Raw genomic sequence first — 113673 nt, 5'->3', positions numbered from 1 at the left:
GGCTGCCGCTTCCACCCGCGCTGCGCCTTCGCGGAGAAGGTGGCGGGCGGGAAGTGCTCCAGTGACCGGCCGGTGCTGGAGATCACCGAGGGTCGCGGCTCGGCCTGCCACCTCACCGCCGAACAGAAGCAGGAATTGTTCGCCGACTTCGCCACAACCCGGCACAACTGACGGACAGCAGACGGGACTTCACGATCATGAGCAACACGAACCCCCTCCTGGACGTCTCCGGGCTCACCAAGCACTTCCCGATCAAGGGCGGCTTCCCGATCCGCCGGGCCGTGGGCGCGGTGCAGGCCGTGGACGGGCTGGACTTCCAGGTCGGCGAGGGCGAGAGCCTGGGCCTCGTCGGCGAGTCGGGCTGCGGCAAGTCGACCACGGGCCGGCTGATCACGCGGCTGCTGGAGCCGACGGGCGGCACGATCACCTACCGCGGGCAGGACATCACGCACGCGGGCCGCAGGGGTCTGGCGCCGATCCGCTCCGAGATCCAGATGATCTTCCAGGACCCGTACGCCTCGCTGAACCCGCGGCAGACGGTCGGCAAGATCATCTCCGGGCCGATGGAGATCAACGACATCAACCCGGCCGGCGGCCGCGAGAAGCGCGTCCGTGAGCTGCTGGAGATCGTCGGCCTCAACCCCGAGCACTTCAACCGCTTCCCGCACGAGTTCTCCGGCGGTCAGCGCCAGCGCATCGGCGTGGCCCGCGCGCTCGCCCTGGAGCCGAAGCTGATCGTGGCGGACGAGCCGGTCTCGGCCCTGGACGTCTCCATCCAGGCCCAGGTCGTGAACCTGCTGCAGAAGGTGCAGCGGGAACTGGGCATCGCGTTCGTCTTCATCGCCCACGACCTCGCGATCGTCCGGCACTTCTCGCAGCGCGTCGCGGTGATGTACCTCGGCAAGATCGTCGAGATCGCCGACCGCGACGACCTGTACGGCAACCCGCGCCACCCCTACACCCGGGCGCTGCTCTCCGCCGTGCCCGAGGCGACGGTGGACGCGGAGCCGCGCGAGCGCATCCGCCTGGTCGGCGACGTGCCCTCCCCCATCAACCCGCCCTCCGGCTGCCGCTTCCGCACCCGCTGCTGGAAGGCGACGGAGAAGTGCGCGTCGGAGGCCCCGCCGCTGGTGCAGGTGGAGGGCAACAAGCCGGGTCACCTCACGGCGTGCCACTATCCTGAGACGCAGGAGACGATCCCCGCCCCGCGTGCCTCCCAGGACCGTCTCTCCAAGGACCCCGAGGCGGCGGCCTGACACACCCCTTTTCGTCAGCCGTCCCCTTGCGGAAGGGACTTCACCGGCCCATTGACCCGAGCCCTGAACGTCCGCTTCCAGGGAACGAAGGCCCGCGCCTCCCCAGACGCGGGCCTTCGTCGTACAAGGGATCGGCGCCGGCGCGGAGTTGAAAGTCGCGCGAGAAGTGCACCGGAACCTGACGCGCCGTTCAACATCGTGTGTCACACTGCCGCGGTGGTAGATCACGTCTTCACCGATCTCACGCTCGCCGCGCTCTACGACCGCCTCAATCCCTGGGGACCGGGTGACGACTTCTACCTCGGCCTGGTGCGGGAGGCACGCTCGGTGCTGGACATCGGGTGCGGTACCGGGCAGTTGCTGCGGCGGGCGCGGGCCGAGGGGCACGGCGGCCGGCTGATGGGGCTCGATCCGGCCCCCGCCATGCTCGTACAGGCCAGGCGGGCCCGGCCGGACGTCGAGTGGGTGCTCGGGGACATGCGCACCCGGCTGTGGAACGGGGAGTTCGACCTCGCCGTCATGACCGGCCACGCCTTCCAGGAGCTGGTCGGGGACGAGGAGATCCGGCACTGTCTGCGCGGGGCCCGGGCGGCCCTCGGCGACGGCGGGCGGTTCGTGTTCGAGACCCGCAACCCGTCCGCCCGCGCCTGGGAGCGCTGGACCCCGGACCGGGTGTACGAGATCCCCGCCGGGGACGGGACACCGGTGCGGGTGTGGTACGACGTGCACGGCGGCGGGCTCAGCGGGGGCCGGGTGCGGTTCACCGAGACCTACGACGGCGACGCGTGGAAGGCCCCCCAGGTGTGTCCCGGCGTGCTGCGGTTCCTGGACCGGGAGTCCCTGGAGGGCTTTCTGGCCGAGGCCGGGCTGACGGTCGTCGAGCAGTACGGCGACTGGGGGCGGGGGCCGGTCACCCCCGCCAGCCCCGAGATCATCACGGTGGCCCGGCCCGCCTGATCAGTCGGCGTTCTCCTCCAGTGCCGCCAGTGCCGGGTCCAGCACGATGTCCTCGTCCCGGGCTTCGGTCGTCGGCTCCTCCGGGAAGTGGCAGGCCGTCAGATGACCGCTGTGGTTGCCGGAGATCTGGACCAGCGGCGGCTCCTCGGTCGCGCACTTGTCCTGCGCCTTCCAGCAGCGCGTGCGGAAGCGGCAGCCCGAGGGCGGGGAGATGGGGGACGGCACGTCGCCGGCCAGGCGGATGCGCTCGCGCCCGCCGGAGTCCTCGTCCGACAGGTTCACCTCGGGCACGGCGGACAGCAGGGCGTGCGTGTACGGGTGGCGCGGGCGGGTGTAGATGGAGTCGCGGTCGCCCACCTCGATGATCTTGCCCAGGTACATGACCGCCACCCGCTGCGAGAAGTGGCGGACGACGGCCAGGTCGTGGGCGATGAAGACGAACGCGATGCCCAGTTCCTTCTGGACCTCCTGGAGCAGATTCACCACCTGCGCCTGGATGGAGACGTCCAGCGCGGAGACCGGCTCGTCGGCGACGATCAGCTTCGGCTCCAGGGCGAGCGCGCGGGCCACGCCGATGCGCTGGCGCTGACCGCCGGAGAACTCGTGCGGGAAGCGGTTGTAGTGCTCGGGGTTGAGGCCGACGATCTCCAGGAGTTCGCGGACCCGCTTCTCGCGGCCGCCCTCGGGCTCGATCCCGTTGATCTCCATCGGACCCGAGATGATCTTGCCGACCGTCTGCCGCGGGTTCAGCGACGAGTACGGGTCCTGGAAGATCATCTGGATCTCGGAGCGGATGGGGGCGAGCTGCTTGCGCGTGGCGTGGCTGATGTCCTGCCCGCGGTAGGTGATCGTGCCGCCCGTCGGCTCCAGCAGCCGCGTGATCAGCCGGCCGGTGGTCGACTTGCCGCAGCCCGACTCTCCGACCAGGCCGAAGCTCTCCCCGGCGTGCACCGTGAGGTCGACGCCGTCCACGGCCTGCACAGCGCCGATCGTCCGGCGGATCGGGAAGCCGCCCTTGACGGGGAAGTGCTTGGTCAGTCCGGAGACCCGCAGCAGCGGCTCCCCGTCCGCGCCGGCGCTCTTCTCGCGCGGGGCTGGGAGGACCATGTCCTCGGTCATGACGATGTCCTCCTAGGACAACTGACGACTACCCCAGACGGGGCTTGATCTCTTCGATGAAGATGGTCCGCTTCTGTTCCTCCGTGAGATGGCACGCGGAGGCCCGGTCCGGGGCGAGCAGCGGGCGCTCGCGCATGCAGCGGCCCGTGCCCTCCACCCGCTCCGGATAGGCGCAGCGGGGGTGGAAACGGCAGCCGGACGGCGGGTTGAGCAGCGACGGCGGGGCCCCGGGAATCGGGGAGAGCTGGGCGCCGAGGTCGGAGTCCAGGCGCGGCATCGAGTTCAGCAGGCCCCAGGTGTAGGGATGACGCGGGGACCTGAGCACCTCGTCGACCGTGCCGCGCTCCACCGCGCCGCCCGCGTACATCACCATGATGTCGTCGGCCATGTCGGCGATCACCCCCAGGTCATGGGTGATGAAGATGATGCCGGATCCGAACTCCTGCTGCAGGTCCTTGAGCAGGTCGAGGATCTGCGCCTGGACCGTCACGTCCAGGGCGGTCGTCGGCTCGTCGGCGATCAGCAGGTCGGGGTCGCAGACCAGCGCCATGGCGATCATCGCGCGCTGGCGCATACCGCCGGAGAACTGGTGCGGGTAGTCCTTCGCCCGCTCCTTCGGGTTGGGGATGCCGACCTTGCCGAGCATCTCCACGGCCCGTTCCCAGGCCTGCTTCTTGGAGGCGCCGGTGTGCTTCATGTACGGCTCGGCGATCTGCCGGCCGACGGTGTAGTAGGGGGAGAGCGCGGTGAGCGGGTCCTGGAAGATCATGGCGGCCTTGTTGCCGCGCAGCTTCTCCAGCTCCGACTCGCGGGCCGTGGTCAACTCCCGCCCGTCGAGCAGGATCTCGCCCTCGACCGTGGTGAACATGGGGTTGTGCAGACCGAGGATGGTCAGGTTGGTCACCGACTTGCCCGAGCCGGACTCGCCCACGATGCCGAGCGTCCTGCCGCGCTCCAGGTCGAAGGAGAGTCCGTCCACGGCCCGTACGACGCCGTCCTCGGTCTTGAAGCTGACGTGCAGGTCCCGTACCGAGAGCAGGGGACCGGTGCCGGCCGGGGTCGGAGCACCGGCCTCCTTGGTCAGAGTGGTCACGACAGTGCTCCTAGGACAGCCGCACGCGCGGGTCGATGAAGGCGTAGGCGGCGTCGACGATGATGTTGAACAGCAGGATCATGCTGGCGGAGAAGAGCATCACGCCGAGCAGCAGTGGCAGGTCGCTGAAGAAGACGGACTGGACGGCGAGGTTGCCGAGACCGGGCAGGCTGAAGGTGTACTCGGTGATGATGGCGCCGCCGAACAGTGAGCCGAGGTCGATACCGAAGATGGTGACGATCGGGATCAGCGAACCCCGCCAGGCGTAGCGGAAGAAGACGTAACCGCGGGACATGCCCTTCGCGCGGGCGGTGCGGACGTGTTCCTCCTGGAGCTGTTCGATCATCGAGGAGCGCGCCATACGGGTGTACTGCGCCGCGAAGATCGTGGAGAGGATCACCCAGGGGATGATCAGGCCGGTGAACCAGGAGGCCGGGTCGTGGGTGAACTCGTTGTAGGAGGGCTTGTCGAACCAGTGGGTCTGGTAGACGAGGATCGCCAGGGCGAGCGGGCCGAGGAAGTAGATCTGCAGTGAGCTGATGACCATGGCGCCCGCGGTGGCCGTCTTGTCGATCAGCGTGCCGCGCCGCCAGGCGGCGAGCAGCCCGGTGCCGAGGCCGACGATCAGGAAGCACACGGCCGCGCCCAGGGTGAGCGAGACGGTGGTGGGCAGCCGGTCCATCAGGGTGGCCCAGACCTGCTCGTTGGTGTGGTACGAGTAGCCGAAGCAGGGGGCCGGGCACGGACCCTGGGCGAACTGGTCGCTGCCCATGACGAGGTTGTGCAGAAAGATCCAGTACTGCTCGGTGATGGATTTGTCCAGGCCGAGCACATGGTGGATGTTCGCGATGCTGTCCGGGTTGCAGGTCTTGCCGCACATCATCAGCGCGGGGTCCCGGGGCACCCCGAAGAACAGCACGAACGTGACGATGCTCAGCAGGAACAGAATGACGACGGCACCGATGATCCGGCGGACGAGGAAGCGCAGCATGACAGGGCAGCTCTCAGACGTCGGCGGCCTTGGCGGTGCCCGGCGCGCCCCCTGCTCGGGAGCGCGCCGGGTACCGGACGGGGACGGTTACTTGATGAAGAGGCGACGCGGGTCGACCCCGCCGATCACGTCGTCGTAGACGAGGCCGCCGACCTTGGAGCCGGCGATCTGGGTCTGCTTGTAGTACGCGGTCGGGACGACGTTGATGCTGTCCTTGACGATGTACTGGTCGAGCTTCTCCCACTCGGCCGCGGCCTTGACCGGGTCGGTGATCTGGTTGATCCGGTCGATCTCGCTGTTGATCTTCGGGTCGTTGACCTGCGAGTAGTTCTGCGCACCGTCGGCGATCACGCGGCCGTCGTACAGCGGCGGGATCACGGTCGAGGCGGACGGCCAGTCGGCGCCCCACGCGGTGTGGAAGATGTCGTAGTTGTTGTTCAGCTTGGAGACCTGGTCGTAGTAGGTCTCGGCCGGGATCTCCTGGCGCTGGACGTCGAAGCCGGCCTTCTTCAGGCCCGCCGCCATGGCCGTGGAGTACTGCTGGCCCTCGGGGGTGTTGATGTAGCCGAAGGTCAGCTTCATGTTGAGCTTGCCGGCCTTCTTCAGCAGCTCCTTGGCCTTGGCCGGGTCACCGCCGGGGTTCTTCTTCTTGCCCCACGGGTCGAAGGAGGCGTCGTAGCCGGAGACGGTCGGGGAGATCAGACCGCCCGCGACCTCCATGGCGTCGTTGCCGCCGAAGGCGCGCACGAACGGGGTGATCGGCAGGGCGTAGGCGATGGCCTCGCGGATCGTCTTGTCCTTCATGGCCGGGTGGCTCATGTTGATGTTCATCTGGCCGACGTACGGCTGGTAGCCGGAGACCGTGCGCGACTTCATCTTCGGGTCGCGCAGCACCTGGGAGAGGTTGCCCGCGTCGACCTGGTTGTTAAAGCTGATGCCGCTCTGGTCGGCGCCGCTGTCGGCGAGCAGGGCCTTGGTGGAGTTCTCGAACTGCTGGTTGAACGAGATGTTGAACTGGTCCACGTACTGGTGCCGGATCGGGTCCGTCTTCGGGTCCCAGTTCGTGTTCTTGACCAGCACCATCGACTTGCCGGACTTGAACGACTGGACCTTGTACGGGCCGGACACCACCGGGTTCTTGTCGTACCGCTCCTTGGTGTCGCCCTTCTGCGAGACGACTGCGTAGCCGGCCATGGCCAGCGCGTAGGGCAGGTCGGGGTGCGACTTCTTGAAGTGGAAGACGATGGTCTTGTCGTCCGGGGTCTCCAGGATGGAGCTGGGCAGGTGCTTGCCCTTGTACGGACCGTCCTTGAGCAGCTTGCGGTAGTCGGCGCCCGAGGTGTCGGCCAGCCACTGCTGGACGTAGGTGGGGCCCTGGTTGATGAACGGCGCGAAGAGCCGCTCGAGGCTCCAGCGGATGTCCTTGGACGTGATCGGCGTGCCGTCCTGGAACTTGATGCCGTCCTTCAGCGTGTACTTCCAGGTCTTGCCGCCGTCGGTGGTGGTGCCGGAGTCGGTGGCGAGGTCGCCGACCACCTCGTGCTGCTTGCCGTCGTTGCTGGTGGACTTGTAGCCCGTCAGGCCTCTGTGCAGCAGCTGCGCGAGCGACATCTCGTCGGAGACGTAGATCTGGCCCGGGTCGAGGTGCGCGTACGAGTCCCGCTGCAGCACCTCCATGGTGCCGCCGGACTTGGCACCGGGCACGTCGGCCGCGGGGCCGGTGGAGTCCGCCGTGCCGCCGAACTTGATCGACGCCTGCTGCCGCTTGGCGTCCTGCTGGTCCTTCTTGTTGTTGGAGCCGGTGTCGCTGCCGCCCTTGCTGCAACCGGTGAGCACAAGAGCTCCGGCCGCGAGCACGGAGAGCGCGCTGTAGACGTGGCGTCCGCCCTTACTCATCACGAAGATTCCCACCCATTCTGTGTGTCACCAGTGCATTCTGTGTCTCACCAGTGCGAAAAGGACTACTGGAAGTGCGCTGTGGTGCAGTGGAGTTGGTGCAGTGAAAGGTCAGCGCGCGGTCTTGGGATCGAAGGCGTCTCTGACCGAGTCCCCGAGCAGGTTGAACGCGACGACGAAGATGATCATCGATATGCCGGGGAAGAACATGTAGGTGATGTCGTTCTGCATCACCAGTTCGGTGGACGCCTTGGAGAACATCTGCCCCCAGTCCGGCGTCGGTTCGACGATGCCGACGCCCAGGAAGGACAGACCGGCCTCGGCCGTCACGAAACCGGGCAGCAGGTACGTCGCCTGCACCAGCAGCGGGGTGACGACGTTCGGCAGGATCTCCTTGCTGATGATCCGCCACGACGAGGCACCGCTGACCTTGGCCGCCTCGATGAACTCCCGTTCCCGCAGCGCGAGTGCGGTGCCGCGCAGGATACGCCCGAGACCCATCCAGCCCAGGAACCACTGGACGATGATCAGGGCCACCACCCGGACGTAGGTCGGCGTCTCGTCGCGGGGACTGACGAACAGGGACACCACGACCGGCATGCTCGCGATGAAGAACAGCTGCGCCGGGAAGGCGAGCAGGAAGTCGATGACCCGGCCGATGAAGTAGTCGGTCCTGCCGCCGAGATAGCCGGCCGCGACACCGAGCAGGATGCCGGTCACCACGACGGCGACGGTGACGGCGACCGAGATCATCAGCGAGGTGCGGATGCCGTAGATCAGCTTGGTGAAGACGTCGTAGCCGTTTCCGGGTTCGAGACCGAACCAGAACTCGCTGCTGATACCGCCGTTGGGATGCACCGGCACGCCGGCGCTGTCGAAGAGTTCCGGGCGCTCGTCCGCGTACACCGTGTACGGGTCCTTCCCGTACAGCTTGGCGATCAGCGGGGCGAGCAGCCCGACCAAGAAGAAGAAGCCCACGACGTAGGCCGAGATCACGCCGGTGCGGTCGCGCTTGAAGCGCATCCACATCAGCTGGCCGGGGGACCGGCCTTCGAGCTTGACGGCTTCGCTCTTCGCCTCCGGCCCTGGTTCGCCGTCGACGACGACCGAGGTTCCGTCGCCCTCAATGTCGATAGGACTTGTCACGGTTCGTCCGTTTCACAGGTATGAGTGTGAGAGGTGCTCGGGTACTCCGAGAACGCGCGGAACCGCGAGGCGGACGCGCGTAGTTCTACAGCCGAATCACACCGCTGGAAGCGACGAACAGACCCACCTGGTGTTTGTGACACCGCGCATGGGGGTTCCTCCTCATGACTCCACATGTTCACCAACAGGAGAGGGTCTCCGTCTACCCTCCGACACCCCTGACGGAGGGCCAGACACCCCCTGGTGCTCGTGAGTCGACGCACTGTCCCCACAGTGCGAGACCCATTGACCCGAGCGCTACGCGGCTAACTATCTGCCATGGGTCGAGCACCGACCACTGCCCGTAGATCTCAATTCAGTCACGGCTGACGCCTAGACCTTCCAAAATCTGGACAAACTGTTCGACGGAAGAAGGCGCGAAACGGACTTGTTACTTGGCTATCGGTCAGGGATCTCCGCATGTCGGACATGAGCCCCCGAAAACGGGTTGCAAAAAGCCCGGGTGCCCCCATTCTGGGGGCACCCGGGCTCATTTGCCGGCCTCAACTGCTCCGGGATCAGCCGTGCTTGGCGCGGCTCGCGGCGCGCGCCCGCTCCCGCTGGTCGAGCACGACCTTGCGAATGCGAACGGCCTCCGGGGTCACCTCGACGCACTCGTCGTCACGGCAGAACTCCAGGGACTGCTCCAGCGACAGCTTGCGCGGCGGCACGATCGACTCGGCCACGTCGGCCGTCGAGGACCGCATGTTGGTGAGCTTCTTCTCCTTGGTGATGTTGACGTCCATGTCGTCGGAGCGGGAGTTCTCACCGACGATCATGCCCTCGTACACCTCGGTGCCCGGCTCCACGAAGAGCACGCCGCGCTCCTGAAGATTCGTCATCGCGAACGCGGTGACCGCGCCAGAGCGGTCGGCCACCAGCGAGCCGTTGTTGCGGGTCTGCAGCGCACCGAACCAGGGCTCGTGGCCCTCGTGGATGGAGTGCCCGATGCCGGTGCCGCGGGTCTGGGTCAGGAACTCGGTCCGGAAACCGATGAGTCCGCGCGAGGGCACGACGAACTCCATACGCACCCAGCCGGAACCGTGGTTGGACATGTTGTCCATGCGGCCCTTGCGGACACCCATCAGCTGCGTGACGGCGCCCATGTGCTCCTCGGGCACGTCGATCGTCATGCGCTCGACGGGCTCGTAGACCTTGCCGTCGACGTCCTTGGTGACGACCTGCGGCTTGCCGACGGTGAGCTCGTAGCCCTCCCGGCGCATGGTCTCGACCAGGATGGCGAGCGCCAGCTCACCACGGCCCTGCACCTCCCAGGCGTCCGGACGCTCGGTGTCCAGCACGCGCAGCGAGACGTTGCCGATCAGCTCGCGGTCGAGGCGGTCCTTGACCTGGCGGGCGGTGACCTTGCGGTCCTTCACGGCCGCCTTCGCGTCGGCGCCCTTGCCGGTGCCGCCGCGGCCGACCAGCGGCGAGGTGTTCGTGCCGATGACCATGGAGATCGCCGGCTCGTCGACCGTGATCAGCGGCAGCGGGATCGGGTTCTCGGTGTCGGCGAGGGTCTCGCCGATCATGATGTCCGGGATGCCGGCGACCGCGCAGATGTCACCGGGGCCGGCCTTCTCCGCCGGCTTGCGGGTGAGCGCCTCGGTCATCATCAGCTCGGAGATGCGGACGTTGCTGATGGTGCCGTCGCGCTTGATCCACGCGACCGTCTGGCCCTTGCGCAGCTCGCCCTGCTCGACGCGGAGCAGCGCGATACGGCCGAGGAAGTTGTCGGCGTCGAGGTTGGTGACGTGGGCCTGGAGCGGCGCGTCCTCCTCGTACGTCGGCGCGGGGATGTGCTCCAGGATCGTGGAGAAGAACGGCTCCAGGCTGTCGCTGTCGGCCGGGACCGTGCCGTTGTCCGGCTTGGTCAGCGAGGCGATGCCGTCACGGCCGCAGGCGTAGACGATCGGGAACTCGATCTGCTCCTCGTCCGCGTCCAGGTCCAGGAAGAGGTCGTAGGTCTCGTTGACGACCTCGTCGATCCGGGCGTCCGGGCGGTCCGTCTTGTTGATGCACAGGATGACGGGGAGGCGGGCCTGCAGCGCCTTGCGCAGCACGAACCGGGTCTGCGGCAGCGGGCCCTCGGAGGCGTCCACGAGGAGGACGACACCGTCGACCATCGACAGACCGCGCTCGACCTCGCCGCCGAAGTCGGCGTGGCCGGGGGTGTCGATGATGTTGATGGTGATCGGGTCCCCGCCGTCCTTCGGGTGGTACTTGACCGCCGTGTTCTTGGCGAGGATCGTGATGCCCTTCTCACGCTCCAGGTCGTTCGAGTCCATCATGCGGTCGTCGACGCCTTCGAGCTGGTGGGCGGCGAAGGCGCCGGCCTGCTTCAGCATGCCGTCGACGATGGTGGTCTTGCCGTGGTCGACGTGAGCGACGATGGCGACGTTGCGGATGTCGTGGCGCGTGGCCATAGTGCGACGAACTCCCGGAGTGTGAGGATCACCCTGCGCGTACCTGTGTGTCACGCGGGCCCTGCCGGGCTGGACACGCCACGGCCTCACCCCATGGTACGTGGCCCCGAGGGAGGCGGCTTCCTCAGGGCCGTGTGATGATCTCCATGGAGGTCAGCTGGGTGAAGGTGAGCCGGCGGGACCGGCCGGGAGCTTCGCGCCCTTCTTCAGGTAGCCCATGTCCTCGTAGACCGGTGTCTGGAATCCGAACGCCCCCGCGTTGACCAGGTTCTTTCGTACGGCCACCAGCTGAGGCCGCTGGTACAGCGGGATCGACCCCGCCGCGGCCCAGATCCGCGAGTCCGCCTTGCGGATCAGTGATACCTCGTCGCCCTCGTCCAACGTGGCCAAGGCCTCATCGAACAGCTGGTCCACCTGGTCCGTGCCGACCCGTGTGTAGTTCTGCTCGACGTTCACCGAGCCGTCCGCCGCCGGCACCGGCTTCGCGTACACCGGCCGGTCGTCCGTCGCCGGGAACGCGGAGGACGGCCAGGAGTACAGCGCGAGGTCGTAGTCGCCGGAGGCGATGTGGTCCTTGAAGTAGCTCGTGTCGGGGACCTTGCTGATCGTCGTGCGGATGCCGACCCGCTCCAGCATGGCCGAGATCCGCTCGGCGACCGAGGTCAGCGTCTGGGAGCCGGCGCCGGTCGGGAGCACGAAGCGGAGCAGGAGCGGTTTACCGTCCTTGGCCAGCGGCTGTACGGCCGCGGCGGCCGGCGCGGCCGTGCCCTGCGGGGCGTACGCCCCCTGTGCGCCGCCCTGCTTGCCCTCTCGGGCCAGGTGCCGGTCGCCGCCGTCGCCCCGTCCGCCGCTCTTGCCGTCCTCGCCGACGATGTGGTCGCCGTCCTTGCCGCCGTCGGACTTCTTCTCGTGCATGCTCTTGTCGTGCTCGGGGCCGGCCGCCTTCTGGGTCTTCTTCTGCTCCTTGACCGGGCCGCCCGGCACCCAGCCGGCGTCGCCGAGCAGCGCCTGCGCCTCCTTGGTGTCCAGGTCGCCGATCGCGCCGCTGTTGTCGGCGTACGCGGGCTGCCCGGACAGGGCGAGATGGCTGCCGACCGGGACGGCGGGCAGGCCCAGCGGGGTGAGCACCAGCCTGGCCAGTTCCCGGCGGTCCAGGGCGCGGGCGACGGCCCTGCGGACGCGTTCGTCGGCGAGGGGGCCCGTGGAGCCGTTCAGGGCGAGCTGGGTGTAGGCGGGCTCCAGCGACTTGCGGACCTCGATGCCGCGCAGCGCCTGCTGGTCGTCCAGGTACTCGGAGATGGCCTTGCGCAGCTTCTTCCGGCCGGCCTTGACGTCGTCGGAGTCGAGGTCGTGCGCGCGCGCCCAGTCGCGCAGCCTCCTCACCGAGGTCTTGCCGGAGCCCTGCAACGGGTTCGCGGAGCGGCGGGCGGCGAACCCGATCCGCTGGGCGTCCGCGGGGTCGACGTCGGCGAGGTCCACGCTGCCGTCGGCGAGCGCGGCGGCCCGCTTGTCGCGGGGTACGGCGTGCAGCACGATCTCGTCCAGCTTGGCGGGCTTGCCCCACCAGCGCGGGTTGCGGGTGAGGACGACGTCCTTCTTGGCGGTGTCGACCTTGTCCACCTTGAAGGGCCCGGCGGTGACCTTCAGCTTGCGGCGGGCCCCGTCGTTGAAGGCGTCCGGGGTGCCCATGACGTCCTTCGGGTACAGCGGGGAGAACAGCGACTTCCAGTCGGCGTAGGGGCGGGAGAAGGTGACCCGGACCTGGAGGTCGTCGGCGCCGCGCTCGATCTTCTCGATGCGGTCGTAGCCGGCGTTGCGGGCGGTCCAGTAGGCGCTGTTCTTCCCGGCCAGGGCGCGCCACTGGGCAAGGAAGTCGGCGGCGCCGATCTCCCGGCCGTCGCTCCAGACGGCCCGCTGGTTCAGCTTGTACAGCACGACCTGGCGCGGCTCGGTCTCGATGACCTTGGCCGACTCCAGGTAGGCCGGGTTGGGCACCGGCCGACCGCTGGCGTCCAGCCGGAACATCGACGGCAGGACGGCCTGGGCGACGCGGCTGGTGCCGGCGTCGGCGTCGGCCTGGAAGGTGTTCAGGGTCTCGGGCAGGGCGTCCACGGCCCACTTCAGCGTGCCGCCGTCGGCGACCAGGTTACGGGCGACCGGAGCGATGTCCTGCCCGGCGAGCGGCTTGCTGACCTTTTCCTCGGAGCTGCACCCGGCAAGGAACGGCACCGCGAGCGCGCCCGCGGTCAGGAAGGAAACCGAGCGCATCACCGCACGCAGTCCGACGCCGTCGTGGGACATCTCTGCTACCTCCGGGAAGCCGCGGGTTTATGCTCACATTTGTCGGTATATGGAGCTGATCACCTTTGGCGATATTTGGAGCTGATCAGATCTATGCGGCCCACTGAAGAGGAAAGGATCCGGCGACACCGGGCGACACGGCGACGACGGGCGGTAACCCCACCCGTGCGGCGCAAACACCACCCGAGATGCACCAGTGCGCCTCCGCCAATCGCTGCACACGCCTTCACATCGGCAGGCGTGACGCGCGACACTCCAAGGCGCATGAACGTTGCCGCCCAGGGTCCGCCGGACCCGCGGAAGTGAGGGCAAGTCATGTCCGTGCACGACGACATCACCTCGGTCCAGCGCTCCCTCGACGACCTGAACCGGTCGCTGGGACGCCTGGAAAACCAGCTCGGCAGCGGCGGCCTGGAGATGCGCCGGGTCCGGTTGGACGCCGACCACCTGCGCGAGAGCGTGGCGCTGCTGCGTGAGGCCGCCACCACCGGGGAAGCCCCGCGCCGCCCCGACCTCGTCACCATCTCCGACACGCCGTACGACACCAGCCTGTGGGTGGGCTCGGACGACGAGGGCCTGGGCGCCCGCGACCGGCACGCCCCCTGAACCGACCCGAACCGACCGGAGTCATCCCTTGGCCACTGGTACGGAACCCCAACAGAACAGCGGCGGTGTACGAACCGGTGCGCGCGCCGCGCTCACCGCCCCGCATCTGCGGACCGACCGCTGGTGGCTGGCGCCCGCCGTCACCGCGGCCGGTCTGCTGGCCTTCGTCGTCTACTCGACCTGGCGGGCCTTCGCCAACGCCGACTACTACGCGGCGCCGTACGTCTCGCCGTTCTACTCACCGTGCCTGGCGAGCAGCTGCAAGACCATGCACGCGGGCCCGAACGCCGATCTCTTCGGGAGCTGGTGGGGCATCTCCCCCGCGATCATCATCCTGATCTTCCCGCTCGGCTTCCGGCTGACCTGCTACTACTACCGCAAGGCGTACTACCGCAGCTTCTGGGCGTCCCCGCCCGCCTGCGCGGTGGCCGAGCCGCACCGGACGTACACCGGCGAGACCCGCTTCCCGCTGATCCTGCAGAACGTCCACCGGTACTTCTTCTACGCGGCCCTGCTGGTCGCCGGCGTGCTCACCTACGACACCGTGCTGTCCTTCCGGGACACCCACTACCGCTGGGGCCACATGGGGCTCGGCACCCTGGTGTTCCTGGCCAACATCGTGCTGATCTGGGCGTACACCATCTCCTGTCACTCCTGCCGGCACATCGTCGGCGGCAAGCTCAAGCACTTCTCCAGACACCCCGTGCGCTACAAGGCGTGGCAGTTCGTCGGCAGGCTCAACGCCCGGCACATGCAGCTGGCCTGGGCGTCGCTGGTGAGCGTGGCGCTCGCCGACTTCTACGTCTATCTCGTCGCGTCCGGGGTCTTCGCCGACCCGCGCTTCTTCTAGGAACAGGTGAGCCGTCTTATGTCCGTGGTGGACCGCCAGGAGTGGGACGTCGTCGTGGTCGGTGCCGGCGGCGCCGGGCTGCGGGCCGCGATCGAGGCGCGCGAGCGGGGTGCCCGTACGGCGGTGATCTGCAAGTCCCTGTTCGGCAAGGCGCACACGGTGATGGCCGAGGGCGGCATCGCGGCGGCCATGGCCAACGCCAATGAGCACGACAACTGGCAGGTGCACTTCCGCGACACCATGCGCGGCGGCAAGTTCCTCAACCAGTGGCGAATGGCCGAGCTGCACGCGCAGGAGGCCCCGGACCGGGTGTGGGAGCTGGAGACCTGGGGCGCGCTGTTCGACCGCACGAAGGACGGCCGGATCTCCCAGCGCAACTTCGGCGGCCACGAGTACCCGCGGCTCGCGCACGTCGGCGACCGTACGGGCCTCGAGCTGATCCGCACGCTCCAGCAGAAGATCGTCGCCCTGCAGCAGGAGGACTTCAAGGAGACCGGGGACTACGAGTCCCGGCTGAAGGTCTTCCAGGAGTGCACGGTCACCCGGGTCCTCAAGGACGGCGACCGCGTCTCCGGTGTCTTCGCCTACGACCGCGAGACCGGCCGTTTCTTCGTCCTCGAGGCCCCCGCGGTCGTGGTCGCGACCGGCGGCATCGGCAAGTCCTTCAAGGTCACCTCGAACTCGTGGGAGTACACCGGTGACGGGCACGCCCTCGCCCTGCTCGCGGGCGCGCCCCTGCTGAACATGGAGTTCGTGCAGTTCCACCCGACGGGCATGGTCTGGCCGCCGTCGGTGAAGGGCATCCTCGTCACCGAGTCGGTGCGCGGCGACGGCGGGGTCCTGCGGAACTCCGAGGGCAAGCGGTTCATGTTCGACTACATCCCGGACGTCTTCAAGGAGAAGTACGCCGAGTCGGAGGAGGAGGCCGACCGGTGGTACGAGGACCCGGACAACAACCGGCGCCCACCGGAACTCCTCCCCCGCGACGAGGTGGCCCGCGCCATCAACGCCGAGGTCAAGGCGGGCCGGGGCTCGCCGCACGGCGGGGTCTTCCTGGACGTGTCCACGCGGATGCCCGCCGAGGTGATCCGGCGCCGGCTTCCCTCCATGTACCACCAGTTCAAGGAGCTGGCGGACGTCGACATCACGGCGGAGGCCATGGAGGTCGGCCCGACCTGTCACTACGTGATGGGCGGCATCGCGGTCGACTCCGACACGGCGGCGGCGCGCGGGGTGCCGGGCCTGTTCGCGGCCGGTGAGGTGGCCGGCGGTATGCACGGCTCCAACCGCCTCGGCGGCAACTCGCTCTCCGACCTGCTGGTCTTCGGGCGCCGCGCGGGCTGGCACGCGGCGGAGTACGCGCAAGGGGTGGCGTACCAGCGCCCGCCGGTGGACGACGCCCAGGTCAACACGGCCGCGGCGGAGGCCCTGCGCCCGTTCTCCGCGGAGGCGGACCGGGAGGGTGAGGCGGGCCCGCCGGAGAACCCCTACACCCTGCACCAGGAACTCCAGCAGACCATGAACGACCTGGTCGGCATCATCCGCCGCGAGGGCGAGATGGAGCAGGCCCTGCACAAGCTCGCCGAGCTGCGGGTACGCGCCCGCCGCGCCGGGGTCGAGGGCCACCGCCAGTTCAACCCCGGCTGGCATCTGGCGCTGGACCTGCGGAACATGCTGCTGGTCAGCGAGTGCGTGGCCCGTGCGGCCCTGGAGCGCACCGAGTCGCGCGGCGGCCACACCCGCGAGGACCACCCCACGATGGACCGCAAGTGGCGCAACGTGAACCTGCTGTGCACCCTCGCCGACCCCACCGGCGGCCTCGCGGCGACCGATCCCGGCCGCGGCCAGATCCGCCTCAGCCGTGAGACCACGGCCCCCATCCGCCCGGACCTGCTCGCTCTCTTCGAGAAGGAGGAGCTGGTCAAGTACCTCGCCGAAGAGGAGCTGTACGAGTGAGCAGCTACGAGGCCCGCTTCAAGGTGTGGCGGGGTGACGTCGAGGGCGGCGGCCTGGAGGACTTCACCGTCGAGGTGAACGACGGTGAGGTGGTCCTGGACATCATCCACCGCCTCCAGGCCACCCAGGCGCCCGATCTGGCCGTGCGCTGGAACTGCAAGGCCGGCAAGTGCGGTTCGTGCTCGGCGGAGATCAACGGCCGTCCCCGGCTGATGTGCATGACCCGCATGTCGGTCTTCGACCGGGCGGAGACCATCACGGTGACGCCGATGCGGGGATTCCCGGTGGTCCGGGACCTGGTGACGGACGTCGGCTTCAACTACCAGAAGGCCCGGGAGGTCCCCGCCTTCGTCCCGCCCGCCGGTCTGGGCGCCGGCGAGTACCGGATGATGCAGGAGGACGTGGACCGCTCGCAGGAGTTCCGCAAGTGCATCGAGTGCTTCCTGTGCCAGGACACCTGCCATGTCGTCCGTGACCACGAGGAGAACAAGACGGCGTTCGCGGGCCCGCGTTTCCTGATGCGGATCGCCGAACTCGACATGCACCCGCTGGACGCGGCCGCCGAGACCGGCCTGGACCGCAAGCGCGCCGCCCAGGACGACCACGGCCTCGGCTACTGCAACATCACCAAGTGCTGCACCGAGGTCTGCCCCGAGGGCATCAAGATCACCGACAACGCCCTGATCCCCCTGAAGGAGCGCGCGGTCGACCGCAAGTACGACCCGCTGGTGTGGCTCGGCTCGAAGATCAGGAGACGGTCTTCGTAGCGCCGTCCCGCGGCGTGCGGCCGGGGCGCTGGGCCAGCATCTGCAGGCCCAGCGCCCCCATGAACACGAACCAGCCGATGAGGGGGAGCAGATCGAACCTCTCGGGGAGGATCCCGAGGAACATCCAGAGGGACAGCCCGACCGCGCCGAGCAGCTGCCCGAAGCCCCACAGTTTCGGCCGCAGGATCCGATGCCGGCCGAGCGGGATCACCCAGCCGGTCGTGATGCCCGCGACGCCGAACGCCACCATGAGCGCCACCACCAGCGCGGCGGCCACCACCAAGACCATGTGCATGCCGATCAGGCTCCCACCAGAGCCAGGGCTTCGGCCAGGTTGTACTCCGCGATCGCGCGCATGGATTCCGCAAAGGGAAAGTCCCCGTCGAGCAGCCGCAGCGGACCTGCGACGAGGTTCAGGTGCATCGCCAGCCGGTACAGCCGCATCCGGTCCTCGTCCAGGCCGCCGTCGCGCAGGGCGCCGTAGTGCGGCCCGAAGCGAAGCCGCAGGAAGACGTGCTCCCACTCGGCGTCGAAGTACATCAGCCCCTCGACGTCGATCAGGGCGGGACGGCCGCCGGCGTCCAACAGGACGTGATCCGGACCGAGTTCCCCGTGGACGAGGCTGTGACCGGCAGTACGCGGGCGGACCTCCCCGGCGAGGCGGCGCACGGCGTCCTCCAGCCGCTCCCGGGCGGCGGCGGCCCGCGGGTCGCGTACGGCGGTCTCGGCGATGTCGGACAGGGCGCGGTCGGTGACGAGCCGGGCGCAGGAGCCGCCGTACGAGGTGCCGCCACCGTCGACCAGCGCGACCTTCCCGTACCCGGCGGAGCGGCAGCCGCGCAGGCTCCGCAGGGTCTCGGCGAGCTCCCGCAGCGCCGGGCCCGCGGCGTCCGGGTCCCGGCGCAGGGCCTCCTCCAGGCTGCCGCCGGGCAGGTCCTCGACCACGGCCGCGGTCGCTTCCGAGTCCACGTGGAGCAGGCGCGGGGTGCGGACGCCGGCGGCCGTGAGACGGTCGTGGGAGGCGGTGAACAGATCGAGTCCGGAGGCGTGCGAGAAGGGGTCGCGGGGATCGGCCTCGGGCTGGTCCCAGTAGTCCTCGTCCGGCGACCAGACGTAGGCGATCGCGGTGCGGCCGTCGTCGAGGCGGAGCCGGTAGACGCCCTTCTTGGAGCCGCCGCGCAGCCGGGTGACGGCCGTGAGAACGCGCTGCCGGCCGAAGGCGGCACGGGCGAGCGGGGCGAGGTCGGCGACGGTCCTGTGCTGTCGTGTTCCGGTCACCGGCCCCAGTCTGCCGAATTCACCGCCGCCGGTCCTCCCGATTCACCGGACCCAGCCTTCCCGGTAGGCCGTCCAGTCCGCCTCGGTGGCCGCGAAGTCGACGTAGAGGGCGACGCCGAAGCGGGCCCGGGCCTTGTCAGTGCGGGACAGACCGAGGCGCACCCCGCGTACGGCGGCCGGGACGGTCTCGGCGTGGGCCCAGTGGCCGAAGCGGTTCTCGTGGTAGAAGGGCAGGCCCATGAGGAGGTCGGTGGACTTCGGAGTGACCTCCAGGGCCAGCGAGGTCTGCTGGGCGACGTAGCCGCCGTACAGGCTCGGCAACGGCTGCATGGTGTCGTACGACATCACCGCGATCTGGTCGACGCGGCGCGCGACCTGCCCGAAGTACGCCTGGGACCACCACTTGGGGTGGCCGGTGACCGTACCCCACACGGAGTGCAGGGCCGGGAGCGGATCGATCTGGTGGGCGGCGACGGAGAGCACGGCGTGGCGGGCGCGGGTGACGCGGTGCAGGGCGTCCAGCAGGGCCAGGTAGTTCCGGTCGCCGGAGTGCAGGGGCTCCAGGTCGAAGTGGGCGCCCTGGAAGCCGGCGTCCAGGACGTGCCGGGTGGACTCCACGACGGCCGAGCGGGTCGCGGGGCGCTCCAGGTGCATGGCGTACGGTTTCTCGGGGGCGACCTCGTCGCCGAGCCAGGCCTGGACGCGGATGCGCGGCGCTTTGCCGTGCAGGGTCCTGATGAGCCGACGCGCCTTGGGGTACGCCGACTCCGGGAGCGTGCCGTCGTGTTCCAGTGGGCCCGCGTGGACGTACAGGTCGCGGATGCCGGTGGCACGCAGACGGCTGACCAGGGCGGTGACGTCGGCGTCTGTCTTGCGTCCGTCGATCCAGGCGTGGCCGAGCCAGATGGCGTCGCGGTTCCGCGTGTACGTGCCGCGCTCGGGGGTGCCGGTGTAGTCGAGGCGGAGCGCGGTCTCCGCGGCGAGGGTGGGCAGGAGCAGGAGGAGGACGAGGGCGAGCGCGGTGCGCCTCAGGGTGCGGGGCCATGTGCGGTTCCGGCTCGGATCGGCGGGGCGGCTTTCGTCGTCGGGTGCGGGTGGGTTCGGTGGGGCGTTGTCGGGGTCGGGGGCCTCAGGCCGTCGTGGTGTGAGCTCGCCCGCTTCCCCGCCCATTCCCTCCCCGTCCGCCATGGCCCCGTCCGTCATCGCGCGGTCGCTTCCTCCGGCGTCCATTCCTGACCCCCTGCCCATCCCGTCCCCCACCCGTATCCATCCCGCTCGCGAAGGCGTCTACCTGCCCATACGCTCCGAAATGTGACGTCCTCCCTGATACGTGGCCGGCCTCGGCGCGCCAAGGCCCACATATGGGTGCGGGTGGCGCATGCCCTGCTCGGTGTCGTGGTCGGGGCCGGGTGGCTGGTGTTGCCGGTGATGACGGTCGGTGCGCAAGATCCGGTTCCCGTGGCGCCCGCCGGCACCGCGGCGAGCGCCGCCGCGCCGGATCAGGACGAGACGTCCACCACCGACCTCGTGCTGCCCCTGATCGCGGTGGTCGCCGCTGTGGGGCTGGCCGGATACGGCTATCTGCGCCGCACCCGCCGCGCCCGTACCCGTACGACTCCCGGGATCGTCTCCGCCGCCCCGCCCGCGCCCACGCCGGCCGACACCGAGCGTCAGGCGCGCGCCGCGCTGGTCCTGGCCGACGACTGTGTGCGCACGAGCCGGGAGGAACTCTCCTTCGTCCAGGCGCGCTTCGCGGAGAGCGAGACCGAGCCCTTCGTCCATGCGCTGCGGGCCGCCGAGACCGAGCTGGCGGCCGCGTGCGCGATCTGGCGGCGGTACGAGCAGGGGGTGCCGGGGGACGCCGTGGCCCGGCGGCAGGCGCTGGTCGGCGTGGTCGGCCGGTGCGCGGAGGCGGGACGCCGGCTGGACGCGCAGACCCCCGCGCTGGACGGGCTGCGGGAGCTGGAGGGGCCGGGACTGGCCGGGGCGCTCGCGGTCGCCGAGGGGCGGTTCCGGGAGCTGACGGGACGGACGCTGACCGCCGGGGACACCCTGACCGCCCTGCACGACCGCTGCACGCCGGCGGCCGTCGCGCCCGTCACCGGCTACCTGGAACAGGCCAAGGACCGGCTGGTGTTCGCCACCACGCGGCTCAACGAGGCCCGCCGGGAGGCCGACGCGGGCCGCGGCGCGCGGGCCGCCGGACGGCTGCGCGCCGCCGAGGGCGCGGTGGCCCAGGCCGATGTCCTGGTCACCGGGGTGGAACGGCTCGCCGCGGAGCTACGGGAGGCGGCGGAGCTGGTGCCGGCCGCGCTGACCGGCGCGGAGGCGGAGATGGCGGCGGCCCGGAAAGGGGGTGTGCCCGGTCATCTGACCAGCGGTGAGCTGCACGCCCGGCTGGCCCACGCGGACGCCGTGCTGGCCGCCGTGCGCCAGGAGCTGACGGCGGGCTCGTACGATCCGCTGGACGCCCTGCGCCGGATCGCGCGGGCGGTGGAGCGGCTGGAGACGGGCCACGCCGGTGCGCCGTCCGCCGCGGCGCTGCTCGTGGCGAGGAGTTCCGTCGCCGGGACGGAGGACTTCGTCACGGTGCACCGGGGCGCGGTGGGCCCGGAAGCGCGGGTACGTCTGGCGGAGGCGGTGCGCGAACTGGACGCGGGCCACGCCGGTCAGGCCGACACTCTGGCCCGGGAGGCCCGGGAGTTGGCCGAACGGAACGTACGGGCGCACGGCAACCCGCACACGAGCGCCGACGGGGACGCACCGGGCTTGGCCGCCGCGGTCCTCGGCGGAGTGCTCCTGGCGGAGGACCCGGACGGCGGGCCACCGGCGAGCTACGGGGGACATCGGACGCGGGGCCGCCACCGCTTGTCGGCACCGGCCTAGCCGACGGTGGGCGGGGTCAGAAGAGGCTCAGCAAGGCCTCCGCCGGGTCGGTCAGGCCTGCCTCTCCCCCGGGCAACGGCAACTCGAACCACACCGTCTTGCCGCGGGGCGTCCGCCGCGAGCCCCAGGCCGCGCTCAGCAACCCCACCAGCTGCAGCCCCCGGCCTCCCTCGTCGGTGTCCCGGGCCCGCCGCCGACGGGGCTGGACCAACCCGGAGTCCCACACCTCGCACACCAGCGTGCGGTCCAGCAGCAGTCGCAGCCGTATCTCCCCCTCGCCGTACCGCAGCGCGTTGGTGACCAGCTCGCTGACGAGCAGTTCGGTCGTGTCGACGAGCGGTTCCAGGTCCCAGCTGACCAGCTGTCCCCGGGCGTACTCCCGCGCCCGCCCCACGCTCCGCGGCTCGCGCGGCAGCGTCCAGTCGCCGACGGACTCGGCCGGCAGCCCCTGCACCCGGGCCATCAGCAGCGCGATGTCGTCCTCGCCGTGGTGGGTGTCGAGGGTGTTGAGGACGTGGTCGCAGACGTCCTCCAGCGGGCGGGAGGGATCCGTGAGCGCGCCGACGAACGCCTGCAGGCCCTCGTCCAGCGGATGGTCCCGGGACTCGACCAGGCCGTCCGTGTAGAGCGCCAGCAGCGCGCCCTCCGGCAGCTCGACCTCGACCTCCTCGAACGGCTCGCCGCCCACCCCGAGCGGCATGCCGGGCGGCACGTCCAGCATCAGGGCCGGCTCACCGGGCTCGACCAGCACCGGCGGCAGATGGCCGGCGTTGGCGAACGTACAGCGTCTGGTGACGGAGTCGTACACGGCGTAGACGCAGGTCGCGAGGTAGACCTCGGAGAGGTCGGCGTCGCGCGGCTGACGGGCCGTACGGGTCGCCTGCTGCACGCCCCCCGGAGTCCCCAGGCCCCGCGCGATCTCGTCCAGCGCGGACAGCACCTCGGCCGGTTCGAGATCCAGCAGCGCCAACGTCCGTACGGCGGTCCGCAGTTCACCCATCGCGACAGCCGCCCGAAGCCCGCGCCCCATCACGTCGCCCACCACCAACGCCGTACGGTGGCCCGGCAGTTCGATCACGTCGAACCAGTCGCCACCCACCTCGGTCGCCGCGTTGCCGGGCAGATAGCGGCAGGCGATGTCCAGTCCGGAGGCCTCCGGGTCGCCCGGCGGCAGCAGCGAGCGTTGCAGTATCAGCGCCCGCTCGTGCTCGCGGCGGTACAGGCGCGCGTTGTCGATGCAGACCGCGGCGCGCGCGGCCAGCTCCACCGCGAGGTCCCGGTCCCGGTCGCCGAACGGCTCACTGCCCTTGGCGCGGGCGAACTGGGCGAGGCCGACCACCGTGTCGTGCGCGACCATCGGCACGGCGAGCGTGGACTGCACGAGGCCGCCCTCCTCGGGGGGAACGGCCTGCGGCCGGGCGGTGCGCAGGGCGTCCGCGCAGCGCGAGTTGAAGGGGAAGTGGTGGACCGCGCCGACCTCGACGGGCTCGCCGGAGCCGGCGAAGGGGGCGCCGGAGACGGCGCTCGCGAAGGCGACGCGGCGCAGTTCGGCGCTGCCGTCGGTGAGTCCGGGCGGGGTCTCGTCGCCGGTGAGCAGGCCCTGGTAGAGGTCGACGGTGGCGAGGTCGCAGAAGCCGGGGACGACGACGTCGAGGAGTTCGCGGGCCGTGGTCTCCAGGTCGAGGGAGTTCCCTATGCGGGCGCCGGCCTCGTTGAGCAGGGCGAGGTTGCGCCGGGCGGCGGCGGCCTCGCGGGCGGCGGCCCGCCGGGAGGTGATGTCGGTGCCGAGCCAGGCGATGCCGATGGGCCGGCCGCTGCCGCTGTGCACGCGGTAGAGGTTGACGGACCAGTGCCGGCGTTCCTCGGAGCCGGGGACGTGGCCGGTGACATGCATGTCGGTGATGGACTGGCCGGTCTCCAGCACCCGCCGCAGGGTGGCCGCAACCCGCTCGGCCTCACCGCGCGGCAGATAGTCGTGAACTCCCTTGCCCCGGTGGTCGTCCGGGGTTCCGCCGAAGATGGAGGCGAACCGCTCGTTGACCCGACGGACCCTCAGATCGGTGTCGATCAGCAGGAATCCGAACGGTGATTGACCGAAAATGGCCTGCGAGGCGGCCAGATCGGTCTCGATGCTGCGCAGGGTGCGGACGTCCACGACGATGCACACGGCGGCCTTGTCGCCCTCGGCGGTCCGGGTGGGCATGACGTAGACCTCGGCCAGGCCCTCATCGCCGCGTCCGCCGTCCGCCTTGTCCGGCATCCGGAAGGGCACAACTCCGGTCCACTCCCGCCCGTCGAGGATTTCGGCCATCTTGCGCTGGCCGCGCTCGCGCAGGTCGGGGTCGATGAAAGCCTCTATGGGGTCCATGCCGACGGCGCGTGCGGCGGGGATGCCGAAGAGCTGCTCGGCGCGCAGGCTCCACTGGTCGACCAGCCCGCCGGGACTGATGGAAAAGGAGGCGACCCTGATGTAGTCGTAGATGGAACCGGGCGGACTGCTCTGCCACATGGCGTCGCCGGCAGCGGCGGCTTCCGCGGCCTGGTTCATCGCGCCGTCCGACGGGTCCTCGGACTCCGTGGCCTTCGCTGGTATCTCGCTCACGCGAACCGTCCCCTCCAGCTCACCGCGCCCGGCACCGGTCACCGACAGCGGCTGCCCGCAGTATCCAGCACTACGGCGCCGCACGACACGGTGTTCACGATCACAGCTCGGTCCAGATGTTTTTCGGACCGGTCCGTGACAACACTTCCACTCTTCTAACCAGGGAACACGCCCTCGAATCACGCACTCCGGAGCCGGCCGCGCACCCCCGGCGCACGATGGACGCGCTCCCGCCGGCCGTACACCCCCGTGCTCCCCGGATGCTTCCGGCTCACCCAGGCACCACCAGTTCGAACCAGACGGTCTTTCCGCTCGCGCCGGGCCGGGTGCCCCAGCGGCGCGAGGAGCCGGCGACCAGTTGGAGCCCGCGCCCGCTCTCGTCCTCTTCGCGGGCGACGCGTTCGCGCGGCATCTCGGGCAGTGGGTCGGACACCTCCACCAGCAACGCGTCGTCCAGCCCTGCGGGACGGACGAGCCGTACGCCGATCGGTCCGGTGGCATGCCGCAGCGAGTTGGTGACCAACTCGCTGACCAGCAAAGCGGCCAGATCGGCGAGGCAGTCGAGGTTCCAGCCGTGCAACTGGCGGCGGACCGCGGCGCGCGCGGTGCGCACGGCACCCGGCTCCGCGGGAAAGGTCCACTCGGCGCAGTCGCCTTCGGTGTCGATCACGCCGATCACTTCCCAGGCCAGCGAGCCCTCACCCATGTCCGGTTTCGTGGGGTTAATGGGCACATACCCGATATCCAGGGGGCAGTACCGTGCGGGAGGGCGCACAGTGGCACGAACGGCGTAGGGGATGCTCCGTTCGGACAGTCGCGCGCCTGAGAGCTCGGGTGGTGCGGCTGCCGTGCGACTGCGGGTCCGTCAGGGCCGGTCGCTCCCCCACGTCCGGGGCCGCGATTGCCCGCCCCATCGGGCAGCCACCTCGCGGACCGCCGGGACGTCCTGGTCGAGCCAGTCCACCTCCCAGATCCCGTCCGGGGTCAGCCAGCGCAGCTCGTCATGGTCCTGGAGGGGCCTCGGCGCGGGCGAGCCGGGGCACAGGCGGGCGGTCCACACCTGCAGGACGTACGGCGCCCGCAGCGGCCACTGCCCGGGCACGCGCCCGACCGTCTCGGCCTCGATGCCGAGTTCCTCGCGCAGTTCACGCACCAGGGCGTCCTCGGGCCGCTCGCCCGGCTCGACCTTGCCGCCGGGCAGCTCCCAGCGCCCGGCCAGGTCGGCGGGTGCGCTGCGGCGCGCGGCGAGCAGCCGGCCGCCGTCGAGCAGGGCGGCTCCCACCACCACGATCCGGTCCGTCATGGGTGTGCCGGGCGTCATGGGCGTCATGGGGCGGAGCCTACGGGAGGGCCCGCGGGGTCAGTTGCGGGTGCCGTCGCCGTTCTGGCCGATGCGCTCGACCCAGTAGATCTGCTTGTGCCCCCGGTCGTCGAGACTGTCGGCGATCCTCTGGGCCTCGGCGCGGGTCGCGTACCGGCCGACGCGGTAACGATTGCCGTTGTCGTCCTGCCGTATCACGATCCAGGGCAGGGAGACCGCCCCCTCACTCATGGTCCCCACCGCCCGAGTCGCTCCCTCTCGCACCGCCCCACCTGCTTCCGCTTCCTGTCCCGGGCGCCCGCCGTGCCCCGCCTGAGGAAACCGCAATACGCATATGCCCGAGCGTACGCCCAACCTTCACGCAGCGAGTACGCCTTTTCACAAAGAGGTATGCAACCAGCCAGAACACAGGGGGCGCACGGAAGCGAACGCGCCGTCGTGAGCGCCCCTGTCCCGAGTCGGAGGCATATCCGTGTGACCCCTGGTCACCTGGGAGAACGGCCGGATTGCGGCGCCGGGTCACCCCGCCCGGAGGCCACACGCCCGGCCCGGTGCCGCCGAGAGGTGCAGGGGATGTGCGCTACCTCACGCGCGGGGCGCACACCGGTTAGGGGCAGACGCGCCGGACCATGCCGGCGGTGGTCTCGTGAGGGATTGGCAGCTTTGTTCCAGGGGCTTCGGCAACGCCGCTGGTCAGGAGGCCGGCCACCCTCGCCGGGCCGGAACAGATCCGCCAATCACCGCATACCCGCGACCACCCGCGCCCGCGTCCCTCACCGAACGGGCAAGTGATATGCCACCCGGTACCGGTCCGCCGGAATCACCACATCCGCCGTCTCCACCGCCCGGCCGGAGGCGTAGTACGTACGCTGCACGACCATCACCACATGTCCGGGGACTCCGCCGAGCACATGGAGCTCCTCGGCGAGGCCGGGGCGGGCGCCGACCTCCTCGGTGACGTTGTCCACGACGACGTCGATGGCGCGCATGCGCTCGACCACGCCCATGCCGCCGAGCGGTCCCTCCTCGGGCAGCATCACGGGGGTGCGGCCGGTGACGGCGAGGGGCTCCCAGGAGGTGGAGAGCATCATCGGCTCGCCGGCCTCCCGGAACAGGTACTTGGTGCGCATGACCCGGTCCCCGACCTCGAGGCCCAGCCGCTCGGCGATGGCGGACCCGGCCTCGGTCTGTTCGCTGCTGGACTCCCAGGTGCCGCGCACCGAGGCGTCGGCCTGTTCCTGCCGGAAGGGCGTGGCGCCGCCGGACGGACGGTATCCGGAGCGGGCCACGCGGCGCGGCACCGGGCGCTCACGGACGTACGTCCCCGAACCGGAGCGGCCCTCGACCAGGCCCTCGGCCATCAGCACCTTGCGGGCCTCCAGCGCGACGGTGTCCGAGACGCCGTACTCCTCGCGGATGCGGGCCTGGGAGGGCAGGCGGGTGTGGGGTGGCAGCGATCCGTCGACGATCTTCTTGCGGAGATCACCCGCGACACGCAGGTACGCCGGCTGCTCACCGAAAGTCACTGGCCGCTCCCATCAGGTTGTACAGACAGCAACAGCGTGGCAACCCTGGGTTGTGCCGTGCAAGCGAAGGCCAGAGAATCACCCGATGTGATGACTCGGCGCACGGGAGGGCTTTACGCAGGCACTTTCTCCCTATACATGCGCTCGCCCAGCCCTGCTCACACCTGGACGCCGGTGTCGGCACCGTCGTCGCCCTGCGGCGGGACCGTGGCCAGCCCCAGAGCCTTCCGCACGGTGACCGACCGGTGCGGGTCGATCAGGCCGAGTGCGGTCCCGTAGTGGTCGAAGTAGGCGTCCGCGTCCGTCGCCCCGGCCACCTTCGTCCACTCCGCCCGCGCCGTGTCGAGGTCGGCGGCCAGGGCGACGACCTGGCGCCGGGAGCCGGCGGGCCAGTCGTGCGCCCGCAGCATCCGGGCCTGCTCGCCCAGTGCGGACGCGACCCTGCCCGCCCAGCGCCGGTGGCCGGGCAGGTCGTCCTCCACGTGCTCCGCGTCGGGGGCGCTCGCCAGCGCGACGTTGAGGACGTGCGCGGCCTTCAGGTAGGCCACCTGGTCGGCGTCGAGGACGGTCTCGTCGTTGCGCAGCGAGCCGGTCAGTCGGCCGCCCTCGTCGGTGCTGCCGAACACGCAGGTGACCTCGCGGTCCCCGGCGGCCCAGCCGTCCTCGGTCGGCGTCAGGTAGTACACGTCGACGTCGTCCGGCACCGCCCAGCCGTCCATCGCGTAGCCGTCCCGCAGGCCCCAGCAGCGCTCGTCGGCGATGTCGGTGATCCTCACGTCACCGGGATAGCCACGGCCGGCGAGCCGGAAGGACGCGAACACCTCGCCGTCGTGCGCGCCGGCGCACGGCACCTCGTCGAGGTCGGCGGTCTCGCCGCTCAGCGAGCCGCCGGGCGCGTCGAAGCACTCACCCTTGGCCGGCGAGATGCTCGCGCCGCCGTGTGCGCCGTCCTTGAACCCCTGCCAGAAATCCGACGCGCCACCCGAGAGGAGGAGCAGCGCCCACAGCACCAGTCCGACACCGGACAGCACCGCGCCGCCGACGGCGAGCCCGGTGCCGCGCTCGCCGCGCCGGCGGATCTGCCGCAGCGCGACCAGCCCGAGCACCAGACCCACGCCCGGCAGGAAGCACAGCACGCCGAGCACGAGGGAGGCGATGGCGAGGCCGTTGACGGGCGCCGGGCGGTTGAAGGGGCTGTAGCCCTGCGCCCACGGCCGGTACGGCGGCAGTCCCTGCGGGTACGGCCGGGATGGCTGATACGGGTCTTCTGGCTGGTGGGGGCCGGGAGGCGGGGGTATGGACACCGGTAGCGTGCTCCTGTGTCGGGCGGTGGCAGCGCGGGACCGGTGAACAGCCGGTGTGCGGGCTGACGTACGACGGGGCGGATGGTAGTCGGGGCGCGAACGGGGGCGGAATGAGGGTGGACACCCAGACCGGGAGCCGGGTGGGCGGCGAGGTCGTCCGAGCGGTGAACGGGCTCACCACGCGATGGGCGGCGACGGCACAGGACGGCACGGTCTTCTCGGCGGCCGGGGTGTGGCCGCTGCTGGCCTTCCTGGCGGACGGCGCGACCGGCCCGGCGCGGGCCGAGCTGAGCGAGGCGCTCGGTCTGCCGGCGGATCAGGCGGCCGCTGCCGCACGGCAGTTGCTCGGCGCGCTGGCCGCTCTGCCCGGTGTGGACTCCGCCGTCGGCCTGTGGACGAAGCGGACGGTGGAGCTCGTCCCGGAGTGGGAGGCCGGGCTGCCCGCCGAGGCGCACGGCGTGCTCACCGGGGACCTCGACGCGGACCGGCGGGCGCTGGACGCCTGGGCGGCGGACCGTACCGGCGGGCTGATCGGCCGGATGCCGGCGCCGCTGAGCGAGGACACCGAGCTGGTGCTGGCCGGGGCGCTGACGATGCGGACCCGCTGGCTCCGGCCCTTCGACGAGGTGCCGCTGGAGACGGCGTACGAACCCTGGGCCGCCACCGAGCGGTTGGGACTGCGGCGCAGGAGCGCCGTGCTGGACCAGGTCGGTGTCGCCGACACCCCGCACGGCTGGGTCACCGAACTGAAGGTCCTCGGCACGGACGCGCTGGACGTGCATCTGCTGCTGGGCGAGGAGGGGATGGCGCCGGGCCGGGTGCTCGGCGCGGGCGTGGACCTGCTGCACCGGCCGCGCACGGTCGTACCGGGCTCCCGGCTGCCGTACGGGGAGGTGGGGCCGGGGCTGCGGGTGGTCAAGGAGCGCTGCTCGGAGCCCGGCCCGCCGGTCCTCGACGTCCTGACGGCCGCGTACGACGTGAGCGCGGACCACGACCTGCTCGAGCGGCACGAGCTGTTCGGGCTGACGACGGCACGGAACGCCGGGCAGGGGCACTTCCCGGGCGTCAGCCGGTTCCCGCTCGCCATCGGCTCGGCCGCACAGAGCGCGTTGGCGCGGTTCGGGGCGCTGGGCTTCCGCGCGGCGGCGGTCACGATGCTCTGGGCGGCCGGCGGGATGCCCCTTCTGCGGTACGTGACGCGGAAGGTGGAAGCCGCCTTCGACCGTCCCTTCGGCTTCCTCGCACTGCACCGGCACTCGCGGCTGGTGCTGGCGGCGGGGTGGGTGACGGATCCGCTGCCGTACCCCGACCACCCGGACGAGGCGTACCCGAACGACACGTGGGAGAACGACCAGTGAGCAAGGTGACCGCCGAGACGGTCCGCCGGGTGAACGGCCTGACCGCCCGCTGGTCGCACGCCCTGCCCGAGGGCACGGTCTTCTCCGCGGCCGGTGTCTGGCCCCTGCTGGGCTTCCTGGCCGACGGCGCCGCGGGCCCGGCGCGGACGGAGCTGAGCGAGGCCCTCGGTCTGCCGGCGGATCAGGTCGCCGGTGCCGCACGGGAGTTGCTGGCGGCTCTGCGGTCGGTGTCCGGGCTGGACGCGGCGCTCGGCCTGTGGACGCACCAGGCGCTCACTCTGCGGGAGGAGTGGCGTGCCGGGCTGCCGGCCGGGACGTACGGGGTGTTCGGGGACGACCTCGTCACCGCGCAGGAGCGGTTGGACGCCTGGGCGGCCGAGCGGACCGGCGGGCTGGTGGAGCGCATGCCGGTGACGCTGACCCGGGACGCGCGGATGGTGCTGGCCGGCGCCCTGGCGCTGCGCACGACCTGGCGGCAGCCGTTCACCGAACTGCCGCTGCGGCCCGGCTCCGGCCCCTGGCAGGGCCGTACGCTGCGCGGGCTGTACCGGCGTAGCGTCCGTCCGGACCGGGTGGGGGTGGCGGGCACCCCGGACGGCTTCGTCACGGCGCTGACGGTGCCCGGCGACAACGGCATCGACGTCCATCTGGTGCTCGGCGAGGAGCGCATGACCCCGGGGCAGGTGCTGACGGCCGGGGTGGGGATCGTGGAGCGGGCGCTGCCGCTGACCGGGGGCGGCTCGCTGCCGCACGGACACGTGGGCCCGGGCCTGCACGTGGAGCAGCAGCCGGCCGTCGAGCCGGCGCCGCTGACGCTGGATGTGCGGACGGTGGCGTACGAGGTGCGCGCCGACCACGATCTGCTCGCCCTGGCGGGGCTGTTCGGACTGACGGCGGCGAGGGATGCCCGGGTCGGTCACTTCCCGGGGATCAGCGACCACCCGCTCGCCATCGGCGCGGCCCGCCAGTCGGCGCTGGCGCAGTTCGGTCCGCTGGGCTTCCGGGCGGCCGCCGTGACGGCGGTGATGGCGGCGCCGGGCAGCGCCCCGCTCCAATACCGCTACGAGACCACGGTCGTCCGGGCCGTCTTCGACCGCCCCTTCGGCTTCCTCGCCGTCGACCGCGAGTCCCGGCTGGTGCTGGTGGCGGGCTGGGTGACGGATCCGGCGCCGGAGCCCGTCATGAACTTCCCGGGCGCTGTTCCCCCAGGGCTCTGACACACCGGGCGAGCAGCCCGGTCAGAGCCTCGCGCTCGGCGTCGGTGAACTCGGCGGCGAGGGCTCGTTCGACGCGTACGGCGGCCGTGTCGGCCTCGGCCATGACGGCGCGGCCCTCGTCCGTGAGGCGGGTCTCCAGGACGTTCTTGTGCCACTCGTGCGGGCTGCGGGTGATCAGAGCGCGGTCCTGGAGGTTCTTCAGGACCGTGTTCATGGTCGGCGGGGTGACCCCGCACAGCCGGGCCAGCGCCGCGGCGGAGATGCCGGGGTTGTCGGAGAGGTGGAGCAGCGCGGCGTACTGGGCGACGGTCGGGCCCGCGGGCTTGAGGACCGCGGTCTTCGTTGCGTTGAGGGCCTGCTCGGCCCGCTTGAGGTGGGAGCCGAGCCGCTCGGTCGTCCTGGAGTGAGCAGCCGAAACGAGAGGCACTGTCGTGTCCCGTTCGTTCCACCGCCGTACCTTCCTGACCGGCGCCACCGCAGCGGCCGTGGCCCTCGCCGCGCCCCGGGCGGCCGCGGCCACCGGTCGTCCCCGCGTCTCGACCGCCTTCACCCTCCCGGACGACCGGTCCTATCCCGAGGGCATCGCCCTCGACCCGCGCACGGGCGACGCGTACGTGGGCTCCTTCACGACCGGCGCGATCTACCGGGCCGCCGCCGGCAGCCGCACCGCCGCCGTCTTCCTGCCGGCCGGCGCGGACGGCCGTACGACCGCCAACGGGCTGAAGGCCGACCGGGCGGGCCGCCTGTGGGTCACCAACCACACTACCGGAATCGACGTCTACGACCTGCGCGAGCGCACCCTGCTGGCCCGCTTCGAGGTACCGGAGGGCGATCGGCGCTTCGTCAACGACCTCGCCGTCACCGCGGACGGCACGGCGTACGCCACCGACAGTGTGCGTCCGGTGATCTACCGGGTCACCCCCGCCGAGGTGGCGCGCGGCGGCAGCGCGCCGCTGGCCGCACACGTCGACCTGAGCGGGGCGATCCCCCGCACTCACCGACCGACTACGTCCTGAACGGCATCGTCGCCGACTCCGCCGGACGCCTGCTGTTCGTGGTCGACATGACCGGCGGCGGCCTGTACCGGGTCGACGTGACCGACGGTTCGGTCCGCCAAGTCACCCTGCACGGAGGCGACTTGGTGAACGGCGACGGCCTGGAGCTGTCCCACCGCACGCTGTGGGCGCCCACGACAAGACCGGCACCCTCACCCGCTGGCACCTCTCGCCCGACGGCACCGAGGCCCGCCTGACCCGCACCCTCACCACCCCCGCCTTCCAGATCCCCACCACCCTGGCCCAGGCGTCCGGCGCCCTCCTCGTCGTCCGCTCCCAGTTCGACAAGGGCGGCCCGATGGGCCCGGGGACGCCGGCCACGCCGTTCACGGTGGCCCGGGTGACGGGGATGTGAGCGTCGAGTTGGGCCTGGTGTGGTCGAGCGACCCGTCGGCAACTCCGCACCGGGATCCGATGGGGTTCTAGTAGTGCATTGCTTCAGCACGCAGGGGTCAACTCCCCAAGGAGCCGACCCCTTGCTTGAGAGACGGACCACTCACACGTTGAAGCGGAACGCCGATATCAGCGCTCTCCCAGTGATGATCTCGTGGCCCGGACCTCGCCGAATCGCTACGGTTGAGCCATGACCGCACTGCCCGACTGGATGCGCCCGCCGCGCGAGGAAGGCTGGTTCGCGGAGGACCTGGACCGCCTCCCCGAGGCGCCCCGCCACACCGAGCTCATCGACGGAGCCCTCGTCTTCATGATGTCGCCGCAGCGGTCGTGGCACGGCCGCCTCGTCACCGCCCTGACCACCACGCTCATGGCGCAGGCGCCGGCCGGCTTCGAGGTCGAGCGGGAGATGACGATCCGCCTCGATGACCGCAATCGCCCCGAGCCGGATCTCCTTCTGACGGACCTGCCCTACGAACCCGACCGCACCTGGTACGCCCCGGAACACGTGAAGCTCGTCGTGGAGGCCGTATCCCCCGAGTCCGCCCACCGCGACCGCACGGTGAAGCTCCGCAAGTACGCAGAGGCCGGCATCCCCCATTACTGGTGCATCGAGAACGAGGATGGGGCACCCGTCGTCCACGTCTACGAACGCGACGAACCCACCGGCGCCTACGCGCCCGCCGGCATCTTCCGGGGCACCCTGCGGCGCCCGGTGCCCTTCGAGATCAGCCTGGATCTCGACAAGCTGCTACCGCACCGAAGCAGCTGAAGAGTCAGCACCATGTCGGCACCGGAACGCGGAAGGGGCCGGGCTCACCAGAGTCCGGCCCCTTCCCACACGGGCGCTTGCCGAACGGCCTGGCGTTCGGTAACGCACCGATCACACGTTGAAGCGGAACTCCACCACGTCCCCGTCCTGCATGACGTAGTCCTTGCCCTCCATGCGGGCCTTGCCCTTGGCGCGGGCCTCGGCGACCGAGCCGGTCTCGACCAGGTCGTCGAAGGAGATGACCTCGGCCTTGATAAAGCCCTTCTGGAAGTCGGTGTGGATCACGCCGGCCGCCTCGGGGGCCGTGGCGCCCTTCTTGATCGTCCAGGCGCGGGACTCCTTGGGGCCGGCCGTGAGGTAGGTCTGCAGGCCGAGGGTGGCGAAGCCGACGCGGGCGAGGGTGGCGAGGCCGGGCTCGTGCTGGCCGACGGACTCCAGCAGCTCCAGGGCCTCCTCCTCGTCCAGCTCGGCGAGGTCCGCCTCCAGCTTGGCGTTGAGGAAGATCGCCTCGGCGGGGGCGACCAGGGCGCGCTGCTCGTTCTTGAAGTCCTCGTCGATCAGTTCGTCCTCGTCGACGTTGAAGACGTAGAGGAAGGGCTTGGTGGTGAGCAGGTGCAGGTCGTGGAGGAGTTCGTTGCGCTCGGTGCCCTGGACGATGCCGTGCGCGAAGAGCGTGTCGCCCTTCTCCAGGATCTCCTTGGCCTCCTCGACGGCCTTGACCTTGGGAGCCACGTCCTTCTTGATCCGGGACTCCTTCTGGAGGCGCGGCAGGACCTTCTCGATGGTCTGGAGGTCGGCGAGGATCAGCTCGGTGTTGATCGTCTCGATGTCGTCCTTGGGCGAGACCTTGCCGTCGACGTGCACGACGTTCTCGTCCTTGAAGGCGCGGATGACCTGGCAGATCGCGTCGGACTCACGGATGTTCGCGAGGAACTTGTTGCCGAGACCCTCGCCCTCGGAGGCGCCGCGCACGATGCCGGCGATGTCGACGAAGTCGACCGTGGCCGGGAGGATGCGCTCCGAGCCGAAGATCGAGGCCAGCTTGGCCAGCCGGCCGTCGGGGACGCCGACCACGCCGACGTTGGGCTCGATCGTGGCGAACGGGTAGTTGGCCGCCAGCACGTCGTTCTTGGTCAGGGCGTTGAAAAGGGTCGACTTGCCGACATTGGGCAGGCCGACGATTCCGATCGTGAGCGACACGTTGCGACTTCCCGTAGATGAGTGGGCCAGAGGCTGCCAGGGGCCAGAGACCGACACTGGCCGATCTACCAGTCTACGGCGTCCGCGGCGGGCGGCTCGAGGGAGCTTCGAACGGCTGCCCAAGCTCTTCCCACCGGCGTGTCTGATGGGCTATTCGGCACATAAACAGACCTAAGTTGGTCCAGTGGAGCAACACAGGACGCGCCCCCCGAACGACGGACCGCGACGCGGCACGCCGCACCAGCCCGCGCGCCTGCCCCCGCAGGCCCGGCGCGGCGCCGGCGGCGAGCGCAGGCCGGGCGAGGGGCAGGGGACGCGGCGGCCGGGGCGGCAGGCAGGGGCCACCGCCCGGACGCTGCCGCCGGGGCCGCGGCTCACCGGGCTCGGCAGCGGACTGTTCTGCGTCCTGGCGATGTTTCTGCTCGGCTGCCTGGACGCGCTGCTGTTCGGCGGGGTCATGACTGTGTACGGCGTGCTGTTCCTGCCGGTGTGCGTCCTGACCGCGCTGTGGGTGCGGGCCGGGGACGTACTGACCGCCCCCGTGGTCGTACCGATCGCGTTCGCCGCGGGGCTGTTCCCCGTCGCCGACGGCGGCGGGGGGCTGCTCGGCCGGCTGATGGGCCTGTTCACCGGGCTCGCCACGCAGGCCGGCTGGCTGTACGGGGGGACGCTGGTCACCGGGGTGATCGTGCTCGTACGCCGGGTGCGGTGGGTGCGACAGCGTCGGCGGCGGGCCTGAGGCGACGCCCCGGCCGCCCCCCGGTCATCTCTCCTGGGCCGCCCTCATCGCCGCTCCCACGATCCCCGCGTTGTTCTGCAGCTGTGCGGGGACGATCTCGGCCTTGATGCCGTCGATGAAGTGGAGGAACTTGTCGGCCTTGCGGCTGACTCCGCCGCCGATGATGAACAGCTCGGGCGTGAACAGCATCTCCACATGCGCCAGGTACTTCTGGACGCGGCGCGCCCAGTGCTCCCAGGTCAGCTCGTGGTCCTCCTTGGCCTTGCTGGAGGCTCGCCGCTCGGCGTCGTGGCCGTCGAGCTCCAGGTGACCCAGTTCCGTGTTCGGGACGAGGATGCCGTCCACGAAGACGGCGCTGCCGATGCCGGTGCCGAAGGTGAGCAGGATGACCGTGCCCCTGCGGTTCCGGCCGGCGCCGAACTGCATCTCGGCGACGCCCGCCGCGTCCGCGTCGTTGACGACCGTCACCGGCAGGCCGCCCAGCTTGCCGCCGAACAACGCGCGCGCGTCGGTGTCGACCCAGCTCCGGTCGACGTTCGCCGCCGTACGGACCATGGCGCCGCCGGTGACCACTCCGGGGAAGGTCAGTCCGACGGGGCCGGCCCAGCCGAAGTGGTCGATGACCTGCTTGACCCCGTCGGCCACGCCGGCCGGCGTCGCCGGGTGCGGGGTGAGCACCTTGCAGCGCTCCTGGGCGAGGTCGCCCCTGTCCAGGTCCACAGGGGCGCCCTTGATGCCGGAGCCGCCGATGTCCACGCCGAAGATCTGCATGGCACCACGTTACGCGGACGACTGACAGTCACTCCTCGGAAGCGCCACTGCCGCCGCGTTCGGCGACCAGGGTGGCGGCCTCCTCGCGAAGGTCGCGGCGGAGCTCCTTGGGCAGGGAGAACGTGATGGACTCCTCGGCCGCCTTGACGATCTCCACGTCGCCGTAGCCGCGCTCGCCGAGCCATTCCAGCACCTGCTCGACCAGCACCTCGGGCACGGAGGCGCCGGAGGTGACGCCGACGGTCGTCACGCCCTCCAGCCAGGCCTCGTCGATCTCGTCGGCGAAGTCCACGAGGTAGGCCTCGCGGGCGCCGGCGAGCTTGGCGACCTCGACCAGCCGCTTGGAGTTGGAGGAGTTGCGCGAGCCGACGACGATGACCAGCTCGGCCTCGGCGCCCATCTGCTTCACGGCGAGCTGGCGGTTCTGCGTGGCGTAGCAGATGTCGTCGCTGGGCGGGGAGACGAGCCCCGGGAACTTCGTCTTCAGGGCGTCGACGGTCTCCATGGTCTCGTCGACGGACAGGGTGGTCTGGGACAGCCAGACGACCTTCGACGGGTCGCGGACCTCGACCTTGTCGACGTCACCGGGACCGTCGACGAGCTGGATGTGGTCGGGGGCCTCGCCGGAGGTGCCGATGACCTCCTCGTGGCCCTCGTGGCCGATCAGGAGGATGTCGTAGTCCTCCTTGGCGTAGCGGACGGCTTCCTTGTGGACCTTGGTGACCAGGGGGCAGGTGGCGTCGATGGTGGCGAGGCGGCCCCGCTCGGCCTCCTCGTGCACGACCGGGGCGACGCCGTGCGCCGAGAACATCACGATGTTGCCGGGCGGCACCTCCTCGGTCCGCTCGACGAAGACGGCGCCCTTCTTCTCCAGGGTCTGCACGACGTACTTGTTGTGGACGATCTCGTGCCGGACGTAGATCGGGGCCCCGTACTGCTCCAGGGCCTTCTCGACGGCGATCACGGCGCGGTCCACACCGGCGCAGTAGCCCCGGGGGGCGGCGAGCAGGACACGGCGGCCAGACGAAGCGGTCATGCGTCCCATCGTAAGGGTGCGTTCGGCGGCGCCGAGATCGCGTGCCCGCTGCCGCGCGGGGAACACTTTTCGCCATGTCCGACCCGCCGCACCCGGCATACGACCGCAGGCCCAGCGGCGCGTCCCCGCACTGTCGGTACCCCCCGTTACCCTCAACCGCATGGCTGCGAAAACCACCCCCGAAGCCCCCCTGCCCGTGGGCGAGGTCTCCCGGCTGATCGGGGGATGGATCGATCGGCTCGGTGCGGTGTGGGTCGAGGGGCAGATCACGCAGCTGTCGCGGCGGCCCGGCGCCGGCGTCGTGTTCCTGACGCTGCGGGATCCGTCGTACGACATCTCCGTGAGCGTGACCTGCTACCGGCAGGTGTTCGACGCGGTCGCCGATGTCGTCGGGGAGGGCGCCCGGGTCGTCGTACTGGCGAAGCCGGAGTGGTACGCCCCGCGCGGGCAGCTGTCCCTGCGCGCCGCCGAGATAAGGCCTGTCGGCGTCGGTGAGCTGCTGGCCCGGCTGGAGCAGCTGAAGAAGGCGCTCGCGGCCGAGGGGCTGTTCGCGCCGGAGCGGAAGAAGCCGCTGCCCTTTCTGCCGCAGCTGATCGGCCTCGTCTGCGGTCGCGCCTCCGCCGCGGAGCGCGACGTGCTGGAGAACGCCCGCCACCGCTGGCCCGCCGTCCGCTTCGAGGTGCGCAACGTCCCGGTGCAGGGCGTGCACGCGGTCCCGCAGGTCGTGCAGGCCGTCAAGGAGCTGGACGAGATCGAGGACGTCGACGTGATCATCGTCGCGCGGGGCGGCGGCAGCGTGGAGGATCTGCTGCCCTTCTCCGACGAGCAGCTCGTTCGGGCCGTGGCCGAGTGCCGTACGCCCGTCGTGTCCGCCATCGGGCACGAGCCCGACAACCCGCTGCTGGATCACGTCGCCGACCTGCGCGCCTCCACGCCCACCGACGCGGCCAAGAAGGTCGTGCCGGACGTGGGTGAGGAGTTCGAGCGGGTGCGGATGCTGCGGGACCGGGCCCGGCGCTGCGTGAACGCGTACGTGGAGCGGGAGGAGCGCGGGCTGGCGCACGCGCTGGCCCGCCCCTCGATAGAGGATCCGCACCGGATGATCGACGAGCGTGCCGACCAGGTGGCCTCTCTCGCCGAGCGCGGCCGGCGGACCCTCGGCCATCTCCTGGACCGCGCGGACTCGGAGCTGACGCACACCCACGCGCGCGTGGTGGCCCTCTCCCCCGCGGCGACCCTCAAGCGCGGCTACGCGGTGCTGCAGAAGACGGACGGGCACGTGGTACGCGGTCCGGACGAGGTGACGGAGGGCGAGGCGCTCCGGGCCCGCGTCGCCGACGGCGAATTCACAGTGAAGGTAGGCGAATGACCGGCAAGGTGGACGAGGCGCTCTCGTACGAGCAGGCGCGCGACGAGTTGATCGAGGTCGTACGGCGCCTGGAGGCGGGCGGTACGACGCTCGAGGAGTCCCTGGCGCTGTGGGAGCGCGGCGAGGAGCTGGCCAAGGTGTGCCGGCGCTGGCTGGAGGGGGCGCGGGCGCGGCTGGACGCGGCACTCGCCGAGGAGGAGGCCGAAGAGGAGGCGGACGCCGAGTAGGCGTCAGCCCGTCGCGCCTTGTGAAGCGGGTCACCGCACCCCGACTATTGTTGAAGCTTGAACTTCATTGTCGTAGGGTCACCTCTGTCAGCCGATCCGGACCGTGGTCCGGTACGTCGGACCAAGGCGTCACCTAGGAAGTTCACGCATGTCTCTCGTTCTTGACCCCGCCGCCCAGGACCTGCTGTTCCGCGAGGCCCGCACCGCGAACACCTTCACCGACGAGCCGGTGACCGACGAACAGGTCCAGGCGATCTACGACCTGGTCAAGTACGGTCCCACCGCCTTCAACCAGTCCCCGCTGCGCATCACCCTGGTCCGCTCCCCGGAGGCCCGTGAGCGCCTGGTGCAGCACATGGCCGAGGGCAACCAGCCGAAGACCGCGACCGCCCCGCTGGTCGCGATCCTCTCCGCGGACAACGAGTTCCACGAGGAGCTGCCGACCCTCTTCCCGCACTTCCCGCAGGCCAAGGACGTCTTCTTCAGCGAGCGTCCGGCCCGTGAGGGCGCCGCCGGCCTGAACGCCGCCCTGCAGGCCGCCTACTTCATCATCGGCGTCCGCGCCGCGGGCCTCGCCGCCGGCCCGATGACCGGCCTCGACTTCGAGGGCGTCCGCAAGGAGTTCCTGGACGACGACCACACCCCGCTGATGGTGGTCAACATCGGCAATCCGGGCCCGGACGCCTGGTTCCCGCGCTCGCCGCGCCTGGCGTACGAGGACGTCGTCACGACCGTCTGAGCCCCACCGGACACATGAAGAGGCCCCCGGCACCGCCGGGGGCCTCTTTCCCATGTCCTGCGTGGCTCACTGCAGCTTCAGCGCCGCCACGAACTTCGTCAGCTCCGCGAAGGGCGCCGTGCCGGCCACGACCGTGGTGGAGCCGGGCGTGCCGTTCAGCACGAGGGCGTCGTAGCGGCCGCCGGTGTAGCGCGTCCAGGTGCGGCCGTCGATCGTCTCGGTGTGCTTCGTCGCCGACCCGCCCTGGCTGGCCTCGTCGATGAAGTCGGCTGGCTTCTGCGTGGACTGCTCGATCTGCACGTACTGGCTGTCCGGGGTCTGGAAGCCCAGGTGCCAGCGGTCGCCGTTCTCGCCCTGGAAGCGTACGGACGTCGCCTTCCAGGTACTCGGCAGGCCCTCGGGCGCGGCCACCGGGTAACTCGCCGCGCGACGGGCCGTGAGCAGTTCGACCCGGTAGTCGACCCGTTTGAGGTCGGGAGCGTGATCGTCGTGCGGGATGGTGAGGAAGTAGACGACCGCCGCCGCGATGCCGATCAGGGCCAGGGAGAGGATCATGTCCCTGGCCGTCTTCTGCTTGCCGTTCGAACCTGCCACGCCCTCTATCGTCGCAGGTACCCCAAGCGCTCATCCGTGGGGTCCCCTGCTCATTTTGTCTGCCTAACGATAGAGTCGAGGCCAACACCCTCATCCGGCCGTCGTCGTATCAGAAAGGTGCGCTCCGATGACCGAAAATCATCACCTGCCGTCCGAGCTCGATGTTCCCTCCGAGGCTCCCGACCGCAACCTCGCCCTGGAACTCGTCCGGGTGACCGAAGCCGCCGCCATGGCCGCCGGCCGCTGGGTGGGGCGCGGCGACAAGAACGGCGCCGACGGTGCCGCGGTGCGCGCCATGCGGACCCTCGTCTCCACCGTGTCGATGAACGGCGTGGTCGTCATCGGCGAGGGCGAGAAGGACGAGGCCCCGATGCTCTTCAACGGGGAGCGCGTGGGCGACGGCACCGGTCCCGAGGTCGACATCGCGGTCGACCCGATCGACGGCACCACGCTGACGGCCAAGGGCATGCCGAACGCGATCGCCGTCCTCGCCGCGGCCGAGCGGGGCGCCATGTTCGACCCGTCCGCCGTGTTCTACATGGACAAGCTGGTCACCGGCCCGGAGGCCGCCGAGTTCGTCGACATCGACGCGCCCGTGGCCGTGAACATCAAGCGGATCGCCAAGGCGAAGAAGGCCACGCCGGAGGACGTCACGGTCGTCATCCTGGACCGGCCGCGGCACGAGGGTCTGATCAGGGAGGTCCGGGAGGCCGGCGCGCGCATCAAGCTGATCTCCGACGGTGACGTGGCGGGCTCGATCTACGCGCTGCGCGAGGGCACGGGCGTCGACCTGCTGCTCGGCATCGGCGGTACGCCCGAGGGCATCATCTCGGCCTGCGCCGTGAAGTGCCTGGGCGGCACGATCCAGGGCAAGCTGTGGCCCAAGGACGACGAGGAGCGGCAGCGGGCCATCGACGCCGGGCACGACCTCGACCGTGTGCTCACGACGGACGACCTGGTCTCCGGTGAGAACGTGTTCTTCGTGGCCACCGGCATCACCGACGGTGAGCTGCTGCGGGGTGTGCAGTACCGGTCGGAGACCGCGCTGACCGAGTCGATCGTGATGCGGTCGAAGTCCGGGACGGTGCGGAGGATCTATTCCGAGCACCGGCTCAGCAAGCTGCGGGCCTACAGCGCGATCGACTTCGACCGGGCCAAGTAGCGCCTGATCCGAGGGGGCGCGTGGGGTTCCGGCGAGCGCGGGTTGTCCGTGGTCGCTCACACAGGTCCCCGCGCCCCTGAGGGAACAAGCGCCCCCGGTGCGGCGGGGGCGCTCCCTCCTGCGTGTCTAACCCGCTATGCGGTTGGCCGCCGTCGCCCTCGCCGCCTTCTTCAGCTCCATCTCCCTGCGGCGGCGCCTCGCCAGGACCACGCGGCGCTCCGCAGCCGTGAGACCGCCCCAGACGCCGTACGGCTCGGGCTGGAGGAGGGCGTGCTCACGGCATTCGACCATCACCGGGCAGCGGGCGCAGACGCGCTTGGCCGCCTCCTCGCGGGACAGCCGGGCGGCGGTCGGCTCCTTCGACGGAGCGAAGAACAGGCCGGCCTCGTCGCGCCGGCACACGGCCTCGGTGTGCCAGGGTGCGTCTTGGTCCCTGTCTCGCGCTGGCACCCGCGGCGCCGGAAGAGCAGCTACCTGCAGGGACGAATGCGGCGGTTGCAGCACGGTCTACTCCTGACGACGGCTTCGCGAGCGAGAGACGATGCAGCAAGGCCTACCCGCTGTGCGCGCGCCTATGCACAGCGTCCCCAGCCGCGGGCGCGCCGGCGGCTCGTTCACGCCCCCGTCGTGGCGGCACGTCGGAAGCGGAACCTTTCGATCACCGGCGGATTCGCGACCGTCAACGCCCCAGGTGTTTGCGCAGCTTCCGGTCGACCTTGTCCTGGACCCGCTCCAGCTTCCGGTCGACCTTGCTCTGCACCCGGTCCAGGATGTCGGCCACGCGCTTGCCGCGCTTGGGGTGTGCCTCGACATTGCCGAATACGGCCCAGCCGTCGACGTAGACGACCGGGGCGTCGGACTCGACCGAGTCCAGCGTGTCCACCTCGAAGTTGCCGAGGACGCCGCCTCCGGTGCCGCGCAGCGACACGTTCTCCGGGACGCAAATCTGGATGTCGCCGAAGACGGAGACGGCCTTGATGACGACCTGCTGGTACTCGAAGATCGCCTCGCTGAGGTCGATCTCGACGCTGCCGAAGACCGAGAACGCGTGGATCCGGCGGCCGGCGCGCCAGCGGCCCCGGCGCACGGCGCTGCTGAGGACGGCGACAACGTTGGCGTCCGCCTCGTGCGGTACCGCACCCGGGGTGGGGCGGGGCGGCACGGGAGTGTAGGCGGGGGCGGCGGAACGCTGGTGGGCGGCGGGCAGGTCCCGGATGAAGACGTCCAGCTCGCCCACCGTCTTGGCGGCGAGGACGCCCTCGATCCGCTCGGCATGTTCGTCGGCGGTCAGCCGTCCCTCGGCCAAGGCCTCGCGGAGAATCTCGGCGATGCGATCACGGTCGGCGTCCGAGGCACGCAGCTCGGCGACAGGTGCTTCGGTGTGCTTCTGAAGGTCCACGGAAGCAGCGTACCGAAACGCGATAGATCGCGACTAGGGGCTGTGGAAAACCCCGGCGTGTCGAACTGAGCCTTACCTCACAGGTTCCGTGTCGGCGGCAGGTTCTACGCTGGTGAGGCCCGCCAGCGTCGGCGGGCGCCGTCCGTCAGAGTGAGGAATGGGCTGAGATGCCTGAGTTCGCGTACACCGATCTGCTCCCCCAGGGAGAGGACACCACCCCGTACCGGCTGGTGACGTCCGAGGGCGTCTCCACCGTCGAGGGCCCGGACGGGCGGACGTTCCTCAAGGTGGAGCCGGAGGCACTGCGCAAGCTGGCCGAGGAGGCCATCCACGACATCCAGCACTACCTGCGCCCCGCCCACCTCGCCCAGCTCCGCCGCATCATCGACGACCCGGAGGCGAGCTCGAACGACAAGTTCGTCGCCCTGGACCTGCTGAAGAACGCGAACATCGCGGCGGCCGGCGTGCTCCCGATGTGCCAGGACACCGGCACGGCGATCGTCATGGGCAAGCGCGGGCAGAACGTGCTGACGGAGGGCGGCGACGAGGAGGCGCTGAGCCGCGGCATCTACGACGCCTACACCAAGCTCAACCTGCGCTACTCGCAGATGGCTCCGCTCACCATGTGGGAGGAGAAGAACACCGGCTCCAACCTGCCGGCCCAGATCGAGCTGTACGCGACGGACGGCGGCGCCTACAAGTTCCTGTTCATGGCGAAGGGCGGCGGCAGCGCCAACAAGTCCTTCCTCTACCAGGAGACGAAGGCCGTCCTGAACGAGGCCTCCATGATGAAGTTCCTGGAGGAGAAGATCCGTTCGCTCGGTACGGCCGCCTGCCCGCCGTACCACCTGGCGATCGTCGTCGGCGGCACCAGCGCCGAGTACGCGCTGAAGACCGCGAAGTACGCCTCCGCGCACTACCTGGACGAGATCCCGGCGGAGGGCTCGGAGCTCGGACACGGCTTCCGCGACAAGGACCTCGAGCAGAAGGTCTTCGAGCTGACGCAGAAGATCGGCATCGGCGCGCAGTTCGGCGGCAAGTACTTCTGCCACGACGTCCGGGTCGTCCGTCTCCCCCGCCACGGCGCGTCCTGCCCGGTCGCCATCGCCGTCTCCTGCTCGGCCGACCGCCAGGCCGTCGCGAAGATCACCGCCGAGGGCGTCTTCCTGGAGCAGCTGGAGACCGACCCGGCGCGCTTCCTGCCGGAGACGACGGACGAGCACCTCGAGTCGGACGGCGACGTCGTCAAGATCGACCTGAACCAGCCGATGGACACGATCCTCGCCGAGCTGACGAAGTACCCGGTCAAGACCCGCCTGTCCCTCACCGGCCCGCTGGTCGTCGCCCGTGACATCGCGCACGCCAAGATCAAGGAGCGGCTGGACGCGGGCGAGGAGATGCCGCAGTACCTGAAGGACCACCCGGTGTACTACGCGGGCCCGGCGAAGACCCCCGAGGGCTACGCCTCCGGTTCCTTCGGCCCGACGACGGCCGGCCGCATGGACTCCTACGTGGAGCAGTTCCAGGCGGCGGGCGGCTCCAAGGTGATGCTCGCCAAGGGCAACCGGTCGAAGCAGGTCACCGACGCGTGCAACGCGCACGGCGGCTTCTACCTCGGCTCCATCGGCGGCCCGGCCGCCCGCCTCGCCCAGGACTGCATCAAGAAGGTCGAGGTCCTGGAGTACGAGGAGCTGGGCATGGAGGCGGTCTGGAAGATCGAGGTCGAGGACTTCCCGGCGTTCATCGTCGTGGACGACAAGGGCAACGACTTCTTCACCGACCCTGCCCCCCAGCCGACGTTCACCTCGATCCCGGTCCGGGGCCCCGGGCTGGCGTAAGCCCCGCCCCCATCCCCCGGCGGCCCCAAGCATCTGATGGGGCCGCCCGCGGGGAGGCGGCCCCATCCCGCCCGCCCCCAAAAACGGCTCACCGGTTGCCGCTCGGTGTGGCCGCCCCTGGATGATTGGCAGATTTGTGCCATCCACCCAGCCCGATCACGCCCCTGAACTGCGCCTTGCCGAGACGCACCTGGAACAAATCTGCCAATCTCCGGCTGCCGGACCGACCCGGCGGGGGCGCTGCGCCCCCGCTCCCGTGCGGCTCCCTGCGTCCGATACCTCACTCAGCGTGACGAACGGAACAACCCGGCGTGCCCGATCGCTATTACCGCCATGAGCGACAGCAACTACCGCATCGAGCACGACTCCATGGGCGAGGTCCGCGTCCCCGCCGGCGCGAAGTGGCGGGCCCAGACGCAACGCGCCGTCGAGAACTTCCCCATCTCCGGACAGCGCATCGAACGCGCCCACATCGAAGCCCTCGCGCGCATCAAGGGCGCCGCCGCCAAGGTGAACGCCCGGCTCGGTGTGCTCGACAAGGAGATCGCCGAGGCGATCCAGGAGGCGGCGGCCGAGGTCGCCGAGGGGAAGTGGGACGAGCACTTCCCCATCGACGTCTTCCAGACCGGCTCCGGCACCTCGTCCAACATGAACACCAACGAGGTCATCGCCACCCTGGCCACCGAGCGGCTCGGCCGTGACGTGCATCCGAACGACCACGTCAACGCCTCCCAGTCCTCCAACGACGTCTTCCCCTCCTCCATCCACATCGCCGCCACCGCCGCCGTCACCCACCAGCTGATCCCCGCCCTCGACCACCTCGCCGCCTCCCTGACCCGCAAGTCCGAGGAGTTCGCCGACGTCGTGAAGTCCGGGCGGACTCACCTCATGGACGCCACCCCCGTGACGCTCGGTCAGGAGTTCGGCGGATACGCGGCCCAGATCCGTTACGGTGTCGAGCGGCTGAAGGCCTCCCTCCCCCGGCTCGCCGAACTCCCCCTCGGCGGCACCGCCGTCGGCACCGGCATCAACACCCCGCCCGGCTTCTCCGCCGCCGTCATCCAGGAGGTCGCACAGGTCACCGGGCTGCCGCTGACCGAGGCCCGGGACCACTTCGAGGCGCAGGGTGCCCGGGACGGGATCGTGGAGACCAGCGGGCAGCTCAGGACCATCGCCGTCGGGCTGACGAAGATCGCCAACGATCTGCGCTGGATGTCCTCCGGACCGCGCACCGGGCTCGCCGAAATCCGCCTGCCCGACCTCCAGCCGGGGTCGTCCATCATGCCGGGCAAGGTCAATCCGGTGGTCCCGGAGGCCGTGTTGATGGTCGCCGCCCAGGTCATCGGCAACGACGCCACGATCGCCACCGCCGGCGCCGCCGGGAACTTCGAGCTGAACGTCATGCTGCCGGTCATCGCCAAGAACGTGCTGGAGTCGATCCGGCTGCTCGGCAACGTCTCCCGGCTGCTGGCCGACCGGACGGTCGACGGCATCACCGCCGACCGCGAACGGACCCGCGAGTACGCGGAGTCGTCCCCTTCCGTCGTCACCCCGCTGAACAAGTACATCGGCTACGAGGAGGCCGCGAAGGTCGCCAAGAAGTCCCTCGCCGAGCGGAAGACGATCCGGGAGGTCGTGCTGGAGGGCGGGTACGTCGAGCGCGGCGACCTGACCCTGGAACAGCTCGACGAGGCCCTGGACGTCCTGCGGATGACGCATCCGTAACCACGAGCGAACACTTCCGGCCAGCCATCACCGGACCGGCCGGAACCGTGACGTGCACCGCAGCGTCGTATGCCTACGGCACCTAAAATCTGTCCATGACGGACGACGGAGCGATGACACGCGTGGACGCGGCGGGCACGGGAGGCACCGGACCTGCGGCCGGCTGGACCCCGGGGACCCAGATCCTGTGGCGCTACCGGCAGAACGCCGGCCGGCGCATCCACATCGCCCGGCCTGTCACCGTCGTCCGTGACGACGCCGAACTGCTCGCCGTGTGGATGGCCCCCGGCACCGAGTGTGTGAAGCCGGTCCTCGCCGACGGCACGCCCGTGCATCTGGAGCCGCTCCAGTCCCGCTACACCAAGCCGCGCTCGGTGCAGCGGGACCGCTGGTTCGGCACCGGGGTGCTGAAGCTGGCCCAGCCCGGCCGGCCCTGGTCGGTGTGGCTGTTCTGGGAGCCGGGCTGGCGGTTCAAGAACTGGTACGTCAATCTGGAGCAGCCCCTGTGCCGTTGGGCGGGCGGGGTGGACTCCGAAGACTACTTCCTGGACATCTCCGTGCACCCCGACCGCAGCTGGCACTGGCGCGACGAGGACGAGTTCGCGCAGGCCCAGCGGGACGGGCTGATGGACGCGGCCACCGCCGAGCGGGTGCGGGCGGCCGGGCGGGACGCGGTCGAGGTGATCGAGGCCTGGGGGGCGCCGTTCTCGGACGGCTGGCAGCACTGGCGCCCGGACCCGTCCTGGGCGGTACCTTCTCTCCCCGATGACTGGGACCGTACGCCCGCGCACGTGTCCTCATGAGACCCTTGATGCGCCCCCGGGCAAGAAACGTAGGATCGTCCTCCGCAAGGGCGCACAAGTGCAACTCCCGGAGCATGTGCCGGGCTTGACCGATCGTCACCGAGGGGCGGCAGCACGTGAGCGAGGGGCACCAGGGCACAGGAACCACCTCTGACCACGCGGGAATTCCGTTCCTGGGACACGTATTGCGGGTATCGGGACTTCTGCGGGAGCAACTGCGCGCCCGACGCGCAGTGACGTACGGATGGATGCGACACGCGTGACGGAGCAGCCCACCTCCTTCGAGCGCCGCCAGGGCGCCGACCCCGCGGAGGGCCGCGGGGCGCTCCTGCGTGCCCCGGAGCCTGCCGCCACCGCGGCCCTACCGGTGCAGGCGGCCCGGGCGGAGGGCGCGTCCTCCGGACCGGGCACAGCCAGGCCCTGTGGCCAGGGAAAGGACGGCAAGGGGATTCATCCCCCGGTCGGCAAGGGGAAGGAGCCCCCAGTCAACGGCCCCGAGCACTCCCAGCCCGCCACCACCGAACCCGGTGCGCACCGCCCGCGCCCCGCGCCGGAGGCCACCCCGTCGCGCCCCGCGCCGGAGGTCATCCCGCCGCAGCCCGGCGCCGAGCAGGAGCGGGCGCCGGGCGGTCAGGAGCGCCGTACCGGGCGCGGCCTGCCGCCGGGCCGGCCGATGCCGATGCGGCGCGACGGCGACCGGCTGAGATTCGTGGGCGCGGCCACCCGGCGGATCGCGCGCGGACTGGACCTGGACGAGATCGTGATGGGGCTGTGCCGGGCGACCGTGCCGACCTTCTCGGACGCGATCCTGGTCTATCTGCGCGACCCGCTGCCGGTCGGCGACGAGCGGCCCACCGGACCGGTGGTGCTGCGGCTGCGCCGTACCGACCGGATACCGGAGGACCGGGACACCGACGGTGTGCTGCTGCCGCCCGCGTTCGACCCCGAGCCGGAGCCGAGCGCGCTGGCCGAGCTGTCGTCGCTCACCACCGAGCTGTGCGAGGTGCGCCCGGGCGGCGCGCTGAACGAGGTGCTGCGCGGGGTGCGGCCGGTGTTCGCCGAGTCGCCCGCCGCCCGGGCCGCGCTGCCCGAGCTGCTCGGCGAGTGCGCCGAGACGGTCGTACCGTCCGGGCAGCACGCGATCCTCGCGCCGCTGCGCGGCCGGCGCCGGGTGATCGGCGCGGCCCTGTTCCTGCGCCGCCCGGAGCGGCTGGCGTTCGAGGCCGACGACCTGCTGGTGGCGGCCCAGCTGGCCACGCACAGCGCGCTCGGCATCGACAAGGCGGTGCTGTACGGCCGTGAGGCGTACATCGCCGACGAGCTGCAGCGCACCATGCTGCCCGAGACCCTGCCCCGCCCGACCGGTGTGCGGCTCGCCTCCCGGTACCTGCCGGCGGCGGAGACCGCGCGGGTGGGCGGCGACTGGTACGACGCGATCCCGCTGCCCGGCAGCCGGGTCGCGCTGGTCGTCGGTGACGTCATGGGGCACTCCATGACCTCGGCGGCGATCATGGGCCAGCTGCGCACCACCGCGCAGACCCTGGCCGGGCTCGATCTGCCGCCGCAGGAGGTGCTGCACCACCTGGACGAGCAGGCGCAGCGGCTCGGCACGGACCGCATGGCGACCTGCCTGTACGCCGTCTACGACCCGGTGACGCACCGCATCACCATCGCCAACGCCGGCCATCCGCCGCCCGTGCTGCTGCACCTGGGCGGCCGGGCCGAGGTGCTGCGGGTGCCGCCGGGCGCGCCCATCGGGGTCGGCGGGGTCGACTTCGAGGCCGTCGAGCTGGACGCGCCCGCCGGGGCCACGCTGCTCCTCTACACCGACGGGCTGGTGGAGTCCCGGCTGCGGGACGTGTGGACCGGCATAGAGCAGCTGCGCGAAAAGCTCGCCGCGACCGCCCAGTTGACCGGTCCCGACCATCCGCCGCCCCTGGAAGCCCTGTGCGACGAGGTGCTGGACATGCTCGGGCCCGGCGACCGGGACGACGACATCGCGCTGCTTGCGGCCCGTTTCGACGGGATCGCGCCGAGCGATGTGGCGTACTGGCAGCTGGATCCGGAGGAGACGGCCCCCGGCCAGGCCCGCCGGCTGGCCCGGCGCGCGCTCGCCCGCTGGGACCTGGAGGACCTGTCGGACGCGGTGGAGCTGCTGGTCAGCGAGGTCGTGACGAACGCCGTACGGTACGCGTCCCGGCCGGTGACGCTGCGTCTGCTGCGCACGGACGTGCTGCGCTGCGAGGTCGGCGACGACGTGCCGCAGCTGCCGCGCCTTCGGCAGGCCCGGGCCACGGACGAAGGCGGGCGCGGCCTGTACCTGGTCAACAGGCTGGCCCGGCGCTGGGGCGCGACCCGGCTGAGCACCGGCAAGGTGGTGTGGTTCGAGCTGAACCGGGGCTGAGGCGGCCCGGCCCACGCGAAAGGGCGCCCGGGGACTCCCCAGGCGCCCTTTCGCGTGCGCGCTCCAACCGGCCTACCGGCCTACTGGCCGACGTTCCGGTTGCCGCCCGGATCGAGCGGGTTCTGCGTGATCTCGTCCGTCGGCGACTGCGTCGGCGTCTGGCTCGGGGTCTGCGTCGGCGTCTGCGTGGGCGTCCGGGACGGCGTCTGAGACGGCGTCCGGGACGGCGGCGCGGAGCTGGTCGGCGCCTTGCTGGTCGGCGTGTGCGACGGCGTCTGCGACGGGGTCTGGCTGTAGGTCGGGGTGTCCGTCGGCTGGACCGCCGCGCCCTGGGTGGTGTCCAGATCGAACTCGGCCTTGTCCGTCACGCCGAAGGTGTACGCCGCCCAGATCTGCGCTGGGAGGCCGCCGCCGTTGACGCGGGGCGGGATCAGACCGGTGGCGCCCGTCAGGGAGACGTGGGCCTTGGTCTTGGCGTCCTCGCCGAAGAGACCGACGGAGGTGACCAGGTCGGGCGTGTAGCCGGTGAACCAGGCGGACTTGTCCTCGTCGGAGGTACCGGTCTTGCCGGCCACCTGCTGGCCGTCGCGCAGCGGGTTGTCCGCCACGTGCGTCTTCGCCGTACCGTCGTCGACCACGCCGGTCAGCACCGAGGTCACGGAGTCGGCGGCGGTCCGGGTGATCACCGAGCCGCCGATCGGGCTGGGAATGTGCGCCTTACGGCCGCTCTGCTCGGCCGACTTGAGGATGCTCGGCGTCACCTTGTTGCCGTGGTTGTCGAGCGTGGCGTAGATCCCGGCCATCTCCAGCGGGCTGGCGCCCATGGAGCCGAGGGTCTGGGCGGGCACCGCCTGCATGCCCGTGGTGTCCATGCCGAGCTGCTTGGCCGTGCTCATCACCTTGCCCATGCCCACGTCCATGCCCATCTGCGCGAAGACGGAGTTGACGGAGTTGTTCATCGCCTGCTGGACGGTGATGGGGCCGTAGTCGTGGTCGTCCTCGTTCGGCGGGCCGAAGCCGACCTTGCTGCCGTGGTCCACGACCTGACGGCCGCTGGTGCCGTCGTAGACCGTGTTCGCGGTGATGGGCTTGCCGTCCTGCGTGGTGGCGCTGTTCTCGAGGGCGGCGGCGAGGATGACCGGCTTGAACGTCGAGGCGGGCTGGTAGTCCCGGCGGGTGGCGTTGTTGATGTAGTGCTCGAAGTAGTTGGTGCCGCCGTACAGGGCGACGATACTGCCGGTCTTCGGGTCCACCGAGACCGCGCCGGCCTGGACGGCGCTGTCCGCCTTGCGCTTCTTGGCGTCCAGTTTGGCGGTCAGCTGGGACTTGACCGCCTGCTCCAGCTTGGTCTGCTTCTTCTTGTCGATGTTCAGCGTGATGGTCCAGCCGCGGTCGACCACCTCGGCCTCCGCCTGGGAGCGGCTGATGTTCTCCTCCTCCATCAGGCGCTGTTCGAGCTGCTGGTTGGCGAGCTCGATCAGGTAGCCCTTCTGGCCCTCCTGGCCCGGCGCCGCCTTGGGCTCCTTGGGGTAGGGGAACCTCATGTCCTGCCGCTTGGCCGGGTCCAGCCAGTGCTGTTTGACCATGTTGTCCAGGACGTAGTTCCAGCGGGCCTGCACCAGCTTCTTGCCCGTGGGCGTCGCGACGGCCCAGTCGTACTGGCTCGGCGCCTGGAGGAGCGCGGCGAGGTAGGCGCCCTGCTGGACCGTCAGCTTCTCGGCGTCGGTGTGGTAGTAGGCCTGGGCGGCGGCCTGGATGCCGTAGGCGCCGCGGCCGTAGTAGCTGGTGTTGATGTAGCCGGCGAGGATCTGGTCCTTGGACAGCTTCTGGTCGACCTTCAAGGAGATGACCATCTCCTTGAGCTTGCGGCTGACGGTCTGGTTCTGGGTGAGGTAGTAGTTCTTGACGTACTGCTGGGTGATCGTGGAGCCGCCCTGGGCTCCGCGGCCCATCGCCGTGTTGTACAGACCGCGGGCCAGGCCTTTGAGGTCGATGCCGGAGTCCGTGTAGAAGGTCTTGTTCTCGGCGGCGACGAAGGTGTGCTGGACGTCCTTGGGCACGTTGGCCAGGTCCACGCTCTCGCGGTTGGTCTTGCCGACCCGGGCCATGATCGTGCCGTCGCTGTACTTGTAGATGTTGCTCTGCTGCTTGGCGAGGGCGTTGCCCTGGGGGATGTCCACGATCATGTAGAGGGCGATGAAGCCGCCGATGCCGAGCAGGCACAGCCCGAAGAACGTCCCGAGGATCTTCTTCCAGGTGAACAGCCGGCGTATGAAGCTCTTCGCGGGCTTGCCGCCCGCCGGTGCACCCGCCGTGGGGGCGGAGCGGCGGCGCCTGGGGGCCGCGCGGTGGCCACCGCGCTGTCGCGCTCGTCTCTCTTCCGCTCGTCCCATGGGTTCCTTCGCTCCGCTTCCGTCTCGGGGTCAACTCCGAAAGCTAACACCCGTCTATATGACAAAGGTCGTCCGATCCGCTCTTTTACGGACGTGACAATCAGCACCTGTTTCCAAGGGAACCGACGGTTCTGGAGGTCACCGGGTTGCTTCCACCCACAAAAGTGATATCGCTTGGTTAGATCAACGACAGGCAGCGGACCGGACCCGGATCTCCACCCGGGCGGCGGTCGAGCTGCGGGCGCGGGCGGAGGCGGCCGGGGTGCGGGTCGTGGAGTCGCGCTTCACGCCTCCCGCGTACGCTCCCGGGATCGCCTCGGCGATGCTCCGGCGGCAGCGGGCCGGTGCGGTCGTGGCCGCGCGGCGGCGGATCGTGGACGGCGCGGTCGCCATGGTCGAGGCGGCGCTCGGCCGGATCGTGGATGGGGATACCTCCCACGCCCTTGAGGCAGTGAGGGAGGACATCGTGGAACTGGACGAGGAGCGCAAGGTGGCGATGGTGTCCGACCCGATGGTGGTGCTGTGCGGCGGCCGGGCCCCGCAGCCGGTCCTCGGCACCGGGACGCTCTACCGGTGACGGACGCGGAGACTTCGAAGCGACGGCCGCGGCCGCGCAAGCAGGTGCTGCTGCGGCTGGACCCGTCGGTGTACGAGGCACTGGCGCGCTGGGCCGGGGACGAGCTGCGGTCGGCCAACGCGCGGATCGAGTTCGTGCTGCGCAAGGCGCTCGCGGAGGCGGGCCGGCTGCCGAAGGACGCCGGGCCTCTGCCGCGCAGGGGCAGGCCGCCTGTTTCGGAACCGTGACAATCGGCTCCCACCTGGACCGCCGTACAGCCCGCCATCATCTCCACACTCCGCGTATACATACGGCGTATACACCGTGTGTACAGTGCTGCGCATGTCCATCGGTCACACCCTCCTGGGACTCCTGGAGTCCGGCCCGCGGCACGGCTACGACCTGAAGCGGGCCTTCGACGAGAAGTTCGGTCACGACCGGCCGCTGCACTACGGCCAGGTCTACTCCACGATGTCGCGGCTGCTGAAGCACGGCCTTGTGGAAGTCGACGGGATCGAGGCCGGCGGCGGCCCCGAGCGCAAGCGGTACGCCATCACCGACGCCGGCGTCACGGACGTCGAGCGCTGGCTCGGCACCCCGGAGAAGCCCGAGGAGTACCTGCAGTCGACCCTGTACACCAAGGTCGTCCTCGCCCTCCTCACCCACCGCGACGCCGCCGTCATCCTCGACACCCAGCGCGCCGAGCACCTGCGCAGCATGCGGATCCTGACCGACCGCAAGCGCAAGGGCGACCTCGCGGACCAGCTGATCTGCGACCACGCGCTGTTCCACCTGGAGGCGGATCTGCGCTGGCTGGAACTGACCGCAGCGCGCCTCGACAAGCTCCGTGCGGCGGTGGCCGAGTGACTCCTCCCGCCGGCTCCCTGCTCACCGCCGAGAACCTGCGCAAGGCCTACGGCCCCACGGTCGCGCTCGACGGTGCCGAGTTCTCCATCCACCCCGGCGAGGTCGTCGCCGTCATGGGCCCCTCCGGCTCCGGCAAGTCGACCCTGCTGCACTGCCTCGCCGGCATCGTGCCGCCCGACTCCGGGTCCATCGTCTACAACGGCCGCGAACTGGCCGGCATGAGCGACACCGAACGCAGCGCGCTGCGCCGCTCCGAGTTCGGGTTCGTCTTCCAGTTCGGCCAGCTGGTGCCCGAGTTGACCTGCGTGGAGAACGTGGCGCTGCCGCTCAGGCTGAACGGCACCTCCCGCAAGCAGGCCGAGAAGGCCGCGCTCGCCTGGATGGAACGCCTGGAGGTGGACGACCTCGGGGGCAAGCGGCCCGGCGAGGTCTCCGGCGGCCAGGGGCAGCGCGTCGCGGTGGCGCGGGCGCTGGTCACCGGGCCCCGGGTGGTGTTCGCCGACGAGCCGACCGGCGCGCTCGACTCGCTGAACGGCGAGCGCGTGATGGAGCTGCTGACCGACGCGGCCCGCACCACCAACGCGGCCGTCGTCCTGGTCACGCACGAGCCCCGGGTGGCGGCCTACTCCGACCGCGAGATCGTCGTACGCGACGGGAAGTCCCGGGACATGGAGCGGGCCGTATGAACGCCCGCCCGTCACCCACCACCACCCCATCGGAGGCGCTTCGCGCCACCCCTTTCAATCCCAAGTGGTCCCGGGATCTCGGCATGGGGGTCCGGTTCGCCTTCACCGGTGGGCGCGAGGGCTGGGTCCGGATGCTGCTGACCGCGGTCGGTGTCGGCCTCGGCGTGGCGCTGCTGCTGCTGACGACCGCGATCCCGAACGCGCTGGCGGTACGGGACCAGCGCAACGAGGACCGCAACGACTACACCTACGGCCCGCACCTGCCGAAGGCCGCGAACACCCTGGTGATCTCCGACGCCGACACGACGTACCGCGGCTCGGACGTCCGCGGCCGGCTGGTGGAGCCGGAGGGGCCCCGGGCGCCGATCGCGCCGGGCCTGGCGAAGTACCCGGCACCGGGCGACATGGTGGTCTCCCCCGCGCTGAAGACGCTGCTCGGCTCCGCCGACGGCAAGCTGCTGCGTGAGCGGCTGCCGTACCGGATCGTCGGGACGATCGGCGAGCCCGGGCTCATCGGCTCCCACGAACTCGCCTACTACGCCGGTGCGAAGGACCTGGCCCCGCGCATCAACGGCTGGCAGACGGCCCGGATCACCCACTTCGGGCCTTCGCGGTCGTCCCAGCAGGAGGGGCTGGACCCGGTGCTGATCCTGCTGGTGCTGGTGGTCTTCGTGGTGCTGCTGATGCCGGTCGCGGTGTTCATCGCCACGGCCGTGCGGTTCGGCGGCGAGCGGCGCGACCGCAGGCTGGCCGCGCTGCGGCTGGTGGGCTCCGACAGCCGGATGACCCGGCGGATCGCGGCGGGCGAGGCGCTCGCCGGATCGCTGGTCGGGCTGGTCTTCGGCACCGGCTTCTTCCTGCTCGGCCGGCAGCTGGCGGCCTCGGTCGAGATCATGGGCGTCAGCGTGTTCCCCAGCTATCTCAACCCCTCCCCGGCGCTGGCCGCCCTGGTCGCGGTCGCCGTTCCGGCGGCGGCGGTCCTGGTCACGCTGTTCGCGCTGCGCGGGGTGGTCATCGAACCGCTGGGCGTGGTCCGTACGGCCAAGCCCGCCCGCCGCCGGCTGTGGTGGCGGCTGCTGCTGCCGCTGGGCGGACTGGCCTGCCTCGCGCCGATGATCGGCCAGGGCCGGAGCAACGGCACCTTCAACGAGTACCTGGTGATCGGCGGCGTCCTGCTGCTGCTGGTCGGCGTCACCGCGCTGCTGCCCTGGGTCGTGGAGGCGGTGGTGGCCCGGCTGGGCCTGGGCGGGGTGGCCTGGCAACTGGCCGTTCGGCGGCTGCAGTTGAGCAGCGGTTCGGCGGCCCGCATGGTCAACGGCATCGCGGTCGCGGTGGCCGGGGCGATCGCGCTGCAGATGCTGTTCGCGGGCGTCCAGGGCGACTACACGAAGTCCACCGCGCGGGACACCGACCGCATCCAGATGCAGGTCAACCTGCCACGGGGGCTGCCCTTCGTGCCGGCCGCCGGGAAGTTCGCCTCGACGAAGGGGGTGCGCAAGGCCACCGCGCTCGGCAGCACCGAACTGGGCGACCGGCGCTGGACCCCCGACCACGGGCCGGAGAACACGCTGAGCCTCACCGTCGGCACCTGCGCCTCCCTGCGTGAGGTGGCCCGGCTGACGTCCTGCCACGACGGGGACGTCTTCACGGTCAAGGGCGGGAAACGGGACGCCGACGTGGACAAGCTCGCCCGGCCGGGCCTGAGGCTCCACCTCAACACGAGCGACGGCACGGGCGCCGGACCGGACGTCGTCTGGACCGTGCCGCACGGGATGAAGCAGGCCCGCGCGATCACCGGGCCGGGCGGGACCAGGGACAGCGAGGTGCTGATGACGCCGGCCGCGCTGTCCGGCCGGATGATCAGCGCGCTGACCGGATCGGTGTACCTCAAGCTCGACGAGTCGGTGCCGGACGTGCACGACCGCGTCCGCAACACGGCGGCGCGGATCGACCCGCTCGCGGACGCGATGGTGTGGTCGGCCACCGAGGAGTCGAACAAGTTCACCTCCATCCGCACCGGAACGTTCGTCGGCGCCGTCTGTGTGCTGGCGCTGATCGGGGCGAGCCTGCTGGTGTCCCAGCTGGAGCAGTTGCGCGAGCGGCGCAAGCTGCTGTCGTCGCTGGTCGCCTTCGGTACCCGGCGGCGCACGCTGAGCATGTCGGTGCTGTGGCAGACGGCGATCCCCATCGCGCTGGGCCTGCTGCTCGCCTCGGCCGTCGGGCTGACGCTGGGCGGGGTGCTGCTGAAGATGGTGGGCGCGACGGTGAGCGTGGACTGGCCGAGCGTGCTGTCGATGGCCGGCGCCGGCGCGGCGGTGGTCGTCACGGTCACGCTGCTGAGCCTGCCGCCGCTGCTGCGGCTGATGCGGCCCGAGGGCCTGCGGACCGAGTAGCGGCGCGACGTCGGAGCGCGGTCGGCCGTGGGCCCCTCCCACCCGGGGGTCCACGGCCGGTGCCTCACAGGCTGTGCTCCCGCACCACCCTCCGGGCCTGGGCGAACAGCATGCCGACGTTCACCGAGCGAGCCGATCACATCGCTTTGTTCGACACTCATTTGATCGATCGGCGGGCTCAGGCGTCCGGGTCGAGCACCCGCACCGGCAGCGAGCGCAGTGCCCCGCGCAGGGCCGCCGCCAGCTCCTCGTACTCGGCGGACCGGGCCGCGCCCGCGCGCATGGCGAAGGCGACCCGACGGCTCGGGGCCGGCTCGGCGAAGTAGCCGGTGAGGAGCCGGCTGCTGCGGTTGGTCTCCAACTCCAGGGCGGTACGCGGCAACAGGGTGCAGCCGAGGCCACCCGCGACCAGCTGCACCAGCGTGGACAGGCCGGCGGCGGTCGTGGTCACCGGGGCGTCCGCGCGGCCCGCCTCCCGGCAGATGTCGAGGGCCTGGTCGCGCAGGCAGTGGCCCTCGTCCAGGAGCAGCAGGTTGAGCTCCCTCAGCGCCTCGCGCGGGATGCCCTCGCGGCCGCCGAGCCAGTGGTCGAGCGGGGTGACGAGCGCGAAGTCCTCGTCGAACAGCGGAAGTTCGACGACCCCGGGCACACCGAGCGGCACCGCCAGCAGCAGCAGGTCGAGACGGCCGGAGTTCAGGCCGTCGATCAGGCTGGCGGTCTGCTCCTCGTGCACCTGGAAGTCGAGGTGCGGATAGCGCTCGTGGACCAGCCGCAGCACGGCCGGCAGCAGGTACGGCGCGACCGTGGGGATCACCCCGAGGCGCAGGACGCCCGTGAACGGCGCCCGGACCGCCTCGGCCTCCTCCAGCAGCGCCCCGACCGCGTCCAGCACCGCCTTCGCCCGCAGGGCCAGCCGCTCACCGGCGGGCGAGAGCAGCACCTTGCGCGTCGTACGCTCGAGGAGGGTCACCCCGAGGGTCTCCTCCAGCGCCGAGACCGCGCCCGACAGGGCGGGCTGGCTCATCCCGATGGCGGCCGCCGCGTCCCTGAAGTGCAGATGCTCGGCGACGGCGGCGAAGGCACGCAGCTGTGCGAGGCTCGGCTGCCTTCGCTTGCCGTTACTCATGGCCACTGATAACTACCTCCGATCAACACGACCGAGTGTAGCTATTTCACTAATCAATGCACCCTGTGCCAACATCGACAGCGTCCAACCCATGGGAAAGATTCTCAAAAGGAGCCTTTCCTCGCTGCAAGGAGAGCGTGTGCTCACTGTCGGTGACAAGTTCCCCGAGTTCGAACTGACCGCCTGCGTCTCGCTGGAGAAGGGCAAGGAGTTCGAGCAGATCCACCACAAGTCCTACGAGGGCAAGTGGCTGGTCGTGTTCGCATGGCCGAAGGACTTCACCTTCGTCTGCCCGACCGAGATCGCCGCGTTCGGGAAGCTGAACGACGAGTTCGCCGACCGCGACGCCCAGATCCTCGGCTTCTCCGGTGACTCCGAGTTCGTCCACCACGCCTGGCGCAAGGACCACCCGGACCTGACCGACCTGCCGTTCCCGATGATGGCCGACTCCAAGCACGAGCTGATGCGCGACCTGGGCATCGAGGGCGAGGACGGCTTCGCGCAGCGCGCCGTCTTCATCGTCGACCCGAACCGCGAGATCCAGTTCACCATGGTCACCGCCGGTTCCGTGGGCCGTAACCCCAAGGAGGTCCTGCGGGTCCTGGACGCCCTGCAGACCGACGAGCTGTGCCCGTGCAACTGGACCAAGGGCGAGGACACCCTGGACCCGGTCGCGCTGCTGGCTGGTGAGTGACCCATGTCGCTCGACTCGCTGAAGTCCCGGGTCCCGGACTACGCCAAGGACCTGAAGCTCAACCTGGGCTCGGTCATCGGCAACTCCGACCTGCCGGCGCAAGCGCTGTGGGGCACGGTGCTGGCGACCGCCATCGCCTCCCGTTCCCCGATCGTGCTGCGTGAGCTGGAGCCGGAGGCGAAGGCGAACCTCTCGCCGGAGGCGTACACGGCCGCCAAGTCCGCCGCCGCGATCATGGCGATGAACAACGTCTTCTACCGGACGCGTCACCTGCTGTCCGACCACGAGTACGGCACCCTGCGCGCGGGTCTGCGGATGAACGTCATCGGCAACCCGGGCGTGGAGAAGGTCGACTTCGAGCTGTGGTCGTTCGCGGTCTCCGCGATCAACGGCTGCGGCATGTGCCTGGACTCGCACGAGCAGGTGCTGCGCAAGGCGGGCGTGGAGCGCGAGGTCGTCCAGGAGGCGTTCAAGATCGCCTCGGTGATCCAGGCGGTCGGCGTCACCCTCGACGCCGAGGCCGTGCTGGCCGAGTAAGCGGCTCTGCGAAGGCCCCGCTCACCCTTGGTGGGCGGGGTCTTCGGCGTTCTGAGCGACGGGCTCGTCCGCGGCGGCCTTCTGCCGCTGGAGTTCCTCCGAATACTGCCGGAGATACCCGACCACCGTGTTCGTCACCGCCACCAGCGGTACGGCCACCACCGCGCCGCCGATGCCGGCCACCATGCCGCCGGCGGCGACCGTGAGGACGACGGCCAGCGGGTGGACGCGGACCGCGCGGCCCAGGATGAACGGCTGCAGGACGTGGCCCTCGATCTGCTGGACCGCGAGGACGACCACCAGGGTCATGACCGCCGTGAAGACGCCCTGGGTGACCAGCGCCACGATCACCGCGAGCGCGCCGGAGGCGACCGCGCCGACGAGCGGGATGAACGAGAACAGGAAGATGAAGACGGCCAGCGGGACAGCCATCGGCACGTCCAGGAAGTAGATGCCGATGCCGATGAAGATCGCGTCGATCAGGGCGACCAGGACCGTGCCGCGCACGTACGCCGTCAGGGTGCGCCAGGCGCGCGGACCGGCGCCGGCCACGCCCGGGCGGGCCGCGGCGGGCACCAGCCTCAGGAACCACTCCCAGATGCGCTTGCCGTCGTAGAGCAGGAACAGCGTTGAGAAGAACACCAGCAGGATGCCGGTGAGGGTCTCGATGATGACCTGAACGCCCTCCAGGCCCGCCGACGTTATCTGGTCGGCGTTGGCGCCGATCGCCTCGCGGAGGTTCTTGGCGATCTGGTTGATCTGCTTGTCGGTGACGTGGAAGGGGCTCTTCAGCAGCCAGTCGCGCAGGTCGTCGATGCCGGACTGGATCTGGGTGGAGAGCGTGTCGATGTTCTCCATCACCTGCCAGGTCACGAACCAGCCCATCAGCCCTATGACGACGAACCCGCTGATCGCGGTGAGCGCGGTGGCCGGGCCGCGCGGCACTCCGCGGCGGGTGAGCCGGGCGACCGTCGGCTGGAGCAGTGCGGTGACGAGCAGGGCGATGACGAAGGCGAACACCACCAGCTGGATCGCGCTGATGACCCGCATCAGGATCCAGAGGGTGCCGGCGAGGACCAGCATGCGCCAGCCGGCCTCGGCCGCGACCCGCACGCCCCAGGGCACGGCCTCGGCGGGGTCGGGGCGGTGGCCGGAGGCCGCGGGTGCGGGCCGGCGCGCGGGCGGTACGGCGGCTTCGGCGACGGGGTCGGGGCCGGCGGCGGGCTGCGACGGGACCGGCGGGGCGACCGAGGGATCCGGGGCGGTCTCGCGCTCCACCTCCGCCCGGCGCTCGTCCAGGCGCTCGCTCATCTCGGTGAGACCGGCACCGAGCCTGCCGAGCCACCCTGGCACTCGCGACATGATCCGTCCTCTTCCCCCGCGTCCCCGCGTGCTCGCCACCTCTCCTCCCCCCAGGAGGCGTTGGGTACGACCGTACAGGGCGAAAGCCCCTCCCCTAAGGACGGGGAGGGGCTGCGCGAGGTTGAGTCCGACCGGCGGTGACCGGACGGGCCTAGTACCAGTGGTTGGCCGACCAGAACGACCAGGCCTGGCAGGGGCTGCCGTACCGGCTGTTCATGTAGTTGAGGCCCCACTTGATCTGGGTGGCGGGGTTGGTCCGCCAGTCGGCGCCGGCCGAGGCGTACTTGCCGGCGGGCAGGGCCTGGAAGAGGCCGTAGGCACCGGAGGAGGCGTTGGTCGCCTGGTAGTTCCAGCTGGACTCGTGGTCCACGATGTTGCTGAAGCACTGGAACTGGTCGGCCGCCACCATCTGACGCGCCATCGCCTGGATCTGCGCGACGCTGTAGCTGCTCTGGACGGGGAAGCTGGAGGAGTCGCGGGCGCTGTCGCGGCTGGCCGCGGCCTTCGCCTCGGCGCGCTCCTTGGCCTCCTTGGCCGCCTTCTCGGCCGCCGCCTTCTTCGCGATGGCGGTCTCGGCAGCGGCCTTGCGGGCCGCCTCCTCGGCGTCCTTCTTGGCACTCGCGTCCGCGGCGATGGCCTGGGCGTCGGCCTGCTGCGTCAGGGACGCGGACTGGACCTGCGCCTGCTGACCCGCGGGTATGTCTGCGAGGAGCGTGGTGTCGGCTGCCGTCGCCTCGGCGTCGTTGTTGTTCTGCGCGACGCTGCCCGAGGCAACTCCGACGACGCTTCCGACGGCGGTGACCGCGGTGGCCGAGGCCACTGCGAATCCCCGGACCGAAATCCGGCTCACACGGTTTCCTTCCAGCATCGCCCGCTTCGGTGACCCTGGCGGACGCAATCGTGCCCCTGACACTGGCCTCCCAACTGCGGGGTCACGGGAGGCGCGGGCCCGGTGGGCAACCCCCCTTCCGGGGAGCGCCGCGTGGTGCTCGGGCGGCATACGACGAACTCTATGGAGTTGGTGGTGCTTCTGTGGTGCTGTACCGCTGGGGGTACAGGTGTGTCGTATGCGGGGCCTGACAGGACTGAGACTCTGCCGTAACCGGTCGCCGGGTGGCAATTCTGCGTTGCGTGTGAAAGGTCACATCCCGTTTGCCCCTGAGGATTTCCGGAAAGCTCTACACGCCAAGGCGCCGCCCGGCTAGGCTCTGGGCCTTTGCCGGACGGCGCCAACTGCCGTGCGGGTGAGTCAGATGTGACCGTCCTCCAGCATTTCGGTCACAAGCGCCGCGATCTGGGACCTCTCGGACCGAGTCAGCGTGACGTGCGCGAAGAGGGGATGCCCCTTCAGCTTCTCCACGACGGCGACCACTCCGTCATAGCGGCCGACGCGCAGATTGTCCCTTTGCGCCACGTCATGGGTCAGAACAACCCGTGAATTCGCGCCGATTCGGGACAGAACAGTGAGAAGCACATTCCGTTCGAGCGACTGCGCCTCGTCCACGATCACGAACGCGTCGTGCAGCGAGCGGCCGCGGATGTGGGTGAGCGGGAGAACCTCCAGCATCCCGCGCGCGGTGACCTCCTCGATGACCTCGCGGCTGGTGACCGACGACAGCGTGTCGAAGACGGCCTGCGCCCACGGGCTCATCTTCTCCGCCTCGGTGCCCGGCAGATAGCCCAACTCCTGCCCGCCGACCGCGTACAGCGGCCGGAACACCATGACCTTCTGGTGCTGGCGGCGCTCCAGGACCGCCTCCAGGCCCGCGCACAGCGCCAGCGCCGACTTGCCGGTGCCGGCCCGGCCACCCATCGAGACGATCCCGACGTCCGGGTCGAGCAGCAGGTCGAGCGCGATGCGCTGCTCGGCGCTGCGGCCCTTGATGCCGAACGCCTCCCGGTCGCCGCGCACCAGGCGGACGTTGCCCTCGGCGGTGATCCGGCCGAGCGCCTTGCCGCGCTCGGAGTGGATGGTCAGCCCGGTGTGCACCGGCATCCCGGCGGCCTCGGGGACGTAGAGATGGCCTTCCTCGAAGAGGATGTCCACCTGCTCGCCGGAGAGCGTCAGTTCGGACATTCCGGTCCAGCCGGAGTTCTCCGTGATGGCGAGTTCGGCGCGGTACTCCTCGGCGAGCAGACCGACGGAGGACGCCTTGATCCGCAGCGGCAGGTCCTTCGAGACGACGGTGACGTCGTACCCCTCGGCCTGCAGGTTGCGGGCCACCGCGAGGATGCGGGAGTCGTTGTCCCCCAGGCGGTAGCCGGTGGGCAGCACGCTGGGGTCCGAGTGGTTGAGCTCGACACGGACGGTCCCGCCCAGCTCCCCGATCGGGATGGGGGCGTCGAGGCGACCGTTCTTCACCCGGTAGTCGTCCAGCAGGCGCAGGGCCTGGCGGGCGAAGTAGCCGAGTTCCGGATGGTGCCGCTTGGCCTCCAGTTCCGTGACCACCACAATGGGGAGCACGACCTCGTGCTCGTCGAAGCGGGTCAGGGCGTTCGGGTCGGCCAGCAGGACGCTGGTGTCGAGAACATAGGTGCGCCGGTCTGGCTTGTGGCGCTTTGTGCTGGTCACCACGGAAGGACGTACCCCCTCGGATGAGGTCGGGGAGCGACGAGATCGAGCTGGACCGGTCGTCGGCCGCCCTGCGCGGGCCGAGAACCGGCCCTCCGCCTCTTCGTCCGCGCGTGGACCGCACGATCGGGCTGGTGCAAAGGGCCTCCCGGGCGGACGGCCCCGTGCCGCCCGCTGAGATCCGACACCCGTGGTTCGGGTGTCGACCTGTTTGGCTTATGCCCTCGAACATGCACCGCCATGCAAAAGCGGCCATCGGCGTGCCGGTGAACTCCTTGTTACATCCTGACAAATCGTGGGTATGCGAACGCCCCGCTGCCTTGGCGGCCAGCGGGGCGTGCGTCGGGGCTCAGCCGCCGTAACGCCGGTGACGTGCGGCGTAGTCGCGCAGGGCGCGCAGGAAGTCGACCTTCCGGAAGGCGGGCCAGAAGACCTCGCAGAAGTAGTACTCGGAGTGCGCGGTCTGCCACAGCATGAATCCGGACAGCCGCTGCTCGCCGCTGGTGCGGATGACGAGGTCCGGGTCGGGCTGGGCGCCGGTGTAAAGGTGACGGCCGATCATGTCGATGTCGACGGAGTCGGCGAGGTCCTCCATCGCCACGCCCTTGTCGTGGGCGTCGAGCAGCATGGAGCGCACGGCGTCGGCGATCTCCTGCCGGCCGCCGTAGCCGATGGCCACGTTGACGAGTATGCCGTCGATGTGGGCGGTGGCCTCCTCGGCCTCCTTCAGCGTGCGCTGCATGCCGCCGGGCAGCAGGTCCATCGTGCCGACGTGGTGCACACGCCAGCGGCCGTCGGCGGCGAGCGTGCGGACGACGTCCTCGATGATGCCGAGCAGCGGGACGAGTTCCTCCTGCGGCCGGTCGAAGTTGTCCGTGGACAGCAGCCACAGGGTGACGACCTCGACGTCGGTCTCGGTGCACCAGCCGAGGAACTCCTCGATCTTGTCCGCACCGGCCCGGTGGCCGTGGACGGTGGTGGAACCGGACGCCTTCGCCCAGCGGCGGTTGCCGTCCATGATGACGCCGATGTGCTTGGGCACCTGAGCGTGGTCGAGGTGGCCCTCCACCCGGCGTGCGTAGAGCCTGACGAGCAGGCTGCGCAGGTTGTCGCGCAGGTTCACGTGGCCCTCCGGGGGTTTGGCATGGGGGGTTCGGTGCGTAAGGGTGCCCGAGCCGTTGAGCCTACCCCCGCCGGGGGCCTGGTTCTGGTTCGGGGTTTGGGGATCGGGGTTCGGGGGCTTGGGGTTTCGGCCGTCTGGTGCGGGTCCGTGGGGGCTTGTCGCGCCCACACGGCTCAGCCGCGTGTCGAGCGCGGCCCCGCACCCCTTGTGCGAGGACGCGGGGCGGGCACCGAGCGGTTCCCGGGTTCCCCCTCGATGGACCCAGCCGGTGTTCCCTTCGAAGCGCCGCCCGGTGACGGGAACGAAAAACGGGCCGGTCCGTGGGGGGGAGACGGACCGGCCCGAGGGGGGGTTTCCACCATAACCCTTCGTAAGGGATCGTGGGTGCATCGGCGAGACACAACTACTCTCCGGAATCGTCCGGCGACGCCCCGATGAGTGCGGAACGCTGGATTCAGGGGTGTCTCATGGCCGGTTCACAGCGGAATCCCAGGCAAAACCGATCGGATACGAAATGATTCGGAGGGATCTGGACCGGTTTACGCCATCTTGGGGATATGTCGGCACGTTGCTCCGGGGTCCCCCCGACGGACTACCCGGTCAGCGAACGGCGACTTGACGGCTCCGTTGCGGCCGCCCGGGAACATCGCCCGGTTTCACGGCACCGCGCAGCCCCCTCCACTGCGCGGTGCCGCCCGCGCGTGTTTGCCTGCGCGAATTACCTTGGTCTGAACTTATGTGACGGATGAGGCCGATGTGAACCGCATCGGATAACGATGTGGAAACCGTTGGTAAACCGCGGGTGAATCAGCCGGGCTTGCGGACGTCGAAGAGATGCCGGGTGCTGTGCGCCACGAACGGCCCCTCCTTCGCGATCCGCTCGTGCAGCGCGCGCAGTTGGGGCTCGTACGCCTCCACCGTGAAGCCCGGGACCATCCACACCACCTTGCGCAGGAAGTGGACGACGGCGGCGATGTCGTGGAACCCCATCCGCAACCGCTCCGCCCGCAGCCCGGCCACCTCCAGCCCCGCCGCCTCGGCGTCGGCCCGCTCACGCTCGGGATCCCGCGCCGAGCGCACCTCCTTCGGCAGCCGCCCGAGGAAGTACTCCACCAGCTCGAAGACGCTGGCCGGCCCGACATGCTGGGCGAAGTACGCGCCACCCGGCCGCAGCACCCGGGCGATCTCGTCCCAGCACGGCCGCACCGGATGCCGGCTGAGCACCAGGTCGAACGTCCCGTCGGCGAACGGCAGCGGCGCGTCGTCCGCGGCGGCGACGACCACCACCCCGCGCGGCCGCAGCAGCGCGGTGGCCCTGGCCACGTTCGGCGGCCAGCCCTCCGTCGCGACGGCCAGCACCGGCCGGGCGGGCTCGGCCCTGCCCAGCGCGAAGTCCAGCACCTCACCGCCGCCGGTCTGGATGTCCAGCACGGCCTCGGCCCGGGCCAGCCGCTCCCCCGCCGAGACGGCGTACCCCCACGAGGGCCGCTCCTCACTCGCCCGCCCCTCGAACCAGGAGAAGTCCCACCCTTGCGTGGGTACGGCGACGCCCTCGGTCACGAGGTCCTCGAAGGAGCGGTTCACCGGGTTCCTCCGAGGATGCCCCGGCCTTCAGGCCGGGGAGGAATCGGACTCCTGCGGAGCAGGGCAGGGACAGCCGGATCGCCGTCAGGGCGATCCGGCGTCCACCCCGCACGGCGGTGATGCCACCCACGATGATCGAGAGCTCTCAACTGTCAGTCCTCCCGCGTAGGTTCGGATGCATGACGACACAAGCGACCACGAAGGACACCGGGCATACCCGGTACACCTTCCGTGTGCGCCTGTCGGCTACCGCGCGGCGGGCACTCGAAGCGGAGTGGGCGCGCTGCCGGTGGATCTGGAATGAGTGCGTCGCGAAGTCCCAGCAGGTGCACGCGCAGAGCCGGGCGACCGGTGAGAAGTTGACGTGTGGTCCGGGGCAGTTGGACAAGATGCTGACCGAGGCACGCGGGGCGACGCCCTGGCTGGCTGCGGGCGCGTCGGTGCCGCAGCAGCAGGTGATACGCGACTTCGCCAAGTCCCGTGCCAAGGCGCTGAAGGACATCAAGGACCGGTTGCCGCAGCAGCGCCGGGCCCAGACGCCCCGCTTCAAGAAGAAGCGGGAGGCGCGACCCAGCCTCAACTACACCCGGCGCGGCTTCCGTCTCAAGGACGGCCGCCTGCACCTCGCGGGCCGGATCGTGCTGACGGTGGTGCGGTCGCGGGACCTTCCGGCCGACCCGTCCAGTGTGCGCGTGTACCAGGACACGCTCGGGCATTGGTATGCGTCCTTCGTCGTCCCGGCTCAGGTTGAGCCGCTCTGTGAGACCGGCCGCGTCCTGGGCGTGGACTGGGGTGTGACGGAGACCGCCACCACCACCGACGACGCCTACGACCTCCCGCATGCCGAGCACGGCAAGCGGGCCGCGCAGCGGCTGGCAAGGTACCAGCGGATGATGGCCCGGCGGCGCCGTCCCAAGGGACAGCCCGCATCCGCCGGCTACCGAAAGGCGCAAGCCCAGGCGGCGAAGCTGCACAAGAAGGTGGCCCGGCAGCGGGAGGACACCGCCCGCAAGTGGGCCAAGCGTGTGATGCGCGGCCACGACGGGGTCGCGGTGGAGGACTTCAGGCCGAGGTTCCTGGCGAAGACCACCATGGCCCGCAAGGCGGCCGATGCCGCCATCGCCGCCACGAAGCGTGCCCTGGTCGAGATGGGCCGCAAACACGCGCGGGACGTCCGTCTCGTGCACCCGGCGCACACCACGATGGACTGTGCCACGTGCGAAGCGAGAACCAAGCACGCACTACCTCTGTCGATGAGAACCTATACCTGCACCGCGTGCGCAGCCGTGTCCCCCAGGGACAAGAACTCCGCCCGCGTGATGCTGGTCCGGGCAGGTTGGAACCCGGACGGTGCCGAGGGCGTAAGACCACCCGAGCCGCCGGCTCCGGCGGCAGCCTGAGCCGCAAATCCCCGCTCAACCCTGGAGGGCGACGAATCCCCTCCCTTCAGGGAGGGGAGCCTTCAATGACATGCCCGCCATGATCGCAGGGCGTTGTCGGCGGGGCCTGCTAATTTCCGCCCGCATGACGACATACTCCGCCGGAGAGAAGCAGACCCTCCACGCGAGCCTGAACCGGCACCGGGACGCCGTGCTGTGGAAGCTGGACGGCCTGGACGACGAACAGCTGCGCCGGCCGATGACACCGTCCGGCACCAACCTGCTGGGCCTGGTGAAACATCTGGCCTGCGTCGAGTACGGCTGGTTCGTGGAGGCGTTCGGCGGCGAGGCCGAGCCCCTGTGGTTCGACCCGCACGACGACATGCGGGTCACCCCCGAGGAGACGACCGAGCGGATCGTCGCCTTCTACGGCCGCGCCCGCGCCGCCGCCGACGCCGTGATCACCGGGCTGCCGCTGGACGCCACCGGCAGCCCGGCCTGGCGGGACATCACCGTGAGCCTGCGCTGGACGCTGGTCCACATGGTGGAGGAGACCGCGCGGCACGCCGGCCACATGGACATCCTGCGGGAGCTGATCGACGGCGCCACCGGCGACCACCCGCCGGCGACCGGCGCCAGCCGACCGGGGACGGGGCGATGAGGGCGTAGGCCGCCTCGGCGGTCGGCGCGGTGAGCACCCCGGCGTCCAGCAGACGCCGGGCCTCCCGCACGCCCGCGCCCTCCGGCGACCGCCGTGGTCCGTACCGCACCTCCCACAGCCGCATGAGCAGCCCGCCGAACCGGGCCGGCGGCCGGGAGACGGACGCCCCGCCCGGCCGGCCGGCCGGCACCGACCTCGCGCACGCCGAGATCAACGCCCTCGCCCAGCTCCCGGCCGGCCGCCGCCACCCCGGCCACCGGCTGCACACCACCCTCGGACCCTGCCTGCTGTGCAGCAGCGCACTGATCCGCGGTTGCGCCCGGCCGCGACGACCTGGCCCTCGGGTCGTACAGCACCGCGCCGACGGGCCGGCTCCCGGCCCGCAGGGCCTCCCAGGCCGGCTCGAAGGGCAGTTGCCAGGGCGCGGGGAGGGAGGCGGGGGCGGCACCGGGAAGTGCCGCCATCAGCGGCCCCCGCCGGCCGTCCCCCCGAGCACGAGGAGGATGTGCTCGTCGTCTCCGTGCTGGACCGTGCCGGCCCGTTCGAAGCCGTGTCTCTCCAACAGCCGGACGGAGGCGGTGTTGCCGCCGAAGGGGTCGGCGTACAGCGGCCGTACGCGCTCCAGCTCCAGGAAGAGGCCGAGGGCGCGCGTGCCGACGCCACGCCCCCAGTACGGCCGCCCGAGCCAGTACCCGACGAACCGCCGCTCGCCCTCCGTCCAGGAGACGACGCTCCCGGCGGTCTCACCGCCCACAATGACCGTCCGCACGAGGCAGTCCGGATCGCCGAGCACACGCTTCCGCCAGTGCCGCAGGAAGGCGTCCCGCGGCCGGGGAGTGAATCTCGACCGCCGGACGGCTTCCGGGTCGTGCTCATAGGCGAGGAAGACGAACAGGTCGTCGTCCGTGACGCCCCGAAGGCGCACTTCGCTGTGCTCGTCGCGCTCGTCACGTTCGTCGCTCATGCCGGGCAGTGTGGCAGCCGCCACTGACAACGCCTCTGCGTCACGTCAGTCCAGCAGGGGCCGGACCTCCTCGGCGGCGAACCGCACGAACCCCTCCGGGTCGGGCTCGTCCCCGGTCGGCTGCAGCACGACGGTGTCGGCACCGGCCTCGGCGAGCCGCCGTACGGCCGCGGCCACGGCCGCCGCGTCACCGGCGACGCCGATGTCCGTGGCCGACGCCAGCCCCTCGTCGGCGAGTTCCGCCCGCAGCCGGGCATCGGCGTCCGGGCCCGTGGCGGCGAGCAGGTAGACGACGACCGGGTGATGCTCGCCGCGCCCGGCCTCCTTCTGTCCCTCCTCGATGAGTTGCCGGGCCTGGCGTACGCCGTCCGGTGAGGTGGCGGCTGTCAGGAGGGTGCCGTCGGCCTTGGCACCGCAGAGGCGCAGGGTGCGCGGCCCGGTGGCGCCGGCGAGGACGGGCACCGCCCGCTCCGGCGGCCAGTCGAGGGCGACGTCGTCCAGGGAGACGTACCGGCCCCGGACGGTGAGCCGTTCACCGCGGAACAGGGCGCGCAGGGCGTCGAGGTGCTCGCCGAGGAGGGTGAGCGGGGAGGCGGCACGGGCGCCGACCTGCCCCATCCAGTCCTGCACGCCATGCCCGACGACGACGGTGGCCCGCCCCGGGAACATCCGGTGCAGGGAGGCGGCCTCCATCGCGGTCAGCGCCACGTTCCTGAGCGGCACGGGCAGCAGCCCGACGCCGACCCGCACCCGCTCGGTCCAGGCGAGCGCCGCGGCGGCGGTCGCCATCCCGCCCTCGCGGAAACAGTCCTCCCACAGCCACAGTTCCTCAAGCTCTGCTTCGTCCGCCGCTCGGGCCACCGCCCGCAGTCGCTCGGGCGGAAGCTGGGGGCGGAAGACGACACCGAGTCCAGTCATGGACCTCTTCCTAGTGGGGAGGACGTGGGGTGACAAGTGGTTTTGCCCGGCGCAGAGTTGGCGACACCGACAGGCCATGACAGGGGACGGACATGGGCGGACGATGGCGGGACGGGGTCGGAAGGCTGATCGTGCCCCGGGGCGAGCGAACGGAGGACCCGTTGGTCCTTCCGCTGGAGGTCTCGGCCTCTTACCGGGCCCGGACGAAGGGCCTGCTGGGCCGGGACTCGGTCGACGGGGCGATGCTGCTGTCACCGGCGAGCGGGGTGCACACCTTCGGCATGCGCATCCCGATCGACGTCGCCTACCTGGACCGCCACCTGACCGTCCTCGCCGTCCGCACGATGCCGCCGGGCCGCCTGGGGCTGCCCCGGGTGCGGGCCCGGCACGTACTGGAGGCGGAGGCGGGGGCGATGGCGGGGTGGGGGGTGCGGGTGGGGGTGCGGTTGAGGGCGGACGTCGAGGGCGGTGCGGGTGGCTCGGTTTGAGGGCGTTGTCAGTGGTGCGCCCTAGCATCGCGTCATGAGGACTTCAGGGACGTTCAAGGTCGAGGAGTTCGCTCCGGCGGAGGTGCGGCTGCCGGAGCCGGTGGTCGGGACGGCGGTGCCGGTCGGGGTGGCCACGATGCGGAAGCGGTACGAGGGTGAGGTCGCCGGGGTGTCGCAGACGCTGTTCACCGCGGCGTACGACCAGTCCAGTGGGACCGGTACGTATGTCGCGATGGAGTCCTTCGAGGGAAGTCTCGGCGGGCTGAGCGGCGGCTTCAACTTCGCCCACTCGGCGACGACCCGCGGAGAGGGCAGAGAGGCCGAGTTCTTCGTGATCGTGCCGGGGAGCGGGACGGGGGCACTGGCCGGGATCCGAGGGGCGGGCGGCCTGCGGATCGACGCGGACGGCACCCATCGGATCTGGTTCGAGTACGAGGTGGGTGAGTAGCGGGACTTCGCCGCCGGATTGCCCCTGGGTCACTCCTGGGTGCGGGGGAAGGACACCTCGACGCGCCGGTTCTTCCTCCTTCCCTCCTCGGTGGAGTTGTCGGCGATCGGGTACTGCTCGCCGTAACCGCGGACCTCGAAGACGACGTTCGGGTCGTTCAGATCCTGGTCCAGCACGGCCTGCACGGCGTTGGCCCGCTGCCTGGACAGGACGTCGCCGTGGGCGGACGAACCGAGGTTGTCCGTGAAACCGAAGACACGGACCTGGGTCGCGTTCTGCTTCTTGATCTCCTCGGCGATGACCGCGATCCGGCCCTTGGACTCCTCGCTGAGTTTCGCGCTGTCCTTGCCGAAGAGGACTTCGGCTTGCAGAGCGAACGTGACGTCTGCGTTGGTGTCCTCGCGTCGCTCGTCCCCGCTCTGGTCCTCCACGACCGACTTGATGTCCAGCACCTTGGGCGCGGCGAGGGTGGCCCCCTCGGGGAGCTTCAGGTCGGGGTCGGTGGGGTCGATCTTCACCGGGGCACCGGCGGAGGGCGCGGCGTCCGGCGGCTGACTCGGGCCCGTGTCGTCGGCCTGGGCCGGCGTGACCGCGAGGAGGAGGGCGGTGGCGGTGAGGGTGAGGGCAAGACGGGTGGTGGTCACTTCGGCCTCACCCGGAGATCTTGATGGTGGCGGAGGAGAGGGTGGGCAGCTGGAGGGTCACCTCGGCGGTGTCCGTGGGCGGGGAGGGGAACTGCATGAACACCGGGACCGACTCCCCGGATTTGATCGTCGAGAGCCCTGTTGTCGTCAGGGGACGGCCCTCGGTGTCGCGGAGGACGTAGTACCGCTTCCTCCCCTTGGAATCCACCAAGGTGGCTCCGCCGAGCGAATGGCCGTTCCTGATGATTTCGGTCTCATTGCCACTCAGCTGAGCGGGGATGATCAGGGTGGTGCCACCGTCGTTCTTCAAGGTGCCGTTGACCGTGACGAACCCACCGGTGTCCCGCACAGCAGAGGTAATCTGCAACAGCAGCCCGTCGGGCCCCTTCAACTCGGCCAAGGGTGCTGTTGACTGCCCTTCCTGAGTCCTCGGGCCGCTCCCACCCGTGGACGCCGAGGCCGAGGTCTCCGGCTTCTTGTCGTTGCTGCCGCCGCTGTCACAACCGGCCACGCCGAGGGCCATACCGGCCGCAACGGTCAACGCGACCATCCCCCTGCGGGCCTTCGCCGTGAACCGAATGCTCATCGCTCTATCCTTCATCGCTCGTCGTTCGCCAGGTGGACGTCGAAGAGGTCCTGCGGTTTCGGGAGGTCGGTGAGGTCGTCCGGGTTCAGGTCCCAGTTCCTGTCCCTGCAGGTGAGTTGGGGCAGTGCCCCTTTGCCGGAATTGCCGTCAGGGAGATCGAACGTGCAGAGCGGCTCGATCACGGCGGTGGCGGACGCCTTCGACTTCATGTGCTCAGTGCCAGGGACAACGGAGTCGCCGACGGGCTTGTTGGCCTGTACGTCGACCGCGTAGCGAAGTGGTTCGGGATGCGCGCATTGGGCATGGGCATCGTTCCGCGCAGCGAACTGGACTGCGCGCCAGCACGAGTTCCCCGCTCCCGCGCCGTCGAAGATTTCCTTCCACTTGGTGGGGTCGAGTACGTCCTCCACCCACTTGCCGGCGAGTTGGTCCCGGGTATCTTGAGCCGCCGCGAGTGCCGCAGCGTCGGCCGCCGTCTGGGCGCCACTCCGATTCACCGCGGCTTGGCCGACCGCGAGGTAGGCGAACGCAAGAAAGAGCAGGCCCGCCACCACCGTGATGTAGATGGGGAAGGCCTGCCCTGCGTCGTTGTACCGATCGGACCGATTCAGCCGCCGGTGACTTCGGTGATCTTGGAGACGATCGCGTTGTAGATCGACTGCCCGATGTCCGTCCCCGTGATCGCCAGAACGATCGCCACCACCACCGCGATGATGCCGAGGTACTCCACCGCGGTCTGCCCCCTGTCGCTGCGAGCAACACGGGCCTGCAGATACGCGACGGTGGTGTTGAACCAGTTGTTCATGGTGGTCCCCTCCGGACTCGCCTCCGATCCGGAAAACGTATGCCGGAGCACCGCACTCTCGAGAGGGCCCCAGGACCCAACCCCGGACCCATTCCCCCCGCCGTCCCCTCCCCCACGCATCCACCTCAAGCCACCCCCAACCACTTCGCGGCCGCCTGGGAGCGGGTGGTGCTCTGGAGCTTGGGGAAGATGCGGTTGATGTGGTTCTTGACCGTCTTCTCGGAGATGAAGCACGCGGCGGCGATCTGCTGGTTGGTCATGCCGGACGCGATGAGGTCCATGATCTCCGCCTCCCTCGTGCTCAGCCGGAAACGTGAACGGAACGACTGTCCCATAGAGGATTGCAGTTGCGAAAGAACTTCGGGTGTGTTTTTCCTTAAGAATTGCGGCACTTCGCGTTCCACGTGTGCAGGTGCACTTGCCTGGAGTTCCGTCAGCAACGCCTTCGTCGCACCCGGAGTCACATGCGGCCGCCCCTCCCGGACATCCCGCACCGCGCGCAGCAACTGCTCCGTCGTGAACTCGCCGTGCACCAGATATCCCCCCGCCCCCAGCCGCAACGCCTCCCGCACGGTCTCCGTCTCGTGGCTGTAGGTGAGCATCATGACCGGCGCCAGCCGCACCAGGTGCGGCAACGCCGAGATTCCGTCGACCCCGGGCATCCGGACGTCGAGGAGGATGACGTCCGGGCGGTGTCGTAGGGCCGCCTCGTAGGCCTCTCTGCCGTCCGTCGCCTCCGCCACCACCGTGGTGTCCTCGCGGCCCGAGAGCAGTGCCGTCAGGCCCGCCCGGACCACGGGGTTGTCGTCGGCCACCAACAGCCGCAACGGCGGCGTCGGCGTGGGGGCCTCGGGCCAGGGGTCACTGTGCTGCATGGCGCCTCCTCTCAAAGTTCCCGGGATGCCGGGTCGGAGCCGTTCGGGGACGACAGGGGGAGCTCCACGCGCACCTCCGTACCGCGCTCGTGGCCGCCCCGGCCGATGCGGATCCGGGCGCCCACCTGCGCGGCCCGCTCCACCATGCCGAGCAGGCCGAAGTGGCCGGAGTCGCGGAGCCGTTCGAGCGTGGTGCCGGGCGGCAGGCCCCGGCCGTCGTCGTGGATCGTGAGGCGCAGCAGGTCTCCGTGCACGGCCGCCCCCACCTCCACCTGGGTCGCGCGCGCGTGGCGGTAGGCGTTCTCCAGCGCTTCCGTGGTGATGGACAGGAAGTGGCGGGTCGTGGGGGCGGGAAGCTCGGGGAGTCGGGCGGGGTCGGTGTTCGGACCGCCGCTGTCGTGCGGCACCCAGGAGCAGGTGACCGGCAGTCCCGTGCGGGTCGTGAAGTCTCTCGCCACCTCCGGCAGTTCGCGCCACATCGACGTCCCGTCCCCGGCGATCGAGTCCGGTTGCTGTCCGCGCAGGTCCGTCAGCAGGTCCCTCGACTCCGCCGCCGCCCTGCGTGCCGAGCGGGAGACCAGTTCCGCCTGTTGCCGGATGCGGTCGGGGTCGGGAGCGCCGGCCGAGGCCGTCGCCGCCAGGCCGTCCGCCGCGAGGGCCACGCCGTACAGGGTCTTGGCCACGGAGTCGTGCATCTCGCGGGCGAGCCGGGCGCGTTCGGCGCTCACCGCTTCCGCCGCCGCGAGGCGCGCCTGGACCGTCGTCAGGGCGTGGGTCGCGGTGCCGAAGCGGAGCATCAGGTTGCGCAGGGTCGAGCCCATCGCGCCGGCGATGACGCACAGGCCGGGCAGGAGAAGGGCCTCGGCGATCGGTGCGTGCCGGTCTGCCTTCACGGTGGCGTGGACCAGCAGCAGGATCAGGGACTGGAGGGAGGCGAAGCAGGCCGCGCCCCGCCAGCTGTAGACCAGGCCGGCCAGGAGCGGCGTGCAGACGCTGACGTAGGCGAGGGTGGTGTCCGGGCCGGCCGAGACCAGGAGGAACGAGCCGAAGAGGGTGTCGGCGGCGAGGAGGCTGGGGTGGCGCAGGAGGAGCGGGCCGAAGCGCTCCCAGTCGCGGAACAGGACGTACGACACCATGAACGTCACGACCACGGCCGCGCCGACCAGGCGCACGCCCAGGCCGGGGGCCGCGTTGAGCAGCGCGGCGGGGGCCGCCACGGCGATCATGGCCAGCCGGAATCCGAAGACCTGCCGGCACATCGCCTGCAGTGCGCGGATCTGGATCTTCTCCGAGGGTTCGGCGGTGGCGGGATCCGTACCGGCGGTCGCCCTCCAGCGGCGTACGAACCAGCCGACGGCTGCGCGCACCCGGCCGCCGCCCCCGGAGAACACTCCTCTCCCACGCCCCATCGACCCGGCCACCGTCACGTCCGCCTCACTTCCCCGTGAGCGAGCCGAAGTCCACGCCGGAGCCGAGGAGCAGGCCGGCGCCCAGCAGCAGCATCGTGGCCGGGACCATGAACGTGGTGATCATCAGTGTGGCCTTGGGCACCGCGCGGGCGGCCTTGCGGCGGGCGTTCTGGGCGTCCGTGCGGCGCATGTCCTTCGCCAGGGAGACCAGCGTGTCCACGATCGGGGCGCCCAGTTCCTCCCCCTGCTGCAGTGCCGTCACGAACATCGCCACCTGTTCCGAGTCGTTCCTGCGCCTCAGTTCCGCGAAGGCCTGGCGGCGGCTCATGCCGAGGTCCATCTGGCGCAGGGTGATGCGCAGTTCGTCGGCCCACGGGCCCTCGTAGCGGGAGGCCACGCGGTCCAGGGCCTGGCGGAAGCCGAGGCCGGCGCTGACCACCACCGCCAGCACGTCCAGGAAGTCCGGCAGCGTGCGCTCGATGACGTCCTTGCGGACCCGGATCGCCGACCAGATGCCGACCTCCGTCCAGAACGCGCCGAAGAGCAGCAGCAGTACGGCCACGAACCACTGGCCGCGCAGGAGGAAGACCAGGCAGCCCACCGCGCCGAGCGCGCCGTAGACGGCCCGGCGGGCCGCGTAGCGGTCGATGGTCAGGCCGCCGGGGTTGCCCGCGAGGTCGATCTTGCGCCGGTACCTGGTCACCAGGCGCGGGCCCATCAGGCGCAGCACGGCGGGGGCGTAGCGCATGCCCATCCGGTCGATGACCGAGCCGACGGCGCCGGTGCGGGTGGCGCCGACCTCCAGGGCCAGCGCCAGGTCACCGGGGAGTTTCGCGTCCGCGCGGTACATCCGGATGCCGGCGAAGGCGCCCCAGACGCCGAGCCCCATCAGCAGGGCGAGCAGAAATCCAACCATCGCTCCGGCCGCCCCCTCACACGTCGATCCGGCTCAGGCGCCGGATGAGGACGAATCCGACGGCGTACATGGCGAAGGCGATGAGCACGCAGGCCTGGCCGACGGGTGAGCCGGTCATGCGGGCCAGCGCGCCGTCCTTCACGGCGTTCATGAGGAAGAGCGCGCCGACGCCGAGGACGGGGACGGCGTACGACGTCATGGTGACCTGGGAGAGCTGGGTGCGGATCTCGCGCCGGGTCTCCTTGCGTTCCTCCAGGGTCTCGGTCAGGTTGCGCAGGGCCGACACCACCTGGCCTCCCGCCCGGTTGGACAGGATCAGGGTCGTGACGAGGACGACCAGCTCCCGGGACGGGAGGCGGTCCGCCAGTTCGTCCAGCGCGTCGTCGAGGGAGTGCCCGATGGCCAACTGGTCGGACACCTTGACCAGTTCCTCACCCGCCGGGGCCTCCAGCTCCTCCGCCGCCATGCCGATCGCGGTGCGCAGGGCGAGTCCGGCCTGGGTGGCGTTGGCCAGGATGCGGGCGAGTTCGGGGAGTTGGTTGATGAAGCGCTCGATGCGTTTCTGCCGCTGCCAGTTGAGGAACTGCACCGCCGCCCAGATGCCGAGGAGGCCGGCGAGCGGCCCGAAGAAGGGGGCCAGGGTGGCCTGGCCGATCAGCCACAGGGCGGCGACCGTGGCGAGCATGTAGACGAAGAACTCACCCGGGGTGACGTCCAGTCCGGTCGCCGCCAGGCGCAGCTCCAGTCGGCGGCCGAGGCGGGTGCGGCGCAGCCGCCGGTCCAGGTCGCGGAAGCGGCGCCTGCGGCCGGCCGCCGGGACCGGGCCCGTGTGGGTGAGCCGGTCCACGAGGGCCGCGCGCTGGGCCCGGCCCGAGGCGTAGGCGTGGACGCCGGCCACCGCCAGGACGCAGGTCAGCAGCGTCACGCCGGTGGTGAGCTGGACGAGGGTGTGCAGTTCCATGGGGGCCTACCTGGCTTCTCGGGTGGCGAGCTGGTCCACGGAGTGGGCGACTCCGAAGGCCTGCGGGACGGGCTGGCTCGCCATGTAGAGGCGGTCGGCGCTGCGGCGCGGCAGCGGGAAGTACCGGAAGCTGCCGTACACGCGGCCGTCGGGGGTCATGGGCTGGGCGTCGAACCGGGCCACGGTGGCGATCCGGTACGGCTCCCCGCCGTGGCTGTCGAGGAGCGCGATCTCGGTGATCCGGCGGGCGCCGTCGGCGAACCGGGTGAGCTGGACGATGACGTCGACCGCGCTGTTGATCTGGTCGTGCAGGGCTGCGAAGGGCACTTCGACGTCGGACATGGAGGCGAGGGTCTGCAGCCGGGTGAGCGCGTCCTCCGCGCTGTTGGCGTGCACCGTCGCCAGCGATCCGTCGTGGCCCGTCGACATCGCCTGGAGCATGTCGAGGGACTCGCCGCCACGGACCTCACCGACCACGATCCGGTCCGGGCGCATGCGCAGCGAGTTGCGGACCAGGTCGCGGATGGTGACCTGGCCCTTGCCCTCGACGTTCGGCGGCCGCGCCTCCAGCCGGACCACGTGCGTCTGCTGGAGCTGGAGCTCGGCGGAGTCCTCGATGGTGATGATGCGCTCGTGGGACGGGATCAGACCCGACAGCGCGTTCAGCAGGGTCGTCTTCCCGGTGCCCGTGGCGCCGGAGACGATGATGTTGAACTTGGCCTGCACCAGCCCGGCCAGCAGATACACCATGTGCTCGTCCAGCGAGCCGAAGGAGATCAGCTCCTGGAGGGTGAAGGAGCGCGGGAAGCGGCGGATGGTGAGGATCGGGCCGGTCAGGGACAGCGGCGGGATGATGACGTTGACGCGCTCGCCGGAGGGCAGCCGGGCGTCCACCATCGGGTTGGACTCGTCCACCCGGCGGTTGACCGTGGACACGATCCGCTCGATGGTCTGCATCAGCTGGTCGGCGGAGACGAACCGGAGCGGCAACTGCTCGACGCGGCCGCCGCGTTCCACGAAGATCGCGTCGGGTCCGTTCACCATGATCTCGGTGATCGACGCGTCCTCCAGCAACGGCTCCAGGATGCCGAGGCCCAGCGCCTCGTCCACGACCCGGCGGATCAGCTGTGCGCGCTCCACGGTCGACAGCACCGGGCCCTCGCGGCTGATGATGTGCCCGAGCACCCGCTCGAGGCGGGCCCGGCGCTCGGCGGCCGCGAGCGAGCTCATCTCCGCGAGATCGATCTCCTCCAGCAGCTTGGCCCGGTAAGAGGCGACCAGATGCCCGTCCTCGCCCCGGCTGCCGTGCTCCTCCGGAGTGCTGATGCGTGCCCGCAGGCTCATGTCGGCACCTCCTCGCTTAGTGGTCGAGCGGCATGGTGGCGGACTTGGTGGCGTTGCCGAAGTCCCAGATGATCTTCGGGATCTTCACGGTGGCGGTGACGGTGACCGAGCCCGCACCACCGCCTGACCTGCCGCACGACACCGTGAGTCCGCCGCTGACCGCCTGGGCGCACGCCTGCTGCGGGTCCTGCTCCAGGGACGCGGCCCGGGCCCCCGCCCTGGCCGCCGTACCGGCCTGCTCGGCGGCGTAGGCGACGGCCCCGATCTGGATGCCGGCCATGGCCACGATCAGGAGAACCGGAATGAACCCGAGGTATTCGATGGCGACTTGGCCCCTGTCCCGCCGTTCGCGCCGGTACGGCATCTCAGCGCTTCACCTCCTCGACGGCACCGGCGTGACCGGTCACGTGGGCCGGGAAGTCGATCAGGCCGGGGAAGAGGACGGGAACCCTGAGCCTCACGTCCACGCTCACATAGCCGGTCTGGTCGCACCCGCTCACCTCGGCACCCCCTTGCCACGCCCCCGACAGATGCTTCAGCGCCGCCTGCCGGCAGACCCCGGACCGTTCCCCTCGCGGCGCCGCCGTCCCCGCCCGCACCGCCTCGTCCGCGGCATTCCCGGCGAGCGTGAAGGTGTACCCCACGAGCACGGCCTGCCACACGAGCACCAAGGTCAGAATGATCAACGGCGTCATCCCGAGAAACTCGATGCTCACCTGCCCCCGATCGCCACCCGGCCTCCTCATGGAGCGCTCACTCCTTCCGCCGCCGGAACCCACCCGGACCACGTCCACTCCCCCGATGGGCCGCGGCCCCCTCGGCCGCCCGCACGAGCCCCAGCTCCCCCGCGAGCCCCCACAAGGCCTGCTTCACGGAACTCCTGTTGTCCAGCTCGTGCACCCGCCCGGCGTCGACAACGGCCTGAAGTTCCTTGAAGTTGGCGGGAATGGCCGTACGTGCCAGCGCCGTCCCGGTGATGCGCTGCACGAGCGCGGGCTGGATCTCCGTGCTGCGTGTGTGCCGGTTGACGACCACGGTCGTCTCCTCGGCCTTGCGGATCTGCAGCCGGTCCCACATCCGTACGGTCCGCTTGGCGGCGCGGACGGCGATGACGTCCGGCGTGGTGACCAGCAGCGCAATGTCGGCCATCTCCACCACCGCCGCGCCCGCCCCGCTCAGCTGGGCGCCGCAGTCGACGACGACCACCTCGTAGCGGGAGCGCAGGGCGCTGACGATCTGGCGGGCGACGCGGTCGGTGACCTCCTCGCCGCGTTCGCCCTCGCCGGGCGCGAGGAGCAGGGCGAGCCCGGTGTCGTGGCGGAAGACGGCGTCGGCGAGGACGCGGGGGGAGATGTCGGTGATGGCGGCGAGGTCGACCACGGACCGCCGGAACTGGATGTCCAGGTAGGAGGCGACGTCCCCGGTCTGCAGATCCAGGTCGAGCAGAGCCGTCGGCCGCCCGGAGGCCTGCGCGGCGAGAGCCAGCTGGATCGCCGCCAGGGTGGCACCCACGCCCCCCTTCGCCCCGCTGACCGTGACGACCGTGCCGCCGACTCCGCCGAACACGTCGGACCCGTGGCCGAGATGACGCCGTACCCCCGTCGACCACTGGGCGACGGCCTGGACCCGGCTGGCGAGTTCCTCGTACGACAGCGGGAGCGCGACCAAGCCGCGGGCGCCGGAGTCCATGGCGGCGGAGAACAGGCCGGGGCCGGCGTCGGTGGTGACGAGGATGACGCCGACGGCAGGGAAGCGGAGCGCGACCTCGCGGATCAGCTCCAGGGCCGGTACCGGGCCGATCCGCTCGTGGACGACCACGACCTCGGGCAGTTCGTCCACGGACTCGGCGGCGAGGCGGGCGAGGGTGTCGACGAGCTGGGTGGAGTCGCCGACCGGCGACTGCGGTTCGGCGTCCGGGAGCTGGCTGAGCAGGGTAGTGAGGGAGCGTACGGCGTCCGGGTCGGCTCCCGCCGGGAGGATCCTGGTAGGCATGCGGGCCGCCTCTCACTTGTCCGTCGCGAGTTCGTAGGTGCGGTCCTTGTCGGGGACGCTGGTCTCGCTGCCGGGCGCCACCAGCGCGAGCCGGACGCGCTGGGCGAAGGACTCGGCGTAGGTGATGCGCTGGGCGTCGAGGGTGGACAGCGCGAAGGTGATGGGGACGGCCTCGCTGGGCTGCTGCTGGTTCTTGCTCTGGTCCGGGTCGAGGGCGGTGATCTGGCCGACGTCGAGGACCCGGGCGTCGGTGACGATGATCTTCGACTGGTCCGGGTCGCCTTCCTTCTTTCCGGCGAAGGTGGCGTACACGTTGACGTGCGATCCGGGGGTGATCTTCCCCGCCACGCCGGTCGCCGCGTCGATCATGATGGCGACCTCCTGCTGTCCGGGCTGGAGGGCGGGCTGGTCGACGATCATGTCGCTCTGGAGCAGCGAGCCCTTGCGCAGGGTGGTGACCGCGATCTTGCCCTGGATCTGCCGCAGATCCGTGACCGCGTTGCCGGACAGCCACCGTCTGGGCATCTCGATCTTCTCGAACTGACCGGCGTCCAGGGTGGTGTACGGCTTGACGTCGGACCGCACCCGGTAGGCGGTGACCTCCGGGCCGACCTTGGAATCGACGTTGCGGACGACGGAGAGCACGCCGGCGAACGCGCCGAGAGCGCACAGGACCGACAGGATCAGGAGTATCACGCCGCGGCGCTGACGGGAGTTCATGAACCGTGCAACCTCATTGGGGGAATCGGTCGAGCGGGATGCGGACTTGCTGGTCGGGTCAGGCGGGCGTGCGCCGTTCCAGGGCGCGGGGCGCGGCGGGTTCGTAGGCGGGCGGGGTGGCGGAGCAGAAGACGCAGCGGTCGCCGATGACGTCCAGTCCGCACCAGTGGCAGGCGGTCTGCCGTACCGACGTGACCAGCTGGTACAGAACGGACAGATCCGCGAGGTAGCTGCAGAATTCGGTCATGCGGCCCGTGCCCCACCACACCGGGGACTCGGCGGGCAGCGGGACCTCGCGCAGCCCGTGCACGCTCCACTGCCCCGCGAGCCCGGCGACCCAGTCACCCTGCGTCTGCCCCTTGGCGACGAGCATCCAGGTGTTGAACTCGGGCCCCTTGAGCGTGACGCCGGGCCCTATGCGCACGAGCTGGGGTTCGGGATGGGCGAGCACGGCGAACTGGCTGCCGGGGACCCAGGACTTGGCGTGCGCCTTCAGCCCGACCGGCACCCGGTCCAGCTTGGCGACCGAGCCGAGCACGGCCCCGGCGTGGATGTAGTGGGTGAGCAGCCGCCCGGCGGAGGCGAGCACGCCGGGGCTCAGATCGCAGGAGGCGAGCTGCCGCAGCTGGCGGGCGAGGACGGCGATGCCCAGCGGGGGCAGCTCCGGCCGGAAGAGGGCGATGCGATCGCTCTCCAGCAGCGAGCGCAGGGTGTGCAGCCGTCGTACGACGGATTCCGAAGTGGCGGTCGAGCACACGACGACCACGTATCCGTACTGCTCGGTCAGGGTGTGGAGTTCGGTGAGCGCCTGCTCCAGGGGCCGCTGGTCGAGCCCTGCGAGCACGACGGCGGGCATGGTCCGTTCGTCCTGCGCCGGCAGCGCCATGTCGGCACTGGTCACGGCGATGGCAGTTGGCACGCGCAGCTCCCCGCTCTTCACACCCCCCGGCCCACAGAGGTAACTCCCGTGCGCCAGGACGACTTCACTGCGTGACTACGTGAGCACTGTATCCACGGCCGGATGACCGGAGAACAGCGTTTGTGAAGCTCGCGTGGAACTCTCTGTTCACAACTCCGGCCAAATACGGACAGCTTGAGTGGCGATCCGGAAGCCGATTTGGTCTGGACCTCTTGACACCCGGATTGGTCTGGACCAACTTGTATGCGCGACGGCGGCCACCCCGTCTCTTCCCCTCCCTGCCCGCCACGGCTCCCTCTTCTCCGACTCCTCTTCCCCACCGGAGGCCCCAGTGGACCATGCACCAGGCATACCCAGACCCCGCGGACGGCGAATCACCCTGTGGTCCGCCGCCACGGCACTGGCCCTCTCCGTGGCGGGCCTCACCGCGGCCGCCGGCCCGGCCGCCGCGGCGGACGTCAACAACGTCAAGAACGCGGGCTTCGAGTCGGGCCTGTCCAACTGGACGTGCACGGCGGCCAGCGGCACGACCGTCTCCTCACCGGTGCACTCCGGCACCTCGGCGCTGAAGGCGACCCCGGCCGGCCAGGACAACGCCCAGTGCACCCAGACGGTCGCGGTCAAGGCCAACTCGACGTACACGCTGAGCGCGTGGGTGCAGGGCGGCTACTCCTACCTGGGCGTGACGGGCACCGGCACGACGGACGTGTCCACATGGACGCCGGACACCTCCGCCTGGAAGCAACTGTCCACGACCTTCACCACGGGATCGTCCACGACATCCGTCACGATCTACACGCACGGCTGGTACGGCCAGGCGCCCTACCACGCCGACGACGTCTCGGTCTACGGCCCCGACGGCGGCGGAGGCGGCGACCCGGCCCCGACGGTCCCGGCGGCTCCCACCGGCGTGACGGTCTCCGGTACGACGTCCTCCTCCGTCTCGCTGTCCTGGTCCCCGGTGTCGGGCGCGACGGGCTACAACGTCTACCGCGACGGCACGAAGGTGACGGCGGTGACGGGAACGTCGGCGACCGTGACCGGCCTGACCGCCGCCACGTCGTACACCTTCCAGGTGACGGCGACGAACACGGCGGGCGAGTCGGCCAAGTCGGCGCCGGTGACGCCCACGACGGCCTCGACCGGAGGCGGAGGCGGTGGCGGTGCGCTGCCCAGGCACGCGGTGACCGGCTACTGGCAGAACTTCAACAACGGCGCGACGGTCCAGAAGCTCTCCGGCGTCCCCTCCTCCTACGACATCATCGCGGTGGCCTTCGCGGACGCCACCTCGACGCCCGGAGCGGTGACCTTCAACCTGGACTCCTCCGGCCTCGGCGGCTACACGGTGGACCAGTTCAAGGCGGACATCAAGGCCAAGCAGGCGGCGGGCAAGAAGGTCATCGTCTCGATCGGCGGCCAGAACGGCACGGTGTCGGTAAGCGACTCGACGTCGGCGACGAACTTCGCGAACTCGGTCTACTCGCTGATGCAGACGTACGGCTTCGACGGCGTGGACATCGACCTGGAGAACGGCCTCAACGCGACGTACATGACCCAGGCGCTGCGCGCCCTGTCCGCGAAGGCGGGCTCGTCCCTGATCATCACGATGGCCCCGCAGACGATCGACATGCAGTCGACGTCGAACGCGTACTTCCAGACCGCGCTCAACGTGAAGGACATCCTCACGGTCGTCAACATGCAGTACTACAACAGCGGTTCCATGCTGGGCTGCGACGGCAAGGTCTACAGCCAGGGCTCGGTGGACTTCCTCACCGCCCTCGCCTGCATCCAGCTCCAGGGCGGCCTCTCCCCCTCCCAGGTGGGCCTCGGCCTCCCGGCCTCGACCAGCGCGGCGGGCAGCGGCTACGTCTCGCCCACGGTGGTGAACAACGCCCTGGACTGCCTGACGGCCGGCACCAACTGCGGCACCTTCAAGCCGTCCAAGACCTATCCCGACCTCCGGGGCGCGATGACCTGGTCGACGAACTGGGACGCTTCGGCGGGGAACGCGTGGTCGAACGCGGTGGGAGCGCATGTGCACGCGCTGCCATGACACGGGTTCCACGTGGTGACGACGCCCGGGCCGCAGCGGCCCGGGCGTCGTCGCACCTACGCACAGGCGACGATCCAGTGCCCCGGACACCGGGTTACGGCGAACATGGACCGGTCACCGCCGCTCACGACCGCCGAGGATGCGCCCGCCATGCCCGTACCCGCCGACCCGACGGTCCTCCACCCCATGCCCGAGCAGCCGCGGGTGGTGCTGCTCAAACCGCTGGTCAGGTCCCCGCTGATCGAGGTTGGCGAGTACTCCTACTACGACGACCCGGACGACCCGACCGCGTTCGAGACCCGCAACGTGCTCTACCACTACGGCCCCGAGAAGCTGATCATCGGCAAGTTCTGCGCGCTGGGCACGGGGGTGCGGTTCGTCATGAACGGCGCCAACCACCGCATGGACGGCCCCTCGACCTTCCCCTTCCCCACCATGGGCGGTTCCTGGGCCGACCACTTCGACCTGCTCACCGGCCTGCCCAACCGCGGGGACACCATCGTCGGCAACGACGTCTGGTTCGGCCACGGCGCCACGGTGATGCCCGGCGTACGGATCGGCCACGGCGCGATCATCGCCACCGGCGCGGTGGTCACCACCGACGTACCCGACTACGGCATCGTCGGCGGCAACCCGGCGCGCCTCATCCGCACCCGCTACGACGACCGGGACGTCGCCCGCCTGCTGGCGGTGGCCTGGTGGGACTGGCCGGCGGAACACATCACCGAGCACGTGCGAACGATCATGTCGGGCACGATCGACGACCTGGAGGCCGCCGCCCGGGACATCCCCCGCGGTTGAGTCGTCAACGCCCTGAAGGAGACCCCTTCCACCAGCTCCGTCTGACCTGGTTCACTCGCTCGTGATGGTCGTCGATCCAGTTCTCCTCCGGATCGATGCCGAACATCGCGGTGAGACGGTCGGGGTCGTGGACCGTCACTGCCAGGGAGCGGTCCTCGAACATGTGCAGCATGAGCGTCAGTCCGCGCTCGTTCCCGATGCTGAGGTCACGCCCCGGCGCCAGCTCGATCAAGCCGCCCTGCCAGTCGTCGAGATCCTGCGGGAAGAGGTGGACGTCCAGGCGTGCGTCGAGAAAGCTCGTGGAGAGCAACACGTCGGCCCTGAGGGTCTCGCCGACGGGTTGGGACGGGCCGGTCACGCGTACGACGCAAAAGCTGCCGTCCACGTCCTCCAGATGGACCAGGTCCACCGGGCCCGGACCGGCTCCGGTCACTCGGCGTCCTTGGAGTCCTTGGAGTCCTTGGAGTCCTCGAAGTACGCGTCCAGTACCGCGTCCAGCTGCTCGTCCCACTCCTTGAAGCGCGCCCGGGCCGCCGCCTCGATCTCGATCGGGTACCAGCGGCGTTCCGGGGTGTGGACGGTGATCGTGTAGCGCTTGCCGAAGCGGGGGGACTCCGTCTCGACCGCCGCGATCTCGTCCCAGCGGAACTCGCAGGACTCCTCGTCCAGCCGGAGACGGACGCCCTTGCGGTCGGCCACGATCTTCGCCCGCCGGTCGGAGGCCTCGAAGACCGGACCTCCGTCCGGACCGTCGTCCAGGCCGCCGTCGTCCGCGGACTCCCCGGCTTCCTCGGTCACCTCGGTCACTTCGGTCACCTCGGCCGCCTCGGACACCCCGGCCGCCTCAGGCCCCTTCGAGTCCTCCGGCTCCACCGACTCCGGCTCCGCGTCCGCCGGCTCCGCCGACCTGGCCGGTGCCGGGCCCGTGATTCCGGGGATGAACGCCGGGTCGAAACCGGCGCCCGTCACGGGCTCGACCTTCAACGGTTCGGCCTCGGACGGCTTGCTGCTCGCTCCTATGCGCTGCTCCACGGCGGCAGTATGGACGACTTACCTGTGCCGGAACCAGTCAGCCCGCCCATCCCCGGTTTCACTCACGTCACGTTCACCGGGTTCCTCCGAGGATGCCCCGGCCTTCAGGCCGGGGAGGAATCGGACTCCTGCGGAGCAGGGCAGGGGTAGCCGGATCGCGGTCAGGGCGATCCGGCGTCCACCCCGCACGGCGGTGATGCCGCCCACGATCATCGAGAGCTCTCAACTGTCAGTGGCCTCGGGTAGGTTCGGATGCATGACGACAGAGGCGACCACGAAGGACACCGGGCATGCCCGGTACACCTTCCGTGTGCGCCTGTCGAACACGGCCAGGCGCCGGCTCGAAGCCGAGTGGGATCGCTGCCGCTGGATCTGGAATGAGTGCGTCGCGAAGTCCCAGCAGGTCCACGCGCAGAGCCGGGCGGGTGGCGAGAAGGTGACGTGTGGTCCGGCTCAGCTCGACAAGATGCTGACCGAGGCACGCGGGGTGACGCCCTGGCTGGCTGAGGGCGCGAGCGTGCCTCAGCAGCAGGTGATACGCGACTTCGCCACGTCCCGCGCGAAGGCGCTGAAGGACATCAAGGACCGGCTTCCGACGCACCGCCGGGCCCAGATGCCCAGGTGGAAGAAGAAGCGGGAGGCGCGGCCCAGCCTCAACTACACCAAGCGCGGTTTCCGCCTCAGGGACGGCCGCCTGCACCTCGCGGGCCAGATCGTGCTGACGGTGGTGTGGTCGCGGGACCTGCCGGCCGACCCGTCGAGTGTGCGGGTGTACCAGGACACGCTCGGCCACTGGTACGTGTCCTTCGTCGTTCCCGCCCAGAGCGAACCGCTCGCCGCCACGGGGCGCGTCCTCGGGGTGGACTGGGGTGTGACGGAGACCGCCACCACCACCGACGACGCCTACGATCTCCCGCATGCCGAGCACGGCAGGCGGGCCGCGCAGCGGCTGGCGAGGTACCAGCGGATGATGGCCCGGCGGCGGCCTCCGAAGGGACAGCCCGCATCCGCCGGCTACCGCAAGGCCCAGGCGCAGGCGGCGAAGCTGCACAAGAAGATCGCGAGGCAGCGGGAGGACACCGCCCGCAAGTGGGCCAAGCGGGTGATGCGCGGCCACGACGGGGTTGCGGTGGAGGACTTCAGGCCGAGGTTCCTGGCGAAGACCACCATGGCCCGCAAGGCGGCCGATGCCGCCATCGCCGCCACGAAGCGTGCCCTGTGCGAGATGGGCCGCAAGCACGGGCGGGACGTCCGTCTTGTGCACCCGGCGCACACCACGATGGACTGTGCCAAGTGCGGAGCGAGAACCAAGCACGCACTGCCTCTGTCGATGAGAACGTATGCCTGCACCGTGTGTGGAGTGGTGTCCCCCAGGGACAAGAACTCCGCCCGCGTGATGCTGGTCCGGGCAGGTTGGAACCCGGACGGTGTCGAGGGCGTAAGACCACCCGAGCCGCCGGCTCCGGTGGCGGCCTGAGCCGTAAATCCCCGCTCAGCCCTGGAGGGTGAGGAATTGCCTCCCTTCAGGGAGGGGAGCCTTCAAACGAACACGCTCACCGCCGCCGCCACGGCGAACCCCGCCACCGACAGCACCGACTCCAGGACCGTCCACGTGCGCAGCGTGTCCCGTTCGCTGATGCCGAAGTACTTGGCCACCATCCAAAAGCCGCCGTCGTTGACGTGCGAGGCGAAGATGGAGCCGGCCGAGATGGCCATGATGACCAGGGCCACGAAGGCCTGGGAGTGGTGGCCCTCCGCGAGCAGGGGCGCCACGATGCCCGCCGTCGTCACGATCGCCACCGTCGCCGAGCCCTGGGCCACCCGCAGGACCAGGGAGATGAGATACGACAGCACGATCACCGGCAGGCCTACGCCGTTGAAGGTGTCCGACAGGGCCTGGGCCACCCCGCTCGCCTTCAGCACGGCGCCGAAGATCCCGCCCGCGCCGACCACCAGCAGGATGTTGCCGACCGGCTTGAGCGAGGAAGTCGACACCGCCTCCAGGGACTTGCGGGACCAGCCGCGCCGGATCCCCAGCAGGTAGTACGCGAGCAGCAGGGCCAGGGTCAGGGCCACGAACGGGCTGCCGAAGAACTCCAGGACCGAGCGGGTGGGAGAGGGGTCCAGGGCGATCGAGGAGAAGGTCGCGGCGAGGATCAGGATCAGCGGCGTACCGATGATGCCCAGAACCGTGCCGAGCGGTACGGGCCTCTCCTGCGGCTCCACGCCCTGCGCGCGCTGTTCGGCCACGACCGCCTGCTTCGCCTCCTCCGCCGCCTCGACCATGTCCTGCGGTACGGCGACGAAGATGCGCTTGCCGATCCAGGCGGAGTACGCCCAGGCGGCCAGTACGGCCGGGATGCCGCAGACGATGCCCATGAGGATGACCCAGCCGAGCTGGACGTGCAGGAGGCCCGCGGCGGCGACCGGGCCGGGGTGCGGCGGCAGGAAGGCGTGGGTCATGGAGAGGCCGGCCAGCAGGGGCAGGCAGTACAGGAGGATCGACTTGCCGCCGCGCCTGGCCGCCGCGTAGACGAGTGGGGCCAGGACGAAGATGCCCACGTCGAAGAAGACGGGGATGCCGAAGATCAGGCCCGTCAGGCCCATCGCCAGGGGTGCTCGGCGTTCGCCGAACAGGCCCAGCAGGCGGGCCGCGAGTACCTCCGCGCCGCCGCTGACCTCCAGGATCGCGCCGAGCATCGTGCCGAGGCCGATGATGATCGCGACGTGGCCGAGGATGCCGCCCATGCCGGACTCGATGGTGGAGACGGCGTCGGAACGCTGGACCGTGCCGAAGAGTTCGGTGACCGACAGGCCGGCCAGCAGGCCCACGGTTATGGAGACGGCCAGGAGGGCCACGAAGGGCTGCAGCCGGACCTTGATGATCAGGAACAGCAGCAGGGCTATGCCGAGGCCTGCGACGGTGAGGAGGCCGGGGGTGCCGTCGAGGAGGAGGAGCAGGCCTCCGGTGTGGGGTGGGGCGGCGGGGGCTGTGGCGGCCAGGGGGAGGGACATACGGGGGTCCTCTGCATGAGTGCATGGTGCTTTCGGGCAGGGGGGGATCGCGGCGCGGCGGCCCGGGGGTGGGGGCCGCCGTGCCGTGACGGCGGTGCGGAGGGTGAGGGGGCGTCAGTCGGCCGTCAGCCGAGGACGGCGAGCGCGTCGATCTCGATGAGGAGGCCGGCCGGGAGACCGACGTAGACGGTGGTCCGGGCGGCGGGCGGCTGGGTGAGGCCCTGCTCCTCGAAGTAGTTGTTGTAGATCTCGTTCATCTCGGCGAAGTGGTCCACGTCCGTCAGGTAGACGCGGATCATCATCACGTCGTCCCAGCTCGCGCCGCCCTCTTCGAGGATCGCCTTGACGTTGGCGAGGGTCTGGAGGGTCTGCTCGCGCAGGGTGGGACCGGCCGGCGTCGGGGGCTTGCCCTCCTCGGCGGGCAGGAAGCCGACCTGGCCGGCGACCTGGAGGATGTTGCCCTTCCGCACGCCGTGGGAGAACTTGGCGGGCGGGGTGGTGTGGGTCTTCGGAGTGAGGGCGGTCTTCTCGCTCATGCACGGTCCTCGTCTGTCATTCGGGGTCACCTACTGGCGTTCTTCCGGAGTACTCGCCGCTGATCGCGTCCGCGGTACGGCGGACCTGCGGGAGCAGGGTGAGGAGTTCCTCGGCGGTGACGACCACGTTCGGCGCGGACACCGACATCGCGGCGACCACGCGGCCGTCGGCGCCGCGGATGGGGGCGGCGACGCAGTTGATGGACTCCTCGTGACCACCGAGGTCGGTGGCCCAGCCCTGTTCGCGTACCTTCTCCAACTCCCGCAGGAAGGCGGGGGCGTTGGGGGTCGAACGGGGCGTGTACAGGGGGTAGTCGAGCTTGTCCGCGAGGGCGCGGCGCTCGGGTTCGGGCAGGTCGGCGAGGAGGAGTTTGGCGACGGCCGCGACGGTGATGGCGACGGGTTTGCCGATCCGCGAGTACATGCGGACCGGGTAGCGGCTGTCCACCTTGTCGATGTAGAGGACCTCGCCCTCCTCGTACACGGCGAGGTGCACGGTGTGCCCGCAGGCCTCGTTCAGCCGCATGAGGTGGGGGTGGGCGATCTCGCGGATGTCGAGGTTCTCCATCGCCTCCTGGGCGAGGGCGAAGAGGCGGGCGCCGAGGCGGTAACGCTGGTCGGACTGGCGGTAGACCAGGCCGTGCTCGTGCAGGGTGCGCAGGAGGCGGAGGGCCGTGGATTTGTGCACGCCGAGCCGGTCGGCGACCCGGCCGAGGTCGGCCGGGCCCTCCGCCAGCAGCGGCAGGATGCTCAGGGCGCGGTCTACGGTCTGGCTCATGGGGTGTTCGCCTCCTGTGTGGCCCGCTCGGCCTGCGTCCAGCCGGGGGCGAGTCGAAGTCTCCCCCATGCGGCGTCGTCCAGGGCGGTCAGACGGTCGGCGTGGTCCCGGGCGGGGGGTGTGGCCAGGTCGCCGGGGGTGGTGAGGCCGGCCGCTGCGAAGAGGTGACCGAGCCGGAGGCGCGCCCTCAGCGGGAGGCCGCGGAGGGTCCCGGAGAGGAAGCCGGCGGCGAAGGCGTCCCCGGCGCCGGTGGTCGCCACGACGTCCACGTGGAGGGCGGGTTCGAAGGTGGGCGGGGTCGCGGTGCGCCGGCACCGTTCGAACGCCGTGGCGCCCTTCTCGCCCTGTTTCACCACCAGCACCCCCGGCTCGGGAAGCGCCGCTCGGATCACCTCCGGGCCGCCGGTGATGCCCCAGGCCTTCTCCGCCTCGTCCTCGCCGACGAAGACGATGTCCGCCCGGCGGGCCAGGTGCAGCAGCGTCAGCGGGCCCTCGGGGGTGGGCCACAGGGCCGGGCGGTGGTTCACGTCGAAGGACAGCGACGGGCGCCCCGGGCGGGGGGCCGTCAGCGTCCGCATCAGGGCCGCGCACTGCGGGGACAGCGCTGCCGTGATACCGGACAGATGCAGAACCCGCCCCGCCCGTACGGCCGGCAGATCCACGTTGGTCACCGACATCGCCGACGCCGCCGAGCCCGCCCGGTAGTACGCGACCTCGTGCGCGCCCGTTCCCCGGTCGCCGGCCGTGCGGAAGTAGACGCCGGTGGGGCGGGCCGGGTCACGGGACACGGACGTGACGTCGACGCCGTACCCGGCGATGCGCTCCACCAGGTGGTCGCCGAAGCCGTCCGCGCCGACCCGGCCGACCCAGCGGGCGGTGTGCCCGGCGGCGGCCAGCGCGCAGGCCACGTTGGACTCGGCGCCGCCGATCGCTCGGTCGAAGGAGGGCACGTCCGCAAGACGGCCCGGCCGGCTGGGCAGGAAGGTGACCATGGACTCGCCGAGCGCCACGACGTCCACCACCGGAACCGTGTCGTGCGCAACGGTCGAGTCGTAAGCAGCGTCGTTGATGATGACTCCTGTCCGATACCCGGGCGACGGCTTCCGTTGACCCGATGTCGGCGAGATGCTAGACACCAGTTGGCAATACATGCAATGACCGTTGCAAGTGCTGCAACGATCGAGAGAGGGGCTCCATGAGCAGCAGCGAAGCGCTCGCCCGGCTGGCCGAGGAACGTGTCGACCACCGCTTCAAGGGCCTCCCGCCGGACGCCGACGGCCTCACGGTCGGCGAGCTGGCCGCCCAGCGCCGCAATCTCTTCGCAGCGGCCGGCGCAGGCGGCGGCTTCACCGCGCCCCTCCTCGTCCTCTCCGCCGAGCGGCTCGCGCACAACCTGGCGCTCATGGAGACGTATGCCGCCCGGCACGGCCTCGCCTTCGCCCCGCACGGCAAGACCTCCATGGCCCCGCAGCTCTTCCACCGCCAGATCGAGCACGGCGCCTGGGGCATCACGCTGGCGGTGCCCCACCAGGTGCGCGTCGCCCGGGCGTTCGGCATCCAGCGGGTCTTCCTCGCCAATGAGCTGGTCGACGCCTCGGCGCTGGGGTGGATCGCCGCCGAACTCGCCGCCGACCCGGACTTCCGGTTCGTCTGCTACGTCGACTCTGTGGGCGGCGTCGAGCTGATGGACGCGGCGCTCGAGGGCTGCGCCCGGCCCGTGGACGTCGTCGTCGAGCTGGGCGCCGGAGACGGCGCGCGGACCGGCGTGCGCACGGAGGCCGAGGCCCGCGCCGTGGCCGAGGCGGTGGGCCGCACCCAGACGCTGCGGCTCGTGGGGGTCGCCGGGTACGAGGGCGAGGTCCCGCAGGCCGGTCCGGAGCGGGTGCGGTCGTACGTGCGGCGGCTGGTGGCGCTCGCCGCCGACCTCGACGGGACCGGCCTCCTCAAGGACGCGGGGGAGATCGTGGTGAGCGCGGGCGGCAGCGCCTGGTTCGACGCGGTGGCCGAGGTGTTCGCCGAGATCCCCGAGCTCTCCCTGCCGGTCCTGAAGCTGCTGCGCTCGGGGGCGTACGTCTCGCACGACGACGGGCACTACCGCAGGCTCACCCCCTTCACCCGCGTCCCCGAGGAGGGGGCACTGGAGCCCGCCTTCCGGCTGTGGGCGCAGGTCGTCTCCCGGCCCACCCCCGAGCAGGCCTTCGCCAACGCGGGCAAGCGCGACGCGGCCTACGACCTGGACCTGCCCACCGCCCAGGTGGTACGCCGGAACGGTGCCGAGCGCCCGGCCACCGGGATCACCGTGACCGGCCTGTCCGACCAGCACGCCTGGCTGCGCACGGAACCCGGTGCGGACGTCCGGGTCGGCGACTGGATCGGGTTCGGCCTGTCCCACCCGTGCACGTCGTTCGACAAGTGGCAGCTGATCCCGGTGGCCGAGGCCGACGGGACGGTCGTCGAATACATCCGCACCTTCTTCTAGAAGGCATCAGGGACAACAGGGACATCAGGAGGCCTGGCATGGAGGACCTGGTCATCCGGGACGCCGAGGTCGTGGACGGCAGCGGCGAACCGTCGTACCGGGCCGACGTGGTGATCGACGGCGGCCGGATCACCGGAATCGTCAAGGAGGCCGCCGCGGCCGGCTGCCAGCGCCCGTGCGCCATGCGGGAGCTGGACGCCGAGGGCCTGGTCCTCTCCCCCGGCTTCATCGACATGCACGCCCACTCCGACCTCGCCCTGCTGCGCGACCCCGACCACAGTGCGAAGGCCGCGCAGGGCGTCACGCTGGAGGTCCTCGGGCAGGACGGGCTGTCGTACGCGCCCGTCGACGACCGCACGCTTCAAGAGGTGCGGCGGGCGATCACCGGGTGGAACGGGTACGGCGACGACATCGACTTCGACTGGCGGTCGGTCGGCGAGTACCTGGACCGGCTCGACCGGGGCATCGCCGTCAACGCCGCCTATCTCATCCCCCAGGGCACGGTCCGCGCGCTCGCCGTCGGCTGGGAGGACCGCCCGGCGACCCCCGAAGAGCTGGACCGGATGCGGCGGTTGGTAGCGGAGGGGATGGAGCAGGGCGCGGTCGGGCTGTCCTCCGGGCTGACCTACACCCCCGGCATGTACGCCCCCGACGCGGAACTGACCGAGCTGTGCCGGGTGGTGGCGTCGTACGGCGGCTACTACTGCCCGCACCACCGCTCCTACGGCGCCGGCGCCCTTCAGGCCTACGCCGAGATGGTCGCCCTGGCGCGGGAGGCCGGGTGTCCGCTGCATCTGGCCCACGCGACGATGAACTTCGGCGTGAACGAGGGCCGGGCGCCGGAGCTGCTGGCCCTGCTGGACCAGGCGCTGGACGCCGGTGCCGACATCTCGCTGGACACCTATCCCTACACGCCCGGCTGCACCACCCTGGCCGCGCTGCTGCCGAGCTGGGCGAGCGAGGGCGGCCCCGAGGAGATCCTGGCGCGGCTCACCGATCCGGCGACGGCCGCGCGGATCCGGCACGACCTGGAGGTGACCGGCTCGGACGGCTGCCACGGCGTGCCGGTGGAGTGGGAGACGATCGAGATCTCCGGCGTCACCGACCCGGCGCTCGGCGAGCATGTGGGCCGTACCGTACGGGAGTCGGCGGACCTGCGCGGCGAGACCCCGTGGGACACGGCCCGCCGGCTGCTGGTCGAGGACCGGCTCGGTACGACGATCCTGCAGCACGTCGGCCACGAGGACAACGTCCGCACGATCATGCGGCACCGCACCCACACCGGCGGCTCCGACGGCATCCTGCGGGGCGACAAGCCGCATCCGCGCGCCTACGGCACCTTCCCGCGCTATCTCGGCCACTACGTACGCGAGTTGGGGATCCTGTCGCTGGAGGAGTGCGTCGCCCACCTCACGTCCCGGCCCGCGGCCCGGCTGCGGCTGCCGGACCGGGGGCTGGTGCGCGAGGGCTACCGGGCCGACCTGGTGCTGTTCGACCCGCGGACGGTGGCGCCCGGCGCGACCTTCGCCGAGCCCCGCACGCTGCCGACCGGTATCCCGTACGTCCTGGTCGACGGGAGGTTCGTCATCGAGGACGGGAAGCGGACGGACGTGCTCGCGGGCCGGTCCGTCCGCCGTACGGCCTAGGGCTTCGGCAGGGTGCAGCCGGCCGCGCCGAGGTTCAGCTTGTTGCCCGTGGTGAAGCAGGCGGGGATCTGGTACGTCTCCTCGGCGTAGTTGATGCCCTGGTGGATGGTGACGTCGCCGTTCTCGTCCACCTCGCACGGGTTGTTCACCGTGCAGGTCTCGCCGTCCTCGTTGCCCGTGTTGTTGACGGCGACGACCTTGCCGGTGGTGGTGTCGATCACCGGGGAGCCCGAGGTGCCGCCGATGGTGTTGCAGGAGGAGGTGTAGCGGACCGAGTCCTTCCAGGTCCAGTCGCCCTCCTTCAGCCGGTACACGAACCCGTCGATGCTGCAGCTGTAGGTCCGCTTCCAGTAGCCGGAGACGACCTTGATGGCGGTGCCGGCGGTGGGGTGGGTGTCGTTCACGGTGAGCGGGCTGATCCCGTACGCGCTCTTGATCTGCGCGTAGGTGGTGGTCAGCCGGTAGATCGTGACGTCCGTGTCCGTCATGGTCGAGTAGACGACCTGGTTGGCGCGCAGGGTGGCGACCCGGCTGCCGGAGGCGTTCAGCAGGCCGAAGGTGCGGCTGGAGGACTGGCCGGTGATGACCTCGCCGGGGTCCGGGAAGCCGGTCTCCAGGCAGTGGCCGTTGGTCAGCACGAGCGCGGGGTCGCTGTCGGCCGAGTTGGGGAAGCGGATGACGGAGCCGGAGCAGTTGCTGAGCGCGACGGTACCGGCGAAGTTGACGGTCACCGCGGCGGGCTTGGCGGTGTGCGGTGCGGCGACCGCGGGGGTGGCGCCCAGGCCGGCTATGGCCAGGGAGGAGAGTGCGGCAAGGAGAGGCTTGTTCATGTGGGGGTCCCCTCTGACGACTTGGGCGACCGGAGTGTTCCGGCCGCCCGCTCGTTTGTCATGCACATCTTCAGCGCATGGAGGGGGCGGGAACAAGAAGCGGGCTCGGGTCGTAGGGGTTTCCCTCGGCGGAGAGGTTCATGCAACTCGCCCGAAACGCCGACGACTTGGAGGCCGACTCCGGCTACTTCCCGGCCGGCTTCGGCTTGGTGATGACGGCGCCGAACAGGGCCAGGCCCTTGATGACGACACGTGGGGCACACGGCCGTCCCACTCCGCGGGCCCCACGCCTGCGGAACCCGCCGAGGGCGAAACGGGAGGTGGGTGCCCGGTCCATCACCAGGGAGTCCCTGGGCCGCGGCTCGGGCAGCCCACGTGCGGCGACCGCCGGCTCGCCGAGCGTCCGGGCGCCCTGGACGCGGTCGAGCCGCTCGTCCAGCTCACCCAGCGCCAGGCGGCCGCCCGCAGACCACGGTTGCCTGAAGAAGTGCGCAGCCCGTCTTCAGCCGTCCGCCGCCTGCCGTCCGCTGGCGCCGGACACAGCGCGGGCCGCGCCCACGGCACACCAGCGGGAGGCGGAAGCCCTGCGGGACACACAGGCCGACGGGCGCGCGGGAGGCGTCGACATGGGCCTTGAGGGAGGCGCGGCCCGGCACACACAGGCCGACGCGCACACCGCAGGCGTCGATATCGGCCGTGGTGGAAGCGCGCCCACAGCATGAGCGGGCCGCGCGCACGGCATCAGCGGGATACGGAAGCCCTGCCGGACACACGGGCCGACGTACACGCGGGAGGCGTCGACGTCGGCCTCGGCGGAGGGCCGTCAGCGGTCAGCGTGGGCGCTTGGTGGCACCGTGGCCGTGGCCTCGGCCGCTGGGGAAGGCGGACGTGGAGGTGGGCGGGTCGGCCGTGGTCGCGGTGGGCGTGGGGGCGCCGGCCGTCGCGGAGGTCGTGGCGGGGGCTGAGGTGGTCGGGCCGGTGCTCGCCTTCCCCTGGGACGCGCCGGCGGACGAGCGGGACGGCGAGGTCGAGGAGGCGCCGGGGGTGGCCGTCGAGGCGGCCGAGGAGCCGGCGTCCGTACGGGGGCTCGCGGTGGCGGAGTCGCCGACGACGGCGTGTGTGCCGCCGTCCGGACCGGGCCCGTCCGAGGCGGGGGAACCCGAGCCGCCCGCCACAGCCGCGATCACCGCGACCGCGCCGGCCACACCCAGCGCCCCGGCGACGGCCACGACCCGGCGACGGCCCCCCGTGCGCCGCTCGGCGCGCCGCCGAGCGGCCCGCCCCTCGCCGGTCCGGGACCGGCCGACCGGCTCGGCCGGTTCGTTCGCCCCCGTCGGCTCGGTCGGCTCGGCCGCCCCGGTCGGCTCGCCCGGCCCGGCCTGCGCGGGCAGCTCGCGGGTCTCGTCGTAGGCGCTGGTCCAGCCGTGGGCGGCGGCGGGGTCGGCGTACTCGTCGTAGGCGGGTGCGGAGTCGGCCTGGGGGAGGTACACATTCGGCGAGGCCGGCGGCGCGTGACGGGCGTCCGGCGGGGCCGCCTGCCCCGGCTGGGTGTCGTACCCATGCGACGTCTGCTCGACCGGCTGCGCGTACGACACGTTCGGCGGTACCTGGGGCGATTCACCCGGTCCGCGTCCGTCGTCCGTACCCGTCTCTCCGTGCATCCCGCCCCACTCCGCCTCGCTGTGCACACAAGCCACCCATTCGGGCCCGCCCCCTGACGATCCCGCCGTACCGGCCCGACCCGGCGGAACGGCACAGCATTCTAGGGACGCAAGTGGCCCCTGAGACAGCCATCGGCGATATCCGGGCAAATCGCCGTGTCTCACGTGGCGGAAAACACGACTCATGAGGCATGTGCGGGCCGTAAGCTCACGACATGCAGGTGATCCAGTCGACCAAGCTCGCCAACGTCTGTTACGAGATCCGGGGCCCGGTTCTCGAGGAGGCCATGCGGCTTGAGGCGGCGGGACACCGCATCCTCAAGCTGAACACCGGCAACCCGGCCGCCTTCGGTTTCGAGTGCCCCCCGGAGATCCTGGAGGACGTCCTCCGCAACGTCTCCACCGCGCACGGCTACGGCGACGCCAAGGGCCTGCTGGCGGCCCGCCGCGCCGTCGTCATGCACAACCAGACCATCGGCATCGAGACGGACGTCGAGCACGTCTTCATCGGCAACGGCGTCTCCGAGCTGATCGTGATGGCGATGCAGGGACTTCTCGACGACGGCGACGAGGTTCTCGTACCGGCCCCGGACTACCCGCTGTGGACGGCGGCCGTCTCCCTCTCCGGCGGTACGGCGGTGCACTACCGCTGCGACGAGCAGTCCGACTGGATGCCCGACCTCGCCGACGTCGAGCGCAAGGTCACCGACCGCACCAAGGCCATCGTCATCATCAACCCCAACAACCCCACGGGCGCGGTGTACGGCGAGGCGATGCTGAAGGGCCTGACCGACATCGCCCGCCGGCACAACCTGCTGATCTGCTCCGACGAGATCTACGACAAGATCCTCTACGACGGCGCCACGCACACCCCGACCGCGAAGATCGCCCCCGACCTGCTCACCCTCACCTTCAACGGCATGTCGAAGGCGTACCGGGTGGCCGGCTACCGGGTCGGCTGGATGTCGATCTCCGGCCCGCGCGCCCACGCCGACTCCTACATCGAGGGCCTGACGATCCTGGCGAACATGCGGCTGTGCGCCAACATGCCGGGGCAGCACGGGGTGGTCGCCGCGCTCAGCGGACGGCAGTCGATCAACGACCTGGTGCTGCCGGGCGGGCGGCTGAAGGAGCAGCTGGACACGGCGTACGAGCTGCTGACGCAGATCCCGGGCGTGAGCTGCGTCCGCCCGAAGGGCGCGCTGTATCTCTTCCCGCGCCTCGACCCCCAGGTCTTCAAGATCAAGGACGACCGGCAGATGGTCCTGGACCTGCTGCGCCAGGAGAAGATCATGGTCGTCCAGGGCACGGGCTTCAACTGGCCCGAGCCGGATCACTTCCGGGTGGTGACCCTGCCGTCGGTCGGCGACCTCCGGGACGCGGTCACCCGGATCGGGAACTTCCTGGACGGATACAGCCAGCCGTAGGGGGCGGGCATTACAGCCGGCCGTAGTCGGTGGACGTCATTCCGTGACCCGACTCAACTTTAGACGAAATCCAAGCTAGGATGGTTTCCTGTCAGAGCACAGGAGGCCATCCCGATGTACGAACCGATCCGCACCAAGTCGGTCCACAGCACGATGGCCGACACCGCCTCCGACTTCCCCCACAGGTCGCGCGAGGAGGAGCTGGACATCCAGCTGGCCGGCCACCTCGCCGCACTGCTCGCCGTGACCGACGAGCTGCGCAGCCTGACCCCGTCGGCCGATCTGGACACCGCCGCCGAGCGGCTCGCCGAGCAGGTGGCCCGGCTCCGCGGAGGCCACGGTCCGCTGCGGGCGACCCCGTCCGCCGCCGGCGACCCGGTGGCGCTGCACCAGCGCGCGCACGCCCTCGCCGGCCGTGCGCTCGTGGTCGCCGCCTCCCGTGCCGACACCGCGGCGGCCATCCTCGCCGCCGAGCGGATGGACGCGCACGCCGACGCCCAGTCGGAACCGCGGGAACTGAGCACCACCGCCTGACCCCCAACAGGGGTCCCCCGATCGGCCCCGGTCCGCGTGCACCCGCAGCGACGCGCGGACCGGGCGCCATACATCCTCCCCGGGTCCTCAAACGCTCCTGACCGTCCGCACCGGAACCCCGTCAGACGCCCACGAGTTCCTTCGCGCCCAGGTTGCGCCGTGCGTGTTCGAGATTCTGCGTCACACGCTCACGATGCTCGTCGGGTAGCTTGCCGCCTTCCAGCAGGCGTTCGCAGCAGCTCGCCGACTCCTCGTACTCCCCGACCCAGAAGGCGGACACCGCGAGCTCGTCGAGCGCCTGCCAGTCGTACCAGCCGGGCTCGACGAAGAGATGGTCGTCACTCGGATACGGGATCCGTACGGCCTGTCGTGCGAACAGGTGGGCAAGAGGCCAGCGTTCACCGTTGAGGCGGCACCAGCGCGCGAGTCCGCCGAGCGCTTCGGCGCGCGTGGGACGGCTCTCGTGCGCATCGAGGTAGCGGTGCATCACCTCGGCCGGGGGCCGGCCCAGGTCTGCGGCCAACTGTGCGGCGGACAGGCGGGCGCAGAAGACCTCCTCGTCCCAACCGCCCATGGCCGCCCGGCGATCGTAGGCTTCGATCGCCTTCTCGAACTCACCGGCGACACGCCAGGTCTGGCCCAGGTAGAAGACATAACGTGCGTTGTCGGGCTCCTTGATCAGGCCCTGCTGCAGGGTCTCGGCGTCTCCCAAGTACTTCTCTCGCGGGGTTTTGCCCCTGCTGCGTCCTCCGCCACCCAGGTAAACGATGGTGGCGCCTTCCAGCATCCCCAGGCTGTACGGCGAATCGCAGTCGAGGTACTCGTGCAGCACGCCGACGTACCGCCACGGCAGCCGAGTCGAGACCAGGGCGCGGCGCCGGTACCGGTGGTGTCCGTTGCTGATGTCGACCCGGTAGGCGTCGAGTGTCAGTTCCGGCATGTGAAAGCCGGGCTCCACGTCCATCACGTCGTCGGCGTCCATGAACAGCAGGTAGTCCGCGGCGTCACGGGCGAGTTCGATCGCCTCGGTGCGGCTCCCGTCGAACCCCTTCCAAGGCCGTTCGTACAGTCCCCCGGGCAGATCCCGGTAGACCTCGCGGATGACGTCCTGGGTGCCGTCCGTCGAGCCGGTGTCCACGATGACCCAGGTGTCGATCAAGGATCGTACGGATTCCAGACAACGCCGGATCACATGGGCCTCGTTCTTGACGATCATATTCAGACAGACCGTCTGCTTCACGGGTGCCATCCAAAAAACCTCTTCATGACTCGTGCATTCGGGTGGTTCGCGAGTTCCTGGCGCCTGCCGAATAATGGCGCCATCGGACGTCCTCATAACATCGGTGCCGGCCGCCCGAGACGGGGTATGCCGATCCCTAATCGACTATTCCGCGAGATGTGACACTGTGAAACACAGGCCATTGATGGCAGGGCTCTTGGGTGTGGCCGCGGTAGCCACCAGCGTGATCGCTTGGGCGATTGAGACAGGAACGAGCTCCGGATCCGGGGACTCGCCGCCGGTGCACCAGGACGCCAATTCACTGTTGCAGACGGGCATTCTGCAGGATAAGAACCACGATCCCAAAGCCGCCGCCCGTTCCTACGCAGCTGTACTGAAACTGCAACCGCAGAACAAGTACGCGTGGTTCGACCTGGGAGTCGCCGCGCAAGAAGTCGGAGACACGGCCGATGCCCATCGTGCCTATGAAAGGGCGCTGACGATCGATCCGGCGTTCCCACCGGCTCTCTTCAACGAGGCGCTGCTCGTGCAGTGGAGCAAGCCCGACCAGGCCGTGGCACTTCTGGAACGTGCCGCGGCCGCCAACTCCCGGGAGCCCACGACGCATCTGCATCTCGGAGAGATCTGGGCTCGAAAGGACCATGAGCGCAAAGCGGCGGCGGAATTCCGCCGGGCCGTCGCGATCGATCCCTCCCTGCTCGCCCAAGTGCCGGAGAAGTTCAAGGACTCCGCGCGCGGGCACTGACGCCGGCATCTCAGACTTCGGCGAGTTCCCTCGGGCTCAGGCGCTGTCGTGCGAACCTGAGATTCTCCGTCACGCGCTCGCGGTGTTCGTCGGGCAGCTTGCCGCCTTCCAGCAGGCGTTCGCAGCAGCTCGCCGACTCCTCGTACTCCCCGACCCAGAAGGCGGACACCGCGAGCTCGTCGAGTGCCTGCCAGTCGTACCAGCCGGTCTCGACGAGCAGGCCATCGGTCGGATACGGGATCCGTACCGCCTGCCGCGCGTACATGTAGGCGAGAGGCCAGCGCTGGCCTTTGACACGGCACCAGCGCGCGAGGTCGGCCAGGGCCTCGGCGCGCGAAGGCAGGGTCTCGTGGGCCCGGAGGTACCGGTCCATCACCTCGGCCGGTGGCCGGTCGAGAGTCTCCGAGAGCCGTGCGGCCCATAGGTGGGCACAGTAGATCTCCTCGTTCCAGCCCCCCATGGCCGCCCGGCGGTCATAGGCTTCGATCGCTCTCTCCGGCTCGCCCGCATCGCGCCAACTCTGGGCAAGGTAGTAGGCATAACGCGCGTTGCCGGGCTCCTTGGCCAGGCCGTCCTCGAGGATCTTCACATCGCGCAGGTACTTGTCCCGCACGCCTTCGTTTCTATGGCGTCCCCCGCCGCCCACGATGACCATGCGGGCGCCTTCGAGCGTGCCGAGGCTGAACGGCCTGCCGCACTCCACGTACTCGTGCAGCACGCCGACGTACCGCCAGGGCAGCCGGGTCGAGACCAGTACGGGGCGCCAGTACACGATGTCCCCGGAGTGGATGTCGACCCGATAGGCGTCGCGTGTCAGCTCCGGCATGCGAAAGCCGGGCTCCATCTCCATCACATCGTCAGCGTCGATGAAGAACAGGAAGTCGGCACGGTCGCGGGCGAGTTCGATCGCCTCGGTGCGGCTGCCGTCGTATCCCTTCCAAGGCCGTTCGTACAGTTCGCCGGGTAGATCACGGTAAACGTCGCGGATGACGTCCTGGGTGCCGTCGGTCGAGCCGGTGTCCACGATGACCCAGGTGTCGATCAAGGGTCGTACGGATTCCAGGCACCGCCGGATCACCGGGGCTTCGTCCTTGACGATCATGTTCAGACAGACCGTTTGTGTCACGGATCCCATCCCACTCAGTAGCGGCACACAACCGAACCGGGACGGTATCCAGCCTCTTCGAGGCGTGCAAAGAGGCTGGTCCGAGAGACTGTTTTCGACTCGTGCATCCGGGTGGTTTGCGGACCCCGAGCGCCTGGCTAACGGTGGCGCCGTCGGGGCGAACTCGTAACGTCTGTGCCCGCCACCCGAGAAAAGCCAATCCATCCGTCCTCGACTATTCCACGAGATGTGACAAGGTGAAATACAAAAGATTGTGGGCAGGACTCGCCGGAACAGCGACGGCGGCAATCGGGGTGACCGTTTGGGCCATCGATTCCCCGACGAGCGATCCATCGGAATCCAAGGCCTCGTCAGCGGCCCAGAGCAAAGACACAGGCACACTCCTGCAGTCCGGTCTTCAGAGCCAGGCGCATCAGGACCTCGCCGGGGCGGTCAAGAGCTACCGGCGCGTGCTGGAAATCGACCCGCGGAGCAAGGAGGCCTGGTACCGCCTGGGGCTCGTCGAGCAGCAGAACGGCCGGACGGCTGAGGCCCGTGCGGATTACGACCAGGCGCTGAAGATCGACCCTTCGTTCATGTCCGCCCTCTACAGCGAGGTGAATCTGATCACGGCGAGCGAGCCCGATCGAGCCATCGAACTGCTGAAGCGCGCCGTCGCCACCGCCCCGAAGTCGGCGGTGATGCAGATGCAGCTCGGCCGGCTTCTGGCGAACCAGCACCGCGATGTCGAGGCGAAGAAGGCGTTCCGGCAGGCGGTCGCGGCCGATCGACGGATGCTGCCGCAGGTGCCGGAAGCGTTCCGGGATGCAGTGAGACCCCCAGCGACTTCGAGCGACTAAGGAGTACCAGATGACGTCGACGGCGACACCGAGGTTCTCCGTCTTCACCCCCAGCCACCGCCCCCGCTACCTGGACGAATGCCTGAAGACCCTGCAGGCGCAGACCTGTACGGACTGGGAGTGGATCGTCCTGCTCAACAACGGCGCCCGCTGGCGGCCGGAACGGCCCGACGAGCGGGTCCGGGTGGAGATCGCGGACGACATCAAGGGAGTCGGAGCGGCGAAACGCCGGGCCTGTGAACTGGCGCGCGGCGAGATCCTCGTGGAACTCGACCATGACGACCTGCTGGCGAAGGCGTGTCTGGCGGAGCTCGCCAAGGCGTTCGACGCGCATCCCGATGCCGTCTTCGTCTACAGCAACACCGCGCAGATCACCGAGGACGGCAAGCGGGACGACAGCCGCTTCAACGAGTCCTACGGCTGGCAGTACAGCGACGTGCGGGTCGACGGCCGCAAGCTGCTCCAGGTGCAGAGCATGGCTCCGACACCGCACAACGTCGCCTACATCTGGTACGCCCCCAACCATGTGCGGGCGTTCCGCAGGAAGGCCTACGAACGCGTCGGCGGCTACGACGCCGCCCGTACCGTTCTGGACGACCAGGACCTGATGTGCCGCCTGTTCCACATCGGGGACTTCCACCACATCGAGCGCTGTCTGTATCTCCAGCGGATGCACCCGGAGAACACCCAGCGCGACCCGAAGATCAACGCCCAGATCCAGCGCGAGACGGTCGCCCTGTACGACAAGTACATCGAGGCCAACGCCCTCGCCTGGACGGCCCGTCGCGGGCTGCTCGCGCTGGACCTCGGCGCCGCCCACCGCAAGCCTCCCGGCTACTTGGGCGTGGACCAGCGTCCCGGTATGGGCGTCGACATCGTGGCGACCCTGCCCGACAAGCTCGACCTGCCCGACAACTCGGTCGGGCTGATGCGGGCGGTGGACTTCCTCGAGCACGTGCCGCAGAAGGTGCCACTCATCAACGAGCTCTACCGGCTGCTGGCACCCGGCGGCATGCTCCTCACCATGACGCCCAGCTCCGACGGCCGCGGCGCGTACCAGGACCCGACCCACGTCGCCTTCTACAACGAGAACTCGTTCTGGTACTACACGGACAACCAGTACCGCGCCTTCGTCCCCGACATCGAGGCCCGGTTCCAGTCCTCGCGGCTGGTCACGTACTTCCCGAGCGAGTGGCACTCCAAGAACAACATCTCGTACGTGGTCGCCAACCTCATCGCGATGAAGGAGGGCGCCCCACGCTGCGGTGGCCCGCTGCTGGTCTAGGCCGACAGCGTGCAAGGCGCCCTGCGGGACTCTCGGGTCGCGCAGGGCGCCTCGTGCGTTACGGGCCGCCGAGTCGTGGGGGCCGCGTCGATCAAGGTGGCCAAGGCGGGAGCTTTGAGAGCCCAGGCCAGCTGGTCCTCCCAAGGGGCGCCGGGCGCGGGAACTTGGGCCACGTTAGTCGGTGGAGACCTGCGGCAGGACGGCGCCGCTGTCGGCGCACGCGTGAGCGAGGTGGCGTACGCCGGTGCCGTTCATGGCGGTGGCCGCCGCCTCGGCCCGCTCGGCGCCGTCGACGTCGGTCAGGCGACACAGTTGACGACGAATCGGTGGCCGGTGACGGCGGCGCGTACGGCGGTCGGGTCTGCCAAGGAGGCCCGCGGGCGCCGGCCACCAGCCGGCTGACGCAGCAGTGGGTGCGGTGGTGGGCGAGCGCCGTTCCTCGCCGCCCGAACAGGTGAGTTTGTCGAGGGCGCTGATACGGGCCTTCGGGTCCGAGTTCAGCCGTTGCCGGACGCATTCAGAACCGATGGATCCGGCGCCGTTGGTCACGAGGAGGCACGTGGTTCTCCCTGGGTTCCTCTTCGGTTACCTCTCAGGAAACGGAGACGGTGCCCGCGAGACCGAGGCCTCGGGGCACCATCTCGCATTTCCCGGGGGAAGTGCGTCACCTAAGCGTGCGGCCTAGTGCGGCGGCGGGAAGTCGGCGCAGACCGCGTAGGCGGTGATCCCCGAGGCCACACCGGTCTGGATGGCCTGCCACCCCTGCCGGGTCCCCGAGGTGACCGGACCGTTGAAGCGGGTGGAGCTGTTGGTACCGTCGAATCCGCCGCCGGTGACAGAGTCGCCGGTGTCGCAGAGAGCAGTCGCCGTATTCGTGTCGCTGTGGACGGCCACGATGTAGGTGCTCAGGCCCTGGCCCGTCGCACCAGTGGCACCGGTGGCACCAGTGGCACCCGTCGGACCCGTCGGACCCGTCGGACCGGTGGCGCCCGTCGGGCCAACCGAGCCGGTACCACCAGCACCAGTCGCACCCTGCGGACCCGTCGGACCCGTCGGACCGGTGGCGCCCGTCGCACCAACCGAGCCGGTACCACCAGCACCAGTCGCACCCTGCGGACCCGTCGGACCCGTCGGACCGGTAGCGCCCGTCGCACCCTTCACACCGGCACCCGTCGCACCCGTCGCACCCGTCGGACCGGTGGCGCCCGTGGCTCCCCTGGCTCCCGTGGCGCCCGTGGCTCCCTTGCACTTGCAGGGCTTGCCGTGGTGCTTGTGATCGTCGTCCTTGTGCCCCTGGGGACCCCACTGGCCGCGGTTGTCCCCGTAGCCCTGGTCGTCACCCCAGCCCTTGTCGTCGCTCCAGCCCTGGTCGTCGCCCTTGTTGCTCTGGTCGTCGCCCCAGCCCTGGTCGCCGCCCTTGTCCGCGTGGTCGTCGTAGCCACCGCGGTCGGGGCCGGAGCCGCTCAGCGAGGCGAAGCTGTCGTCGGGTGCCCGGTTGATCGCGTCGGCGATGGCCGCGCTGAGTTCGTCGCCCGGACCGTACTTCTCCGCGGCGCCGGCGGCGCTGTGCCGCTGCATCGCGTCGGCGGCGGCAACCGTGCCCGGCAGTACGTTGAGGGCAACGGTGAGGGCGCCCGTGCCCACCATCATGGCGGACTTCAAGCGCGAATTTCGGATCGTTCTACGGCTCAAGAGAACCTTCCCTGGAAGTGAGCGGAAAGACCGCAGGCGGTGCACGGGGAGTGCTTTTCCGCATGCGGGTCCCGCAGCGTCGGCCGCGGACGACAACAATTTGCACGCTGCGCACTTGAAGGAATGGAAATGTCTCGGCGCCGTCCGGCGAAGATCACCCGAGAGGCGTGACTTTACTCAGCCAAAACGCCCAAGCTCGGAGCGCCTGCTTTCAATCGAGGTTTTTTCTGCGATCTGCGACGCAGTTTTCGAGTGAGGGCCGCACTCTCTTCAACCCCCTTCGTCCCGAATCGTCACGGCCGCACAGACCTTGGCTCAGCTGCCGGCCGAGGGAGAAAGCCGAGCGCCCCTACGAGTTCTCCTCCTCCCGCGTCCGCGCCTTCGGTACGTCCGCGCCTCTGTGCGGGGAGAGGGAGGGCCCGGAGTCCTCCAGCAGGCCCAGCAGGTACTCGCCGTATCCGCTCTTGAGCAGCGGCCGGGCCAGGTTCCTGAGTCCGTCGTCGATCAGGCCGGCCCGCCAGACCGCCTCCTCGACACAACCGACCTTCAAGCCTTGGCGTTCCTCGATCACGCGGACGAACTCGGACGCCTGCACCAGGGAGGTGAAGGTCCCGGTGTCCAGCCAGGCGGTGCCCCGGTCGAGCCGGTGACATGCAGCTCCCCGGCCTCCAGATAGACCCTGTTGAGGTTGGTGATCTCCAACTCGCCCCGGGTGCTGGGCCGTAGCCGGCGCGCGATGTCCACGGCGCGGTTGTCGTAGAAGTACAGTCCGGGCACGGCGTACCGGGACCTGGGCCGGGCCGGCTTCTCCTGGATGGACAGGGCTCGCCCGGAGGCGTCGAACTCCACCACTCCGTAGGCCGAGGGGTTGGCGACCTGGTAGGCGAACACCCTTCCGCCCACCGGTTCGTCGTGCCGGGCCAGTCGTGTGCCGAGGCCGCTTCTGTGGAAGATGTTGTCGCCGAGAATCAGGGCGACCGGCTCCCCGTCGAGGAAGTCGGCGCCCAGGAGGAAGGCCTCGGCAATGCCTTTCGGTGTTTCCTGCGCCATGTATGCGAGGCGCAGGCCGAGTTGTGTGCCGTCGCCGAGCAAGCGGCGAAACTGGCACTGGTCTTCGGGTGTGGTGATGATCAGAATTTCCCGGACACCGGACATCACCAGTGTGGAGAGCGGGTAATAGACCATCGGTTTGTCGAAGACCGGCAGCAGTTGCTTCGAGACCGAGCGGGTCAAGGGCCACAGTCGCGAGCCGGTGCCTCCGTCCAGGAGAATTCCGCGCATGGCAGCACGATAGGTGAATTACCTATACCGACCCGTTTCCCGCTGTGGGTGTTCAAAGACCCCGATCGCATGATGGGCAGGCCCGGCGGAGCCGGCGCTCTCAGGCTCCGCCGGGCCCGGTACTCAGGGGCAACTGATGCGTGTGTCGCCCGGGTCGGTGGTGCAGGAGTCGAAGCCGGGGCCGCCGTTGGCCGTGTCGTTGCCGGACACACCGTCGGTGGTGATGACCCGGTCGCTGCCGTTGGAGCCGTTCACCGAGTCGTTGCCGGGACCGCCGTACAGGGTGTCGTTGCCGTCGCCGCCGTCGATGTTGTCGTTGCCGTAGTCGCCGTAGACGGTGTCGGCGCCGCCGTTGCCGCGGATGGTGTCGTTGCCTCCCAGGCCGCAGATCACGTCGTTGCCGAACGTGCCGTTGAGGGTGTCGTCCCCGCTGGTGCCGACGATCGTGCAGCCCCGGGAGTTGTTGACCCCGCTGCTCGCCGTCGCCGTGTTGTTGCCGGTCGCCGGGTCGGTCTCGTTGGCACGGACCGTGGCGGTGTCGGTGAGGGTGCCGGTGGTGCGGGGTTCGGCGACCACCGTGACCGTGGCGCTCGCGCCCGGAGCCAGCGTGCCGAGGGAGCAGGTGGCGCCGGTGGCGGTGGTGGTGCAGCTGCCCTGGCTGGGCGCGGCCGACACCACGGTGGCGCCCGCTCCGGAGAGCGAGTCGCTCAGCGTGACACCGGTGGCGGAGGCGGTGGAGCTGCCCGCGTTGGTCACGCGCACGGTGTACGTGGCCCGGTCGCCCAGGGTGACGGACGTGGGGCCCGTCTTGGTGACCGAGACGTCCGCGCTGGTGGGGGGCGGTGTGGTGCCGCCACCCTGGTAGCGGGCCAGGGCGAAGTCGTCGTTCGGGCCGCCCTGGCCGACGGCGACGATCTTGCCGTCGGACTGGAGGGCCACGCCGTGGGCCACGTCGCTGCCGCCGAAGCCCGTGGTCGCCTGACCGCCGGTGCCGAAGCCAGTGTCCAGGCCGCCGTTGGTGTTGTACCGCAGGACCTTGAAGCCGCCGACTCCGCCGCCTGCGACGACGATCCGCCCGTCGCTCTGCAGCTTCACGTCCTCGGCGCCGCCGCCGGGGGTGACGACCAGGCCGTCGCCGTCGAAGCTCGTGTCCAGGGTGCCGTTGGTGTTGTAGCGGGCCAGTGCGAACCCGCCGCCGCCCGCACCGGCCGCGACGATCTTGCCGTCGGACTGGACCGCGAGCGCCTCCGCGGAGTCGTAGCCACCGAAGTCGGTGCGCTGGATGCCGTTGCTGCCGAAGCCGGTGTCGAGGCTGCCGTCGGCGTTGTAGCGGATGAGCGCGAAGTCGAAGCGGGTCTGCCCGAGCTCGCCCGCCACCACGATCTTGCCGTCGGGCTGCAGGACCAGGGCACGCGCGTCGCCGCCCTCCTGCAGGGACGGCCCCGCCGGGTTGGTGGTCACCATGCCGTCGCCGCCGCCGAAACTCGAGTCCAGGCTGCCGTCGGGGTTGTAGCGGGCCACGGCGGCATCGCCCCCGTCGTAGCCGGCGGCGACGATCTTGCCGTCGGGCTGCACGGCCACGTCCTCGGCCTCTTCGGGGGTGCCGAAGTCGGTGAACACCCTGCCGTCGCCGCCACCGAAGCTCGTGTCCAGCGTGCCGTCCGGGTTGTACCGGGCCACCACGAACCAGCAGCAGTTGTCGTACTCCGCCAACTCCCGCCCGCCACGACGATCTTGCCGTCGGACTGCAGCGCAACGGCATGGGCCTCGCTCCACTGGAGCTGCTCGGGCGGGATCATGTTGTTGATGGGGGTCGTGACCCTGCCGTCGCCGCCGAAACTGGTGTCCAGTGTGCCGTCGGGGTTGTGGCGGGTGAGCGCGAAGTCGCTCTCCGGTACGGAGTTGTCGGCGGAGGCGCCGACCGAGACGATCTTGCCGTCGGGCTGCACCGCCACGTCGTTGGCGGAGTCGTCGCCGCCGATGTCGGTGAGGACCGTGCCGTTGCCGCCGAAGGTGGGGTCCAGGTCGCCGGGGGCGGCGGCAGCCGTGCCGGGCAGGGCCAGGACCAGCGCGAGGACGGTGGCCGCCACCGTCCCGGTCCGCGCGACGAGCGATCGAACACGCGATGTGAACGATCGAACATGAGGTGTGATCATGGGCGACAGCCTTCCGCCCCTCGCACACCCCTCCGGCCGCCCCGAGCCGTGTCGTACCCAACGGGCGCGGCAATCCACCCGCGTGGACGAACACCCGGCCAACGGCCAGGGCCCCGCACGCCGTTGTGCGGGGCCCCGGTGGGTTGTGTCCACGGCCGGCCGGGACGATCGCTGGTCAGGGCACGGCGACCGGCCGTGGAGTCTCAGGCGGGACTAGCCCAGGCGCTCCACCAGCGCGTGGTACTGGTCCCACAGCGCCTTCGGGGTGTGGTCGCCGAAGGTGTTGAGGTGCTCGGGGACGAGGGCGGCCTCCTCGCGCCAGACGTCCTTGTCGACCGAGAGCAGGAAGTCCAGGTCGGAGTCGGACAGTTCGAGACCCTTGGTGTCCAGGGCCTGCTTGGTCGGCAGGACGCCGATCGGGGTCTCGACGCCTTCGGCCTTGCCCTCCAGGCGCTCCACGATCCACTTCAGGACACGGGAGTTCTCGCCGAAGCCGGGCCAGACGAACTTGCCCTCGTCGTTCTTGCGGAACCAGTTGACGTAGTAGATCTTCGGCAGCTTGGACTGGTCCTTGTCCTTGGCCACGTCGATCCAGTGGGCCATGTAGTCGCCCATGTTGTAGCCGCAGAACGGCAGCATCGCGAACGGGTCGCGGCGCAGCTCGCCGACCTTGCCCTCGGCGGCGGCGGTCTTCTCGGAGGCCACGTTGGCGCCGAGGAAGACGCCGTGGTTCCAGTCGAAGGACTCCGTCACCAGCGGCACCGCGGAGGCGCGGCGGCCGCCGAAGAGGATCGCCGAGATCGGCACGCCCTTGGGGTCCTCCCACTCGGGCGCGATGATCGGGCACTGCGCGGCGGGGGTGGTGAAGCGGGCGTTGGGGTGCGCGGCGGGCTCGGCGGAGTCCGGGGTCCAGTCGCGGCCCTTCCAGTCCGTCAGGTGGGCCGGGGTCTCCTCCGTCATGCCCTCCCACCACACGTCGCCGTCGTCGGTGAGGGCGACGTTGGTGAAGACCGAGTTGCCCCACAGGGTCTTCATCGCGTTGGCGTTGGTGTGCTCACCGGTGCCGGGCGCGACGCCGAAGAAGCCGGCCTCGGGGTTGATCGCGTACAGGCGGCCGTCCTCGCCGAAGCGCATCCAGGCGATGTCGTCGCCGATGGTCTCCACGGTCCAGCCGGATATGGTCGGCTCCAGCATGGCGAGGTTGGTCTTGCCGCAGGCGCTCGGGAAGGCGGCGGCGACGTACTTGGACTCGCCCTGCGGCGGGGTGAGCTTGAGGATCAGCATGTGCTCGGCCAGCCAGCCCTCGTCACGCGCCATGACGGAGGCGATACGCAGCGCGTAGCACTTCTTGCCGAGCAGGGCGTTGCCGCCGTAGCCGGAGCCGTAGGACCAGATCTCGCGGTCCTCGGGGAAGTGCGAGATGTACTTGGTGGAGTTGCACGGCCACGGAACGTCCTCCTGGCCCTCCTCCAGGGGGGCGCCGAGGGAGTGGACGGCCTTCACGAAGAAGCCGCTGTCGCCGAGTTCGTCCAGGACGGCCTGGCCCATGCGCGTCATCGTGCGCATGGAGACGGCGACGTAGGCGGAGTCGGTGATCTCCACGCCGATCGCGGACAGCGAGGAGCCGAGCGGGCCCATGCAGAACGGGACGACGTACATGGTGCGCCCGCGCATGGAGCCGCGGAACAGGCCTTTCTCACCGCTGAAGATCTCCCGCATCTCGGCGGGGGCCTTCCAGTGGTTGGTCGGGCCCGCGTCCTCCTCCTTCTCGGAGCAGATGAAGGTGCGGTCCTCGACGCGCGCGACGTCGGTCGGGTCGGAGGCCGCGTAGTAGGAGTTGGGGCGCTTGATCGGATCGAGCTTCTTGAAAGTGCCTTTGGCCACGAGCTCTTCGCAGAGCCGCTCGTACTCCGCCTCGGAGCCGTCACACCAGACCACGCTGTCCGGCTGCGTCAGTTCGGCGATCTCGTTGACCCACGAGATCAGTTCCTGATGGGTGGTGGGAACGCTGGAAGCCGAGTTGTCGCGCGCCACGGTTGCTCCTAAGTGAGGGATTTTGTCCTTGTGGCCCCGTGGGGGCTGCGACCCGGACGCTTCTGATGCTCATCCGGTGCCGACCGTACTCATATGATCATCCGTCGTTCGCGCGCATCTGTCCAGGGGGCCTCACAAGTGAGCGACGTGAGGAAGGCCACGGTTTCCAGGCCTGTTTACGTTTCCTTTACGTCCAGGTTTGTGTCACCTGAAGGTCTTTTTGCGTTCGATCGACCAAGGTCCGTACTGACACCCGACTTACGGTGCCGTAGGTACCATGCCCCGCATGACTGCGTCCGCTCCCGACGCGCCCACGGAGACGCCGGCCGACGGCCGCGGTCCCGTCGCGCTCTCCCTGCCGCATCCGGTCAAGCCCAGGCTCCGCGGCTGGCTGCACCTGGGCATGTTCCCGGCCGTACTCATCGCGGGCCTCGTGCTCACCGCCCTCGCCGACTCCACCAGAGGCCGCATAGCCTGCGGGATCTACGTCCTCACGGCCTGCCTGCTCTTCGGCGTCAGCGCGCTGTACCACCGGGGCGACTGGAGCCCGCGGATGGACGGCGTCCTGCGCCGCCTCGACCACGCCAACATCTTCCTGATCATCGCGGGCACCTACACCCCGCTCACCCTGCTGCTCCTGCCCGGGGCCAAGGGCCAGTGGCTGCTGTGGGGCATCTGGGCCGCCGCCGCGGCCGGCATCGTCTTCCGGGTCTTCTGGGTGGGCGCCCCGCGCTGGCTCTACACGCCCTGCTACATCGCCATGGGCTGGGCGGCCGTGTTCTTCCTGCCCGACTTCCTGCGCACCGGCGGCATCGCCGTCCTGGTCCTGGTCGTCGTCGGCGGCCTGCTCTACAGCGCCGGCGGCGTGGTCTACGGCATCAAGCGCCCGAACCCGTCACCGCGCTGGTTCGGCTTCCACGAGGTCTTCCACTCCTTCACCCTCGCGGCGTTCGTCGTCCACTACGTCGGGATCTCGCTGGTGGCGTACCAGCACACGTAGCTCCGACCTCCCCTTTATCCCCGGGCCGCGGCGTCGAAGCCGCGGCCTTTCCCATGCCGTGGCGGCCGGGCGAGGGCCCGGGCCACTCGTCCGAACAGGGGAAAGCGGACCGGGACAGCGGGTCGTGGGTGCGGCCTGCTCCGCTGCGCCGCTATGGCTGTCCGCATGACGCTTCTCGCCCCTCCAGCCCAGGACACCAGCGACGTTCCCGACCCGGAAGGTGAGCGCCACGGCTGGGTCACCCCCGTCGGCCTGTGGCTGTGGCCGTCGATGATCACACTGATCGTGGGCACGTACCGCATCGGCCAACCGCTGATGGGACGCGACGAGCTGACCAGCTGGGACGTGTCCGGCCGAAGTGCCGGGCAGGTGCTGGCGACGGTGCGGCACGTGGACGCGGTGCTGGGTACGTACTACCTCCTCCTCCATGAGTGGAGGACGCTTTTCGGAGACTCCGCCACCGCTCTGCGCATGCCCTCCGCCCTGGCCATGGCCGGTGCCGCGGCCTGTGTGGCGCTGATCGGGCGACGGCTGTTCGGCCGCCGTGCGGGAGTGGTCGGCGGCCTGCTGTTCACCCTGATTCCCGGAGTGAGCCGGTTCGCGCATGAGGCGCGCCCCTACGGCCTGGTGATGCTGGCCGTGGCCCTTGCCGCACTGCTGCTGCTCCGGGCCCTGGACCGCCCGGGCAGCCCGTGGCGGTGGGCCGCGTACGCCCTCGGCCTGGTGGCCGTGGGGCTGTCCCATCTGATCGCGCTGACGTGTCTGGTCGGGCATCTGGCACTCGTGGCCATGCGTGCCCGGCGCGAGCGCCGGGTGTGGCTCGGCTTCTGCCTCGCGGTTCTGGTGGGTGTCGCCTGCGTGTGCCCAGTGGTGCTGCTGGGCAGGAGGCAGACCGTCCGGCAGATCTGGTGGATCGCCAAACCGGACGCATGGGGTCTGCTCGACATCTGGTCGCAGCTGTTCTACTCCGGCCTGTGCGCGGGGATGGTGGTGCTGCTGGCCTTGGTGGCGTACCGGGAGCGCCGTGACGCCGTCGTCTTCTGCACCGTGTCCGCAGTGGCGCCCGTCCTGCTGATCTGGGCGTTCTCCCACGGGCACATCTCGTACTTCTACTTCCGGTACATGCTCTTCACCCTGCCGGCGTTCGCCGTTCTCGCCGGGGCGGGACTCGCCGCCGCGGCCCGGTCCCGACCGGTGCTCGTATCGGCCCTCGCGGTCCTCGCCGTGGTCACGGCGCCCGACCAGCAGTCACTGCGGGAGCCGCTCGGGCACTACTGGGCGGGCGGACCCGACTTCGCGGCGGCCGCACGCACCATCGGGAAGTACTACGTCCCCGGCGACGCGATCGTCTACAACAGGACGCAGGAGGAGGCCCTCTCCCTCGGCGTCGCGTACTACCTTCCGCGGAATCTGCGCCTCCGCGACGTCTTCCTCGCCGAATCGCCCGTCCAGCGCGATGACCTGGCGGCCGTCCAGTGCCCGGAGCCGGCCGCGTGCCTGCGGCGCGACGAGCAGCGGATCTGGCTCGTGGTGAGCGGGGACGAGACGGACCCGCTGAACGGGCTGCCCGCGGACCAGGCGACAGCGCTGCGCGCCCACTACAGGGCGTACGGGGCGGAGCGTCCCAGCGGTCTGACAGTGGCACTGCTGGTGCGCACCGCGTAGGCATTTTTTGGCGTGCGGTCCTACCGGGACCGTCACATGCCGGGGACACGCTCCGTAGTTCCGATTACTCACGCAGCGTAATCGTCACGGCGCGCTTCGCCCGTCCGGCGCAGGTCGCCCTCTAGGGTGTCCGGCGCCGAACGTGGGGGGATGAACACGCCCATAGCGGGGCGTACCGACTCGGAGGCGGACGCCGATGACTACAGTCGAACAGCAGCCGGACCACAGCTCGGTGGTGACCCCCGAACCCGCCACCATCCCCGGGCAACGACCACCGGGCCGGCTCCGACGCATGGCCGGGCCGATCACCCGTGCAGTCCGGCCCTTCGACATCGCCGTCGCAGTGTTCTTCGTGCTCACCGCCCACCTCCTCTACGTGAACCTGTGGAGCGACCTGGCCCACGCGTACCTGACCGACTCGGGAGGGGACCAGAACCAGGCCGAGTGGTTCATGGCGGTGGCCGCCGAGAACGTCGCGCACCTCCACAACCCGTTCTTCACCACAGTCCAGGGATTCCCCGACGGGGCGAACCTGATGGCCAACACCGTCATGCTCGGTCTGACCGTGCCGCTCACACCGATCACGCTGGCGTTCGGGCCGACCGTGACCTACGCGCTGGTGCTGACCTGGGGCCTCGCAGGGACGGGCATCGCGTGGTACTGGGTGCTGGCCCGGTGGGCGGTGCGCGGCCGTCCCGCGGCCGCGGTCGGCGCGGCACTCGCCGCCTTCGCTCCGCCGATGATCAGCCACGGAAACGCCCACCCCAACTTCACG

106 protein-coding genes and 3 pseudogenes (2 of these 109 cut by a window edge) are annotated in these 113673 nt (G+C 70.3%); 46 read left to right on the top strand and 63 right to left on the bottom strand.

All coding sequences use genetic code 11. The features are described from left to right. From ACIBJF_RS11035 to ACIBJF_RS11025, 3 genes are all read left to right on the top strand, one after another. Positions 1-171 carry the end of an ABC transporter ATP-binding protein gene (locus ACIBJF_RS11035; protein WP_399173391.1) on the top strand. It extends 867 nt beyond the left edge of the window, so only the last 171 of its 1038 coding nucleotides appear in the window; the start codon falls outside the window, past its left edge; its stop codon occupies positions 169-171. Between the two features lie 26 nt (positions 172-197). Continuing rightward, positions 198-1256, top strand: a complete 1059-nt coding sequence (locus ACIBJF_RS11030; protein ID WP_399173390.1) for an ABC transporter ATP-binding protein — start codon at positions 198-200, stop codon at positions 1254-1256. Positions 1257-1472: 216 nt separating this feature from the next. Beyond that, on the top strand, positions 1473-2213 hold the full coding sequence (locus tag ACIBJF_RS11025) for a class I SAM-dependent methyltransferase (protein ID WP_399173389.1): 741 nt from the start codon (positions 1473-1475) through the stop codon (positions 2211-2213). On the opposite strand, the gene ACIBJF_RS11020 is transcribed toward ACIBJF_RS11025, so the two are convergent. The 7 genes from ACIBJF_RS11020 to ACIBJF_RS10990 form a co-directional block, all read right to left on the bottom strand. Beyond that, positions 2214-3332 (bottom strand): ABC transporter ATP-binding protein, encoded by a 1119-nt coding sequence (locus tag ACIBJF_RS11020; protein ID WP_399173388.1) that lies wholly within the window; start codon positions 3330-3332, stop codon positions 2214-2216. A gap of 28 nt (positions 3333-3360) precedes the next feature. Further along, on the bottom strand, positions 3361-4425 hold the full coding sequence (locus ACIBJF_RS11015) for an ABC transporter ATP-binding protein (RefSeq protein ID WP_399173387.1): 1065 nt from the start codon (positions 4423-4425) through the stop codon (positions 3361-3363). Between the two features lie 10 nt (positions 4426-4435). Continuing rightward, on the bottom strand, positions 4436-5416 hold the full coding sequence (locus ACIBJF_RS11010) for an ABC transporter permease (protein ID WP_399173386.1): 981 nt from the start codon (positions 5414-5416) through the stop codon (positions 4436-4438). 87 nt (positions 5417-5503) lie between these two features. Beyond that, on the bottom strand, positions 5504-7312 hold the full coding sequence (locus tag ACIBJF_RS11005; protein WP_399173385.1) for an ABC transporter substrate-binding protein: 1809 nt from the start codon (positions 7310-7312) through the stop codon (positions 5504-5506). Between the two features lie 111 nt (positions 7313-7423). Beyond that, positions 7424-8458 (bottom strand): ABC transporter permease, encoded by a 1035-nt coding sequence (locus ACIBJF_RS11000; protein WP_399173384.1) that lies wholly within the window; start codon positions 8456-8458, stop codon positions 7424-7426. Positions 8459-9015: 557 nt separating this feature from the next. Continuing rightward, positions 9016-10923, bottom strand: a complete 1908-nt coding sequence (gene typA / locus ACIBJF_RS10995; protein ID WP_399173383.1) for a translational GTPase TypA — start codon at positions 10921-10923, stop codon at positions 9016-9018. 153 nt (positions 10924-11076) lie between these two features. Continuing rightward, on the bottom strand, positions 11077-13224 hold the full coding sequence (locus ACIBJF_RS10990; RefSeq protein WP_399173382.1) for an ABC transporter family substrate-binding protein: 2148 nt from the start codon (positions 13222-13224) through the stop codon (positions 11077-11079). A gap of 315 nt (positions 13225-13539) precedes the next feature. Here ACIBJF_RS10990 and ACIBJF_RS10985 point away from each other — a divergent pair, with 315 nt between their 5' ends. The 4 genes from ACIBJF_RS10985 to ACIBJF_RS10970 are packed head-to-tail and all read left to right on the top strand — an operon-like array spanning position 13540 to position 17403. Then, entirely contained in the window at positions 13540-13830 is a 291-nt protein-coding gene (locus ACIBJF_RS10985; protein WP_351799207.1) for a hypothetical protein, read from the top strand. 28 nt (positions 13831-13858) lie between these two features. Continuing rightward, complete coding sequence (locus ACIBJF_RS10980; protein ID WP_399173381.1) at positions 13859-14680, top strand: hypothetical protein; 822 nt, start codon at positions 13859-13861, stop codon at positions 14678-14680. 18 nt (positions 14681-14698) lie between these two features. Next, positions 14699-16636, top strand: coding sequence for a fumarate reductase/succinate dehydrogenase flavoprotein subunit (locus tag ACIBJF_RS10975; RefSeq protein WP_399173380.1), 1938 nt, complete (start codon positions 14699-14701; stop codon positions 16634-16636). After that, positions 16633-17403: a succinate dehydrogenase/fumarate reductase iron-sulfur subunit gene (locus ACIBJF_RS10970; protein ID WP_399173379.1), complete on the top strand. Its 771-nt coding sequence runs from the start codon at positions 16633-16635 to the stop codon at positions 17401-17403. Before ACIBJF_RS10975 ends, ACIBJF_RS10970 begins: the two co-directional genes overlap by 4 nt. Here the strand turns inward: ACIBJF_RS10970 and ACIBJF_RS10965 are convergent. From ACIBJF_RS10965 to ACIBJF_RS10955, 3 genes are read right to left on the bottom strand one after another with little or no spacing between them, the layout of a single operon-like run. Next, on the bottom strand, positions 17384-17698 hold the full coding sequence (locus tag ACIBJF_RS10965; protein ID WP_399173378.1) for a hypothetical protein: 315 nt from the start codon (positions 17696-17698) through the stop codon (positions 17384-17386). The genes ACIBJF_RS10970 and ACIBJF_RS10965 overlap by 20 nt on opposite strands. Positions 17699-17703: 5 nt before the next feature. Further along, positions 17704-18681, bottom strand: a complete 978-nt coding sequence (locus tag ACIBJF_RS10960; RefSeq protein ID WP_399173377.1) for a phosphotransferase — start codon at positions 18679-18681, stop codon at positions 17704-17706. Positions 18682-18723: 42 nt separating this feature from the next. Next, on the bottom strand, positions 18724-19884 hold the full coding sequence (locus ACIBJF_RS10955; RefSeq protein WP_399173376.1) for a hypothetical protein: 1161 nt from the start codon (positions 19882-19884) through the stop codon (positions 18724-18726). 108 nt (positions 19885-19992) lie between these two features. Between ACIBJF_RS10955 and ACIBJF_RS10950 the strand changes: the two genes are divergently transcribed. Beyond that, a complete protein-coding gene (locus ACIBJF_RS10950) occupies positions 19993-21567 on the top strand; it encodes a hypothetical protein (protein WP_399173375.1) in 1575 nt (524 codons plus the stop codon). Between the two features lie 16 nt (positions 21568-21583). On the opposite strand, the gene ACIBJF_RS10945 is transcribed toward ACIBJF_RS10950, so the two are convergent. The 6 genes from ACIBJF_RS10945 to ACIBJF_RS10920 all read right to left on the bottom strand — a co-directional run bounded on the left by ACIBJF_RS10945 (position 21584) and on the right by ACIBJF_RS10920 (position 28320). Further along, positions 21584-24169 (bottom strand): SpoIIE family protein phosphatase, encoded by a 2586-nt coding sequence (locus ACIBJF_RS10945; protein ID WP_399173374.1) that lies wholly within the window; start codon positions 24167-24169, stop codon positions 21584-21586. 271 nt (positions 24170-24440) lie between these two features. Continuing rightward, a complete protein-coding gene (locus ACIBJF_RS10940) occupies positions 24441-24875 on the bottom strand; it encodes an ATP-binding protein (protein WP_399173373.1) in 435 nt (144 codons plus the stop codon). 159 nt (positions 24876-25034) lie between these two features. Then, positions 25035-25472: a (deoxy)nucleoside triphosphate pyrophosphohydrolase gene (locus ACIBJF_RS10935; RefSeq protein ID WP_399173433.1), complete on the bottom strand. Its 438-nt coding sequence runs from the start codon at positions 25470-25472 to the stop codon at positions 25035-25037. Between the two features lie 57 nt (positions 25473-25529). Beyond that, the gene (locus ACIBJF_RS10930) at positions 25530-25721 is read right to left on the bottom strand and encodes an SPOR domain-containing protein (protein WP_399173372.1); all 192 of its coding nucleotides are present in this window, start codon (positions 25719-25721) and stop codon (positions 25530-25532) included. Between the two features lie 542 nt (positions 25722-26263). After that, positions 26264-27016, bottom strand: coding sequence for a GntR family transcriptional regulator (locus ACIBJF_RS10925; protein ID WP_399173371.1), 753 nt, complete (start codon positions 27014-27016; stop codon positions 26264-26266). 158 nt (positions 27017-27174) lie between these two features. Next, the gene (locus tag ACIBJF_RS10920) at positions 27175-28320 is read right to left on the bottom strand and encodes a DUF4190 domain-containing protein (protein WP_399173370.1); all 1146 of its coding nucleotides are present in this window, start codon (positions 28318-28320) and stop codon (positions 27175-27177) included. 110 nt (positions 28321-28430) lie between these two features. On the opposite strand from ACIBJF_RS10920, the gene ACIBJF_RS10915 reads away from it, so the two are divergent. Together ACIBJF_RS10915 and ACIBJF_RS10910 are read left to right on the top strand one after the other, a co-directional pair. Continuing rightward, positions 28431-29678 (top strand): serpin family protein, encoded by a 1248-nt coding sequence (locus ACIBJF_RS10915; protein ID WP_399173369.1) that lies wholly within the window; start codon positions 28431-28433, stop codon positions 29676-29678. Continuing rightward, complete coding sequence (locus tag ACIBJF_RS10910; RefSeq protein WP_399173368.1) at positions 29675-30895, top strand: serpin family protein; 1221 nt, start codon at positions 29675-29677, stop codon at positions 30893-30895. Before ACIBJF_RS10915 ends, ACIBJF_RS10910 begins: the two co-directional genes overlap by 4 nt. On the opposite strand, the gene ACIBJF_RS10905 is transcribed toward ACIBJF_RS10910, so the two are convergent. After that, on the bottom strand, positions 30858-31322 hold the full coding sequence (locus tag ACIBJF_RS10905; protein WP_399173367.1) for a MarR family winged helix-turn-helix transcriptional regulator: 465 nt from the start codon (positions 31320-31322) through the stop codon (positions 30858-30860). The genes ACIBJF_RS10910 and ACIBJF_RS10905 overlap by 38 nt on opposite strands. 4 nt (positions 31323-31326) lie before the next feature. On the opposite strand from ACIBJF_RS10905, the gene ACIBJF_RS10900 reads away from it, so the two are divergent. The 3 genes from ACIBJF_RS10900 (at position 31327) to ACIBJF_RS10890 (ending at position 33115) form a co-directional block, all read left to right on the top strand. Beyond that, a complete protein-coding gene (locus ACIBJF_RS10900) occupies positions 31327-31911 on the top strand; it encodes a hypothetical protein (protein ID WP_399173366.1) in 585 nt (194 codons plus the stop codon). 163 nt (positions 31912-32074) lie between these two features. Further along, positions 32075-32305: a hypothetical protein gene (locus ACIBJF_RS10895; RefSeq protein WP_399173364.1), complete on the top strand. Its 231-nt coding sequence runs from the start codon at positions 32075-32077 to the stop codon at positions 32303-32305. Between the two features lie 228 nt (positions 32306-32533). Further along, complete coding sequence (locus tag ACIBJF_RS10890) at positions 32534-33115, top strand: Uma2 family endonuclease (RefSeq protein ID WP_399173363.1); 582 nt, start codon at positions 32534-32536, stop codon at positions 33113-33115. Between the two features lie 111 nt (positions 33116-33226). Here the strand turns inward: ACIBJF_RS10890 and ychF are convergent, their stop codons facing one another. Beyond that, entirely contained in the window at positions 33227-34315 is a 1089-nt protein-coding gene (ychF, locus tag ACIBJF_RS10885) for a redox-regulated ATPase YchF (RefSeq protein ID WP_399173362.1), read from the bottom strand. 184 nt (positions 34316-34499) lie between these two features. Here ychF and ACIBJF_RS10880 point away from each other — a divergent pair, with 184 nt between their 5' ends. Beyond that, positions 34500-35054, top strand: coding sequence for a DUF6542 domain-containing protein (locus tag ACIBJF_RS10880; RefSeq protein ID WP_399173361.1), 555 nt, complete (start codon positions 34500-34502; stop codon positions 35052-35054). Positions 35055-35078: 24 nt separating this feature from the next. On the opposite strand, the gene ppgK is transcribed toward ACIBJF_RS10880, so the two are convergent. After that, entirely contained in the window at positions 35079-35825 is a 747-nt protein-coding gene (gene ppgK / locus ACIBJF_RS10875; protein WP_399173360.1) for a polyphosphate--glucose phosphotransferase, read from the bottom strand. 28 nt (positions 35826-35853) lie between these two features. Next, the gene (locus tag ACIBJF_RS10870; protein WP_356301505.1) at positions 35854-36870 is read right to left on the bottom strand and encodes a 4-hydroxy-3-methylbut-2-enyl diphosphate reductase; all 1017 of its coding nucleotides are present in this window, start codon (positions 36868-36870) and stop codon (positions 35854-35856) included. Between the two features lie 151 nt (positions 36871-37021). Between ACIBJF_RS10870 and xseA the strand changes: the two genes are divergently transcribed. From xseA to ACIBJF_RS10855, 3 genes are all read left to right on the top strand, one after another. Beyond that, positions 37022-38230: an exodeoxyribonuclease VII large subunit gene (gene xseA / locus ACIBJF_RS10865; RefSeq protein ID WP_399173359.1), complete on the top strand. Its 1209-nt coding sequence runs from the start codon at positions 37022-37024 to the stop codon at positions 38228-38230. Further along, positions 38227-38457, top strand: a complete 231-nt coding sequence (locus ACIBJF_RS10860) for an exodeoxyribonuclease VII small subunit (protein WP_055706901.1) — start codon at positions 38227-38229, stop codon at positions 38455-38457. Before xseA ends, ACIBJF_RS10860 begins: the two co-directional genes overlap by 4 nt. Positions 38458-38605: 148 nt before the next feature. Then, on the top strand, positions 38606-39196 hold the full coding sequence (locus tag ACIBJF_RS10855; protein WP_399173358.1) for a malonic semialdehyde reductase: 591 nt from the start codon (positions 38606-38608) through the stop codon (positions 39194-39196). A gap of 66 nt (positions 39197-39262) precedes the next feature. Here the strand turns inward: ACIBJF_RS10855 and ACIBJF_RS10850 are convergent, their stop codons facing one another. Further along, a complete protein-coding gene (locus ACIBJF_RS10850) occupies positions 39263-39790 on the bottom strand; it encodes a DUF4245 domain-containing protein (protein WP_351799152.1) in 528 nt (175 codons plus the stop codon). A 127-nt stretch (positions 39791-39917) separates the two neighbouring features. Between ACIBJF_RS10850 and glpX the strand changes: the two genes are divergently transcribed. Next, positions 39918-40952: a class II fructose-bisphosphatase gene (gene glpX / locus ACIBJF_RS10845; RefSeq protein WP_399173357.1), complete on the top strand. Its 1035-nt coding sequence runs from the start codon at positions 39918-39920 to the stop codon at positions 40950-40952. A gap of 126 nt (positions 40953-41078) precedes the next feature. Here the strand turns inward: glpX and ACIBJF_RS10840 are convergent, their stop codons facing one another. Both ACIBJF_RS10840 and ACIBJF_RS10835 read right to left on the bottom strand, forming a co-directional pair. After that, positions 41079-41456, bottom strand: coding sequence for a WhiB family transcriptional regulator (locus ACIBJF_RS10840; protein WP_351799147.1), 378 nt, complete (start codon positions 41454-41456; stop codon positions 41079-41081). A 175-nt stretch (positions 41457-41631) separates the two neighbouring features. Then, complete coding sequence (locus ACIBJF_RS10835; RefSeq protein ID WP_399173356.1) at positions 41632-42351, bottom strand: DUF1707 domain-containing protein; 720 nt, start codon at positions 42349-42351, stop codon at positions 41632-41634. A 167-nt stretch (positions 42352-42518) separates the two neighbouring features. Here ACIBJF_RS10835 and ACIBJF_RS10830 point away from each other — a divergent pair, with 167 nt between their 5' ends. From ACIBJF_RS10830 to ACIBJF_RS10815, 4 genes are all read left to right on the top strand, one after another. After that, on the top strand, positions 42519-44189 hold the full coding sequence (locus ACIBJF_RS10830; RefSeq protein WP_351799141.1) for a fumarate hydratase: 1671 nt from the start codon (positions 42519-42521) through the stop codon (positions 44187-44189). Positions 44190-44522: 333 nt separating this feature from the next. After that, a complete protein-coding gene (locus ACIBJF_RS10825) occupies positions 44523-45914 on the top strand; it encodes a class II fumarate hydratase (protein ID WP_399173355.1) in 1392 nt (463 codons plus the stop codon). 95 nt (positions 45915-46009) lie between these two features. Further along, entirely contained in the window at positions 46010-46717 is a 708-nt protein-coding gene (locus ACIBJF_RS10820) for a DUF402 domain-containing protein (RefSeq protein ID WP_399173354.1), read from the top strand. 259 nt (positions 46718-46976) lie between these two features. After that, positions 46977-49121, top strand: coding sequence for a SpoIIE family protein phosphatase (locus ACIBJF_RS10815; RefSeq protein ID WP_399173353.1), 2145 nt, complete (start codon positions 46977-46979; stop codon positions 49119-49121). An 80-nt stretch (positions 49122-49201) separates the two neighbouring features. Here ACIBJF_RS10815 and ACIBJF_RS10810 read toward each other — a convergent pair whose 3' ends face one another. Continuing rightward, positions 49202-51514, bottom strand: coding sequence for a transglycosylase domain-containing protein (locus ACIBJF_RS10810; RefSeq protein WP_399173352.1), 2313 nt, complete (start codon positions 51512-51514; stop codon positions 49202-49204). 211 nt (positions 51515-51725) lie between these two features. Between ACIBJF_RS10810 and ACIBJF_RS10805 the strand changes: the two are divergent. From ACIBJF_RS10805 to ACIBJF_RS10785, 5 genes and pseudogenes are all read left to right on the top strand, one after another. Continuing rightward, positions 51726-52091 (top strand): annotated as a pseudogene (locus ACIBJF_RS10805) (SPFH domain-containing protein); the annotation flags it as partial. Further along, the gene (locus ACIBJF_RS10800) at positions 52088-52318 is read left to right on the top strand and encodes a hypothetical protein (RefSeq protein ID WP_399173351.1); all 231 of its coding nucleotides are present in this window, start codon (positions 52088-52090) and stop codon (positions 52316-52318) included. The pseudogene ACIBJF_RS10805 and the gene ACIBJF_RS10800, both read left to right, overlap by 4 nt. 94 nt (positions 52319-52412) lie before the next feature. Then, complete coding sequence (locus ACIBJF_RS10795) at positions 52413-52937, top strand: PadR family transcriptional regulator (protein ID WP_351799130.1); 525 nt, start codon at positions 52413-52415, stop codon at positions 52935-52937. After that, on the top strand, positions 52934-53623 hold the full coding sequence (locus ACIBJF_RS10790) for an ABC transporter ATP-binding protein (RefSeq protein WP_399173350.1): 690 nt from the start codon (positions 52934-52936) through the stop codon (positions 53621-53623). The genes ACIBJF_RS10795 and ACIBJF_RS10790 overlap by 4 nt, the downstream gene beginning before the upstream one ends. An 83-nt stretch (positions 53624-53706) precedes the next feature. Continuing rightward, positions 53707-56016, top strand: a complete 2310-nt coding sequence (locus tag ACIBJF_RS10785; RefSeq protein WP_399173349.1) for an ABC transporter permease — start codon at positions 53707-53709, stop codon at positions 56014-56016. A gap of 178 nt (positions 56017-56194) precedes the next feature. Here ACIBJF_RS10785 and ACIBJF_RS10780 read toward each other — a convergent pair whose 3' ends face one another. Continuing rightward, positions 56195-57142 (bottom strand): LysR substrate-binding domain-containing protein, encoded by a 948-nt coding sequence (locus ACIBJF_RS10780; RefSeq protein ID WP_399173348.1) that lies wholly within the window; start codon positions 57140-57142, stop codon positions 56195-56197. Positions 57143-57281: 139 nt separating this feature from the next. Between ACIBJF_RS10780 and ACIBJF_RS10775 the strand changes: the two genes are divergently transcribed. Both ACIBJF_RS10775 and ACIBJF_RS10770 read left to right on the top strand, forming a co-directional pair. Further along, a complete protein-coding gene (locus ACIBJF_RS10775) occupies positions 57282-57836 on the top strand; it encodes a peroxiredoxin (protein WP_055704786.1) in 555 nt (184 codons plus the stop codon). A 3-nt stretch (positions 57837-57839) separates the two neighbouring features. Continuing rightward, positions 57840-58373 carry an alkyl hydroperoxide reductase gene (locus ACIBJF_RS10770; RefSeq protein WP_399173347.1) on the top strand — a complete coding sequence of 178 codons (534 nt, stop codon included), beginning with the start codon at positions 57840-57842 and terminating at the stop codon, positions 58371-58373. 21 nt (positions 58374-58394) lie between these two features. Here the strand turns inward: ACIBJF_RS10770 and ACIBJF_RS10765 are convergent, their stop codons facing one another. From ACIBJF_RS10765 to ACIBJF_RS10745, 5 genes are all read right to left on the bottom strand, one after another. Next, positions 58395-59735, bottom strand: a complete 1341-nt coding sequence (locus ACIBJF_RS10765; RefSeq protein WP_399173346.1) for an AI-2E family transporter — start codon at positions 59733-59735, stop codon at positions 58395-58397. A gap of 151 nt (positions 59736-59886) precedes the next feature. Beyond that, positions 59887-60585 (bottom strand): transglycosylase SLT domain-containing protein, encoded by a 699-nt coding sequence (locus tag ACIBJF_RS10760; RefSeq protein WP_399173345.1) that lies wholly within the window; start codon positions 60583-60585, stop codon positions 59887-59889. 399 nt (positions 60586-60984) lie between these two features. After that, complete coding sequence (locus ACIBJF_RS10755) at positions 60985-62310, bottom strand: PhoH family protein (RefSeq protein WP_399173344.1); 1326 nt, start codon at positions 62308-62310, stop codon at positions 60985-60987. 346 nt (positions 62311-62656) lie between these two features. Beyond that, positions 62657-63430: an isoprenyl transferase gene (locus ACIBJF_RS10750; RefSeq protein WP_399173343.1), complete on the bottom strand. Its 774-nt coding sequence runs from the start codon at positions 63428-63430 to the stop codon at positions 62657-62659. An 807-nt stretch (positions 63431-64237) separates the two neighbouring features. After that, entirely contained in the window at positions 64238-65014 is a 777-nt protein-coding gene (locus ACIBJF_RS10745; protein ID WP_399173342.1) for a methyltransferase domain-containing protein, read from the bottom strand. A gap of 179 nt (positions 65015-65193) precedes the next feature. Between ACIBJF_RS10745 and ACIBJF_RS10740 the strand changes: the two genes are divergently transcribed. Continuing rightward, positions 65194-66414 carry an RNA-guided endonuclease InsQ/TnpB family protein gene (locus ACIBJF_RS10740; protein ID WP_399173341.1) on the top strand — a complete coding sequence of 407 codons (1221 nt, stop codon included), beginning with the start codon at positions 65194-65196 and terminating at the stop codon, positions 66412-66414. A gap of 124 nt (positions 66415-66538) precedes the next feature. Next, positions 66539-67054 carry a DinB family protein gene (locus ACIBJF_RS10735; RefSeq protein WP_399173340.1) on the top strand — a complete coding sequence of 172 codons (516 nt, stop codon included), beginning with the start codon at positions 66539-66541 and terminating at the stop codon, positions 67052-67054. 463 nt (positions 67055-67517) lie between these two features. On the opposite strand, the gene ACIBJF_RS10730 is transcribed toward ACIBJF_RS10735, so the two are convergent. After that, a complete protein-coding gene (locus ACIBJF_RS10730; protein WP_399173339.1) occupies positions 67518-68018 on the bottom strand; it encodes a GNAT family N-acetyltransferase in 501 nt (166 codons plus the stop codon). A 45-nt stretch (positions 68019-68063) separates the two neighbouring features. After that, on the bottom strand, positions 68064-69014 hold the full coding sequence (locus tag ACIBJF_RS10725; protein ID WP_399173338.1) for an LLM class flavin-dependent oxidoreductase: 951 nt from the start codon (positions 69012-69014) through the stop codon (positions 68064-68066). A gap of 14 nt (positions 69015-69028) precedes the next feature. On the opposite strand from ACIBJF_RS10725, the gene ACIBJF_RS10720 reads away from it, so the two are divergent. Together ACIBJF_RS10720 and ACIBJF_RS10715 are read left to right on the top strand one after the other, a co-directional pair. Beyond that, entirely contained in the window at positions 69029-69424 is a 396-nt protein-coding gene (locus ACIBJF_RS10720) for a DUF192 domain-containing protein (protein ID WP_399173337.1), read from the top strand. Between the two features lie 34 nt (positions 69425-69458). After that, positions 69459-69872, top strand: coding sequence for a DUF3224 domain-containing protein (locus ACIBJF_RS10715; RefSeq protein ID WP_399173336.1), 414 nt, complete (start codon positions 69459-69461; stop codon positions 69870-69872). A gap of 29 nt (positions 69873-69901) precedes the next feature. Here ACIBJF_RS10715 and ACIBJF_RS10710 read toward each other — a convergent pair whose 3' ends face one another. The 14 genes from ACIBJF_RS10710 to ACIBJF_RS10645 form a co-directional block, all read right to left on the bottom strand. Further along, entirely contained in the window at positions 69902-70516 is a 615-nt protein-coding gene (locus ACIBJF_RS10710) for an OmpA family protein (protein ID WP_399173335.1), read from the bottom strand. 7 nt (positions 70517-70523) lie between these two features. Then, positions 70524-71102 (bottom strand): hypothetical protein, encoded by a 579-nt coding sequence (locus tag ACIBJF_RS10705; RefSeq protein ID WP_399173334.1) that lies wholly within the window; start codon positions 71100-71102, stop codon positions 70524-70526. Positions 71103-71113: 11 nt separating this feature from the next. Then, complete coding sequence (locus ACIBJF_RS10700) at positions 71114-71713, bottom strand: pilus assembly protein TadG-related protein (RefSeq protein WP_399173431.1); 600 nt, start codon at positions 71711-71713, stop codon at positions 71114-71116. After that, positions 71710-71907 carry a hypothetical protein gene (locus tag ACIBJF_RS10695; protein WP_356301581.1) on the bottom strand — a complete coding sequence of 66 codons (198 nt, stop codon included), beginning with the start codon at positions 71905-71907 and terminating at the stop codon, positions 71710-71712. Before ACIBJF_RS10695 ends, ACIBJF_RS10700 begins: the two co-directional genes overlap by 4 nt. A gap of 125 nt (positions 71908-72032) precedes the next feature. Further along, positions 72033-72782, bottom strand: coding sequence for a response regulator (locus ACIBJF_RS10690; RefSeq protein ID WP_399173333.1), 750 nt, complete (start codon positions 72780-72782; stop codon positions 72033-72035). Positions 72783-72793: 11 nt separating this feature from the next. Beyond that, entirely contained in the window at positions 72794-74191 is a 1398-nt protein-coding gene (locus ACIBJF_RS10685; protein ID WP_399173331.1) for a sensor histidine kinase, read from the bottom strand. A gap of 25 nt (positions 74192-74216) precedes the next feature. Next, complete coding sequence (locus ACIBJF_RS10680) at positions 74217-75107, bottom strand: DUF5936 domain-containing protein (RefSeq protein ID WP_399173330.1); 891 nt, start codon at positions 75105-75107, stop codon at positions 74217-74219. Between the two features lie 16 nt (positions 75108-75123). Beyond that, positions 75124-76068 carry a type II secretion system F family protein gene (locus ACIBJF_RS10675; RefSeq protein ID WP_399173329.1) on the bottom strand — a complete coding sequence of 315 codons (945 nt, stop codon included), beginning with the start codon at positions 76066-76068 and terminating at the stop codon, positions 75124-75126. Positions 76069-76074: 6 nt separating this feature from the next. Next, on the bottom strand, positions 76075-77412 hold the full coding sequence (locus ACIBJF_RS10670) for a CpaF family protein (protein ID WP_399173328.1): 1338 nt from the start codon (positions 77410-77412) through the stop codon (positions 76075-76077). A gap of 16 nt (positions 77413-77428) precedes the next feature. Then, complete coding sequence (locus ACIBJF_RS10665) at positions 77429-77776, bottom strand: TadE/TadG family type IV pilus assembly protein (RefSeq protein ID WP_399173327.1); 348 nt, start codon at positions 77774-77776, stop codon at positions 77429-77431. A gap of 1 nt (position 77777) precedes the next feature. Beyond that, positions 77778-78158, bottom strand: a complete 381-nt coding sequence (locus ACIBJF_RS10660; protein WP_351799068.1) for a TadE family protein — start codon at positions 78156-78158, stop codon at positions 77778-77780. Between the two features lie 7 nt (positions 78159-78165). Continuing rightward, positions 78166-79404 (bottom strand): P-loop NTPase, encoded by a 1239-nt coding sequence (locus ACIBJF_RS10655; protein ID WP_399173326.1) that lies wholly within the window; start codon positions 79402-79404, stop codon positions 78166-78168. A gap of 12 nt (positions 79405-79416) precedes the next feature. After that, positions 79417-80124 carry a Flp pilus assembly protein CpaB gene (gene cpaB, locus ACIBJF_RS10650; protein WP_399173325.1) on the bottom strand — a complete coding sequence of 236 codons (708 nt, stop codon included), beginning with the start codon at positions 80122-80124 and terminating at the stop codon, positions 79417-79419. Positions 80125-80182: 58 nt separating this feature from the next. Then, positions 80183-81043, bottom strand: coding sequence for a hypothetical protein (locus ACIBJF_RS10645; RefSeq protein ID WP_399173324.1), 861 nt, complete (start codon positions 81041-81043; stop codon positions 80183-80185). Between the two features lie 331 nt (positions 81044-81374). Between ACIBJF_RS10645 and ACIBJF_RS10640 the strand changes: the two genes are divergently transcribed. Continuing rightward, on the top strand, positions 81375-83096 hold the full coding sequence (locus ACIBJF_RS10640) for a chitinase (protein ID WP_399173323.1): 1722 nt from the start codon (positions 81375-81377) through the stop codon (positions 83094-83096). Positions 83097-83246: 150 nt separating this feature from the next. Beyond that, positions 83247-83897 (top strand): CatB-related O-acetyltransferase, encoded by a 651-nt coding sequence (locus ACIBJF_RS10635; RefSeq protein ID WP_399173322.1) that lies wholly within the window; start codon positions 83247-83249, stop codon positions 83895-83897. A gap of 4 nt (positions 83898-83901) precedes the next feature. Here ACIBJF_RS10635 and ACIBJF_RS10630 read toward each other — a convergent pair whose 3' ends face one another. After that, positions 83902-84330 (bottom strand): DUF5959 family protein, encoded by a 429-nt coding sequence (locus tag ACIBJF_RS10630; RefSeq protein WP_399173321.1) that lies wholly within the window; start codon positions 84328-84330, stop codon positions 83902-83904. After that, positions 84327-84929 (bottom strand): hypothetical protein, encoded by a 603-nt coding sequence (locus tag ACIBJF_RS10625; protein WP_399173320.1) that lies wholly within the window; start codon positions 84927-84929, stop codon positions 84327-84329. The genes ACIBJF_RS10630 and ACIBJF_RS10625 overlap by 4 nt, the downstream gene beginning before the upstream one ends. 256 nt (positions 84930-85185) lie before the next feature. Here ACIBJF_RS10625 and ACIBJF_RS10620 point away from each other — a divergent pair, with 256 nt between their 5' ends. Further along, positions 85186-86406 carry an RNA-guided endonuclease InsQ/TnpB family protein gene (locus tag ACIBJF_RS10620; RefSeq protein ID WP_399173319.1) on the top strand — a complete coding sequence of 407 codons (1221 nt, stop codon included), beginning with the start codon at positions 85186-85188 and terminating at the stop codon, positions 86404-86406. Between the two features lie 62 nt (positions 86407-86468). Here ACIBJF_RS10620 and ACIBJF_RS10615 read toward each other — a convergent pair whose 3' ends face one another. The 4 genes from ACIBJF_RS10615 to ACIBJF_RS10600 all read right to left on the bottom strand — a co-directional run bounded on the left by ACIBJF_RS10615 (position 86469) and on the right by ACIBJF_RS10600 (position 90277). Further along, positions 86469-87944, bottom strand: a complete 1476-nt coding sequence (locus ACIBJF_RS10615; RefSeq protein WP_399173318.1) for a GntP family permease — start codon at positions 87942-87944, stop codon at positions 86469-86471. 125 nt (positions 87945-88069) lie between these two features. Continuing rightward, entirely contained in the window at positions 88070-88480 is a 411-nt protein-coding gene (locus tag ACIBJF_RS10610; RefSeq protein WP_399173317.1) for a RidA family protein, read from the bottom strand. Positions 88481-88496: 16 nt separating this feature from the next. Next, the gene (locus ACIBJF_RS10605; protein ID WP_366486212.1) at positions 88497-89258 is read right to left on the bottom strand and encodes an IclR family transcriptional regulator; all 762 of its coding nucleotides are present in this window, start codon (positions 89256-89258) and stop codon (positions 88497-88499) included. Beyond that, a complete protein-coding gene (locus ACIBJF_RS10600; RefSeq protein ID WP_399173315.1) occupies positions 89255-90277 on the bottom strand; it encodes a sugar kinase in 1023 nt (340 codons plus the stop codon). Before ACIBJF_RS10600 ends, ACIBJF_RS10605 begins: the two co-directional genes overlap by 4 nt. 176 nt (positions 90278-90453) lie before the next feature. Here ACIBJF_RS10600 and ACIBJF_RS10595 point away from each other — a divergent pair, with 176 nt between their 5' ends. Together ACIBJF_RS10595 and ACIBJF_RS10590 are read left to right on the top strand one after the other, a co-directional pair. Continuing rightward, positions 90454-91737 carry an amino acid deaminase gene (locus ACIBJF_RS10595; RefSeq protein WP_399173314.1) on the top strand — a complete coding sequence of 428 codons (1284 nt, stop codon included), beginning with the start codon at positions 90454-90456 and terminating at the stop codon, positions 91735-91737. 38 nt (positions 91738-91775) lie between these two features. Beyond that, positions 91776-93383, top strand: coding sequence for an amidohydrolase family protein (locus ACIBJF_RS10590; protein ID WP_399173313.1), 1608 nt, complete (start codon positions 91776-91778; stop codon positions 93381-93383). On the opposite strand, the gene ACIBJF_RS10585 is transcribed toward ACIBJF_RS10590, so the two are convergent. From ACIBJF_RS10585 to ACIBJF_RS10575, 3 genes are all read right to left on the bottom strand, one after another. After that, complete coding sequence (locus ACIBJF_RS10585; protein WP_399173312.1) at positions 93380-94213, bottom strand: trypsin-like serine peptidase; 834 nt, start codon at positions 94211-94213, stop codon at positions 93380-93382. The two genes, ACIBJF_RS10590 and ACIBJF_RS10585, sit on opposite strands and share 4 nt — an antisense overlap. Positions 94214-94397: 184 nt before the next feature. Continuing rightward, positions 94398-94550: a hypothetical protein gene (locus ACIBJF_RS10580; protein ID WP_399173311.1), complete on the bottom strand. Its 153-nt coding sequence runs from the start codon at positions 94548-94550 to the stop codon at positions 94398-94400. A gap of 493 nt (positions 94551-95043) precedes the next feature. Beyond that, entirely contained in the window at positions 95044-95901 is an 858-nt protein-coding gene (locus ACIBJF_RS10575) for a hypothetical protein (protein WP_399173309.1), read from the bottom strand. 188 nt (positions 95902-96089) lie between these two features. Between ACIBJF_RS10575 and ACIBJF_RS10570 the strand changes: the two genes are divergently transcribed. Both ACIBJF_RS10570 and ACIBJF_RS10565 read left to right on the top strand, forming a co-directional pair. Next, positions 96090-97301: a pyridoxal phosphate-dependent aminotransferase gene (locus tag ACIBJF_RS10570; RefSeq protein WP_399173308.1), complete on the top strand. Its 1212-nt coding sequence runs from the start codon at positions 96090-96092 to the stop codon at positions 97299-97301. Between the two features lie 114 nt (positions 97302-97415). Then, the gene (locus ACIBJF_RS10565; protein ID WP_399173307.1) at positions 97416-97835 is read left to right on the top strand and encodes a hypothetical protein; all 420 of its coding nucleotides are present in this window, start codon (positions 97416-97418) and stop codon (positions 97833-97835) included. A 121-nt stretch (positions 97836-97956) separates the two neighbouring features. Here ACIBJF_RS10565 and ACIBJF_RS10560 read toward each other — a convergent pair whose 3' ends face one another. Next, on the bottom strand, positions 97957-99084 hold the full coding sequence (locus ACIBJF_RS10560; RefSeq protein WP_399173305.1) for a glycosyltransferase: 1128 nt from the start codon (positions 99082-99084) through the stop codon (positions 97957-97959). Between the two features lie 271 nt (positions 99085-99355). Between ACIBJF_RS10560 and ACIBJF_RS10555 the strand changes: the two genes are divergently transcribed. After that, positions 99356-99820 carry a tetratricopeptide repeat protein gene (locus ACIBJF_RS10555; protein ID WP_399173304.1) on the top strand — a complete coding sequence of 155 codons (465 nt, stop codon included), beginning with the start codon at positions 99356-99358 and terminating at the stop codon, positions 99818-99820. 10 nt (positions 99821-99830) lie between these two features. Here the strand turns inward: ACIBJF_RS10555 and ACIBJF_RS10550 are convergent, their stop codons facing one another. Beyond that, a complete protein-coding gene (locus tag ACIBJF_RS10550; RefSeq protein ID WP_399173303.1) occupies positions 99831-100946 on the bottom strand; it encodes a glycosyltransferase in 1116 nt (371 codons plus the stop codon). A gap of 236 nt (positions 100947-101182) precedes the next feature. Here ACIBJF_RS10550 and ACIBJF_RS10545 point away from each other — a divergent pair, with 236 nt between their 5' ends. Further along, positions 101183-101785, top strand: coding sequence for a tetratricopeptide repeat protein (locus ACIBJF_RS10545; protein WP_399173302.1), 603 nt, complete (start codon positions 101183-101185; stop codon positions 101783-101785). 10 nt (positions 101786-101795) lie between these two features. Next, the gene (locus ACIBJF_RS10540) at positions 101796-103070 is read left to right on the top strand and encodes a glycosyltransferase (protein ID WP_399173301.1); all 1275 of its coding nucleotides are present in this window, start codon (positions 101796-101798) and stop codon (positions 103068-103070) included. A gap of 174 nt (positions 103071-103244) precedes the next feature. Here the strand turns inward: ACIBJF_RS10540 and ACIBJF_RS10535 are convergent, their stop codons facing one another. The 6 genes and pseudogenes from ACIBJF_RS10535 to ACIBJF_RS10510 all read right to left on the bottom strand — a co-directional run bounded on the left by ACIBJF_RS10535 (position 103245) and on the right by ACIBJF_RS10510 (position 110233). After that, on the bottom strand, positions 103245-103619 hold the full coding sequence (locus ACIBJF_RS10535; protein WP_399173300.1) for a sugar nucleotide-binding protein: 375 nt from the start codon (positions 103617-103619) through the stop codon (positions 103245-103247). 132 nt (positions 103620-103751) lie between these two features. Next, positions 103752-104732, bottom strand: coding sequence for a hypothetical protein (locus ACIBJF_RS10530; RefSeq protein WP_399173299.1), 981 nt, complete (start codon positions 104730-104732; stop codon positions 103752-103754). A gap of 379 nt (positions 104733-105111) precedes the next feature. Then, positions 105112-106043: pseudogene (rfbA, locus tag ACIBJF_RS10525) on the bottom strand (glucose-1-phosphate thymidylyltransferase RfbA). 123 nt (positions 106044-106166) lie between these two features. Further along, positions 106167-107756, bottom strand: coding sequence for a calcium-binding protein (locus ACIBJF_RS10520; protein ID WP_399173298.1), 1590 nt, complete (start codon positions 107754-107756; stop codon positions 106167-106169). A 23-nt stretch (positions 107757-107779) separates the two neighbouring features. After that, a pseudogene (locus ACIBJF_RS10515) lies at positions 107780-108199 on the bottom strand (delta-60 repeat domain-containing protein); the annotation flags it as partial. Between the two features lie 213 nt (positions 108200-108412). Continuing rightward, complete coding sequence (locus ACIBJF_RS10510) at positions 108413-110233, bottom strand: phosphoenolpyruvate carboxykinase (GTP) (protein WP_399173297.1); 1821 nt, start codon at positions 110231-110233, stop codon at positions 108413-108415. Between the two features lie 286 nt (positions 110234-110519). Here ACIBJF_RS10510 and ACIBJF_RS10505 point away from each other — a divergent pair, with 286 nt between their 5' ends. From ACIBJF_RS10505 to ACIBJF_RS10495, 3 genes are all read left to right on the top strand, one after another. After that, complete coding sequence (locus tag ACIBJF_RS10505; RefSeq protein ID WP_399173296.1) at positions 110520-111233, top strand: hemolysin III family protein; 714 nt, start codon at positions 110520-110522, stop codon at positions 111231-111233. Positions 111234-111398: 165 nt separating this feature from the next. Further along, positions 111399-112898 carry a glycosyltransferase family 39 protein gene (locus ACIBJF_RS10500; protein WP_399173295.1) on the top strand — a complete coding sequence of 500 codons (1500 nt, stop codon included), beginning with the start codon at positions 111399-111401 and terminating at the stop codon, positions 112896-112898. Between the two features lie 196 nt (positions 112899-113094). Then, on the top strand, positions 113095-113673 hold the 5' portion of the coding sequence (locus ACIBJF_RS10495; RefSeq protein ID WP_399173294.1) for a glycosyltransferase family 2 protein. It continues 1260 nt past the right edge of the window; the window shows 579 of its 1839 coding nt (coding positions 1-579); it begins with the start codon at positions 113095-113097; its stop codon lies off the right edge, out of view.

Origin of the sequence: Streptomyces sp. NPDC050743, from assembly GCF_044456925.1 — a bacterium.
GTDB lineage: Bacteria > Actinomycetota > Actinomycetes > Streptomycetales > Streptomycetaceae > Streptomyces.
The sequence above is the reverse complement of the archived record's forward strand: the minus strand, read 5'-3'. Positions and strand labels throughout refer to the sequence as shown.

Bases quoted from the DNA above. Each gene is read 5' to 3' on its own strand.
- ACIBJF_RS11030 (WP_399173390.1), top strand. From the start codon at position 198: ATGAGCAACACGAACCCCCTCCTGGACGTCTCCGGGCTCACCAAGCAC.
- ACIBJF_RS11020 (WP_399173388.1), bottom strand. From the start codon at position 3,332: ATGACCGAGGACATGGTCCTCCCAGCCCCGCGCGAGAAGAGCGCCGGC.
- ACIBJF_RS11010 (WP_399173386.1), bottom strand. From the start codon at position 5,416: ATGCTGCGCTTCCTCGTCCGCCGGATCATCGGTGCCGTCGTCATTCTG.
- ACIBJF_RS11005 (WP_399173385.1), bottom strand. From the start codon at position 7,312: ATGAGTAAGGGCGGACGCCACGTCTACAGCGCGCTCTCCGTGCTCGCG.
- typA (WP_399173383.1), bottom strand. From the start codon at position 10,923: ATGGCCACGCGCCACGACATCCGCAACGTCGCCATCGTCGCTCACGTC.
- ACIBJF_RS10990 (WP_399173382.1), bottom strand. From the start codon at position 13,224: ATGTCCCACGACGGCGTCGGACTGCGTGCGGTGATGCGCTCGGTTTCC.
- ACIBJF_RS10985 (WP_351799207.1), top strand. From the start codon at position 13,540: ATGTCCGTGCACGACGACATCACCTCGGTCCAGCGCTCCCTCGACGAC.
- ACIBJF_RS10975 (WP_399173380.1), top strand. From the start codon at position 14,699: ATGTCCGTGGTGGACCGCCAGGAGTGGGACGTCGTCGTGGTCGGTGCC.
- ACIBJF_RS10965 (WP_399173378.1), bottom strand. From the start codon at position 17,698: ATGCACATGGTCTTGGTGGTGGCCGCCGCGCTGGTGGTGGCGCTCATG.
- ACIBJF_RS10955 (WP_399173376.1), bottom strand. From the start codon at position 19,884: ATGACGGACGGGGCCATGGCGGACGGGGAGGGAATGGGCGGGGAAGCG.
- ACIBJF_RS10940 (WP_399173373.1), bottom strand. From the start codon at position 24,875: ATGGGTGAGGGCTCGCTGGCCTGGGAAGTGATCGGCGTGATCGACACC.
- ACIBJF_RS10935 (WP_399173433.1), bottom strand. From the start codon at position 25,472: ATGACGGACCGGATCGTGGTGGTGGGAGCCGCCCTGCTCGACGGCGGC.
- ACIBJF_RS10930 (WP_399173372.1), bottom strand. From the start codon at position 25,721: ATGAGTGAGGGGGCGGTCTCCCTGCCCTGGATCGTGATACGGCAGGAC.
- ACIBJF_RS10915 (WP_399173369.1), top strand. From the start codon at position 28,431: ATGAGGGTGGACACCCAGACCGGGAGCCGGGTGGGCGGCGAGGTCGTC.
- ACIBJF_RS10890 (WP_399173363.1), top strand. From the start codon at position 32,534: ATGACCGCACTGCCCGACTGGATGCGCCCGCCGCGCGAGGAAGGCTGG.
- ppgK (WP_399173360.1), bottom strand. From the start codon at position 35,825: ATGCAGATCTTCGGCGTGGACATCGGCGGCTCCGGCATCAAGGGCGCC.
- ACIBJF_RS10870 (WP_356301505.1), bottom strand. From the start codon at position 36,870: ATGGGACGCATGACCGCTTCGTCTGGCCGCCGTGTCCTGCTCGCCGCC.
- xseA (WP_399173359.1), top strand. From the start codon at position 37,022: ATGGCTGCGAAAACCACCCCCGAAGCCCCCCTGCCCGTGGGCGAGGTC.
- ACIBJF_RS10860 (WP_055706901.1), top strand. From the start codon at position 38,227: ATGACCGGCAAGGTGGACGAGGCGCTCTCGTACGAGCAGGCGCGCGAC.
- ACIBJF_RS10855 (WP_399173358.1), top strand. From the start codon at position 38,606: ATGTCTCTCGTTCTTGACCCCGCCGCCCAGGACCTGCTGTTCCGCGAG.
- glpX (WP_399173357.1), top strand. From the start codon at position 39,918: ATGACCGAAAATCATCACCTGCCGTCCGAGCTCGATGTTCCCTCCGAG.
- ACIBJF_RS10830 (WP_351799141.1), top strand. From the start codon at position 42,519: ATGCCTGAGTTCGCGTACACCGATCTGCTCCCCCAGGGAGAGGACACC.
- ACIBJF_RS10825 (WP_399173355.1), top strand. From the start codon at position 44,523: ATGAGCGACAGCAACTACCGCATCGAGCACGACTCCATGGGCGAGGTC.
- ACIBJF_RS10820 (WP_399173354.1), top strand. From the start codon at position 46,010: ATGACGGACGACGGAGCGATGACACGCGTGGACGCGGCGGGCACGGGA.
- ACIBJF_RS10810 (WP_399173352.1), bottom strand. From the start codon at position 51,514: ATGGGACGAGCGGAAGAGAGACGAGCGCGACAGCGCGGTGGCCACCGC.
- ACIBJF_RS10795 (WP_351799130.1), top strand. From the start codon at position 52,413: ATGTCCATCGGTCACACCCTCCTGGGACTCCTGGAGTCCGGCCCGCGG.
- ACIBJF_RS10785 (WP_399173349.1), top strand. From the start codon at position 53,707: ATGGGGGTCCGGTTCGCCTTCACCGGTGGGCGCGAGGGCTGGGTCCGG.
- ACIBJF_RS10780 (WP_399173348.1), bottom strand. From the start codon at position 57,142: ATGAGTAACGGCAAGCGAAGGCAGCCGAGCCTCGCACAGCTGCGTGCC.
- ACIBJF_RS10770 (WP_399173347.1), top strand. From the start codon at position 57,840: ATGTCGCTCGACTCGCTGAAGTCCCGGGTCCCGGACTACGCCAAGGAC.
- ACIBJF_RS10765 (WP_399173346.1), bottom strand. From the start codon at position 59,735: ATGTCGCGAGTGCCAGGGTGGCTCGGCAGGCTCGGTGCCGGTCTCACC.
- ACIBJF_RS10740 (WP_399173341.1), top strand. From the start codon at position 65,194: ATGACGACACAAGCGACCACGAAGGACACCGGGCATACCCGGTACACC.
- ACIBJF_RS10735 (WP_399173340.1), top strand. From the start codon at position 66,539: ATGACGACATACTCCGCCGGAGAGAAGCAGACCCTCCACGCGAGCCTG.
- ACIBJF_RS10730 (WP_399173339.1), bottom strand. From the start codon at position 68,018: ATGAGCGACGAACGTGACGAGCGCGACGAGCACAGCGAAGTGCGCCTT.
- ACIBJF_RS10725 (WP_399173338.1), bottom strand. From the start codon at position 69,014: ATGGCCTGTCGGTGTCGCCAACTCTGCGCCGGGCAAAACCACTTGTCA.
- ACIBJF_RS10720 (WP_399173337.1), top strand. From the start codon at position 69,029: ATGGGCGGACGATGGCGGGACGGGGTCGGAAGGCTGATCGTGCCCCGG.
- ACIBJF_RS10715 (WP_399173336.1), top strand. From the start codon at position 69,459: ATGAGGACTTCAGGGACGTTCAAGGTCGAGGAGTTCGCTCCGGCGGAG.
- ACIBJF_RS10705 (WP_399173334.1), bottom strand. From the start codon at position 71,102: ATGAGCATTCGGTTCACGGCGAAGGCCCGCAGGGGGATGGTCGCGTTG.
- ACIBJF_RS10695 (WP_356301581.1), bottom strand. From the start codon at position 71,907: ATGAACAACTGGTTCAACACCACCGTCGCGTATCTGCAGGCCCGTGTT.
- ACIBJF_RS10690 (WP_399173333.1), bottom strand. From the start codon at position 72,782: ATGCAGCACAGTGACCCCTGGCCCGAGGCCCCCACGCCGACGCCGCCG.
- ACIBJF_RS10685 (WP_399173331.1), bottom strand. From the start codon at position 74,191: ATGGGGCGTGGGAGAGGAGTGTTCTCCGGGGGCGGCGGCCGGGTGCGC.
- ACIBJF_RS10680 (WP_399173330.1), bottom strand. From the start codon at position 75,107: ATGGTTGGATTTCTGCTCGCCCTGCTGATGGGGCTCGGCGTCTGGGGC.
- ACIBJF_RS10675 (WP_399173329.1), bottom strand. From the start codon at position 76,068: ATGGAACTGCACACCCTCGTCCAGCTCACCACCGGCGTGACGCTGCTG.
- ACIBJF_RS10670 (WP_399173328.1), bottom strand. From the start codon at position 77,412: ATGAGCCTGCGGGCACGCATCAGCACTCCGGAGGAGCACGGCAGCCGG.
- ACIBJF_RS10665 (WP_399173327.1), bottom strand. From the start codon at position 77,776: ATGCCGTACCGGCGCGAACGGCGGGACAGGGGCCAAGTCGCCATCGAA.
- ACIBJF_RS10660 (WP_351799068.1), bottom strand. From the start codon at position 78,158: ATGAGGAGGCCGGGTGGCGATCGGGGGCAGGTGAGCATCGAGTTTCTC.
- ACIBJF_RS10655 (WP_399173326.1), bottom strand. From the start codon at position 79,404: ATGCCTACCAGGATCCTCCCGGCGGGAGCCGACCCGGACGCCGTACGC.
- cpaB (WP_399173325.1), bottom strand. From the start codon at position 80,124: ATGAACTCCCGTCAGCGCCGCGGCGTGATACTCCTGATCCTGTCGGTC.
- ACIBJF_RS10635 (WP_399173322.1), top strand. From the start codon at position 83,247: ATGCCCGTACCCGCCGACCCGACGGTCCTCCACCCCATGCCCGAGCAG.
- ACIBJF_RS10620 (WP_399173319.1), top strand. From the start codon at position 85,186: ATGACGACAGAGGCGACCACGAAGGACACCGGGCATGCCCGGTACACC.
- ACIBJF_RS10615 (WP_399173318.1), bottom strand. From the start codon at position 87,944: ATGTCCCTCCCCCTGGCCGCCACAGCCCCCGCCGCCCCACCCCACACC.
- ACIBJF_RS10610 (WP_399173317.1), bottom strand. From the start codon at position 88,480: ATGAGCGAGAAGACCGCCCTCACTCCGAAGACCCACACCACCCCGCCC.
- ACIBJF_RS10605 (WP_366486212.1), bottom strand. From the start codon at position 89,258: ATGAGCCAGACCGTAGACCGCGCCCTGAGCATCCTGCCGCTGCTGGCG.
- ACIBJF_RS10595 (WP_399173314.1), top strand. From the start codon at position 90,454: ATGAGCAGCAGCGAAGCGCTCGCCCGGCTGGCCGAGGAACGTGTCGAC.
- ACIBJF_RS10590 (WP_399173313.1), top strand. From the start codon at position 91,776: ATGGAGGACCTGGTCATCCGGGACGCCGAGGTCGTGGACGGCAGCGGC.
- ACIBJF_RS10585 (WP_399173312.1), bottom strand. From the start codon at position 94,213: ATGAACAAGCCTCTCCTTGCCGCACTCTCCTCCCTGGCCATAGCCGGC.
- ACIBJF_RS10580 (WP_399173311.1), bottom strand. From the start codon at position 94,550: ATGGACCGGGCACCCACCTCCCGTTTCGCCCTCGGCGGGTTCCGCAGG.
- ACIBJF_RS10570 (WP_399173308.1), top strand. From the start codon at position 96,090: ATGCAGGTGATCCAGTCGACCAAGCTCGCCAACGTCTGTTACGAGATC.
- ACIBJF_RS10565 (WP_399173307.1), top strand. From the start codon at position 97,416: ATGTACGAACCGATCCGCACCAAGTCGGTCCACAGCACGATGGCCGAC.
- ACIBJF_RS10560 (WP_399173305.1), bottom strand. From the start codon at position 99,084: ATGGCACCCGTGAAGCAGACGGTCTGTCTGAATATGATCGTCAAGAAC.
- ACIBJF_RS10540 (WP_399173301.1), top strand. From the start codon at position 101,796: ATGACGTCGACGGCGACACCGAGGTTCTCCGTCTTCACCCCCAGCCAC.
- ACIBJF_RS10505 (WP_399173296.1), top strand. From the start codon at position 110,520: ATGACTGCGTCCGCTCCCGACGCGCCCACGGAGACGCCGGCCGACGGC.
- ACIBJF_RS10500 (WP_399173295.1), top strand. From the start codon at position 111,399: ATGACGCTTCTCGCCCCTCCAGCCCAGGACACCAGCGACGTTCCCGAC.